Annotated in this window: 121 protein-coding genes and 4 tRNA genes (1 of these 125 only partly in view); 79 read left to right on the plus strand and 46 right to left on the minus strand. The window is 47.4% G+C overall.

Going from position 1 to position 115343, the window contains the following annotated elements; translation table 11 throughout:
- The first annotated feature begins 337 nt into the window (after positions 1–337).
- The 7 genes from M1403_03485 to M1403_03515 all read left to right on the plus strand — a co-directional run bounded on the left by M1403_03485 (position 338) and on the right by M1403_03515 (position 22599).
- Positions 338–5047 (plus strand): helix-turn-helix domain-containing protein, encoded by a 4710-nt coding sequence (locus M1403_03485; GenBank protein ID MCL4398055.1) that lies wholly within the window; start codon positions 338–340, stop codon positions 5045–5047.
- Between the two features lie 50 nt (positions 5048–5097).
- Positions 5098–5883 carry a WecB/TagA/CpsF family glycosyltransferase gene (locus tag M1403_03490; GenBank protein MCL4398056.1) on the plus strand — a complete coding sequence of 262 codons (786 nt, stop codon included), beginning with the start codon at positions 5098–5100 and terminating at the stop codon, positions 5881–5883.
- A 169-nt stretch (positions 5884–6052) separates the two neighbouring features.
- Positions 6053–20107, plus strand: coding sequence for a MerR family DNA-binding transcriptional regulator (locus M1403_03495; protein MCL4398057.1), 14055 nt, complete (start codon positions 6053–6055; stop codon positions 20105–20107).
- A gap of 46 nt (positions 20108–20153) precedes the next feature.
- Positions 20154–20519 carry a four helix bundle protein gene (locus M1403_03500; protein MCL4398058.1) on the plus strand — a complete coding sequence of 122 codons (366 nt, stop codon included), beginning with the start codon at positions 20154–20156 and terminating at the stop codon, positions 20517–20519.
- Between the two features lie 69 nt (positions 20520–20588).
- Positions 20589–21458 carry a DUF4931 domain-containing protein gene (locus M1403_03505; protein ID MCL4398059.1) on the plus strand — a complete coding sequence of 290 codons (870 nt, stop codon included), beginning with the start codon at positions 20589–20591 and terminating at the stop codon, positions 21456–21458.
- 209 nt (positions 21459–21667) lie between these two features.
- On the plus strand, positions 21668–21874 hold the full coding sequence (locus M1403_03510; protein MCL4398060.1) for a helix-turn-helix domain-containing protein: 207 nt from the start codon (positions 21668–21670) through the stop codon (positions 21872–21874).
- 122 nt (positions 21875–21996) lie between these two features.
- Positions 21997–22599 carry a four helix bundle suffix domain-containing protein gene (locus M1403_03515; protein MCL4398061.1) on the plus strand — a complete coding sequence of 201 codons (603 nt, stop codon included), beginning with the start codon at positions 21997–21999 and terminating at the stop codon, positions 22597–22599.
- A gap of 40 nt (positions 22600–22639) precedes the next feature.
- On the opposite strand, the gene rplL is transcribed toward M1403_03515, so the two are convergent.
- The 8 genes from rplL to secE all read right to left on the minus strand — a co-directional run bounded on the left by rplL (position 22640) and on the right by secE (position 26442).
- On the minus strand, positions 22640–23023 hold the full coding sequence (gene rplL / locus M1403_03520) for a 50S ribosomal protein L7/L12 (GenBank protein ID MCL4398062.1): 384 nt from the start codon (positions 23021–23023) through the stop codon (positions 22640–22642).
- An 82-nt stretch (positions 23024–23105) separates the two neighbouring features.
- Positions 23106–23570, minus strand: coding sequence for a 50S ribosomal protein L10 (gene rplJ / locus M1403_03525; GenBank protein ID MCL4398063.1), 465 nt, complete (start codon positions 23568–23570; stop codon positions 23106–23108).
- A gap of 147 nt (positions 23571–23717) precedes the next feature.
- Entirely contained in the window at positions 23718–24545 is an 828-nt protein-coding gene (locus tag M1403_03530) for a 50S ribosomal protein L1 (protein ID MCL4398064.1), read from the minus strand.
- Between the two features lies 1 nt (position 24546).
- The gene (gene rplK, locus M1403_03535) at positions 24547–24969 is read right to left on the minus strand and encodes a 50S ribosomal protein L11 (GenBank protein MCL4398065.1); all 423 of its coding nucleotides are present in this window, start codon (positions 24967–24969) and stop codon (positions 24547–24549) included.
- A gap of 91 nt (positions 24970–25060) precedes the next feature.
- Entirely contained in the window at positions 25061–25342 is a 282-nt protein-coding gene (locus M1403_03540) for a hypothetical protein (GenBank protein MCL4398066.1), read from the minus strand.
- A gap of 80 nt (positions 25343–25422) precedes the next feature.
- Positions 25423–25647, minus strand: coding sequence for a hypothetical protein (locus tag M1403_03545; GenBank protein ID MCL4398067.1), 225 nt, complete (start codon positions 25645–25647; stop codon positions 25423–25425).
- Positions 25648–25651: 4 nt separating this feature from the next.
- On the minus strand, positions 25652–26209 hold the full coding sequence (gene nusG / locus M1403_03550) for a transcription termination/antitermination protein NusG (GenBank protein ID MCL4398068.1): 558 nt from the start codon (positions 26207–26209) through the stop codon (positions 25652–25654).
- Positions 26210–26223: 14 nt separating this feature from the next.
- Positions 26224–26442 (minus strand): preprotein translocase subunit SecE, encoded by a 219-nt coding sequence (gene secE, locus M1403_03555; GenBank protein MCL4398069.1) that lies wholly within the window; start codon positions 26440–26442, stop codon positions 26224–26226.
- Positions 26443–26761: 319 nt separating this feature from the next.
- On the opposite strand from secE, the gene M1403_03560 reads away from it, so the two are divergent.
- From M1403_03560 to M1403_03570, 3 genes are all read left to right on the plus strand, one after another.
- Entirely contained in the window at positions 26762–28027 is a 1266-nt protein-coding gene (locus M1403_03560) for a LytR C-terminal domain-containing protein (protein ID MCL4398070.1), read from the plus strand.
- Positions 28028–28091: 64 nt separating this feature from the next.
- Entirely contained in the window at positions 28092–29372 is a 1281-nt protein-coding gene (locus M1403_03565) for a hypothetical protein (protein ID MCL4398071.1), read from the plus strand.
- A gap of 12 nt (positions 29373–29384) precedes the next feature.
- The gene (locus tag M1403_03570; protein MCL4398072.1) at positions 29385–30404 is read left to right on the plus strand and encodes a hypothetical protein; all 1020 of its coding nucleotides are present in this window, start codon (positions 29385–29387) and stop codon (positions 30402–30404) included.
- Here M1403_03570 and M1403_03575 read toward each other — a convergent pair.
- Positions 30401–31027 (minus strand): superoxide dismutase, encoded by a 627-nt coding sequence (locus M1403_03575; GenBank protein MCL4398073.1) that lies wholly within the window; start codon positions 31025–31027, stop codon positions 30401–30403. The two genes, M1403_03570 and M1403_03575, sit on opposite strands and share 4 nt — an antisense overlap.
- A 6-nt stretch (positions 31028–31033) precedes the next feature.
- Positions 31034–31486, minus strand: coding sequence for a YbhB/YbcL family Raf kinase inhibitor-like protein (locus M1403_03580; GenBank protein MCL4398074.1), 453 nt, complete (start codon positions 31484–31486; stop codon positions 31034–31036).
- Between the two features lie 55 nt (positions 31487–31541).
- Here M1403_03580 and M1403_03585 point away from each other — a divergent pair, with 55 nt between their 5' ends.
- The 6 genes from M1403_03585 (at position 31542) to M1403_03610 (ending at position 37320) form a co-directional block, all read left to right on the plus strand.
- Positions 31542–32006, plus strand: coding sequence for a hypothetical protein (locus tag M1403_03585; GenBank protein ID MCL4398075.1), 465 nt, complete (start codon positions 31542–31544; stop codon positions 32004–32006).
- Between the two features lie 9 nt (positions 32007–32015).
- Entirely contained in the window at positions 32016–32567 is a 552-nt protein-coding gene (locus M1403_03590) for a hypothetical protein (GenBank protein MCL4398076.1), read from the plus strand.
- A 140-nt stretch (positions 32568–32707) separates the two neighbouring features.
- Positions 32708–33967 carry a hypothetical protein gene (locus M1403_03595; protein MCL4398077.1) on the plus strand — a complete coding sequence of 420 codons (1260 nt, stop codon included), beginning with the start codon at positions 32708–32710 and terminating at the stop codon, positions 33965–33967.
- A 61-nt stretch (positions 33968–34028) separates the two neighbouring features.
- The gene (locus M1403_03600; GenBank protein MCL4398078.1) at positions 34029–36230 is read left to right on the plus strand and encodes a hypothetical protein; all 2202 of its coding nucleotides are present in this window, start codon (positions 34029–34031) and stop codon (positions 36228–36230) included.
- On the plus strand, positions 36203–36811 hold the full coding sequence (locus tag M1403_03605; GenBank protein MCL4398079.1) for a hypothetical protein: 609 nt from the start codon (positions 36203–36205) through the stop codon (positions 36809–36811). The genes M1403_03600 and M1403_03605 overlap by 28 nt, the downstream gene beginning before the upstream one ends.
- Positions 36772–37320, plus strand: coding sequence for a sortase (locus M1403_03610; GenBank protein ID MCL4398080.1), 549 nt, complete (start codon positions 36772–36774; stop codon positions 37318–37320). Before M1403_03605 ends, M1403_03610 begins: the two co-directional genes overlap by 40 nt.
- Here the strand turns inward: M1403_03610 and M1403_03615 are convergent, their stop codons facing one another.
- A complete protein-coding gene (locus M1403_03615) occupies positions 37321–37752 on the minus strand; it encodes a hypothetical protein (GenBank protein ID MCL4398081.1) in 432 nt (143 codons plus the stop codon).
- A 113-nt stretch (positions 37753–37865) separates the two neighbouring features.
- Here M1403_03615 and M1403_03620 point away from each other — a divergent pair, with 113 nt between their 5' ends.
- Positions 37866–38198 carry a hypothetical protein gene (locus M1403_03620; protein ID MCL4398082.1) on the plus strand — a complete coding sequence of 111 codons (333 nt, stop codon included), beginning with the start codon at positions 37866–37868 and terminating at the stop codon, positions 38196–38198.
- On the opposite strand, the gene M1403_03625 is transcribed toward M1403_03620, so the two are convergent.
- From M1403_03625 to M1403_03635, 3 genes are all read right to left on the minus strand, one after another.
- Positions 38183–38908: a metallophosphoesterase gene (locus M1403_03625; protein ID MCL4398083.1), complete on the minus strand. Its 726-nt coding sequence runs from the start codon at positions 38906–38908 to the stop codon at positions 38183–38185. The genes M1403_03620 and M1403_03625 overlap by 16 nt on opposite strands.
- A 94-nt stretch (positions 38909–39002) precedes the next feature.
- Entirely contained in the window at positions 39003–39725 is a 723-nt protein-coding gene (locus tag M1403_03630) for a hypothetical protein (protein MCL4398084.1), read from the minus strand.
- A gap of 12 nt (positions 39726–39737) precedes the next feature.
- Entirely contained in the window at positions 39738–40622 is an 885-nt protein-coding gene (locus M1403_03635; protein ID MCL4398085.1) for a matrixin family metalloprotease, read from the minus strand.
- 187 nt (positions 40623–40809) lie between these two features.
- Here M1403_03635 and M1403_03640 point away from each other — a divergent pair, with 187 nt between their 5' ends.
- Entirely contained in the window at positions 40810–41871 is a 1062-nt protein-coding gene (locus tag M1403_03640) for a hypothetical protein (protein ID MCL4398086.1), read from the plus strand.
- On the opposite strand, the gene M1403_03645 is transcribed toward M1403_03640, so the two are convergent.
- Complete coding sequence (locus tag M1403_03645) at positions 41864–42586, minus strand: ZIP family metal transporter (protein MCL4398087.1); 723 nt, start codon at positions 42584–42586, stop codon at positions 41864–41866. The genes M1403_03640 and M1403_03645 overlap by 8 nt on opposite strands.
- Before the next feature lie 78 nt (positions 42587–42664).
- Here M1403_03645 and M1403_03650 point away from each other — a divergent pair, with 78 nt between their 5' ends.
- The 4 genes from M1403_03650 to M1403_03665 are packed head-to-tail and all read left to right on the plus strand — an operon-like array spanning position 42665 to position 44192.
- Entirely contained in the window at positions 42665–43354 is a 690-nt protein-coding gene (locus M1403_03650; GenBank protein ID MCL4398088.1) for a phosphoribosyltransferase, read from the plus strand.
- Positions 43326–43664, plus strand: a complete 339-nt coding sequence (locus M1403_03655; protein MCL4398089.1) for a DUF488 family protein — start codon at positions 43326–43328, stop codon at positions 43662–43664. Before M1403_03650 ends, M1403_03655 begins: the two co-directional genes overlap by 29 nt.
- A 19-nt stretch (positions 43665–43683) precedes the next feature.
- Positions 43684–43950 carry a metalloregulator ArsR/SmtB family transcription factor gene (locus M1403_03660; protein MCL4398090.1) on the plus strand — a complete coding sequence of 89 codons (267 nt, stop codon included), beginning with the start codon at positions 43684–43686 and terminating at the stop codon, positions 43948–43950.
- On the plus strand, positions 43947–44192 hold the full coding sequence (locus M1403_03665; protein MCL4398091.1) for a glutaredoxin family protein: 246 nt from the start codon (positions 43947–43949) through the stop codon (positions 44190–44192). Before M1403_03660 ends, M1403_03665 begins: the two co-directional genes overlap by 4 nt.
- Positions 44193–44621: 429 nt before the next feature.
- Here the strand turns inward: M1403_03665 and M1403_03670 are convergent, their stop codons facing one another.
- Positions 44622–46961: a plasma-membrane proton-efflux P-type ATPase gene (locus M1403_03670; GenBank protein MCL4398092.1), complete on the minus strand. Its 2340-nt coding sequence runs from the start codon at positions 46959–46961 to the stop codon at positions 44622–44624.
- A gap of 263 nt (positions 46962–47224) precedes the next feature.
- On the opposite strand from M1403_03670, the gene M1403_03675 reads away from it, so the two are divergent.
- Entirely contained in the window at positions 47225–47695 is a 471-nt protein-coding gene (locus M1403_03675; GenBank protein ID MCL4398093.1) for a phosphatase PAP2 family protein, read from the plus strand.
- On the opposite strand, the gene M1403_03680 is transcribed toward M1403_03675, so the two are convergent.
- Complete coding sequence (locus tag M1403_03680) at positions 47625–48125, minus strand: hypothetical protein (protein ID MCL4398094.1); 501 nt, start codon at positions 48123–48125, stop codon at positions 47625–47627. The genes M1403_03675 and M1403_03680 overlap by 71 nt on opposite strands.
- A 20-nt stretch (positions 48126–48145) precedes the next feature.
- On the opposite strand from M1403_03680, the gene M1403_03685 reads away from it, so the two are divergent.
- Together M1403_03685 and M1403_03690 are read left to right on the plus strand one after the other, a co-directional pair.
- Positions 48146–48913, plus strand: a complete 768-nt coding sequence (locus tag M1403_03685) for a hypothetical protein (protein MCL4398095.1) — start codon at positions 48146–48148, stop codon at positions 48911–48913.
- Between the two features lies 1 nt (position 48914).
- A complete protein-coding gene (locus tag M1403_03690) occupies positions 48915–49715 on the plus strand; it encodes a hypothetical protein (protein MCL4398096.1) in 801 nt (266 codons plus the stop codon).
- Positions 49716–49752: 37 nt separating this feature from the next.
- On the opposite strand, the gene M1403_03695 is transcribed toward M1403_03690, so the two are convergent.
- The 4 genes from M1403_03695 to rpmG form a co-directional block, all read right to left on the minus strand.
- Positions 49753–49823, minus strand: a tRNA-Trp gene (locus tag M1403_03695).
- A gap of 9 nt (positions 49824–49832) precedes the next feature.
- A complete protein-coding gene (locus M1403_03700) occupies positions 49833–50786 on the minus strand; it encodes a D-alanine--D-alanine ligase (GenBank protein MCL4398097.1) in 954 nt (317 codons plus the stop codon).
- A complete protein-coding gene (locus tag M1403_03705; protein ID MCL4398098.1) occupies positions 50773–51903 on the minus strand; it encodes a Mur ligase family protein in 1131 nt (376 codons plus the stop codon). Before M1403_03705 ends, M1403_03700 begins: the two co-directional genes overlap by 14 nt.
- 45 nt (positions 51904–51948) lie before the next feature.
- A complete protein-coding gene (gene rpmG, locus M1403_03710; GenBank protein MCL4398099.1) occupies positions 51949–52122 on the minus strand; it encodes a 50S ribosomal protein L33 in 174 nt (57 codons plus the stop codon).
- A gap of 623 nt (positions 52123–52745) precedes the next feature.
- On the opposite strand from rpmG, the gene M1403_03715 reads away from it, so the two are divergent.
- Positions 52746–53177, plus strand: a complete 432-nt coding sequence (locus M1403_03715; protein ID MCL4398100.1) for a hypothetical protein — start codon at positions 52746–52748, stop codon at positions 53175–53177.
- 100 nt (positions 53178–53277) lie between these two features.
- Here M1403_03715 and M1403_03720 read toward each other — a convergent pair.
- A tRNA-Thr gene (locus M1403_03720) sits at positions 53278–53349 on the minus strand.
- Between the two features lie 9 nt (positions 53350–53358).
- Between M1403_03720 and M1403_03725 the strand changes: the two genes are divergently transcribed.
- The gene (locus M1403_03725; protein MCL4398101.1) at positions 53359–54327 is read left to right on the plus strand and encodes an alpha/beta fold hydrolase; all 969 of its coding nucleotides are present in this window, start codon (positions 53359–53361) and stop codon (positions 54325–54327) included.
- Here the strand turns inward: M1403_03725 and M1403_03730 are convergent.
- Positions 54317–55300, minus strand: a complete 984-nt coding sequence (locus M1403_03730; GenBank protein MCL4398102.1) for a CvpA family protein — start codon at positions 55298–55300, stop codon at positions 54317–54319. The two genes, M1403_03725 and M1403_03730, sit on opposite strands and share 11 nt — an antisense overlap.
- Positions 55301–55393: 93 nt before the next feature.
- Positions 55394–55481 (minus strand) — tRNA-Tyr (locus tag M1403_03735).
- A gap of 28 nt (positions 55482–55509) precedes the next feature.
- Here M1403_03735 and M1403_03740 point away from each other — a divergent pair.
- Positions 55510–55998 carry a class I SAM-dependent methyltransferase gene (locus tag M1403_03740; GenBank protein MCL4398103.1) on the plus strand — a complete coding sequence of 163 codons (489 nt, stop codon included), beginning with the start codon at positions 55510–55512 and terminating at the stop codon, positions 55996–55998.
- Here the strand turns inward: M1403_03740 and M1403_03745 are convergent.
- Positions 55998–56069: transfer RNA gene (locus M1403_03745), tRNA-Thr, on the minus strand. The two genes, M1403_03740 and M1403_03745, sit on opposite strands and share 1 nt — an antisense overlap.
- Positions 56070–56314: 245 nt before the next feature.
- Entirely contained in the window at positions 56315–56938 is a 624-nt protein-coding gene (locus M1403_03750; protein ID MCL4398104.1) for a site-2 protease family protein, read from the minus strand.
- A gap of 17 nt (positions 56939–56955) precedes the next feature.
- Between M1403_03750 and rpmB the strand changes: the two genes are divergently transcribed.
- On the plus strand, positions 56956–57177 hold the full coding sequence (gene rpmB / locus M1403_03755; protein MCL4398105.1) for a 50S ribosomal protein L28: 222 nt from the start codon (positions 56956–56958) through the stop codon (positions 57175–57177).
- A 207-nt stretch (positions 57178–57384) separates the two neighbouring features.
- Here the strand turns inward: rpmB and M1403_03760 are convergent, their stop codons facing one another.
- Entirely contained in the window at positions 57385–58209 is an 825-nt protein-coding gene (locus M1403_03760; GenBank protein ID MCL4398106.1) for a hypothetical protein, read from the minus strand.
- Positions 58210–58247: 38 nt separating this feature from the next.
- On the opposite strand from M1403_03760, the gene M1403_03765 reads away from it, so the two are divergent.
- A complete protein-coding gene (locus M1403_03765) occupies positions 58248–58451 on the plus strand; it encodes a hypothetical protein (protein ID MCL4398107.1) in 204 nt (67 codons plus the stop codon).
- Here the strand turns inward: M1403_03765 and def are convergent.
- From def to M1403_03800, 7 genes are read right to left on the minus strand one after another with little or no spacing between them, the layout of a single operon-like run.
- The gene (def, locus tag M1403_03770) at positions 58448–58978 is read right to left on the minus strand and encodes a peptide deformylase (GenBank protein ID MCL4398108.1); all 531 of its coding nucleotides are present in this window, start codon (positions 58976–58978) and stop codon (positions 58448–58450) included. The genes M1403_03765 and def overlap by 4 nt on opposite strands.
- A gap of 34 nt (positions 58979–59012) precedes the next feature.
- Positions 59013–60629, minus strand: coding sequence for a hypothetical protein (locus M1403_03775; GenBank protein ID MCL4398109.1), 1617 nt, complete (start codon positions 60627–60629; stop codon positions 59013–59015).
- Positions 60592–61710, minus strand: a complete 1119-nt coding sequence (locus tag M1403_03780) for a hypothetical protein (GenBank protein ID MCL4398110.1) — start codon at positions 61708–61710, stop codon at positions 60592–60594. The genes M1403_03775 and M1403_03780 overlap by 38 nt, the downstream gene beginning before the upstream one ends.
- 41 nt (positions 61711–61751) lie before the next feature.
- The gene (locus M1403_03785; GenBank protein MCL4398111.1) at positions 61752–62351 is read right to left on the minus strand and encodes a hypothetical protein; all 600 of its coding nucleotides are present in this window, start codon (positions 62349–62351) and stop codon (positions 61752–61754) included.
- 3 nt (positions 62352–62354) lie between these two features.
- Positions 62355–63239, minus strand: coding sequence for a prenyltransferase (locus tag M1403_03790; protein MCL4398112.1), 885 nt, complete (start codon positions 63237–63239; stop codon positions 62355–62357).
- A gap of 38 nt (positions 63240–63277) precedes the next feature.
- Positions 63278–64264: a sugar phosphate isomerase/epimerase gene (locus tag M1403_03795; GenBank protein ID MCL4398113.1), complete on the minus strand. Its 987-nt coding sequence runs from the start codon at positions 64262–64264 to the stop codon at positions 63278–63280.
- Positions 64243–66357, minus strand: coding sequence for an O-antigen ligase family protein (locus M1403_03800; protein MCL4398114.1), 2115 nt, complete (start codon positions 66355–66357; stop codon positions 64243–64245). Before M1403_03800 ends, M1403_03795 begins: the two co-directional genes overlap by 22 nt.
- A 251-nt stretch (positions 66358–66608) precedes the next feature.
- Here M1403_03800 and M1403_03805 point away from each other — a divergent pair, with 251 nt between their 5' ends.
- The 9 genes from M1403_03805 (at position 66609) to M1403_03845 (ending at position 76750) form a co-directional block, all read left to right on the plus strand.
- A complete protein-coding gene (locus M1403_03805; protein ID MCL4398115.1) occupies positions 66609–67661 on the plus strand; it encodes a rod shape-determining protein in 1053 nt (350 codons plus the stop codon).
- A 38-nt stretch (positions 67662–67699) separates the two neighbouring features.
- A complete protein-coding gene (locus tag M1403_03810) occupies positions 67700–68470 on the plus strand; it encodes a rod shape-determining protein MreC (protein MCL4398116.1) in 771 nt (256 codons plus the stop codon).
- A gap of 6 nt (positions 68471–68476) precedes the next feature.
- Positions 68477–68797: a hypothetical protein gene (locus M1403_03815; protein MCL4398117.1), complete on the plus strand. Its 321-nt coding sequence runs from the start codon at positions 68477–68479 to the stop codon at positions 68795–68797.
- A complete protein-coding gene (locus tag M1403_03820) occupies positions 68775–70457 on the plus strand; it encodes a penicillin-binding transpeptidase domain-containing protein (GenBank protein MCL4398118.1) in 1683 nt (560 codons plus the stop codon). Before M1403_03815 ends, M1403_03820 begins: the two co-directional genes overlap by 23 nt.
- Positions 70450–71568 carry a DNA-processing protein DprA gene (dprA, locus tag M1403_03825; protein ID MCL4398119.1) on the plus strand — a complete coding sequence of 373 codons (1119 nt, stop codon included), beginning with the start codon at positions 70450–70452 and terminating at the stop codon, positions 71566–71568. Before M1403_03820 ends, dprA begins: the two co-directional genes overlap by 8 nt.
- Positions 71569–71578: 10 nt before the next feature.
- Positions 71579–73555, plus strand: a complete 1977-nt coding sequence (gene topA / locus M1403_03830) for a type I DNA topoisomerase (protein ID MCL4398120.1) — start codon at positions 71579–71581, stop codon at positions 73553–73555.
- 282 nt (positions 73556–73837) lie between these two features.
- Entirely contained in the window at positions 73838–74263 is a 426-nt protein-coding gene (dut, locus tag M1403_03835; protein MCL4398121.1) for a dUTP diphosphatase, read from the plus strand.
- Positions 74264–74328: 65 nt separating this feature from the next.
- Positions 74329–75270 carry a hypothetical protein gene (locus M1403_03840; protein MCL4398122.1) on the plus strand — a complete coding sequence of 314 codons (942 nt, stop codon included), beginning with the start codon at positions 74329–74331 and terminating at the stop codon, positions 75268–75270.
- The gene (locus M1403_03845) at positions 75257–76750 is read left to right on the plus strand and encodes a thymidylate synthase (protein ID MCL4398123.1); all 1494 of its coding nucleotides are present in this window, start codon (positions 75257–75259) and stop codon (positions 76748–76750) included. Before M1403_03840 ends, M1403_03845 begins: the two co-directional genes overlap by 14 nt.
- On the opposite strand, the gene M1403_03850 is transcribed toward M1403_03845, so the two are convergent.
- Together M1403_03850 and M1403_03855 are read right to left on the minus strand one after the other, a co-directional pair.
- Positions 76751–77344, minus strand: a complete 594-nt coding sequence (locus M1403_03850; protein ID MCL4398124.1) for a hypothetical protein — start codon at positions 77342–77344, stop codon at positions 76751–76753. It abuts the gene before it with no gap.
- Between the two features lie 31 nt (positions 77345–77375).
- Positions 77376–77828: an NUDIX domain-containing protein gene (locus M1403_03855; GenBank protein ID MCL4398125.1), complete on the minus strand. Its 453-nt coding sequence runs from the start codon at positions 77826–77828 to the stop codon at positions 77376–77378.
- A 39-nt stretch (positions 77829–77867) separates the two neighbouring features.
- On the opposite strand from M1403_03855, the gene M1403_03860 reads away from it, so the two are divergent.
- The 25 genes from M1403_03860 (at position 77868) to M1403_03980 (ending at position 96629) form a co-directional block, all read left to right on the plus strand.
- On the plus strand, positions 77868–79073 hold the full coding sequence (locus M1403_03860) for a serine hydroxymethyltransferase (GenBank protein ID MCL4398126.1): 1206 nt from the start codon (positions 77868–77870) through the stop codon (positions 79071–79073).
- On the plus strand, positions 79070–79219 hold the full coding sequence (locus M1403_03865; protein MCL4398127.1) for a hypothetical protein: 150 nt from the start codon (positions 79070–79072) through the stop codon (positions 79217–79219). Before M1403_03860 ends, M1403_03865 begins: the two co-directional genes overlap by 4 nt.
- A complete protein-coding gene (locus tag M1403_03870) occupies positions 79216–79953 on the plus strand; it encodes a bifunctional 5,10-methylenetetrahydrofolate dehydrogenase/5,10-methenyltetrahydrofolate cyclohydrolase (GenBank protein MCL4398128.1) in 738 nt (245 codons plus the stop codon). Before M1403_03865 ends, M1403_03870 begins: the two co-directional genes overlap by 4 nt.
- Positions 79928–81502 carry a hypothetical protein gene (locus tag M1403_03875; protein ID MCL4398129.1) on the plus strand — a complete coding sequence of 525 codons (1575 nt, stop codon included), beginning with the start codon at positions 79928–79930 and terminating at the stop codon, positions 81500–81502. Before M1403_03870 ends, M1403_03875 begins: the two co-directional genes overlap by 26 nt.
- Positions 81503–81563: 61 nt before the next feature.
- Entirely contained in the window at positions 81564–82343 is a 780-nt protein-coding gene (rpsB, locus tag M1403_03880; GenBank protein ID MCL4398130.1) for a 30S ribosomal protein S2, read from the plus strand.
- Positions 82344–82384: 41 nt separating this feature from the next.
- Complete coding sequence (gene tsf / locus M1403_03885) at positions 82385–82831, plus strand: translation elongation factor Ts (protein MCL4398131.1); 447 nt, start codon at positions 82385–82387, stop codon at positions 82829–82831.
- Between the two features lie 93 nt (positions 82832–82924).
- The gene (gene frr / locus M1403_03890) at positions 82925–83467 is read left to right on the plus strand and encodes a ribosome recycling factor (GenBank protein ID MCL4398132.1); all 543 of its coding nucleotides are present in this window, start codon (positions 82925–82927) and stop codon (positions 83465–83467) included.
- Complete coding sequence (locus M1403_03895; GenBank protein ID MCL4398133.1) at positions 83467–84609, plus strand: site-2 protease family protein; 1143 nt, start codon at positions 83467–83469, stop codon at positions 84607–84609. The genes frr and M1403_03895 overlap by 1 nt, the downstream gene beginning before the upstream one ends.
- A gap of 21 nt (positions 84610–84630) precedes the next feature.
- Positions 84631–85812 carry a His/Gly/Thr/Pro-type tRNA ligase C-terminal domain-containing protein gene (locus M1403_03900; GenBank protein MCL4398134.1) on the plus strand — a complete coding sequence of 394 codons (1182 nt, stop codon included), beginning with the start codon at positions 84631–84633 and terminating at the stop codon, positions 85810–85812.
- Positions 85809–86174 carry a hypothetical protein gene (locus M1403_03905; GenBank protein ID MCL4398135.1) on the plus strand — a complete coding sequence of 122 codons (366 nt, stop codon included), beginning with the start codon at positions 85809–85811 and terminating at the stop codon, positions 86172–86174. The genes M1403_03900 and M1403_03905 overlap by 4 nt, the downstream gene beginning before the upstream one ends.
- A gap of 64 nt (positions 86175–86238) precedes the next feature.
- Positions 86239–86478, plus strand: a complete 240-nt coding sequence (locus M1403_03910) for a hypothetical protein (GenBank protein MCL4398136.1) — start codon at positions 86239–86241, stop codon at positions 86476–86478.
- Positions 86462–87706, plus strand: a complete 1245-nt coding sequence (locus tag M1403_03915) for a hypothetical protein (GenBank protein MCL4398137.1) — start codon at positions 86462–86464, stop codon at positions 87704–87706. The genes M1403_03910 and M1403_03915 overlap by 17 nt, the downstream gene beginning before the upstream one ends.
- Positions 87707–87756: 50 nt before the next feature.
- Positions 87757–88083, plus strand: coding sequence for an HIT domain-containing protein (locus M1403_03920; protein MCL4398138.1), 327 nt, complete (start codon positions 87757–87759; stop codon positions 88081–88083).
- Positions 88084–88099: 16 nt separating this feature from the next.
- Complete coding sequence (rpsU, locus tag M1403_03925) at positions 88100–88285, plus strand: 30S ribosomal protein S21 (protein ID MCL4398139.1); 186 nt, start codon at positions 88100–88102, stop codon at positions 88283–88285.
- Entirely contained in the window at positions 88285–88719 is a 435-nt protein-coding gene (locus M1403_03930; GenBank protein ID MCL4398140.1) for a GatB/YqeY domain-containing protein, read from the plus strand. Before rpsU ends, M1403_03930 begins: the two co-directional genes overlap by 1 nt.
- Entirely contained in the window at positions 88712–89068 is a 357-nt protein-coding gene (gene ybeY, locus M1403_03935; protein MCL4398141.1) for an rRNA maturation RNase YbeY, read from the plus strand. Before M1403_03930 ends, ybeY begins: the two co-directional genes overlap by 8 nt.
- A gap of 10 nt (positions 89069–89078) precedes the next feature.
- The gene (gene dnaX / locus M1403_03940) at positions 89079–90452 is read left to right on the plus strand and encodes a DNA polymerase III subunit gamma/tau (GenBank protein MCL4398142.1); all 1374 of its coding nucleotides are present in this window, start codon (positions 89079–89081) and stop codon (positions 90450–90452) included.
- Between the two features lie 17 nt (positions 90453–90469).
- A complete protein-coding gene (locus M1403_03945; protein MCL4398143.1) occupies positions 90470–90745 on the plus strand; it encodes a YbaB/EbfC family nucleoid-associated protein in 276 nt (91 codons plus the stop codon).
- A gap of 1 nt (position 90746) precedes the next feature.
- The gene (recR, locus tag M1403_03950; GenBank protein MCL4398144.1) at positions 90747–91364 is read left to right on the plus strand and encodes a recombination mediator RecR; all 618 of its coding nucleotides are present in this window, start codon (positions 90747–90749) and stop codon (positions 91362–91364) included.
- A 9-nt stretch (positions 91365–91373) separates the two neighbouring features.
- Positions 91374–92345 (plus strand): LD-carboxypeptidase, encoded by a 972-nt coding sequence (locus tag M1403_03955; protein MCL4398145.1) that lies wholly within the window; start codon positions 91374–91376, stop codon positions 92343–92345.
- Positions 92346–92515: 170 nt separating this feature from the next.
- Positions 92516–92950 carry a hypothetical protein gene (locus M1403_03960; GenBank protein MCL4398146.1) on the plus strand — a complete coding sequence of 145 codons (435 nt, stop codon included), beginning with the start codon at positions 92516–92518 and terminating at the stop codon, positions 92948–92950.
- Positions 92951–92952: 2 nt separating this feature from the next.
- Entirely contained in the window at positions 92953–93654 is a 702-nt protein-coding gene (locus M1403_03965) for a lycopene cyclase domain-containing protein (GenBank protein MCL4398147.1), read from the plus strand.
- On the plus strand, positions 93651–94961 hold the full coding sequence (gene cysS / locus M1403_03970; protein MCL4398148.1) for a cysteine--tRNA ligase: 1311 nt from the start codon (positions 93651–93653) through the stop codon (positions 94959–94961). The genes M1403_03965 and cysS overlap by 4 nt, the downstream gene beginning before the upstream one ends.
- Positions 94962–94966: 5 nt before the next feature.
- Positions 94967–95680 carry a hypothetical protein gene (locus M1403_03975; GenBank protein MCL4398149.1) on the plus strand — a complete coding sequence of 238 codons (714 nt, stop codon included), beginning with the start codon at positions 94967–94969 and terminating at the stop codon, positions 95678–95680.
- A gap of 46 nt (positions 95681–95726) precedes the next feature.
- Positions 95727–96629 carry a polysaccharide deacetylase family protein gene (locus tag M1403_03980; GenBank protein MCL4398150.1) on the plus strand — a complete coding sequence of 301 codons (903 nt, stop codon included), beginning with the start codon at positions 95727–95729 and terminating at the stop codon, positions 96627–96629.
- Here M1403_03980 and M1403_03985 read toward each other — a convergent pair whose 3' ends face one another.
- The 4 genes from M1403_03985 to M1403_04000 are packed head-to-tail and all read right to left on the minus strand — an operon-like array spanning position 96630 to position 101248.
- On the minus strand, positions 96630–98081 hold the full coding sequence (locus M1403_03985; protein MCL4398151.1) for a glycosyltransferase family 39 protein: 1452 nt from the start codon (positions 98079–98081) through the stop codon (positions 96630–96632). It abuts the gene before it with no gap.
- The gene (locus M1403_03990) at positions 98074–99603 is read right to left on the minus strand and encodes a glycosyltransferase (protein ID MCL4398152.1); all 1530 of its coding nucleotides are present in this window, start codon (positions 99601–99603) and stop codon (positions 98074–98076) included. Before M1403_03990 ends, M1403_03985 begins: the two co-directional genes overlap by 8 nt.
- A complete protein-coding gene (locus M1403_03995; GenBank protein MCL4398153.1) occupies positions 99604–100764 on the minus strand; it encodes a glycosyl hydrolase family 8 in 1161 nt (386 codons plus the stop codon). It abuts the gene before it with no gap.
- Between the two features lie 4 nt (positions 100765–100768).
- Positions 100769–101248 (minus strand): hypothetical protein, encoded by a 480-nt coding sequence (locus M1403_04000; GenBank protein MCL4398154.1) that lies wholly within the window; start codon positions 101246–101248, stop codon positions 100769–100771.
- A gap of 172 nt (positions 101249–101420) precedes the next feature.
- On the opposite strand from M1403_04000, the gene M1403_04005 reads away from it, so the two are divergent.
- Positions 101421–103406, plus strand: a complete 1986-nt coding sequence (locus M1403_04005) for a glycoside hydrolase family 5 protein (GenBank protein ID MCL4398155.1) — start codon at positions 101421–101423, stop codon at positions 103404–103406.
- Positions 103407–103580: 174 nt separating this feature from the next.
- Entirely contained in the window at positions 103581–103904 is a 324-nt protein-coding gene (locus tag M1403_04010) for an FKBP-type peptidyl-prolyl cis-trans isomerase (GenBank protein MCL4398156.1), read from the plus strand.
- Here M1403_04010 and M1403_04015 read toward each other — a convergent pair whose 3' ends face one another.
- Entirely contained in the window at positions 103905–104492 is a 588-nt protein-coding gene (locus M1403_04015) for a lactate utilization protein (GenBank protein MCL4398157.1), read from the minus strand.
- Between the two features lie 117 nt (positions 104493–104609).
- On the opposite strand from M1403_04015, the gene M1403_04020 reads away from it, so the two are divergent.
- From M1403_04020 to M1403_04030, 3 genes are all read left to right on the plus strand, one after another.
- Positions 104610–104828: a hypothetical protein gene (locus M1403_04020; protein MCL4398158.1), complete on the plus strand. Its 219-nt coding sequence runs from the start codon at positions 104610–104612 to the stop codon at positions 104826–104828.
- A 2-nt stretch (positions 104829–104830) separates the two neighbouring features.
- On the plus strand, positions 104831–105115 hold the full coding sequence (locus tag M1403_04025; GenBank protein MCL4398159.1) for a hypothetical protein: 285 nt from the start codon (positions 104831–104833) through the stop codon (positions 105113–105115).
- Between the two features lie 226 nt (positions 105116–105341).
- Positions 105342–105701, plus strand: coding sequence for a hypothetical protein (locus tag M1403_04030; GenBank protein MCL4398160.1), 360 nt, complete (start codon positions 105342–105344; stop codon positions 105699–105701).
- Here M1403_04030 and M1403_04035 read toward each other — a convergent pair.
- A complete protein-coding gene (locus M1403_04035) occupies positions 105675–106376 on the minus strand; it encodes a DUF72 domain-containing protein (GenBank protein ID MCL4398161.1) in 702 nt (233 codons plus the stop codon). The two genes, M1403_04030 and M1403_04035, sit on opposite strands and share 27 nt — an antisense overlap.
- Before the next feature lie 31 nt (positions 106377–106407).
- On the opposite strand from M1403_04035, the gene M1403_04040 reads away from it, so the two are divergent.
- Entirely contained in the window at positions 106408–106944 is a 537-nt protein-coding gene (locus M1403_04040; GenBank protein MCL4398162.1) for a hypothetical protein, read from the plus strand.
- Here M1403_04040 and M1403_04045 read toward each other — a convergent pair.
- From M1403_04045 to M1403_04055, 3 genes are all read right to left on the minus strand, one after another.
- Positions 106910–108193 (minus strand): hypothetical protein, encoded by a 1284-nt coding sequence (locus M1403_04045; GenBank protein ID MCL4398163.1) that lies wholly within the window; start codon positions 108191–108193, stop codon positions 106910–106912. The genes M1403_04040 and M1403_04045 overlap by 35 nt on opposite strands.
- A gap of 38 nt (positions 108194–108231) precedes the next feature.
- Positions 108232–109281: a glycosyltransferase family 4 protein gene (locus M1403_04050; GenBank protein ID MCL4398164.1), complete on the minus strand. Its 1050-nt coding sequence runs from the start codon at positions 109279–109281 to the stop codon at positions 108232–108234.
- A gap of 76 nt (positions 109282–109357) precedes the next feature.
- Positions 109358–109738 carry an SPW repeat protein gene (locus tag M1403_04055; protein ID MCL4398165.1) on the minus strand — a complete coding sequence of 127 codons (381 nt, stop codon included), beginning with the start codon at positions 109736–109738 and terminating at the stop codon, positions 109358–109360.
- A 103-nt stretch (positions 109739–109841) separates the two neighbouring features.
- Here M1403_04055 and M1403_04060 point away from each other — a divergent pair, with 103 nt between their 5' ends.
- From M1403_04060 to M1403_04070, 3 genes are all read left to right on the plus strand, one after another.
- Positions 109842–110654 (plus strand): aldo/keto reductase, encoded by an 813-nt coding sequence (locus tag M1403_04060; protein ID MCL4398166.1) that lies wholly within the window; start codon positions 109842–109844, stop codon positions 110652–110654.
- The gene (locus M1403_04065) at positions 110651–110893 is read left to right on the plus strand and encodes a hypothetical protein (GenBank protein MCL4398167.1); all 243 of its coding nucleotides are present in this window, start codon (positions 110651–110653) and stop codon (positions 110891–110893) included. Before M1403_04060 ends, M1403_04065 begins: the two co-directional genes overlap by 4 nt.
- 309 nt (positions 110894–111202) lie before the next feature.
- A complete protein-coding gene (locus M1403_04070; GenBank protein ID MCL4398168.1) occupies positions 111203–111400 on the plus strand; it encodes a hypothetical protein in 198 nt (65 codons plus the stop codon).
- Between the two features lie 246 nt (positions 111401–111646).
- Here M1403_04070 and M1403_04075 read toward each other — a convergent pair whose 3' ends face one another.
- Entirely contained in the window at positions 111647–111928 is a 282-nt protein-coding gene (locus tag M1403_04075; GenBank protein MCL4398169.1) for a hypothetical protein, read from the minus strand.
- A 109-nt stretch (positions 111929–112037) separates the two neighbouring features.
- On the opposite strand from M1403_04075, the gene M1403_04080 reads away from it, so the two are divergent.
- The 6 genes from M1403_04080 to M1403_04105 form a co-directional block, all read left to right on the plus strand.
- On the plus strand, positions 112038–112586 hold the full coding sequence (locus M1403_04080; GenBank protein ID MCL4398170.1) for a hypothetical protein: 549 nt from the start codon (positions 112038–112040) through the stop codon (positions 112584–112586).
- A gap of 43 nt (positions 112587–112629) precedes the next feature.
- Complete coding sequence (locus M1403_04085; protein ID MCL4398171.1) at positions 112630–113427, plus strand: hypothetical protein; 798 nt, start codon at positions 112630–112632, stop codon at positions 113425–113427.
- Between the two features lie 118 nt (positions 113428–113545).
- Positions 113546–114244 carry a hypothetical protein gene (locus M1403_04090; protein MCL4398172.1) on the plus strand — a complete coding sequence of 233 codons (699 nt, stop codon included), beginning with the start codon at positions 113546–113548 and terminating at the stop codon, positions 114242–114244.
- Between the two features lie 3 nt (positions 114245–114247).
- Entirely contained in the window at positions 114248–114448 is a 201-nt protein-coding gene (locus M1403_04095; protein MCL4398173.1) for a hypothetical protein, read from the plus strand.
- 20 nt (positions 114449–114468) lie between these two features.
- Complete coding sequence (locus M1403_04100; protein ID MCL4398174.1) at positions 114469–114990, plus strand: GNAT family N-acetyltransferase; 522 nt, start codon at positions 114469–114471, stop codon at positions 114988–114990.
- 172 nt (positions 114991–115162) lie between these two features.
- On the plus strand, positions 115163–115343 hold the beginning of the coding sequence (locus M1403_04105; GenBank protein MCL4398175.1) for a GNAT family N-acetyltransferase. The gene runs 245 nt beyond the window's last position; the window shows 181 of its 426 coding nt (coding positions 1–181); its start codon is at positions 115163–115165; its stop codon lies beyond the right edge, outside the window.

Genomic DNA, 115343 nt, shown 5'->3' on the forward strand with positions numbered 1-115343 from the left:
ATGTGGTCTGTTGCTTTGTCATCCGGCTTAAGGAATTTTTAACTCCAAACTCCAAAAAGACCTGGAACATGATATTTGAAATTTCCGATTTCCAGGGAATATGGGAGTTCTTTAATTTTTCACGGCTTTTCAGGACCAAGGTTTTTTGCCCGGAAACCCGGGAAAATTTTTCACTGAAGTCAATTGCTTCTTGACAGTAATCATTATTGTATGACTATACTTAATTAGGTCCCCGGAAGTCCCGGGAAGTCATCGAAAAGCTTGGCCTGAGAAGCTAAAAGCCATAAACGACGAAAAATTAATCTCTGTCTCAGAACTGATCGTTAAAGCCCGGTTAATGGGTTTTGATTTTGGTTTCGGCAAGCCGGAACATGTTCTTCAATATTTTGGCAAGCTCGGTCTAATTCCCAAAACTGTCCGGATGCGCGTCGAGGGGATTAAGGGCCACACTGTCGGCTGCTACCCGGTCAGCACTCTGGACACCTTACTGAAAATTCAAAAACTACGCCGCGAAGGGCGGTCTATGGCCCAGGTTCGAACCGAGATCACCGGAGAGCCGAATCCGCCAACTTTTGATCAGGAACAGCTTCAGTTGCCAAGCACGGAACTTGTCAGACGAGCTCAAGCCGCCGGTTTTGATTTTGGTCCGGGTAAGCCGGTTCATGTTCTCCAGTATTACAGCAAGCTTGGTCTCTTACCTAAAACGGTCAGACTCCGTCTAAACGGTATCAAAGGACATACAGTAGGCTGCTATCCGGCGGAAGCAGTAGAGACCCTGCTAAAAATCCAGAAACTGCGCCGGGAAGGAGTGGCGGTTAAGGATATCGCCCAAACGCTGGGCAACGAAGGGATTAAGCCGGCAGCCCGGCGGGAGGAAGCCGAAACTTTGGAAATTCTCCGGGTCGCGGCCCAAGCCCCGGTCCGCTATCAAGCCGAAACCGAAGCCGGCAGGCTGGCCGGATATTTCCAACCCCCACCGCCAGAGAGACAAGAAACAAGATACAAGATACAAGAAACAAAGAAAACACAAGATGCAAAAGAAACAAAAGAGAAGAGAAGCTGGAAAAGCTTTGCTTACACTCTTCCGGCAGTTTTAGCTACTATCCTTCTGCTGTTAACTACCGGCCTGAATATATATATTACTTCCTATCAGAAGAAAGTGGCTTCTGACCGGAATTTGCAGGCGGTCTTGGCCGAAAGCAGCAGCCAAAACTTTTTAGACATCCGGGCGGATACCGATGTTTCCGGAAGACTGACCGTGTGGGGGAAAGATGTCTTAACAGAAGCGACTTTAGCTTCTTCTTCCCCCTACCTTAGCAACTTAAACCAAAGCCTCAGCACGACGGCCACTCCTACTTTTGCCAACCTTACCTTAACCGCCGGCAAGATTGTCCTGGAAGACAAAACGCAAACTTTAAAAAACAAATCGCTTTCGGGATCGGATAACACTTTTTCTAATATTCCCAACTCCGCTTTGGCTAACTCCAAAGTCACCGTGACGGCCGGCACCAACCTGACCGGGGGCGGGGATGTCGTCTTAGGTGACAGCACCACGATTGGTTTGAAGGACAACATTGCCTTAACGACAGCGACTTTTTCTGGTCTACTGGGAGTGGGCGGGGACGCTTCTCTTTCAGCCGGATTGTACTTTTCCCTTGCCAGCCCAGTCATTGCCACGACAGACATGCAATCCTTAACCTTAGGTAACAGCAATACCGGCAATATCCAGTTCTTTAACGCCTCAAACTATATTAATTCCGCCGGCAATTTAACTTTAGCTAATTCTTTGACGGTTAACACCACCACCAACTACACCGGCCTGGTTTTGCCAAACGGGGCCGGAATTAATTATGTCTTAACCACCGATGCTTTAGGCCATTCTTCCTGGACCAACCCCAACGGCCCGGGGACTTCCTTTAGCGGCTGGACCCTAACCGGCAACACCATTTACCCCAACGAAACCGCTTACGATCTGCTTTTAGGCAGCAGTAATGTTGTGGATGATGTGGCCAAATTCACCAACCTGGGCAGCACCCTGTTTAAGCCTTCAAATATTGCCAACCTAGCTAGCGGGGGAGATATCGGCACGGCCGCAACCACGGTGGACATTTACACCACTTTTAATTTAAACCAGACAACATCCGGGCAAACAATCACTTTGCCCAACCCCACTAACACTACGGCCGGCCGCTTAGTCTATTTAGCCAACACCGGAACCACGCCTTTTAATTTCTTAAACAGTACGGTTTTAACCGGAACGACCACTCAAGCCATATGGAACGGGACGGCCTGGACACTGGCTGGCTCCATGGCTGGTCTTCCGGCCGGAACTGTTGATAATTCAACGATGTATTGGGATAACGCCACTTCCCGGTGGCTGGAAAACTCGAAACTTCTTTCCAACCCCTTGGGCACCATGCCGGTGGCTTCCGTAGCCGGAACCACTTCTTTTGCCGGGCTGGTAGTCGACAACACCATTGGGGACCTGTTTACGGCCAGTTCTTCAGGGAAGTCCCGCTTTACGATCACTCAAAACGGGAATGTCGGCGTGGGGATGGTTACTCCGACCGCTTTGTGGCAGGTTTTTGGCAATTCGACTGTCCAGGTGGCCAGTGTCTCGGCTTCTACCGGGAACGCGGCTCTTCTGGTTGACAACACCATTGGCGACCTCTTTACCGCGTCTTCTTCCGGAATGTCCCGGTTTGTGATTACGCAAAGCGGCAATGTCGGCATCGGAACGACGAATCCGGGCAATTTATTAGAAGTTGACGCAAACAGTAGCAATTATGGCATAACCGTCAATGCGAATAATAGCGCGTTATCTCAAGCTGGGCTGAGACTTATTGCCGGTAACGGAAGTACTTCCCGGGCTGCTCGTTTGGATTTTCTTAACGTTCCGGCAAGCACATCCGTGCCACGGTGGACTTTTATTAATGACTATGACCAAAACGGTACAAATGACTTTAGATTTGTGAATAGTGATGGTTCAACGTCGGTCTTAACTTTATTGCAGGGCGGCAACGTCGGCATCGGGACGACGGGACCGGCGGCAACTTTGCAAGTTAACGCACCATATACTACCGCAGCACCACTGACGTGGGGCGCAACCGCTGGTCAAATTTTCAGAAATGAAAATTCGGAACTGGCCGTGGGACTGCTCAACAGTTCTCCATACCCGCTGTATTTACAAGGTCGTACCAATACCAGTACTGCTCGTGACATTGTCATGAATCCAAGTGGTGGCAGCGTCGGCATCGGGACGACGGGGCCAAATTCGAAACTGACGGTAAACAACACAGGTTCTTATACAAATTTATCCTCGGCTTTCTCTGTTTGGGGCGGATCGACTACCTATACTATCGGCTCCTATTCCTATCCTGCCGAGATACAGACAACTAGTAATAATCTTGGCCGCCTGCAATTTGCCGGCTACCGGAAATACAACCCGTATTATGACTGGGGAGGAACCGGGTTCAGAATTCAATATGCTGTAGATAATTCGTTTACTGACGGTTCTTTGGCTTATCTATATTTAGGCACGGCGAATAATTACGCTGGACAGATATCCTTTGGAGTAGGCGGAGCGGATCGGGTAACGATAGACAACAGCGGCAATGTTTCTCTCAACACGGGAAATATTAACATGATTTCCGGAAATTCTAATACGACCATTATGGCCGACGGCAGCAATTATCTTTACCACACTTTTGCGGCAGGTAACGGGACCACGGGCGGTTATTATTTTTGTACCACCAACAATATAAGTCTCTGCCAAACCACTGGAAACAACAACCGGGTTGCCTTCATAGATTCAATAGGAGACTTCTTTATCCGGAAAACTCTGACTCAGAATTGGGGCAGCGATTTGGCTGAAGGCGTTAAGGTAAACGACCCGGTTATTAATGAAGGCGATCTTTTGGTATTGCCGGTTACTCCAGCGAGTCCGGCCGGCCAGTTTGTGGCTACCAGAACGACCCGGGCCTACCAGGGTAATATCGCGGGCGTGGTTTCAACCAAACCGGGGATATACATGAATTCCCCAATACTGCCGGGCGATAAAGAGCCTAGTATGCCGGATATTCGGCCCCTGGCGCTATCCGGCCGGGTGCCGGTAAAAGTTTCCACCATAAACGGGCCGGTAACTGCCGGCGATTTGGTCACATCCTCAGAACTTGCCGGGATCGGTATGAAAGCCAGCGTTCCCGGAGTGGTTGTGGGAAGAGCCTTACAGAGTCTGGATGTTTCCGCCTGCCAGCCGGTAGCTTCAGCTGCTGACATTGTCTGGCCTTCCGGAGATGACGGGAGCGATACTTTCAAGCGGCCTTGTTTCGAACTGCCGGACGGAACATATATCGGCAAAGTCATGGTGCTTGTTAACCTTGGTTGGCAGGATCCAACAAACGCTCAGCAAACGGAAATTGCTTCCCAGTCAGTTGATATTGCCACCATATCCGCGACTTTAGCTTCCTGGAATGATCTTTTGGGCACCCCGTCAGCAACTTTGGCGGATTCGGTGGCCCACCTGGACGGTTTATCCCAGGATATTTCCTCTCTTATGGCCGATAACCTCCAGATTAAGTCCGATATCCAGCTTCTTAAAGACCAGATGGCTTCGGTTTCGGCTAATCTTGCCCAGGTCCAAAGCCAAACGGCGTCTAATTCTGCCCAGTTGGCTTTGGGGTTAGGGGGTAACTTAACCATTACTTCGGATTTGGAAGTCTCGACTGTCAGTGCTTCCTTTGCCAACTTTTCTGATACCTTAAAAGTGGTCGGCAAGACCGAACTAGCTGAGACCAACATTGGAGGGAGTTTGACTGTCGGGCTATTAAGGTTTGACGATTTGAAAGCGGAGATCTCTTCCTTAACCGGAACGGTCACCGTTAACAGTAATTTGCAGGTGGCCGGAGATGCCACCGTGTCGGGAACGCTGCAGTCGGATAAGGTTAAAACTGGGGGGATTACCATCAAAGATAAGGTGACCGGCGAGCCATACTGCGTTACCGTCGAAAACGGAGTATTATTGAATACTAAAGGAGAATGTCAGTAAAATTTTCAATTTGAAATTTAAAATTTGAAATTAGGTTTGAATTGTCTCTAATGAGAAAAGTTGTCTTGGGCGTTAATATTGATGATATTTCGAAAGAAGAAGCCCTTAGTCTGGTCAGTAGTTGGTTAACTGGTAAACTAGAGACTAGTAAACCAGCGACCAGCAAACTGGTGTTCACTCCCGGGCCGGAGTTTTTAGTAACGGCGGACAAAGACGCGGAATTTAAAAAAGTTTTAAACTCTTCAGACTTGAATCTTCCGGACGGTTTTGGGTTAAAACTTTTGGGTGGCGTGGAGCATACCATTGCCGGGGTCGACTTTGTCAGAGTTCTTTGCCAACTGGCAGCTAAAAACGGCTGGACTGTCGGCCTGCTGGGCGGACAAACCGGCATTGCCCGGCTGGCGGCTAAAAATTTGCAAAAAAGCTATCCCGGGTTAAAAGTTACTTTCGCTTTTGACGGGCCCGCAGCTGACAAAATCCTGACACATTCCGACACATTGCCATATAGTGATATTCTGTTTGTAGCCTTTGGACACCCTGCTCAAGAAAAATTTCTCGCAGAGCAGAAAGCGTCAAGCGTAAAGCGTAAAGAAGGAAGACTTGACGCTAAACGCTTTCCGCTAAACGCCATCCCGTTCCGCATCGGTATAGGTGTCGGCGGCAGCTTTGATTTTATTTCCGGGACTGTGCCCGAACCGCCGGTTATGTTAAAGAGATTAGGACTAAAATGGTTAGGCCGGCTTCTGAGCAGGCCGGCTTATATGGCCCCTAAAGTTTTCCGGGCCATTGTTTCTTACCCCCTTTTGATATTGAATTCCCGTCTCTGTAGCCGTTAAAAGTAAAAAGCCTCAGTTTTTTTGGATAGAGCTTTAATGCTTGATGCCTTTGGTTTAGCACTCAAAAAGTGAGAGTGATAGATGGTGTTTTCAGGCTCGAAAAAATCTATACATTCACCTCATTTTCCCCTTGACAAATCTGTTCAAATCTCCGCATACTGATTATGCTGTGAAAAAAAGCACTGACGCCGGACTTTTAAAAATTGGTGACGCTGCAAAGTTTCTTAATGTTTCTATCCAGACTCTTCGTCGTTGGGATGAGAGCGGAAAACTGAAACCGGTGGTGACTCCTGGAGGAACAAGATTCTACGAAAAACAGGCCTTAAAAAATATCCGGGTCGGAAACGGAGTAAGGGAAACAGATGGTACGGGAGAAATGAAGTCGGAGCAGCAAGTAACAAAAAAGACGGGGAAATTCAGTAAGCGAGGACTGGTGAAGATTGGGACGGCAGCAAAACTACTGGGGATTTCAATTCCTACCTTGCGACGCTGGGACGAGATGGGCAAACTCCGGGCTGTGGTCAGCCCTGGCGGGACGCGTCTGTATTCTAAAGATTCCCTGGCGGCAATCAACCCGGCTTTATCCGAATATAAAATTCTCAAGAGCGAGGAACCCGAGATTAAACCAGCCAAACAATTTATTAAGGAAGTCGTATCTGAGGTTCTCCACCAGCAAAAGGCGGTTTTGCAGCTGCCGCCACCGGTTAATCCCATTCAAACTATCTCAGAGTGGAGCCAAGAGCCGGTACACTATCGGGCAGAAACGGAAGCAGGGAGAATAGCCGGATACTTCCAAAAACCGCCCCCGGAAGATACAAGAAACAAGATACAAGAAACAAGAGAAACACCGAATACAAGAAAGAAGCGAAGCTGGAAAAGCTTTGCTTACACTCTTCCGGCAGTTTTAGCTACTATCCTTCTGCTGTTAACTACCGGCCTGAATATATATATTACTTCCTATCAGAAGAAAGTGGCTTCTGACCGGAATTTGCAGGCGGTCTTGGCCGAAAGCAGCAGCCAAAACTTTTTAGACATCCGGGCGGATACCGATGTTTCCGGAAGACTGACCGTGTGGGGGAAAGATGTCTTAACAGAAGCGACTTTAGCTTCTTCTTCCCCCTACCTTAGCAACTTAAACCAAAGCCTCAGCACGACGGCCACTCCTACTTTTGCCAACCTTACCTTAACCGCCGGCAAGATTGTCCTGGAAGACAAAACGCAAACTTTAAAAAACAAATCGCTTTCGGGATCGGATAACACTTTTTCTAATATTCCCAACTCCGCTTTGGCTAACTCCAAAGTCACCGTGACGGCCGGCACCAACCTGACCGGGGGCGGGGATGTCGTCTTAGGTGACAGCACCACGATTGGTTTGAAGGACAACATTAGCGTTACTTCGGTCACCAGTTCCGCTCTAACAGTTAATGGAGACGCGGCTATTACCGGAAATTTGAATGTGGGCGGAGGCTTGCAATTTTCTAGCCTGGCGGTGACGGGGACAAGCGGAACAGCTCCGGTGGCTTCCATTTCCGGTAAAACGTCCTTTGCCGCCGTGGTGGTGGATAATTCCGGCTCAGGTGACTTGTTCACCGCTTCCACTGCCGGCCAGCCCCGCTTTACGGTTAATTCCAACGGCGACCTTTTACCCGGCATAACCAGTCATCAAAGTATCGGTTCTCCCACTCAGGTCTGGGACACCATCTATGCCAATAATCTTTCCGGCACAAACTGGTCAGGAAACATCATCGGTACTCAATATGGCGGCACGGGTCAAGATTGGCACCTGACGGCTCAGGGCAATGTGCCTTATTTTTCAGCTTCCGGAACCATGAACACCCTGGCGCCCGGCACCAACCATCAGGTTTTTGTGACCCAGGGGGTTGGCGCCAATCCCAAATGGGAAGACCTGGTCAATTTGTTGACGCCGGGGACGGACATCACTCTGGGGGGAACTAATGTGGTCACTATTAATGACGCTTCCACTTTACAATCGGTTACCGGTCGGGGGGCGGCAACAACTAATCCCATCACTTTGAATTTAACCGGAGGTAATGCCTATTTTGGTTCCGGTAATGCTTCAGCCCTGGTCGATCTAAGTTCTACCTCCAAGGGGTTCTTGACGCCACGCATGACTCAGGCCCAACGGGATGCAATTAGCACTCCGGCACCGGGGTTGCTAATCTATAATACTGATACAAACCAATTCAATGTGTATAACAGTTCTACTTGGGGGGCTATTGCTGGAGCGGGGGCGGCGTACTGGGGAGATAATATCGGCGCGTTATATCCGCTATACCTCAACAGTGATTTATTAATCGGATCTGACGCCACGGCTTCCGCTTTAATCCGGCTTGAGGGCACCACGGGCTATATAACGGCTAACCGGATCAACGGCAACAAAATCGCGACCGGATCAGGGAATGTGGCGGTTTCGGCGACTTTGCCTTTGGCCGTCGATACCAACGGCAACATGACTTTGGCCTATACCTCAAACCTGAAAGTGACCTCAAGCCAACTGGATACGGCGCAAAACATTGGCCCGAGCGCCTCGCCGCAATTCGTCAGTCTGACGCTCGGGTCAGGAACTACCGGCACTCTCCAAACAGCAGCGCTGACTGGCAGTCGCACTTGGACATTGCCAGACAACACCGGAGAAATATGCACGACCTATGGCAATTGTATCGGGGGCGTCGGGGGATCCGTTGGCGGTTCCGGTACCAATACCAAAATTGCCATGTTCACTCCTGACGGAACCCATATCGGCGATTCCCACATTACCGACACCGGAACTCAGATCCAGTTTTTTAATACTAGCAATTACATTGATTCCAGCGGCAATTTCTATTTAAACGGTTCATTATTTGCCTCCGGTAACGAGGCGGGTTTTTGGCAGCGGCAGAGTGGAGTGTTAGCTCCTAAGAATATCACCGATTCTTTGATAATTGGTGGTAACGCGACTGGATCCGGACAGCTACAGGTTTATGGTTTGAACTCGCAAATGCCGGTGGCGTCAATTTCCGCCCAGACACCCTGGGCAGCCCTGGTCGTGGATAATGCGACCGGTGACCTTTTCACAGCCAGTTCATCAGGAATGACCCGTTTCACGGTTGGTAATACCGGTAATTTGACGGCCGGGACCTATAACACTGCCACTATCACCGGGGGGTCGCTCTCGGCCACGGCCGTAAATGGCGTGGCCACGGCCAACATTTTAACCACCGGCACCACTTTTGCCGGGGATGTTGGCGGCAGTTACAACAATTTGGCTATCGGGACGGGGAAGGTAACTAACCCCATGCTTTCCGGGCCGGTGGACACAACCCACGGAGGAACGGGCAATGACTGGCATCTGACGGCTCAGGGCAATGTGCCTTATTTCTCCGCGGCCGGAACGATGGGTCTCCTGGCGCCCGGGACAGCGTCGCAGGTTTTAACTACCGGTGGGGGCGGCGCGGATCCAGCTTGGACTAACATGGCCAGTTTGGTTACCGGAGCTGGTAACATCACTGTCACAGGAACACAAACTCTATCAATTAACACGGTTAACAACCCCACTTTTAGCACTTCGGTCACGACACCGCTTTTGACAAACTCCGGTAATTTATTAATTAACCCTACCGGTAATGTTGGGATCGGAACCACCAGCCCGGCGGCTTTGCTTTCGGTGGGGACAAATTCTGATTTACGGGTAAACGGCACCGGGGACATTGTCGCCCGGACTTACAACGGCAATATTATTGCCACCGGTTCCGGGACTTTAACTTTGGGATCCGCCTCGTTAAACATTGGTACCGGCGGAACATTGAATACGGGCGCTTACGCCGATATTTCTTTGTACGCGCCCTTGGCCAGCCCGACTTTTACCGGCACCGTGACGATTCCCACTTCATTTGTTTTGGGCGCCACGACGGTCACCACGACCGGGACCCAACTGAACTACTTAAACGCTGCCACGGGAACCACGGGAAACACCAACTCCAACCTGGTTTTTTCCAACGGGCCGACCTTAACTTCGCCGGCCTTTTCTACCATCGTCAATGTCGGCACTTTAACCCTGCCAACTACTTCTGATACGCTGGTTGGCCGGGCCACGACCGATACTTTTACCAACAAAACTTTTGACACGGCCGGGACCGGGAATATCCTGAGGATTAACGGCACCCAAGTCTCCGCCGTCACCGGCACGGGTTCCGTGGTTTTAGCTTCGGCGCCCACCATTAGCAACCCGATTATTACCAATATTAACCCCGGAGCCGATTTCACTTTAACCCAAAACAGCGTGACTCCTTTTATTTCCTATAATTCCGGGGCGTTGGCCAACACTTTGGTCTTAAGCGCCGGCAGTGTGGGCATCGGGGTAACGAATCCGGGGGCTAAATTGGATGTGGCCGGCGCCGCTTCGATTTCCGGCATTCTTACCTTAAACAACGGAGTGACCACCCAAATTAACGCTACCAATGACCGCAGTCTCGATTTGGGTTTTGCCAACACCGGCCGGGTCAACTTTTTAACCACGAGCAGCTATATTGATGCTAACGGCAATTTTTCAACCAACGGCCAAATCCAGGTGGGAAGTTTTGCCAGTGCCCCGACGGCCCTCGGAGCCGGGAGCATGTATTACAACTCCACCGAAAACCGTCTTTACGCTTATAACGGCACGAACTGGAGCCCGCTGGGGGAGCAAAGCACGGTGGTGGTCACCAATAATTCCGGCACCACTTTAAATCCAAAAGACCTGGTCATTTTTGACTCTTCGGCAAACAATGCGGTCACGACAACCACGACTGCCTACAAAAAGGGTGTGGTTTATGGTGTGGTGGTTGATGCCTCATGCGCCAGCGGGGCGACCAACTGTAAAGTCCAGATTTCCGGCAAGGTAGATGTCTCGGTCACAAATTCTAACGCCGCCAAGGGGGATTATGTTTTCACCTCGACAACCGCGGCCAAAGGCGTCACTTCGGCCAAACTTTTTGACGGGTTGATCGGGATTGTGACCGATAACACCAATGCCGGATCAGGCTATGTGACGATCATTTTCCAGCCGCAGGCCCAGGTGTTGGCCGGAGTGGTGATGGACAAAATCAGCAGACATAATGACTATAAAATTTATTCCAATATCTACACTCCCATCAATGAGGGTTCGGTTTTTAGTCCCAATTTAACCGCCCGGGGAATTTCTTTTGACAACTTTTTAGACCAGACCAAGGTTGATGCTGCTTTAACAACGGTCGGATCAACCATGTCTGCCCAGATCCAGTCACCAACAGCCCAGACCAGTGCGCCGTTTAGAATGGGGCTAACGGGCGGGCAAACCTACAATACCACTAACACCGATAACGCCGGTAACGCCTATTTAGGCTCCAACACGGTCAACAAAGTCTTTTATTACGACCGGACCCGCGATTCCATCCCGCAAGTTCAAGTAGAGTTAGGAATTGACCCGAACTGGTACAACGGTGTCACTTTGTCCGTCGCTTCTACTTCAGCCCAATTCTCGCAAGCGGATACGATCACTAAACCCAATCCCAATCTTTCCACGGCTTACAACGGAAGTTTGGTCAAGGTTTCCGGAACCTATCCGACCCAGGCGGCGACCAGAACCATCTATTTGACGATTACCTCGCCGACGCAATTCACCTGGTCCGACGGCGCCGTCGGCGCTAACAATGTCTCCATTAATCCCGGTGTTTCTCAGGCTTTGGGCACGACGGGTGTTTCCGTGACTTTCACCAATGTTAAATATAACCCCGGTGATGTCTTCCGGATTGCCTCCTGGGTCGTCGAGCCGGCCTCATCAACCCGCGGTTCCAAAGCCCAGTTCCCGGAAAGAAGCTATGTGATCGGGACAGCTTCCTCTGTCGATATTATTGACGCGGATACGAATAAACTTTGGATGCGCTTTACCATAAATGCGACATCCTGGGCCGTCACTACCATGCTTATTGACGCTTCGTCAAGCGTGACTGCCCTGAATGGAACAATCTATTCTTCCCAAGGAGCCAGCGGTCTTTTGAAAATAGTTTTTGACCGAGATACCGGTTTTGGTTTTACAACCGACTGGACCAATTACGGCGGAACATTTAGAGGCGGTATCGCCCAGAGAAACACCCAGAATGGTTACGCTCAAAATGTCCCTCTAAACATTGTCAATAACACTGTTAACGATATCTCTGCCGCCGTCATTCCCAACCAGCCGACCCAAACCGTGACGACAAGCGGGTGGGGATATATGTACCTTAATGCTGCGGGCTCGAATTACGAAGTCGTAAATCTTCCGTATAAATTTAACGATATACCGAAAGTGGTTATATCCGCATCAGCCGAACGGGCCACAGCACCAACTAATTACGGTGATTGTTCGTGGGGTATATCAACCAACTTTGTTGCCAACACCTATTCGGCTACCACCAGTAACTTCGGGGCAACAATAGCTACTCCGGGCAGCGGAACCACCACCGGCTATATTTGTTACACCTGGACCGCCACCGGCGTTGTTTCCCCGAGACAATATGTGGCGGTGGGAACTAATCAAGGCGTTACCGTGATTAATGAGACGGATCAAAGTGGTGTGAACTATAGTACAGTAAGTTCTGGGGACCATAATGTAGGAAGTGTTTTCTTAACCTCTAATGACAACCTTTACTTTAGTTATCCCTGGTCTTACCCAACAGACGTAAAAGTTGCTGTCCAATATGGCGTTGCGGGGGTTACTTCAAATGTCGCCTGGGACAGTTGGAGCGGAAATTATGCGTCAATTGGAAATAGCTGGAGCAATAAAGGTCCAACGCCATTACAGAGCTCAACAAACTATCAGATTTTCGTTACTTCTGGAACTTCAACCATTGATGGAAAGAGCAATACAATTTATGTATCCGGTTCCAATGGTTTGACGGTTATCCAAGAAAAACAAGCCGGACGTTTTGGTACTGCTGAATCCTATGTTCCGTCAGATGAAAATAATGGCTCTGTTAAATACTACACCAAAGACTACATTTCCGAAGAAATGGTCGGGGACATTCGGGGCATGTGGCCGCTTAATGGAACGCTTTCTGATGCTTCAGTTAAAGGCAATACGCTAACAGATGGTGGCATAGCTTTTGGAACTGGTGTTCGGGGCCAAGGAGCGGTCATTTCCGGATTGAGCTTTCTTTACTGCACGGATGCCAGTTGCGGCGGGACGAGTAAGTTGGATTCTGGAGGTACTGCCTGGAGTTTTGGAGCCTGGTTTAAGACTACTTCGACAGGAGGGACAATTATTTCTAAATATAACGGCGGAGTTAGCGGCGCATATTTTTTAGCAGTTGACGGTAGCGGAAAACTCTCCGGAGATATCGAACAAAGTCCATATACTTTCACCGGAAACAAAATTGTGAATGACGGTAATTGGCATTTTGGTGTCGTGACATACGACGGAGTGTCGGCAAAGATTTACGCTGATGGTCAACTTGACAGTTTGGTCGCCATGACAGGAAACATTCCTGACACTACTGCTAACTTTGCGATTGGCGCTCGATATACCGGCGGCAGCGTTTCTAACATTTTACTCGGTTCTATTGATGAACCCTTTGTTTCCGCTACAGCTTTAACGGCCAACCAGATTAAACACATGTACGAAGTCGGCGCCCGGGCGCTTCAATCACATAGTGCTTCTTTGGGTGGCGGGGCGGCAGACGCTAATCAAAAGCTAGGGACAAATGTGGCTTCCGTGTCAGCCGCAGCGGTTGATTACAACAACCAGTTTATGTATGTTGGGGCTAATGACTCGACCAATGGCGGCGTTTCTAAAATTGATTTAAACAGCGACACAAATATCCGGACTATCCAAACCGCCAACACTCCGGTCGGCGGCACGGTCTTGCCGGCCAAAACCGTCTCTTCTCTTGCTGCCGGGTACAATTTGGAAGTTGTGGGCACGGGAACCGGGGCTATCGGCATGGCTCCGGATGACAACGCCAACAACCTGAGTGGGACTCTTTACAGCAAAACTTTAACGACTCCGGAAAGTTTCTCCCAAGCCTATATCTGGAGCCAACAGGTGACGGACGCGGCCGACGCAGCCAACACGGTCACCGTCTGGGCATCTAATGACGGCGGGTCAAACTATTACCAATGCAACCAAACGAATACAGATTCTACCCAGACGCCAACGGAATATGAGTATTTTTGCCAGTTTAATGCCGTTGGAAGTTCTTTAAAGATTAAGGAGGTTTTTGCCAGGGGTTCGACGAAAACGAACACTTATGTCACCAGGTATGGCGTGGCTTGGATTGATAGTAGTAACGCTATCGGGTCTAATCCTTTGGGTAACGGAATGTATACCAATAACGCGACCGTGGCGGACAGTTCGTACCTTGAGGTGGCCCACAACCAAAACACCGCCGACGCCGTGGCTAATGCCTGGATTTCTTCGGAGTCAAAGTGGAAACAGTTGGATGCCACCTATAAACCGGTCGCCGCTTATGACGGACTTTCCGGCGTCTTAAGTGAGTACCATGATCTAGCCGCAAACTACAAAACCGGGGATTTAGTTTCCACCCCTTCGGGAATACTTTTTGATACTTTTAAGGACATTACCAAAACCGCTTCGGCCGCCAGCACCTTGTCTTTGGATTTTGGCAAAAACCGGGTAGGCCTAATGGGCGGACAAACTTTTAACACCACCAATACCGACTCTGACGGCAACGCATTGTTGGGCTCCAACACGGTTAACAAGGTTTTCTATTATGACCGGATAAACAAAGATTCCTCGCCCCAAGTGCAGGTGGAACTGGGCGTTGATCCGAACTGGTATAACGGGGTAACCTTGTCAGTTGCCACCACCTCTGCCCAGATGAGCCAGTCGGAAACAACTGTTCCTGCCGGCAAGAATCCCAACCTTTCAACCACCTATAACGGCTCTCTGGTTAAAGTCACCGGGACTTACGCTACGACAGCCGCGGCCAGGCCAATTTGGATTACGATTTCTGACAACTCTTCGTTTGTTTGGACAGACTATAACGGCAACGGCGGGACAGCCAGCCTTCAGCAGGGTGTCACGCAGGCTTTGGGATCAACCGGCGTTTCCGTGACCTTCACGGGGACAAAATATAACATCGGCGATGTCTTTAAGATTGCCTCCTGGTTCGTCGAAAAACCTTCCGCCACCAGAGGCTCAAAACAGCAATTCCCAGAGAGAAGTTATGTCGTTGCTACCGCCGCCTCAGTAGACATTATTGACGCCGATACCAACAAGTTATGGATGAGATTTACTGGGGCAGACGGCAATATTATCCATTTCCCAACAGGATTTACATATAATGTCCCATCTGTCACAGCGCTTAACGGAACTTTGTATGCAGGCATACAACGGACGAATGGAGCTTGGGGTAACTTAACTAGTGTCTACTTCTCACGGGATTCTTCTTCTGGAATAACTAGCGGCAGTACTTTCCCCTATCCTGGCGTGATTTCTCAGAGAAACAGCGCACTCGGATATCCGCTAGCCTTGAGCACTGTAACCATAGCCAACAGTTACGTTAACGATGTCTCCGCCGCGGTCATTCCCAACCAGCCGACCCAGACGGTAACTGTGAGCGGGTGGGGGTATATCCAAGGAAACGGGTCCACGCCTTATGTATCCGAAACAGTCAATTTCCCTTATAAATTCAACAATCTTCCCGTTGTAAATATTAATTTTTCCGGAGGCACCAGCACTACCGCTCCGACAAAATTATCGGATTGTGCTGCAAACTGGCGAGTCGAAGCACATGCTGAAAGTATAGGAAATAATAGCTTTACGGCTAAGACAGCACTCACGGAAACCGGCGACGGCAATACCAGCGCTACCGGTTATTACTGTTACACCTGGACCGCGACAGGGCAAGTTTCGCCGAGACAATATGTAGGGGTAGCAACTAACGGCGGAGCGACTTTAATTAACGAGACGGACCAAAGTGCGGTTAATTACGGCGACACGGCTCAGTTTAGCCGGATCGCCTTAACCTCCAAGAGCCATATGTATATTGCCAGAGATAGTAATGTGGGAGAAATAAGAGTCTTTAATAATGCCGCCGGATTGGGGGCTGGTTTTAGCTCAGATATGCTGCTTTTTCCCACAAGTAGTTGCACAAACCAGCCTTGTTATTTGGCTGAAGCCGCCGGCGGTAATGGTCATGGTCCAACCAGCTTGTTTGTTACTGACGGAACTTCAACGGTAAATGGGAGTGCCGATACAGTTTATGTCGGTACTGCTGTTGGACTCTCGGTATTTCAATTAAATAATACGAACGCTAATTTAGGTGACGGCCAGGGGGAAATCCAAAGTTCTTCAGTAAAATATTACACCAAAGACTACATTTCCGAAGAAATGGTCGGGGACATTCGGGGCATGTGGCCGTTTAATGGCAGCGGGGCCATAACTCAAAACAGCACAACCTTTACTGATGCCTCAGTAAAGGCCGATCCTTTGGTTTCTAAAGGCACCGGGGCGGCATACGCCAGCGGTGTTCGGGGGACTGGTGTTTCGCTTAACGGCACTAATGATTATTTCTGCCCGAATGGAGGCAGCGGATCGACCTGTACGGATGTTTCTTCTTTAAAGATTACCGGAAACAGCATATCCGTCGGAGCCTGGATGAAATCCTCGGCAACTTGCTCTGTCTTTCAGGATGTCATAAGCAAGGAAGATAATACTACTGGAAATTCCTGGCGGATTACAATGGACAGTGGTAACCACGCAAGATTTGATACTACCTTTGCGCCGGTATATGGTGTGGCCGCAACGGGAACAACAAATATTTGTGACGGCAAGTGGCATTACCTTGTGGGAGTCTATAACAATGGTGACACACAAAAAATCTATGTTGACGGCAGACTGGAAGGGACCGGGGCCGCACAATCAGCGACAGTCAGAGATGTGACGGCTCCGGTAGCAGTTGGTGCTGAATTTAATAACGGTACGCCAGGGAATTATTTTAAGGGGACAATCGACGAACCGTTTGTGACAGCCACGACTCTTTCGGCCAACCAGATTAAGCATATGTATGAAGTCGGCGCCCGGGCGCTTCAGAGCCATTCCGCCTCTTTAGGCGGCGGGGCGGCGGACAAAAACCAGCAACTGGCCGGAGCTGCCGGTAACCCCACAAATTTAGTCAAAGCAGTAGGGGTGGATTACAACAACCAATACATGTATGTTTCCAACTCCGAAGCCGGGCTTAACCAAAACAACGGCGGAGTTTCCAAGATCGATCTTAATTCTGATACCAATGTTTACACTTATAAAAACGGTTCCACCCCGGCCCAGTTGGATAGTGAGATATCCTCTCTGGCAGTTGGTTACAACCTTGAAGCCATGTCTTCGACAGCTTCCGGCGTCCTCAACCCCGGTATTGACGCTTTTGCCAGTGCTACTTCCGGTTCCTTCTTCTCAAATACTTATGTTTTACCAAAGCCCATTGCCTCGGCCGTCATCTGGACCAGCGCTTACAAAGACACTGCCGATTCCGGTTCGACGCAGACGATTAAAGCCAGTGTTGACGGCGGGAGTACATACGCCACCTGTAATTTGCTTAGTACTGACTACAATCCGGCCACCCCTGAACGGGCCTATGGTTGCGAATTTGCCGCTTCCGGTCAAAACTTGAAAGTCGAGTTTGATTTAGCCCGAACCAGCGTCAAGTCCAACAATTATGTTTCACAATACGGGATTACCTGGCTGGGACAAAACGGGTTCAGAGTGGAACAGACCAATAACAACACAGTCAGACTGTATAACTATTCCGGCGAATCGGCTAATGTCCGGTTGGATGTCATTACCGGCGGCCTGGGGAGAAATGCCGGGACGATTTCTCTGGCCCCCAGCGCGGCAGATGTTGATGCCCAGAATAATTCCAATTCCCTGTGGATAAACAAAACGGGGGCGGGAGGGAATTTATTAAAACTTCAGGTCAGCGGGGCTGACAAACTCACCTTGGATGCTAACGGCCTGATGACCTTGACTGGGAACTTTGTTCCGGGAGCGGACAACACCTATGATTTGGGCGCCTCGTCATCAGCCAGGTTTAGAAACTTGTATCTTGGACCCGGCTCGCTTCATATTCAGTCAAAATCCACAGACACGGGTTACCCGGCGCTGGGGCTGGATTATGCCCTAGGCATTAACCCTGCCGGGAGCTTGGTGACCAGTCTGAACGGGACCTCGAACGCCTTGATGGCTATTACCCAGGATGGTAAAGTCGGCATCGGGACAACTGCGCCCACGGCTCTTCTTCAGGTTTTTGGTAACGGCACCACTCAGGTGGCCAGTGTCTCGGCTTCTACCGGGAAAGCGGCTCTTTTGGTTGACAACACCGTTGGCGACCTCTTTACCGCGTCTTCTTCCGGAATGTCCCGGTTTGTGATTACGCAAAGCGGCAACGTCGGCATCGGGACAACGGGGCCAGGAGATAAACTCCATGTCGCAGGGGGCAATATTATAATTGAAGGATCTGGAGCTGGTGCAAGTCCTCGTGGTATTAAAACCCGTTACACATCAAGTGACTCTTATTCTGGTAGTTTAGGTTGGAATGGTCTACAGCTTGGCAATAATGGACCAAATTATATTGTCGCTGGTAATTCAGCAACAGGTGGAAGTCTGAATTTCATTGTAAATAATTCTAATAGCTTGGGGACTGGAACAGATTATGGGACTGCTAATGGAACAAATGCAATGACAATATTAAGCAGTGGTAATGTCGGCATCGGGACAACGGGGCCAAATAAATTACTTGATGTATATAAATCTCAAAGCAGTGTCACCGACGAGTCGCAAGCGGCAGCGGCTTTCGGTGTCACTACGACGGGAGGTATCTATGGATATATCACTCCTAATCAGACTGGAAAAACAGTCACATTCGCTGGAGTTCGAGGCGGTCAGGCTAACGACGTATCGCTGCTCTTTAACCCAGCTGGCGGCAACGTCGGCATCGGGACGACGGGACCTTTGGGCAAGTTAGATGTCGGCAACCAAATGTATGTTCAGTCAAACGGAACCATCGAGAGTCCAGGCAGCAAGAACACGACTAACGGAATGATTGAAACATACTATAATGCTGGTGACAGATATGGTTTAGGTCAACTTTCCAATGGAGTAACAGCTTTGTACACATCCGATGCTTACAGCCCCAGCTCAATACAGTTTGGAAGAATAGACAGCAGCAACAATTTCATCTCTCTGATGGATATTACCCATGGTGGCAATGTCGGCATCGGGACGACGAGTCCGGGCTATCTTTTAACCGTTAACTCCAGCACCCCAGGCTGCAACGGGTGTACCGCCTGGACAAACTACTCTGATATCCGCCTAAAGGAAAACATTGCTTCCGTCTCCGGGGGAATTTTAGACAAAATTTTGCAACTAAACCCGGTGACTTTTAACTACAACGACACCTACTATACCCAAACGGGTTATTCCCGCCCTGATGGCCAAACACCAACTTACACTGGCTTTATTGCCCAGCAGTTGCAAACGATTTTTCCGGAAATGGTTTCCACCTCCAGTAATGGTTATCTTGACACCAACCTTTCCAACTTGCAGATCTATCTGGTTAAAGGTATGCAGGAACAACAGGGAGAAATTGCTTCCCAGTCAGCCCAAATTGCCACCATGTCGGCCACACTTTCGGCCTGGAACGACCTTCTGGGGACCCCCTCAGCCTCTTTAGCCGAGTCTGTCGCCCGCCTAGACGGGTTATCAGCCGATATTTCCTCTTTAATGGCCGATAACCTCCAGATTAAATCCGATATCCAGCTTCTTAAAGAGCAAATGGCCACAGTTTCGGCTAACTTGGCTCAGGTTTCTTCCCAAACCGCTTCCAATTCCGCTTCTCTGGCTTCCTTAAGTCCCTTAAGTAACTTAAGCATCTTAAGTGATCTGGAAGTCTCGACGGTTTCGGCTTCCTTTGCCAACTTTTCTGACACTCTCAAGGTCGTGGGCAAGACCCAGCTGGCTGATACTAACATCGGGGGCAGCTTGACCGTGGGGTTGCTGCACTTTGACGATTTGAAAGCGGAGATATCCAGCTTAACCGGCACGGTTACCATTAACAGCAATTTGCAGGTGGCCGGAGACGCCACGGTGTCGGGAACGCTCAAAACCGCCACGGCAGAAACTGACGGAATCAGTCTTAAAGATGAGGTGACGGGGGATTACTATTGTATTCGGATGCACAGTGGCGAGATTGCCAAAACCCCCGGGAAATGCCAGTAGAATTTGAAATTTGAAATTTACAATTTGAACTGAATTTGCAATTTAAATGCCTCAATTTAAAAATAACTATGATTTAGAAGAGAGGACGGTTCGGTTCTCCGAGAGTCTTGTAGATTTTCTGAAGGCGTGTCCAAAAACAGTAATTACTATTCCTTTAATTGATCAAGGACTGCGAGCGGGAACCAGTATTGGGGCTAACTATCGGGAAGCAAACGGAGCTTCTTCTAAAAAGGATTTTAAAAACAAAATATTTATTTGTAAAAAGGAGGCAAAAGAGACAATCTATTGGTTAAGATTGTTAGGCAGAGTGCTAGGTGATGGTAATCTGAAACAAAAGTGCAGAAACTTATACCAAGAAGCCAGCGAATATGTCTTAATTTTCGGAAAAATTGCCAGTAGTTGTAGAGAATAGTTTAAAAACTTAAAATTGATTAAGTGAATATTAATTTCAAATTTTAAATTGTAAATTTCAAATTGGAGTATGGCCAAATTTGTTCCCGATATTAAAACCAACCGCTGGGTGGTGATTGCCCCGGCCAGAATTTCCCGGCCGCATGACAACACTCCGTTTGCCGTCCAGGCGCCTCAGGCGCCGGTCTGTCCCTTTTGCCCGGGGCAGGAAAGTCTGAACAAAGAACTATTTAGAGTCGGCGATCCTTGGAAAGTCCGGGTCATTGCTAATAAGTATCCGATAACCGATTATCACGAGGTCATTATCCATTCTCCGGATCATACTCACGACCTGGATACTTTGCCCATCAACCAGGTGGAGTTAATCCTAACCACCTACCGGCAGCGTTATAACTTCCATAAAAATTCGGAGCATGACGGCCAGGTGATGATTTTTAATAATCATGACATTCACGCCGGGGCGAGTCTCGCGCACCCACATTCCCAAATTGTGGTTGTTCCCAAGCAAATTAACCTGGATACCGTTCAGAAGGAGCCGGTCCAAAATGAAGTGGTCAGAACAAACTTTTTTGTGGCTTATTGTCCGGATTTTTCCCAGTGGCCCTACGAAATTTGGATTGCGCCATTAATCGAAGGCAAAAATTACGGCGAAATTTCCGACGAGGAAATCAAGGATCTGGCGCCATTAATGCAAAAGCTTATCGGGTTTATTAATAATAAATTCAAAGAAGAGGTTAAGCTTCACCAGCCGATGGAAAAGTCGGACGAAACGGGGGAGACGCCTTACAATTATTATATTTACCACGGCCAGGACTGGTATCTGCGTATTATTCCCAGACTGGTTCACCGGGCGGGATTTGAGTTGGGAACAGGGCTCTCTGTAAATATAATTGACCCGAGTGTTGCGGCGCGGGAGTACCGAGAGGGAATTGCGTCCTGATTGCGAGCGAATGAAATGAGCATGGCAATCTCATAAGATTGGGGCACTACAGATTGTCAGTACAGCATTGATAGCAGTAAATGTTACTCGGATTTAAGAGGCCTCTTATTCTATGAGATCGCCACACTCTTCGGGCTCGCGATAACGAAGTAGCTATTGACAAGCCGTGTACACCTTTGATATAACCGGACACAGTAAATCATATTCTCATGCCTGGGCTTAATCAAAATATCTCAATCGAAAACTTACCCGATCTTCTGACCGTCAAAGAAGTCGCCCAACTTCTTCGCGTTTCTGTCCTTACCATCAAACGCTGGGGCAAAAGAGGAAAATTGCCCGCCATCCGCATTAATTCAAGAGGGGACAGACGATATAAGAAAGAGGCGGTTTTGTGGCTATTGGGAATGGGTAAATAATCCAACTCTTCACGCAAGCTCTTTCTTGCGATCCTCCTTCACTTTGCTCAGTCCGGGTCTAAAAAAGGAGGCGGTTCTTTGGTTGCTCGGTATGGGTAAGTAAAACCTGCTACTATAAATTAGTGGCAAAAGCTGGTTTCGAATATCTTCTTGCCTACAAAATCACGGTGCCGATCTACGATTACACTGTGGCTTTCTGCAATTGTTACCCGCCGTTAGCTCCTAATCATCCTAATTTCTCCAATTTTTCCTATCCTCGTCTCTCTTCAACCCGAACCTATGACCAAATGATTCAGTCGGCACGGTCGGGGATGACTAATTTGGCTGAAGGTCATCAGCAGCAAAGCCTTGAAGGCTATATTAAACTTTCAGGAGTTAACAGAGCCTCATTAGAAGAACTTTTAAAAGATTATTTAGCTTTTGCCAGACAGAACCATCTAGAGGTCTGGCCAAAAGAGAGATCAAGAAGAGAAATTCGAGAAATTGGAGAAATATGGGGAATCTTAACAAGAACTTCGACACTGCCGGACAACCCAAATTTTCCGCCGCTTCCAAACGACCCAACCAAAGCGGCGAATTTTATGATTACTCTGATTAATCAAGCCAATTACCTGCAGGATCGTTTGAATCTTGCTTTAGAAGACAAATTTGTTAAGGAAGGCGGTTTTCGGGAGAATCTTTTCAAAAAACGGATGGCTTACCGCAATAAAAAAAGTCCCGCTTAAGCGGGACTTTCTCTAATTACTCTTATTGCTCTAATTGCTCTTATTTCAATTCTGCAGTGGCTCCGGCAGCCTCCAGTTTTTTCTTAGCTTCTTCTGCAGTGGCTTTGTTCACTCCTTCGACGACATTCTTGGGAGCGGATTCCACCAAAGTCTTCGCTTCAGCCAGGCCCAGGGTCGGGACGACTTCGCGAACGGCTTTAATGACGGAAATCTTGTTGGCACCGGCGTTAGTCAGAACAACATTGAAAGTTGTCTGTTCCTCAGCGGGACCCGCCTCCGCTGAAGCTCCGGCGGGCGAAGCCGCTACTGAAACCGCGGCAGCGCTCACACCAAACTTTTCCTCGAGAGCTTTGACGAGCTCAGCCACCTCGAGAACAGTCATTTTTTCGACTTCGTCAACGATTTTTTGAGTTTTATCAGACATTTATAGTCACCTCCAGGAAAATTTGAAATTTACAATTTTAAATTTGAAAATTCAATTCAAATTTCGAATTTCAAATTGAGAATTATTTTTTAACTTGTGTCAGTAAGTATGCTAGTTTCTGAGTATTCGCGTTAAGAGTAAACATGAGCTGGGCGATTAAGCCTTCTTTTGACGGCAAACTGGCGATCCGGGTAGTTTCAGCCGCGTCATATTCAGTCCCGCCCAAAACGCTCATTTTGACCGCCGGTTTGGAATTAGTTTTAATAAATTTGACCAATTCCCGAAGCGGAGCAAATTCGTCTTCATAAGCTAACAGGACAGCAGTCGGGCCGACGCTGGTGACTGGTTTCTGGTTTCTGGTAGAGGCAATGTTTAGCAGGCTGTTTTTGACCACAACATATTCCGCGCCGGCTTTTTTGACGCTTTTGTGCAGGTCTTCCATCTGTTTGTGGGTGAGACCCTGATAGTCGGTTAAAACCAGGCCCTTGGCTTTTTTGAGCTTTTCTTCCAGTTTTCCGACGGTTTCGATGTTTTTAGCTTTAGGCATTAAAAAACTCGGTCAAAGACCGAGCGAAACTTAAGTAACTTAAAATTCTTAAGAAACTTATGATGCTCCTGGGTGGGTCTTAGCTTTGTGCCCACTGTCTTTGGAACTGATACTATTATATAGGTTCTGCCTCCGGTTCGTCAATAACTAAACGGCCACTTTCACTGCCGGACCCATGGTGGGTTTGACGAAGGCGGTTTTAATTTTGTCTTTGCCGACGGCTTTAGTCAGGGCGGCAAAGTTGTCCTCGAGCTTTTTGGGTTCGAAAGAGACCTTACCGATAATCGTATGGATAATCGGGAAGTCAGCTTCGGTTTTCCAGTTAATCTGGCCCTTGGACAAAGTTTCCACTAATTTTTCCGGATTTTCGCCTATCGTGCCGGTTTTGGGGTTGGGCATCAAACCTTTTGGTCCCAGGATCTTGGCCACTCGGGCCAATTTGGGCATCATGCTCGGATGGGCCACCAAAATATCAAAATCGATCGAACCGCCCTTAGATAAATTCTCGATTAGGGCGTCATCAGCAACTTTTACTTTGATTTGTTTGCCGGTGCCGTGGGGCAAAGCCACCATCCCGCGCAGGCCCTTTTCGGTGACATTAAGATGCAATTCTACTGTGCCGTCGAACTTCGAATAAGAAGTTTTCTTGACTAAATCGAGAGCCTCTTTAAGAGAGTAAACCTTTTTCTTGTCAACTAAACCCCGAACTTCGAGATATTTTTTACCTCGGATATTCTTGACGGCGGAAAGCGGATTTTTTTGATCTTGATGTTTTAATGTCTTGATCTCTTGATCTGATTTTTCTGCTTTCAAGGGTTCCTGGTCAAGAGTTCTGTCTTCTGTCTTCAAAACATCCTTTTTAGGAACTTTGGCAGCTTTCTCGGCTTTTTTTTGAGCGCGTTTGGCTTCCGCCTTTTTGCGGGCGGCTTCTTCAGCTTCAATATCTCCCATGATGGCGGTTTTTACTTTACCCATATTATTCGTTTTTAATACCCATACTGCGGGCGGTGCCTTGGACTATTTTAGTGGCGGCATCGACATCGGTGGTATTCAAATCTTCCAGTTTGGTTTCCGCGATTTTACGGGCCTGGGCGGCAGTTAGGGTTCCGGCAGACTCTCTTCCGGCAAAGCCTGCGCCATGCTCGAGTTTGAGCTCTTTCTTGATAAGTTCTGAAACGGGGGGAAGCTTGGTGATAAATGAGAAAGTTCTATCCTCAAAAACCGTGATAACAGCAGGAATAACCTGGCCTTTCTTGTCCGCGGTTTTTTCATTGTAGGCCCGGACAAAGTCCATAATCGGCAGACCGTGCTGACCAAGAGCGGGACCAACCGGCGGAGCAGGAGTTGCTTCGCCCGCGGGAAGATTTAACTTAATAACGGTTTTAATCTTTTTAGCCATACGCTTTTTCAAGCTCCCACCCAGCCAAATGCTGCTTGGTAAGTTAATTTTATCTGATATCGGTAAGAAAGTAAAGTCGCAGTAGTCGAGTCTACTCCTGAGATTTGGCGGGTCCGGAGTAAAGTGACGGCATCGGGGCCTTTAGGCTATTAGCATCGGGCCGGCGCTCCGGTACGACTTGCTGACCGAAAAAGTTCAACCGGCCTTTTGTGGGGGCACGCAGATTGGTCAGGGTTTCCTGGCTAATTTCATCATCGGGGGAAGCCGGGATGGGCTTGGGATCACCGGTCGGAACGGCAGGAAGCTGGTTATTCCTAACCATGACCGGAATTATTAATCCGAAAATATCAGCAAATTCTTTGGTCTTGGCCATACTCTTTAAAGCTTCCGGCTAGGCCCGGTAGATTTCGGGTAAAATGGTAGATGAACTATACTAATTTTCATTAAAATCTTCTATTCGCAAGTCGATCTGGCCTGAGAATGCCTGGCACTATCGACACCTTCCCAAGGGTAGGGTCCGTGGTTATTAGATCTTTTTGTGACCCAATGCCTGGTCTCTCTTGGCTTATCCCGGCGTATTTGAATTTCCAGTCTGACCTCATCTTCGTCGCTTAGCGGTTCAAGACCTTCTAATAACTGATCAATACCGGCATCATGAGTAATTTCTGATTTGGTCATATTTTTAAAGCTTGCTAACCTGGAGGAAATCGAGCTCAACCGGAGTTTCCCGGCCAAAGATGCTGACCAGGACTTTGATCTTGCCGCGGGCTTCATCAACAGATTCCACACTGCCCAGGAAGTCGGCAAACGGCCCGTCAACAATCTTGACAGCTTCACCGACAGAGATACTGGTCTTGAACTTTGGCGCGGCCAGCTGCGAGAATTTGGTAATGGCGTCAACTTCTTTGGGAGATAGAGGGGTCGGACGGTTGCCGATACCCACAAAAGAAGTAACTCCGGGAGTAGTGCGAACGATTAACCACGAGTCGTCGTCTAAAATCATTCTCACCAAAATATACCCCGGAAATATTTTCTCTTTTATTTCTTCTTTCTTGCCTCTTTTGACGGTGACAGTATCCCGGGTGGGAACGAGGACATCAAATACCCGGTTGGCGATGTTCATCGCCTCCGAGCGCTGTTTAATCGCCGCGGCCACTTTGTTCTCATGGCCGGAGTAGGTATGCAGAACATACCACTTGGCGTTTTCCGGAACATTTTGCTGAGTTGTTTGATCGTCCATGTGATAAATCTAATTTACTGTTTTAATAAAAGTTCTATCAGTCTGGTAAAAACATAATCCAAACCCCCAAGATACACGCCGACTATTATAGAGACCCCAATAACGACCCCTGTCAGTCTGACCACTTCCGGTCGAGTTGGCCAAGCTACTTTGGCTAGTTCCGAGCGGACTTCTTTAATAAAGACGACCGGATTTTTGCCAAAGTCCGGAGCCGTGATCGTAAAGTCTTTCATGAAACTAGCTTAGCACAAAAAAGACATTGTAACTACAAAAAAACAGTCTTCGCCGGACTGTCAAGGGGATTGTAGCAAACTTATCTATTCTTTGTAAAGGGGAAGCTTCAGCCTTATCTGCGGCTGGAGCAGCTTGATCCTTCACAGGTCGGAAGTTCTGACTGCAGACTTAGGGGTTACAAGGCTATTTTTTAAAGAAAGGGTCGTTCTTATAAAGAATCGTTCTTGTAAAGAATTATTCTTTTTGTCCTTTGGTGTTTTTAGGTTTTTTGGGGCCGGACCAGCCCTTGCAATTGGCGCGGCTAATTTATTACACTGAATGTGTATGCCCTTCGGGAAGAAGAAGCTTTTGGTGGTATTTCTGGAGAAAGATAATCTCAAACTCCTGTCTTATGAAGTTGGTGGGTTGAAGTCGGCGGCGACGCGGTTGTTTGCCGGCCAGATTACCTTTTCTCCGGAAGTGCTAAGGGATGGGTTTATTGCTGATGCCGCCAAATTTTCCGGGCAAGTGAAGATGGCGTTTGCCCAGAAAGACCAGCTTCGCGACGCGGCAGAGGTTTTGCTTTTTGTCAGTCCGGACAAAGTTTTTACCAAGACCTTGCCGGCAGCCGATTCCGTTGACATTTTTATTCACGGCCTGCCATATTTTAAGGAAGAACTGGTTATCAACACGGAAGAGTCCAAGGTAAAAGGGAAGGGCGACAGAGTTACCTACACGGCTTTTGAGAAGAAGCTGGTAGAGGATTTAGAGCGTCCGTTTCAGGAGCTGGGTAAAAAAATAATCGGGGTCAAAAGCCCGGCTAACGCTCTGGTAGAAAAGTTTCCTCAGGCGGGAAAATACCTCTTTTTAATTCCTCAGGAACGCGAAATAGTGATGGTGGCGGCGGAAAATGGAGAGATTTTGGATTTAGCGGTGGTCAAAAACGATGTTTTTGTGGCCCGGCTGGAAGAGTTCCGGGCGAATCATGATCTGGGAAACGCTCCAACCTATTCTGTTGGGGTCTTCCCATCGCACTTCAATTTGCAGACCGTTAATTTGGCCCAAACCGACATTTATGATCTCATTGTTAACTCATCTTCAACCACAAAAGCGGGTTTCGAGCTGCCGCTATTTTTAAATCGTCTGAACCCCCGTTATCTTTTCCTGATAGGAGCGGCAACTGTGGGTATTCTTTTAGTATTATTAATAGTCAAAAATCTCCACCGCCTGCCGGGTTTAGGCAGACCGGCCAAAACAGAAATTACCTCGCCCGTGGCACCAACTCCACCCCCGCCGCCCGCGCCGGAGCCAAAGCCGGCTGATTATCCTGTGGAGATACTAAACGGAACCCTCATCACCGGCGAGGCCGGGAAGTTAGCAGACAAGCTTAAAGCTGAAGGCTTTGATATTACCGACACGAAAAATGCTACCTCGGCCGGGTTTGCGGCAACGCGCCTGCGGGCGACCAAAGAGGTGCCGGATAAGATTTTGACCGAACTTAAAACAACTCTTCTGGAGACTTATGAATCTGTCACTGACGAGCTTCTGGCCACCCCTTCCGGTAAAGCTGACATCCAAATAATTATCGGGAAAAAGAAAACATAAACTAATTGCTAAATTGTTTCATTGTTACATTGTTAAATTATTAGCAATGTAGCCATGTAGCAATATGACAATGGAGGGATTGGCTAATAAAAAAATCTTAGCGGCAATAGCTATCAGCCTTATTTTGGTTGCGGGTTTGGTGGCGGGGGTTGTTCTGGTGAAGCGTCAGCAGGATATCCGGTCCAAAGCGGCGTCGGCCGGTTGTACTAATGCCCGCTGGCCGGCTGACCCGAATACTGCCTGTGGTAAAAGCACTCAGCAACCAGCCCAAAGTGCCACCGGAGTTTCCTTAACTCCGGACTTTGCTTGGGGTTATGGCGGCTATCGTCCTGAAGATAATGGGCAGTGTACCACGGATTTTGGTTGTTCCCACCAAAATTACGGCGTTTCTGTTTACCTATTTGAAGGTAACCAGGCGACGACAGCTTTTGCCCGGGCCGACAGTATGAATGTTCCCATACTGCCAACTTCAATGAGTTTTAGCAAGTTCAAAAAGTGCGACGGTTCGCCGTCTTGTCATACTGACGGCCAACCGGCTATCACCGCTTTAAAGGCCAATACCGTTTATACCTGGCGAGTAACGCCTTATTATGAAGATGCAAACGGACAATTAATTGTCCATGCGGAACAGACTTATAATTACAACTTTACTACCGGAGCTCCCCAACCGCCAAATTGCGTCAGTTTAACTACCACGGCTGATCTGACTAATTTGCAGGTTGGCAGTCAGTACACTTTCTCGCTGACAGCCAGCGGGACAGTGACGGACGTTTCTTTGAGTGCTTATACCGGCAGCTGTCCTAGTTCGCCGCCGGAAATTGACAAGCAGTCAGCCAGTGCCGGAACTTATTCCTTAAAGTGGACGCCGACGGCGGCCGGAACGTACACCGTTTTTGGCCGGGTCTGGAATGACAGCCAGGTCGAATGCCGCGCCGACTGTGTTGACGGGCCGCCACGGATTCTTTGTGATGGCGCATCTGCCTGCAAACTGACGGCGACGGTTAAAACTCCTCCGGTCCCGCCGGCAGTGACCGCCGCTTGCCAAAATGTCCAGGCTGATAAGGATTTATCTACCCTCAAAGTCGGTGACACAGTTACTTTTACCGGTCGGGGAACGCTTACTAACAATCAGACAGCTGGCAGCGCCATTGACAAAATTAAATTTATTGTCCTTAAGGACGGAACGGAAGTTTTAAACACTGATGTAAATACGACTCAGGAAACAGGTGCTAATGATGTCGTTCAGACTTGGAAAGCGAGCCAAGCCTACACGATTACTGCTGCCGGAACTTACTCAGTTCGCATCAAAGTCCATTGGAATACACAAGATATTTGGCTCGAATAAGACTTTGTCTTAATGAACAATAAAGTTTCGTTTATCGCCGGAATTTTGATAACCGCTATTATTGCGGTCGGAGCGGTCCTGGCTATTACGATTGCTATTCGGACTAATACCACAGCCCCGGTTGCCCCAACTGTGCCACAGGCGAAACCCAAAGCAGCCGAGCCGACGACCCCCACAACAACCAGTGCCTGCAGCCTAAGTTTTACGGTCGCCGCTCTGCCGGTCACGCCGCTAAGTTGTGACTCGATTACGCTTAGCCCCAACGATTTAATAGCGACAGCAGCGGCTGCCAAGACCTTAACAGTTACCGGTACCGGGAGTGGAACACTGACATATAGCTGGAGCGTGACCAGCAGCGGGACGAATGTGGGAACTCTTTCCTCGCCAACCAGCCAGACAACTACCTGGACGGCTCCGGCTACCCTTTCTGCTGACCAAACCTGGACGATTTCGGCGGGGGTAGGAGACAGCTCCGGCAAAGTCGCTGGCGGAGATAAATGTGTCGTAACTTTGACTTATACAGCCCAGCCGAAACCGAGTCCGACCTGCAACACCTCCTGCACGAATTCTGCTGATTGTCCCAATGATCTGGCCTGTGTGGATGGTCGGTGCCGCAATGCCGCCTGTACCAACCAGTCAGATTGCCAATGCCCACCACCGCTTAAGACCTGTAACCAGTCCTGCGTTAAGACGGAGGAGTGCGGTAATGGCCTGATCTGCGCCGGGGGAAATTGCCGTAATTCCGCTTGTATTACTGAGCCGAGTTGCTCCTGTCCGGCGCCAGCACCTGCCCCGACACCGGCGCCCGCGCCAGCACCTGCCCCAGTAGTGGTCGCAATGCATAAAACTTGCCAGAATAATGCCTGTGTCACTGTAAACGGAGCGGGAAGGAATACCTGCACTTCGGATGTCAGCTGTCAGCCGAAAGCTGCCCCACCGCCGATTCCTAAATCCGGTGTGGAACTGCCGACAATCGCGGCGATTGTGGGAGGAATAGGCTTGATTCTGCTGGGGTTGTTGGCCATCTTTTAACTTTCTTTTGATAAAGCTTCCTGGTAGTTTTTTTCTGCCTGGGCCCAGTTGACCAGATACCACCAATTCTTCACATAATCCGTTCGCTTGTTCTGGTACTTCAGATAATATGCGTGTTCCCAGACATCCAGGCCGATAATGGGTGTGTGTCCGAGGGTAAGCGGCGAGTCCTGATTAGCGGTTTCGGTAATCATGATTCCTTCCGCAGTATTTACCAGCCAAGCGTAACCGGAACCAAAGTGTGAAGTAGCGACCTTGCTAAACCGTTCCTGGAAAGCGGTAAAACTGTCAAAGACTTTATCGATAGCGGCCGCTAATTTTCCGGTTGGCAGCGGCAGGACATCTTCATGGTTGGGAGCCATCACTTCCCAATATAATTCGTGATTAACCACGCCCCCGGCATTATTACGGATTTTGGTTTTAATGTCCGCCGGAATGTCTTCCAAATTTATTAATAAATCTTCAGGACTTTGGGCTTCCAGATCAGGATAACTCGCCACGGCCTCGTTCAGGTTTTTAACATAAGTTGCCTGATGGCCGTCATGGTGGATCCGCACGGTTTTTTCGTCAATGTAGGGTTCCAGTGCGGCAAAATCATATGGCAGCGGTTTTAAGATATACATATTAATTTACCCCCGCGGGTACTCCGGGGAATAGAGTCCGACCAGTTCAGCCCGGGCAATGACGGCATTTTTTATCGCTTCTTCGAGTTCGTCGCGGTCGGCGCCCGGTTCCAGAGTTAAAAGTTTATTTAACGCGGACAACATGAAACGATAATGATGAACGCCTTCCGGCGGGCAAGGGGGGATATATCCGGTTTTTCGGGCGGAATTGGTGCCGGCTACCGCTTCGGCCGGAGTAGTTCCTTCAGGAATTTCCGTGATCGTGGGGTTAATATTCCAGAGCAGCCAGTGGTCAAAAGTGCCGTTAGGCGCGTCAGGGTCGTCAACAATCAGGACCAGACTTTGGGCTTCGGCCGGGACATCGGAAATTTCCAAGGGAGGATTAATACCGTCACCGTCGCAGGTGTAGATGGGGGGAATTGCTTCCTGGTTAGCAAAAGCCGGAGAGCTTATTTGCATATTCTTACGATTTTATCTTTAAATTGTAAAAACATAAACGGAGAATGGTTAAGATATGGATTTAGTTTTGGCCGCAATTCTGGCCGCTGCGATTATTTTTTCCGCCTGGAAAGGAGGAACTCCGTTGCAGAAATTTTTTGAAGCGCCGCTGACAGACATTGCCAATAATCAAAGTCCTACGCTTCCCGGCGGGGCGCCGCTGGCTAATCCCTGGATTTATCCCGGAGCCACGCAAATTGATAATTCTAGCGGAGTAGTGACTTACGAAACTACCGACGAACCTTCCGCCGTAACTTCGTGGTACCAGGACCAGATTGCCAGAGGGGGGATGACCGTCACCTCGTACATTGTTACTAACACCAATGACAATGTGATCAACCGCCTGGTTGGCGCCAGTGCGGATGGCAGTGAAATTGAAGTGGAAATTGTCCGCCTGGCGGGAAGCAGTTACACGACGATTAGCCTTGGTGGAAGCGGAAACAGTACTACTATTCCGGGGCAAAATGCCCAGTCTATTTAACCACCCGTTATGATGCGCAAATTAATAATCGTGGCAGCAGTCCTCGGACTATTAGTAATAGCCGGGGGTAAATGGCTTAGCAGCCGCGCCAAACAAACTACGGTCGCCGATGCCACCAGCGTTACCGCTCAAGCCTCCGATGCTCCACTAAAATCAACCGAGATTAACCGGGAGTTTAGTTTTCCCATGCTGGATGCCAGCGGAAACGAAATTACCAAATTAAGCTATACGATCCAGTCGGCAGAGTTGCGAAATAATATTATCCTGCGCGGCCAGGAAGCGACAGCGGCTCCGGGCAAGGTGTTCTTAATTTTTAATTTGAAACTGCGCAATGGCTCTCCGGCCGGCGTGCAGCTTAACACGGCCGACTATTTGCGCTTAAATGTGAACGACAGTTCTGACTGGGTAGCTGCCGAAATTACCAACGATCCGGTAACGGTGCCGGCGATTTCCACTAAATTCACCCGGGTCGGTTTTCCCATCAGTACTTCCGATAAAGATTACAAATTACAGGCTGGGGAAATAAAGGGCAGCAAAACCGTTATTCCCGTGAACTTCTAAATATAAATTCCCGTTCCTTCTTACATCTTCTTACTTTCCTTTCAACCGGTTCTCGTCAGAATCAGTTACTATCGGCCTCGAAGTGTCCTCGGTAGTTTAAGGCTACCGATTGCATTCTCAAAAAGGGAGGGGGTGAAATAATGATTAAAGCAAAAATAGGAGCTATCCTCGCTTCAGGAGCCCTGCTTCTTTCCACTGCTATGCCAGCTTTTGCTCAGGGAACAACCAATCTAACGGTCTCTGATAATGGGGCTGACACGAACAATGTTATCAACAGTGATGTTACCAAGACCAATACTGTCGTGCAAAATAATACCGCGACAGTGACTAACGCGGTAACAGTAACCGGCGATACCGGCGGCAATGATGCCAACAAAAACACCGGCGGGTCCGTTTCCATTCAAACCGGAGACGCGACTTCCCGGGTTACCTTGAGCACTAAAGCCAATGTGAATGTGGCGACAACGCCGGATTGTAACGGATGCAGCGGGACTCTTAACGGATCAATTTCCGGAAATGGAGCAGACTCATATAACCATATTAATGCCAGTCAGACGACCACCAATTCGGTCTTCCAGAATAATCTGGCGGATATTACTAATGCCGTGACCACGGATTTGACGACCGGTGACAACCGGGCGAATGAAAATACCGGAGGAACTAGCGGCAAAGATGTGGCCATTATGACCGGCAATGCCGGATCAGAAGTAACCGTCAATAACCGGGCTAATGCCAATCTGGCTAATCTCGGCGGCGGAACCGGGGCGGGCGGCAGTTCGACGACCAATTTGACGATTAGTCAAAACGGCGCGGACAGCAACAGCACGATTAACCGTTCCAACATGCGGACAGACACGATTACCCAGAGCAATCTGGCGGATATTTCTAACGCCTTGACCCTTAGTGGCGGTACCGGCGGAAACCGGGCTGACGAAAATACCAATGACAGTGTTTTTGTCGGAACCGGAGACACGGCAGCTATCGCTACGGTCATGAACCGAGCCAATTTCAACGCGGCGACGACCGATTGTGGCTGTCTTCTGACGGACAACAAAACAATTTCCGGAAATGGGGCAGACTCGTATAACCAGGTGAACCAAAGCCTTGCTGACAGTTTAATGCTGTTTCAGGGCAGTGGTGACGAGCATCAAGCCGGCAACGGGGCCATGTTTAGTAATGCACTAACTATTGATCCTGTCACCGGGACAAACCACACTAACGAGAATACCGGCACGACCGGGGCTAACGGAGTGGCGGTTTTAACCGGTAATTCCGGCAGTTTGGCGACGATTAACAATACGACCGGCGCCAATGTTTTCGGAAGTCTGACTCTACCCAACGGAACCGACCTGGGTCTTTCCTTTGACATGGGCGGTCTCTTTGGTTTTTTAGGGGTCTAAGTTTTTCCGGGTAGGTCTCCCGGTGTGCGGCACTTCCGCCGGGAGCCTGCCAGAAATAAAAATGATTAAATTTTCAATTAAAAAGAAAATAGCCGTCATCTTTTTAGCAATACTTTTATTAGTACCGAGCAGTTATCCGGTATTGGCTGAAGAGACCAGTCCGGCGGCTCCGACAGCACCGAGTGCTCCTTCAGCTCCAACCGCGCCGTCTGAACCAAGTGCCCCGTCTGCACCGTCAACGCCCAGCGCACCCACTGCTCCGTCAACGCCCGAATCTCCGGCAGCAACAACGCCGGCTCCGGCCACAGATACCGTTTCTGCTAATCCCTCACCAGCCGCCGATCCGGCGCCGGCGACGCCAACTCAGCCACCGGCAACAACAACCCCGGTCCCGACTACCACGGCTGCCTCTACTGATCCGGCTCCAACAGCGAATACTACAAGTTCCGGAAGTCAGATTGCCACCGGCGGGACAGGTGAAACCAATTTAACAACCGCGCCGGCAACCACAACCGTAACCGGAGTAGTTGACGGAAATACAAATTTAGCAAATCCCTCGTCCGGTAACTCGGCAACAGGAAGCGCAGACGATCCGGCAAACACGAATAACGGAGCGGGGTCCAATAACACCGCCAACGATACCAGTACTGCAACTAATAATGCTACCCAAACAAATACGGCGGCGGTTGATAATACCGTGACCGCCGCTTCAGTGACCGGGAACAATATCGCTTCCAAAAATACCGGCGGCGATACCAACTTAACCACCGGTGACGCCAATGTTTCCGGAACTCTTTTAACCACTGTCAACACGAATGCGGCCGGGGCGACAGTGGCGACTTTTAATGTGGCGGACAATCACACCGGGGATATTATTCTTGATCCCGGCAATGCCAGTGTTGTCAGTAACGGCAGTAACCAAAGTAGCCTCAGTAACCAAAGTAACGGCGGCGGCTCGACAAATACCGTGGGGGCAGCTTCTACTGACACGGCAAATACTTTCCAAAACAATGTCGCCACAGTCGGCGGCAGTTTAATTCTCACCGCCAATTCCGGTACCAACCAGGCGAATCTCAACACTGACGGGAATACCGGCGTAACAACGGGCAATGCCAATGTCGCCGGCAATGTTTTAAATTTCGTGAACAACAACATTGCGGGGAATGTTCTTTATAATGTCGTTAATATTTACGGCAAGTTAACCGGCGATATTATTTTGCCCGCATTGGCAGGCAGCAGTAACAACAGTGACCAAAGTAACCTCAGTAACCAAAGTAACGGCGATGGTTCGACAAATTCGGCAACAACCTCGGCAGAAACTTCTGACGCGACTTTCCAAAATAATTCCGCAGACATTACCAATAATTTAGTATTAACCGCCACGACCGGCAGCAACAATAATAACCTCAATACCGGGGGCGACACGGCGGTTAAAAGCGGCACAGCGTCTGTCGATGCCAAAACGGTGACGGTGGCCAACACTAATGTGTCGGCCGGACAAACTGTTTGGCTGGTCCTGGTAAATGAAGCCGGCAAATGGGTGGGGCATATTTTGGGGATGGATCCGGGAACCAATGTCGCTGCTTCTTCAGGAACCACGGTAACCAATTCCGGAAACGGAGCAGACAGCATCAATGTGACCAACAGCAGTAACACCAGTAACAATTTAGTTGAACAAACCAACCTGTCAAAAGTGGTAAACAATCTTTTATTGTCGGCCAATACCGGCGGTAACCAGGCTAATAAAAACACCGGAGGAAACTCCACGATTTCCACGGGAAATGCCCAAATTATTGCCAATGTGGTGAATTTTGTGAATGACAATATTGCCGGCGACGCCCGGCTGGTAGTCACTGTCGTGAATGTCTTTGGCAGCTGGTTCGGGGACTTTGTGACGCCGGGACAAACCAAAGAAAAACCGACCGATCCGCCGGCGCCCGCGGAAAACAACCAGGAACAAATTACCGCTCAAAATACAGAAAGCCAAAACCAGCAGCCGCAAACAACCACGACGGTTACTCAGACAGAAGAGAGTGTCACCCAGTTCGTCCATTCAGTCTTTTCTTCGCAGAACTTTCAGTCGGTCGCCGGAGCTAACACGGCGGAGCAGTCGGGACCAAATCTGGTAGCGGCGGCGCACGCTCTGTCTCTGCCGGCCAACTCCACCGCCCGGCGGATGGTAACAATTAATCTGGCTTATCTTCTGGGGTTAATTCCGCTAATTCTTGCAGGATTATGGCTAAAGCGCTATGCTCGAAAATAATTATTCTCCTCCTCTTAATCGTTGGGTCTGGCCCTGGTTTCGCGCTGGCGGAATCTAATTCTGATATTTCCGGCAATGGGACCGGCACCACTAACGACATTTCTTCGGCGGTGACTTCGCAAACAACAGTGGTTCAGGCGTCGCCGGTAACTAAAATTGAAAATATAATAAGTTTGGGCGCGGATACCGGCGGAAACAAGGCCAGCAAAAATATCGGTGAGGTTTCGATTGAAACGGGGAGTATTACGCAGGAAGTAAAAATTGAAAATAAAGCCAACGCCAATGTTACTGTTACTCCGCCCTGTCCGCCGTCTCCACCTCCGCCCGGACCACCGCCTCCTGGTCCGCCTCAGCCCCCAATCCTCCCTTCCGGAGGAGGGGAAAATAATAACAATACCAGTAGCAACACGACAGTAACGGAAACCAGCAGTTCCGGCAATAATACCGGTTCGTCTCCAAATAGCCCTGAAGTTCTTGGAGCCAGTACCGGGGAAATTTTGCCGGCAACCGGAAACAACTGGTACCCTGCGGTAGTTTTGCTATGGTTCGTTTTAATCTCACTTGGCTTGGCAATTCGCTGATTGCCCTGGGTCTGGCAGGGATAATTTTCACTTTTTATCCGCTGTTTGCTGTTTATTTCGCCAAACCGCCTCCGGTTCCCGCTGCCGACTCGGGAATTTATTTAAGTATTCCTAAAATTAATGCGGTTGCCCCGATAGTTTTAGGAGTTAATTCTCAGAATCCCGCGGCTTATCAAAAAGCTCTAGAACACGGGGTAGCTCAAGCGGCAGGAACTGCTCTTCCGGGTCAGCCGGGGACAATATATATATTTGCCCACTCTTCAGATCTACCTTGGCGTTTGACCCGCTACAACGCCGTATTTTTGCGCCTGGGAGAACTGACTAACGGGGATAAAATCACCATTACGGATAACGGTGTCGTATACAAGTACACTGTCTTTGATAAAAAAGTCGTCTGGCCAAACCAGGGACAATACTTACATCAGACTGCGAGTCAGCTTATTCTTCAGACTTGTACACCTCCCGGCACGGCCCTGGAGCGCCTTCTCATCTTCGCTCGGCCTGATTAATTAAGAAGTTTTTTCTGCGATCTTACTGATCTGTCCGGCCGTAAAGTTAAATTGAAAAAGGACATGGGGATAGATGTTAACTATTGACCGATAAAGACTGGCAGGAGAAGTAAAATCCAGATTTTTGGAAAGCAGCTGGGTGTCAATTTCCACATTTTGGGAAGCCTGGCAGATTTGGTCAGTCCCGTTTGGAGCCGTCTGGCAATTTTGATTAAAAATGCCTGACGGATTATCGACCGGAGCGATTGTCATATTAACCATGGCATTATTAAACGAGATATTTTTGATATACCCGGAAGCAACCGGCGGGATCGGCGCGGGAATTATGGCTCTGGCAGGTTCAAGAGATAACCAGCCGAACGCTGCCAGGATACCGGCAATTATTAAAACAATAAAAATTCCCAGCAAGACAAAGGTGAAGTTCTTCAGCATAGTTCCATACTATTCTCGAAAAATTAAATTTCTGAAAGAGCATGACCGAGCCTTGCCCCTTTCTTACAAAATTTTAGCCCCTTTTTTGTGCCTGAGCATTACCTTTAGACCCAATGCTTGATATACCAGATAGGCAAAATATTACGGTTGACCATCAGGAGATTGCCGCTTGGGCGCAAAAGTTTAACGGCCGGCCGCAGCGAATCGGAGAAAATGGTTACAGTTCCATCCGCATCGATTTTCCTGGTCACGGTGATGACACTTTTTTCAGTTCCGATAAACGCCCCGTGAACATCAGTTGGGACGAATTTTTCCGGATATTTGAAGAACAGCACTTGGCTTTTATTCACGAAGACAAGGATGTTTTCGACCCCAGTCTGGCTTATCACTTCATTAAACGGGAAAACGCTTTCGAGGAAGAAACTATCGATCACATCTTCGGCTGATTTTTAACCTCATACAGATAAAACGACTTCGGCGGCGACAGGTGACGCAGAACATCCAAGGCGACATTATGAACAGGAACCCCTTTTGGGGTTTTTCCCTGAAACTTTCCGTGGTGGGAATGACCGTGGAAGACGATGGTCGCGCCTAAATTATCAATGGGTTCGACTAACCGTGAGGAGCCTAAAAATGGATAAACTTCCAACGATTCGCCTTCAATCGTCTCGGTGATCGGAGCATAGTGCAGCAGGACTATTTTTATTTTGGTCTCCAGATGGGATAGAGCCCGCTCCAGTTTTAGAGTCTCACCGATATCATCCGTGGCAAAAACTTTTATCGCCGGTTCCCCCCAGGGCGGCAGGTGGTGGGGGGCAAAGCCCCCGCCAAAGCCCTTGGCCCCGGCAAAACCCACACCGTCTTTAACGACCCAGTCGCCATCAAGAACCTGGACCCGTTCGCTTTCAATAATTTTTGTGACTTCCTCGATTTGGTCGCTCTCGAAGTCATGATTGCCTAGAACAGCCAGGACGGGGATGGAACAGTCTTTAAGCTGAGCTGCCAGGACTTTAGCCTCCGAAGGCTCGCCATGGTCGGTCAGGTCGCCGCCTAAAAGAAGAATATCCGCTTTTCCGGACACTTCCTTAAAAATTTCCCGGCAACTGTCGGGCTCGGATATTTTGGTGTGCAAATCGGCAAGAGCAGCAATAATCAATTTGAAATTTGAACTTTGAAATTTGAAATCAATTTTAAAATTTAAAATTAATCAATTTCAAATTCAATTCAAATTTAGAATTTCAAATTAAAAATTAGTGTGTGATGTCTTTATATCCCCATTTTTCGATATCAATGCGGTAATCTGTTGTCGAGATAATAGACCCCCGGGTCACTCTATTTTGCGGGGGATTGGTCCCAAACTGTTGTTCCAATCGGCTGGCCAGTTCCTTCATAACCCACTCCGGTACCAGATTGCGTTCGGAAGGGTAGATATAGCGAAACAAGATAAGGTGGATAAGCAAGATTTCCCAATTGCGTTCCAGAGTGCTCAAAAGATATTTCCAGTCAATATTTTTACTCTGTTTTAAGATTAAGTGGGCAATATCCGGACCTTCAAATTTCTCCCGTTCCACCCGGTAAATTCGGCTAATAATTAAATCGGATACCGATGGAACCCGTAAATCAAGGCCCAGGATTTTGGCCGGTTGGGACCATTGAAACCAGCCGTCATTGACCTGCCAGGTGCCCTGAATGGAGCCGAAAACCAAATCGGCGATATTTTTGCGGCTGGTTTTGCCAAAAATTTTAGCCAGCCAACGGACATCCCAAACAGTAGTGGGAAATTTCCGGTCAGTAAATATTTTCAGAATTTTTGGGGAATCACTGGCTTTACAAAAGATGTCGATGTCTTTTGTCGGCCGCTCGATGCCGGTATAGTGCCGGACAGCAAAAGTCCCGCCGATCAGAAACGGGATGTCGGTTTTAGTCAGGATTTTCAGGACCTGCCGATAAAACCTTTCTGGTCCTTCGGCCATGGGTGGAGTCTACTACTTCGAAGCTTGAGTGCGAGTAAAATTCTGGTAATAATAATCTAATATAATCTGGGCGTTACTGATCCGGGCGCAAGTCTTTTGCAGCGCCTGATCGTCCTCAGGAGTCGGAGTAATGGTTTTGCTTTGAAAAGCATACATTAATGCCTGCGGGTCGCTCACATGGTCCATATTCAGGGCGTGTCCCAGTTCGTGAGCCAGAGTATGAATCAGTTCGTCCTTGGAATTAACATAATAAATAGAAATAGTCTGGTTTTGGCCGTCAAACAGGCCCGATTCGGGTTTCTGAGCGATCACGGCATTAAAGGTATTCACGGTATTATTTAGTTGGTCGACCTGAAAGTTATAATTATTGATGGAGATTTTTAAGCTGGCGGCTTCGGTCCGCAGGCTGTTTTCTTCAGTTTTCAGGGCTTGCTGACGGGAAATCAGACTGTCATAAACATCTTTCGGAGCGCCCCCTTTGGCGTTCCAACTATCAATTTCGCTGTTTAGAGCCGCCACGCGGGCGGCAAAGTCATTCAGCTTGGCCTGAAACTGAGCTACTTTGGAGTCTAAGGCTGTCCGGTCCGTATTGGTACCGCTTTCCATGTTTTGCACTTGAGAAGACAACTGCTGGCGCTCGTCATAAACAAAATTAATGATTAATTTCGCCTGTGGGTCTTCTTTTAAAACCGGCTTGCCCCAAGCCTGGTTCCAGATATCGGCTGCCTGAGTAATATCAGCCTCGGCAGCAGAGCTGGTTAGATTAAACCGGGGGTCAATAACGCCTAATTTATAGTCCACCGGGTGATCGCAGGGGTAATAATAGCTGTTATTCAAACACCAGATCACTCCCAACCCACTCAGCAGAGTTAAGACTAATATCCCCAAAGTTTTCATGGCTATCTATATTCAAGCACTCTGCCGGCCGGGTAGCAAGATCAGATAATTTGATCCTCTTCCATAAATGGCAACGAACAAGTAATATTTAGGCCGTAACGATTAAAAACCGGATGAACTGGAATTTCGCCGACTTTGGACACTAATTGGATTTTAATTTTTTGAGTTAGGGGGGATAATGGTAACGGTGAAAAGAAAGCTACTTCTTTTTCTGGTTATCGGCTTGGCAGTGATTGCGGGAATAGTTGAATGGCGCTTTGTGGTTCGAAGCAAGCCGATCTTGCTCTCAGATAACATTTCGCAAGTGACTAGCGGAACAATCCGGGGTTACAGCTATTGGGTTTTTAACCAGGGGGATTTTCCCTGCGGGAAGCAGGGCGATCACCAGTTTATGGTGATTCAAAAAGGAGCAGCGAGGAACAATCGCAATCTTCTGGTGCGTTTTACCGGCGGTTTTGCCGGTTTTTTCTACCCCAATGGCCAAGGTAACAAGAATTATTTTCCTGATTCGGGGTTGGAATCTTTGCTTTCGGCGGATTCCTATTTTAAAGAGCCATCACTGGCCGGTTTGGACCGGCTCGTTGTTGATACTTCCGGCTGGAGGCTGGTGGCGCCCAGTTATTGCTCCCATGATTTTTACTTAGGGACAGGTCAATATAACAGCGAAGATGGTTTCGCCCGTTGGGGAAAAAGCGCGGACGAACAAGCTTTAACTTTTGTCGAAAAGAATTTTCCCACCGATAAGATCGTTACCTACGGCACTTCCGCCGGCGCCATGGGCGCGTATATCGAAGGAATTTCTCACAATAATGTCGTTGGTATTGTTATGGATTCTTTTGCCGGAGATTTAAGTTCCGTTGCTACCGCTTGCGAAAAGGGGATTCAACCTTACCTTTCCTCCTGGCCCTGTACCTGTAATGGCCAAACCTGTGTCCGGACCCTGGCCTCCCGAATCGGGTTTAATCTGGGCGATGAGCCTTACCGGGCGGTTTCGGCGGGTCAGATAAAAGTTCCCCTATACCTGATATGGGATCAAAACGATTATATCTATAATTCCCACACCGATTTGCAGTTTAATCCGCTGGCCCAGGCTATAAAAAAAGCTAATCCCGGCGGCAAATCGGAAGCGGTGGAAATTTGTGTCGATAATCCCCAAACCGGGCAAAAATGCGGGATGCATTCGCCGACTCTGGCGGACAACCCCGCCACGAGGCAGGTTTATGACTGGGTTTTGTCGGTGACTAAGTAAGCCTGGTCACGGCGAAGATGAGGGCGGCGCCGAGGATTGTTAATAAAATAGTCTTGTACGATGAGCGTTCACTGTGGGCTTCAGGCAAAATTTCGGCGGCGCCGATGTAAAGCAGGAATCCGGCAAAAAAGCCAAGATATAAGAGTAAAATATTCGGCGGCAGGGTAAAAAACTTGGTAGCTAAAGCCCCCAGAACCGGAGCCAGCGCGTCTAAAAATAATAACCTTAAAGCCCGGCCGCGGGAATTTTTGTGGACCAAGACTAACGATACCGTATTCAAGCCGTCGGAAAAGTCGTGGGCAATAACAGCCAGAGAAACTAATATTCCGATGGCAACGGAGACCTGAAAGCCCAGCCCGATGCCCACACCGTCAAGGAACGAGTGTCCGGATAGCGCCAGAGCTGAAAGAATTCCCACCGTCGGGTGTTTATGATGGCCATATATTTCTTCCTGTTCGTGATGAATAAGAAGGACCTTTTCGGTGATATGAAAGATGAGAAACCCCGCGACCAGGGCTAGCATGGGAAAAATGGCATCAGTTTGTAAAGCGGAAGTCAGGCGGATAATTTCCGGAAAAATGTCAAAAGTCACGACACCCAATAACACTCCGGCGGTAAAGCCAAGAATCAGATGCAATTTGTCCTGATGCCGTAAACCAAACAGGCCGCCGCAAAAGGTGGAGACAAAAGTCAGGAGGGCAATAAAAACTACCATAAATCAGCAAAAGTATATCATACAGGCCTCTTATCTTCCGTTCACTTTATTCTAACCTCTTCGAACTAGAGGTAAGACATGTTTGAGGATCGTCAGGATGCCGGACAGAAACTGGCCAAAAAACTCGCGGAATTAGATTTAAAAGACCCACTGATCATTGCTTTGCCGCGCGGCGGCGTGCCGGTGGGGTTCGAGGTGGCTAAACAGATGAGAGCGCCCCTCGAGGTCCTAATCGTGCGTAAGTTGGGGGTGCCGGGCAATCCGGAGTTTGGTTTTGGGGCGCTGGCGTCAGACGGCACTCTCATAGTTGACCAAAATATCATCGACCAGCTGGACTTAACCGGCGAAGAGATTAAATTTGTCTTGAGTCGAGAGATGGCTGAACTGGCTCGGCGCCAAAAGCTTTACCAATTGCCGGACCATTCTCCGGCTGTAGCCGGGCGGGAAGTCGTTTTGGTGGATGACGGTCTGGCGACCGGGGTTTCGATGCGGGCGGCCGTCCAGGCGGTTTTAAAGCAAAATCCTCAAAAACTGGTGGTAGCGATCCCGGTGTGCAGTCTCGACGCAACAACCGGGATTCGTAGCCAATTGCGGCCTCAGGATGAAATAATTTGCCTGGCGACGCCGCTGGACTTTTCGGCCGTCGGGATGTGGTATCAGCATTTTCCACAGACGACCGACGAAGAAGTCATTAATTTATTAAATTTGGCGCGAAAAAGGCTTGAGGGAGGCAGGAAATATGGACATCCGGGTAAAGCGGGTTTATGAACCGCCGGAAGAAAGCGACGGAAGGCGGATCCTTGTGGATCGTTTATGGCCCAGAGGCTTGACTAAACAAAAAGCCAAAGTCGATTTATGGCTTAAGGATCTGGGGCCAAGCACACCGCTTCGGCAATGGTTTAATCACGAGCCGGCCAAATGGGATGAGTTTCAAAAACGCTACCGGGAGGAGCTAAAGGGCAAAAAGGATCTTTTAAACCGGATTCCCAGAGACGAAAAGGTAACTTTGATATACGGCGCCAGAGACAAATTGCATAATGAAGCTTTGGTCCTCAAGAACTTCTTGACAAAACATTAGTATCTGCTAATATATATTTATGAAATCATCCGTTTTGTCCGCTCTGACAAATCCGGTCAGGCTGAAACTGATTAGTTGCCTTTCCAAGGGTTCAAAGAATGTGACCGAATTAATTGGTAATTGCGGCCTTTCTCAATCAGCAGTCTCCCAGCATCTGGAAAAGCTGCGGGGGGCGGGTTTGGTAAAAACCAGGCGGGACGGAAAAGAGATTTACTACCAATTAACCAGTAAAAAGACGGCTAAGGTTAGTTATTTACTCCAGAAATATTTAACGGAGGCCAGATGAAAATAAAGCTCTATTCCACCCATACCTGTCCGTATTGCATGTTGGAAAAAGCGTGGCTGGAAGCCAACAAAGTTACTTTTGAAGTCGTCTATGTGGACACAAACCAGCAGGAGGCGATAGATATGGTCCAAAAAACCGGCCAAATGGGAGTGCCGGTGACGGAAATCCAGCTTGAGGGTAAAGAACCGGAGTATGTTGTCGGTTTCGATCAGGCAAGACTAAGTTCCGTTTTGAGGGTATAATATTTGCGCTTTAGATACCGTTAACCTGAGAACCAATCACGAGTGAAGATTAGCTGGTTAGATCCTCTTATCTTTCTCTTTGCCGCCATCGGCGGTTTTTTTCTTATTCCCCGGCATGTCTTTTTTGAAAACTTCGCGGTTCTGGCTTGGATATATCTTCCCTTTTTTGCCCTGACGATTACCTGTCTGGCCAGAAACCTTCTTGCTAGAGCCAGGGCAGCAAGAAATGCCGGCAGTTCTTTTTTGGGGATAGTTTCTACGGCGGTAGGGATTACCGCATTGCAAGCCTGTGGCTTGGGAATGCCGGCCTGCGGGTCAGCTTTGGGAGTCTTTTTTGGCTTGGCACTTGTTCCTGGTTTTGTGGCAGCTTTTGTCCGGGACTACGCCCCGCTGCTGATTTTTATCTCCATCATTTTTCAGGCAATCGCCCTATACAGTCTTGGCTGCTTTAACCGCTTCGCTCACCTGCATCCAGAAAATCGCCCAGAGCCAGACGCCAAGAATATAAACCAGCGGTATAGGGGCCGGCATAAACCAGCCGGTAAAAGCCAGGAGTGAAGCCACCAGCTGGGTAAGAGTGGTGGCAATAATAACTTCATTGCTCGGTAAAAATTTCCACCAGCGCTGCTTCGTATGCGCCACATAAATCAGGAGGTGTCCGGAAACCGTCAGTTTAAGAAAATAAATTGTCTGGACTACGGGCAGGGAAATGTGAAAAACTCCGACTAACAGGAAAAATAAAATCAGACTGTTAGCCACTCCAACCAGTCCGTATAACGAACTTAAGATAAACCGTTTCCTGATATTCAGTTTGGCCGGGCTGGTAGTGTTTTCTACCCGGTCATAGGCCAGAGAAATAATCGGAATATCATTTAACAAAGCAATAAGAATTATCTGCAAAGGAGTCAGAGGATAGGATTTATAAATTAATCCGAGAATTACAATAGTGACAATCAGGCGAAAGCTTTCGGACAGGCGGTAGACGGAATAGGAATAAAGCCGCGAGAAAATTTTCCGGCTTTCAATAATGGCGTCCTTAATAACGGAAATGCCGTTAGAGAGAAGGACAATGTCCGCGGCTTCCTTTAGAGCAATGACAGCGTTCTCGACGGCAAAGCCGACATTGGCTGCTTTGACGGCCGGCAAATCGTTAACCCCGTCGCCGTTAGTGGCCACGACGAAATATTTTTTAGCATCCTGAACCAGTCTGAGTTTATCTTCAGGGTAAATCTCGGCAAAGGCCTGAACGCTTCTGTAAAAATTAATATCCAACCCCTGCCAGTTCGTCTTCTCCAGATCGCTTCGGGTGATAATTTTGTTTCCCGGGATGGCCAGTTTTTTGGCAATTTCGCCGGCAATAACCCGGTTGTCGCCGGTGACCATCGCTACTTCAATCTGTTCACTGGTGAGGAATTGAATAACATCGGAAGCCTCCGGCCGGAGCTCATCGGATAAGGCTAAAAGGCCGACCAAGGTCATCTCTTTTTCTTCCTTTCCGGTCGCGACAGCCAGACTTCGGTAGCCTTCCTGCCCCAAATCGGCAATGTCCTTTTCGACTTTATTTTTTTGCGTTGGCGACAAGGCGCAAAGATCAAGAATAACCTGCGAAGCTCCGGCCGTGACATAGATTTTTCCCTCGCCGTCTTTAACCTGAGCCGTCGTTCTTTTTTTGACCGAATCGCCGGGAACGAAACTGTAAACCGTGTAGTCAACGGGTAAAGCGGCCAGCTCACCGGCCTTGCTGATAATCGCTTGACTGATTAAATTCCGGCTATCCTGATAGGAAGCCAGGTAGGCATCGGCAATAACATTTTTGTCGGTGTAGTAATTGTAGGGAATTATCCGGTCAATAACAATTTTATTTTCAGTCAGCGTCCCGGTCTTATCCGTCAGCAGTAAATTAACATTGGCTAAATCTTCCAGGGCGCTAAGCCTGCGGACCACGACCTGTTTTTTAGAAAGATCGAGAACTCCAAGAGCAATAATTAAGGTCATAACGGTTGGCAAACTGACGGGGATCCCGGCGATAATCAGGCTAAGATCTAAGGTCAGAAGATCAATAACGGGCGCATGCTGGAGAATAAAGAAGACGCTTAAAACAGCTACGCCAATAAGGCTGAGGGCGGAAAGAAATTTAGAGATGCGGATAATATCCGTTTCCAGAAAACTTTTGCCTTTTTGGGTTTCAACGGAAAAAATCACTTTGCCGAATTTAGTGTTTTTGCCGGTGGCAGTAATTTTTAAGGTGGCAATGCCGGTAGCAATAAATGAGCCGGAATAAAGAGCGTCGTTCAGGTTCTTGTCATTGGGCAAAGATTCGCCGGTTAAGGCCGATTCGTTTACGGAGACATTTTTGTTATCAATTAAGAGGCCGTCGGCGGGAACGATTTCGCCGGCAGTCAATTGAATAATATCCTCAGGAACTAACTCCCGGGTATCAACATCTTGCCATTGTCCGTCGCGAAAAGTTCTAACCCGGCTTTTTAAATTTTCGTTGAGCTTGGCGATGGCGTTGTCTGCCTTGGCTTCCTGCCAGGCGGAGACGCCGATATTTAACAGGAGCAGGGTCAGAATAAAATAACCGTCAAAAGTTTTAGCGCTGACAAAGGATAAGCCCGAAGCCAGAAGAAGCATGAGAGAAATGGGGGAGAAGAATTGTTTAAAGATTTTTACGAATAACGGGGTCTTTTTCTCGGGAATTTCGTTGGGGCCGGTCTCCCGTAGACTTTGGGTTGCCTGGACGGAAGTCAAACCGGAAAAACTTTCCATGAAAACATTTTAGACGCTGTGGCGGAAGTTGCCAAGTTTTTTGCAGAGCTAAGAACGGGCCGGATTTTTCTTCTCCCGTTTTCTTTTGGCGGCCGCGATAGCCTCAAGAATTTGCCGTTCAGTTAAAGTTTCTGACATTAGGGATATTCTAACCGAATAGTTTACCCGAATGTGCTTCAATTAACAGTCCTCAATTTTTACGCTTAAAATCCCGCTTTCTTTACGAATGTAACCCGCAAGTTATGTGATATATTAGTTAACAAGTGATTAATCTGCTGATTGTTTTTACTGCCCAATATGCTTTTCTGGTTAGTGTTTTGGTTTTGTTGATTTTTCTGGTAAAAACAAGTGGTCAAACTAGAAAAAGATTAATAATTTTGGCGCTAATGTCATTTATTTTTTCCTATCTTTTGGCTAAAATTTCAGCAATGTTCATTTACGATCCCCGCCCATTTGTGACTTCGCATGTCCAACCGCTATTTCCTCACACTCCCGATAATGGTTTCCCTTCAGATCATACCCTTTTAACCACAGCCATTGCCGCCGTGATTTTTGCTTTTAACAAGAGGTTGGGGGCATTTCTTTTTGCCTTGGCTCTGGTTATTGGTTTGGCTCGGATTTTGGCTCATGTCCACCAACCATTGGATATTATTAGCTCGGTTCTTATTGCTGTTGGGATGACCTTAGTTTCAAACCGATTATTAGACCGGCTGATGAAAGCGCCAAAGCAGTAATAACTGGTCCAATGGAAGGAATTGGCAGCAGGAAAAATACATCTTTATCTAAAAGATTTCTGGGCCAGCCTGCCAAAAACCAAAGGGCGGCGTAATAAAAAATGTCCCAGAAAGAAAAAGCAATCAGGAAATTTCCCAGCCGTTCCCGAAATGTTTTTCCGCTAAGGTAAGCGAGGGAAATTAAGACTATTAAGGTAGATATTTCCCGGTAAATCTCCGCTGCCGCGATGTTAAAATCGGGAATAATTGTGACCTGTGACCGAACAAAAGCAACAAACCCTAGGTTTAAAACGGTGGTAAACTGCGGCCAGGGAGTGTTAAAACCATAATGAAGCAGTTGACGCAGATAGTAAACTACCGCGGCTTCATCAATGGCAAAACCCAGGGAAAATAAGAAGATAAAAAATAATTTTTTGCCAGATAATCGCATCTAACATATAATAACTCGAAATGGATTTAAAGAAAATTCTGACAACTCAACTAGCCCGTAAAGTTCCCGAGATTATTGCCCTGTTTTGGATAATTAAACTTTTAACAACAGCTCTGGGGGAATCGGTTTCTGATTATTTAGTCCACACGATTAATCCGGTTATTGCCGTGTTATTAGGAGCGGTGGGGTTGGCTGTGGCTATTGTTCTTCAGTTCTGGGCAAAAAAGTATATTGCCGGGATTTATTGGCTGGCTGTGGTGATGGTTGCTATTTTTGGAACCATGGCGGCGGATGTGGTCCATATTGTTTTGGGTGTGCCGTATTTAATCTCCACCATCTTTTTTTCCATCTGTCTAGTTATCATTTTCAATATTTGGTACAAGACTGAGCATAGCTTATCCATCCACACCATTAATAACCCGGGCAGGGAAGTGTTTTATTGGACAACAGTCATGATTACTTTTGCCTTGGGAACTGCTGCCGGAGACATGACAGCGATTACGTTGGGTTGGGGCTATCTGGCATCCGGGATACTCTTTATAATACTTTTTCTTATGCCGCTATTCGCCAGAAAATTCTTTAAGGCCAACGAAACCTTGACTTTTTGGCTGGCTTACATCGTCACCCGGCCGTTGGGCGCCTCTTTTGCCGACTATTTTGGCCGGACGCCGGATTTGGGAGGCCTGGGATATGGCACGGGAAGAACCAGTATTGTCTTAGTCACCCTGATTGTGGTTTTTGTCGGCTATCTCGCTATTTCCCGTAAAGATGTCAAGACGGGGAGATAAGATGTTTAAAACTCACAGAACTTTAAAAATTATCGGTTTAACCTTTCCGGTCTTGGTTATGGTTGGGATAATCGGTTTTCTTGTCTTTGCCCCCTCAGTACTGTTGACATTTAATCCCGCTGATGTGCCGCTGATTACCGCCAATCCGGTCCAGCTTGATCAGATTTTTGCCGTGTCTTTATTCCGGTCCGGTATCGGTCATGATTACTCGTTTAGTTCCTGGGACGGCGAAACCTGTCGAAGCATGAAACACTACTTTAACTGGGGCCGAAACGACATCAACGGTCAGGCGATTCGTTCCTTGCCAACAGCCAATCATCCTAATATACAGGTATACGCTCCCTTTGATGGAAGAATTACCGGAAACTATCAGGACAGTATGTCCCTTGGGACTCAGGTCCATATTGCTGCGGCCAAAAATCCGGCTTACTTTGTCCGGTTATTCCATATTGATCTTCTACCCACCCTTCATGTCGGGAGCAGGGTGAAATCCGGACAACTTGTGGGAAATATCGGGCCCAAAGACGGTATGGATGTTTCGTATGAAGCCCAACTATTCCCCGGCAAAGAAGTTTTTCTTTCCATTTTTGACTATATGACGCCGCAGGCATTTGCTCCTTACGCTGCCAAAGGGTTTAAACCGGGCGATTTTATTTTAACCCGCGCCCAAGCCGATGCCAAAAACTACCAATGTAACGGCGAGACATTTACCAAAGGCGATCAAATAGAAGGCCAGTCCACCCCCGCCACCGAATTTGCCGGCTATGTCAAGCTTGGCCCCGCCCCTAAGGAACAGCTCTAAGAAAGATTGTTAGCGTGCTCTGAATTGCAATAATTTGCAGGGGTGGTAGGAATCGAACCTACGTTGCGGGTTTTGGAGACTCGCGGCCTGCCACTGACCGACACCCCTTCGACTGTATTATATCTTATATGAACTTTTGAGGGCAGATTCGCTCTTGTTGCGGTCAAGGGCGAGGGTAATAAGTTTGTCTAATAATTTAGAGTAGGGTAATCCGGAAACTTCCCAGAGTTTGGGGTACATGCTGATATTGGTAAATCCGGGAATAGTATTGATCTCATTAATAAGTACTTCACCGTTCGGTTTTAAGAACATATCCACCCGGGCCATCCCTTCACAACACAAAACCTTGTAGGTTTTAATGGCTAAGTCTTGTATCTTGGTAATTTGTTTCTTGGTTATTCTCGCAGGGATTTCAGTTTTTGTTGGTGAAATGTATTTAGCATCATAGTCATAAAATTCATGGCTGGGTAAAACTTCGCCGGGCAGAGAAGCGATGGGATTTTCATTTCCCAAAACAGAAATTTCCAATTCCCGGCCATCGATGGTTTCTTCAATTAGTATTTTCCGGTCATATTGAAAAGCAAGTTTTGTCGCTTTAGCCAATTCTTTCTGATTATGAACTTTAGAAATTCCCACCGACGATCCGGTGTTTGCCGGTTTAACAAAACACGGGTATTTTACTTTGCTGTAGTCAGTAGTCAGTGGCCGGTGGTCAAACACTTGAAACTTTGCTGTGGGAATCCCCGCATCCCGCAGTAATCTCTTTTGCACCTCTTTATCCATGCCCACGGCTGAGCCCAAAACGCCGGCGCCTACAAAAGGGATATTTAGTATTTTTAATAATCCTTGCATAGTTCCATCTTCGCCGTTTGTTCCGTGCAGAACAGGAAAAACCACATCGAATTTCTTCAGTTGTTCGAAATTAAACTTTCCGTTTTTGGGGATAAGCAGGGGAGTAATGGCATATTTTTTCCGGTCCAGAGCGGCCAAGACATTTTTTGCCGACTGCGATGAGACTTCGTGTTCTGCCGACCGCCCGCCGAAAAGAATGGCAACTTTAAGCTTGCGCATAAACAGCTCTTTGTTTGTTCCAAAACTTTCCCCGGCGGCAGAGTTTGGAAGAATCGGTCTTATTCGCAAGACACATTTCCACCGCGCCTTCTAAAAAGATGGTATTTTGCGAGCCCTTAAATAAGACGACATCTTTCGGCTTAATAAACTCCTGTAAAAATTTTCCGGCTTGAGAAAAATTATCGAATTGGTACGGCGTTTTGGCATACTGTTTCCATAAGGGGCCGACGGTAACAATAACATTGGCACATTCTCTGGCCGTGCGAAAGACCTCTTTGTGAGATTTTTCCGCTAAACTGCCGAGCTCGCGCATATCTCCCAGAACGGCAATCTTGCGGCCTTTGCAACCTGCAAGCCTTTTTAAGGCGTTTGTCGTGGGAACAGGAGAAGAATTGTAGCTGGAATCAATTATTGTACTGTCATTTATTCCATCAAATAACTGCCACCGGCCCGGCGGTAGCTGGTAGCTGGTAGCTAGATATTGGAGACTGGTTTTTTTATTAACTCCAAATATTTCACCTACTGCCACAGCTGCCGGAGTTGAGGTGCCGTCGTCTTTAAATTTCACCACTTTGGCTTTAGTAGGAATCTCAGGTAAATCGCTATTTACCACCGCCGTGCCGTCGGCCGGTAAAGAAGAGATTAGTTTACTTTTCTCTTTAAAAATATTTTCCACTGATCCCATTTGTTGAGTGTGAACGGGGAGAGCGTTGAGGAAGACTCCGATTTTTGGTTTTACAATTGTTAACAAGTACTCCATATTTTTTGGAGCCTTGAGATCGTCAATACCCATCTCACACACCAAAATTTGAAATTTGAAATTTGAAATTTGAAATGTATGAATCGGAGCCATAACTAGGACTCTGAGCCAGTCGAGAGGGGAGTAATCAGTCATTTTCAGGCCGAGGATAGCCAGGGGGATACCTGACTCTGAATTTGTAGTTCCTGTAGTCTTAACCTTGTATTTTTCTTTTAAAACGGCCTCGATGGCGGCGACCGCCGAACTTTTTCCGGCGCTGCCCGTTACTCCGATAATCACCGGCTTGATTTGGGAAAGTTTAAGCTTGGCAAAAAATTTGAGGTATTCGAGGATGAAGCGAGATAAAATCCTTTTCATCAACTACTATCCTACTAACTCGCTAACTTACTAACAAGCTAATAGTTACTTCAGCTTTTCTCTTTCTTTGTGTTCCGTGTGTTTTTTGCACTTGCGGCAATACTTTTTGAGCACGAGTTTATCCTTGTTCTCCAATTTATTCTTGGAGGTCAGATAGTTCAAGGTACCGCAAACGGCACACACAAGACCCAATTTAACAGTTGCTTCTGCTTTTGCCATGAGGGGATTGTACCAAATAAACGCTTCAGCCCGCAAGAGCCACCCAAAAGCCCCACGGTGACCGCAGGGCTTAGGTTGGGCCCTTTCCCTTTTAAAGAGACTCGGCCTGGTATCGGCTAAGAATGTGATAGCAAGGCTGAGTGTCTTTTAATCCTTGAAATTTTGCAACCTCAAGAATTGACACCCTCACGCCGTTGCCTTGGTCTATGCCCGAGACCATTTCAACAATTTCATCGCCGGCAGCGACCTCTGCGCAAGCTGCTCGTGTAATTCGAGAGCATTTAACTCCATTTTTTTTGCACCCTTCGCAATTTGCCATATTTTCACCTCCTAACTTAAAAACAATTTTCTCCTGAATAGATAAAGTTTGTCTTTTAGCTTCTGTGACCGTAAAACAAAAAAGCACGCCTAACTTAAGCGTGCGATTTTCGAATAGAGTCGTTAACGGCTCTGCGCACCGAGCATCTTCATGTTCGGGGCTAAGAGTCGTGGGGCGGGAATTGGAGCCTGCCCTTGCCCTTTTCTATCGATCGTTTTCGGACTTACAATAATCTTATCTGTTTCTTACAATTAATGTCAAGAGAGGATTTGCCTTTAATTACCCTATAGTATATAATAATGCTATGGTGTTAGCTTTTAACGAAAAGTTAAAAGGCAATTGGTATGTCGAGAAAAGAGTCAAGGAAGCACTGAGGCGACACGAGAGTGATGGCCAGTATCAGACTGCTGACTTAACCTACCTTGGAGTGACCGAGAGCCCGGATGAAATTGCGGCTATATTTTCTTGTCTGGCCCAGAATTCATCAGGAGAAAAAAGAATTTACGCTCGGCCGAGTTGCACCAGTGATGAATTAAGAAAATATCGGGTGACTGAAGTTTATCTTACAGCCCGTGAGGCTGACAAAGTTAAAGCCTTTCAGGCCACATTAATTGATGAAATACGCCGACGCCGTGCGGAAATTTTAAATGAACTGGGATTATCCATGCTGAGTCTTCTTTTCCGGCCTGATTTTCCAATCAAGAAAATCATTCCTAGGGACGGAATGGACAGGTAGAAACAAGTTAGAATCCGTGATCGTGGGAGTTTAAGAAATGGAGCCGAAGCCGGGAAGAACCGGTTCGCCAATTGGCGAACTCCGAACCCGGGACCTCGAGAGCCTGAGATGGGAATCGGACCCATTACTTCTTCCTTACCAAGGAAGCGTTCTACCGGTGAACTACCCAGGCAAATTTGCTATGATTTTAGCATATATGCTTAGGACTTGGCTGGCAGGAGTGCTTTTGGCAGTAGTTTCTTTTCTGTCTCCGGCGGTTCCTCAGATTAAACAAATCGCCCCATTGCCGCTCAAACAATATACTTTTGCCAATTTACACCAGCGGGAATTCAAACCATCGAGTATAAATATTACTCAAAAAATTAAAGATGGTCAGAAATATTCTGTCTGGGAGTTCTGGTTTAATTCCGACGGCAAAAAAGCGAGCGGAACCATTAATCTCCCGGCGGGCGTGGCCACTACCAGCGCTTTCACCAAACCGGCCATTGTTATGCTTCACGGCTTTGTTGATGGTGACTATTACCCCGGCTACGGCACGGAGCATCTGGCGGCAGTTCTGGCCCAAAACGGCTTTGTCACTTTCGCCCCGGACTATCTGGGCTATGGCAGTTCGGACAAACCCAGTGCCGATGTCTTTGAAGAAAGATTTCAAACCTATACGGTCACGCTGAATTTAATAGCATCTGTCCGGCAGTATCAGAAGAATTTAGGCCTGTGGGGTCATTCTAACGGCGGGCAGATTGCCCTGTCGGTTCTGGAAATAAGCGGCCAAAATATCCCGACGGTTTTGTGGGCTCCGGTTTCTAAACCTTTCCCGTACAACATCTTGTTTTACACCGATACTTTCGACGACCAGGGAAAAACTCTCCGCCGTGAGCTGGCGCAATTTGAACAAAATTATGATGTGGAAGATTATTCCACCCCCAACTTTTTTGACTGGTTAAACGCGCCGATAATGCTTCAACAAGGCTCCGCAGATACGCTGGTGCCCCAAGGCTGGTCGGACCAGTTAAGCCAAACACTTAAAGGCAAGAAAAAAGATGTTACCTATAAAGTTTATTCGGGCAATGATCACAACATGCTGCCGGGGTGGGATAAAGCCGCGCAAGACGCGGTGAATTTCTTTAAAAAGACCTTGTCTAGTTCGTGAAGTCCTGCGTAAACATCTTTCCATACACCCCCGCGTCGATAACGCCGACTCCAATTTTATGAAAGTCCGGTGACAAAATATTGGCCCGATGCTCGGGAGAGTTAATCAAGCCGATATCCGCTAAATTAGTTGTCGGGGCATAGGCAATATTTTCCCCGGCGGCCAAAAAGAAAATCCCGGCGGCATGCATTCGGTCAAAAGGGCTAGCTCCGTCGGGGCTGATGTGGGAAAAGTAGCCGCGGGCAAACATATCTTTCGAATGATTGCGGGCGATTTCAGTAAGTTTGCTGTCCAGAGTCAGCGGCGCCAGGTGGGCCGATTGGCGCTGACTATTAACAAAATTAAGCATTTCCAGTTCTCCGGCAGTGTCGATACTCGTATTGGTCGTCGAAAAATGCAGGTCGACTGTGTCGCTGCCGGTCGGCCGGACGGTTAAAAAGTTGAGGGTTTCCTCAACAGCGCCGCCAAAAATCCGTCCCATGGTTTGCTCCAAAGCGACCGTTTCTTCATACACTTTTCCGCCAATCCGGGAGTCAATAATATTCCTCTTTAGTCCCGGCGAGACGGGCAGGGAAATTAAAACAGCAATAATAAAAGCCAGGATAATCAGCCCGTCAATAATGGCCGGAATAATGCCTGACATATGGTTCTCGAAGGATTCCAGGATTTTCGGCGGCACGCGGAGGTAGAGCTTCAAAAGCAAGTGGGCGAGAATCAGTTCACTGATAATAGCTGTAATTAAAAACCCGGTGGCGTTGGCCAGACTTAGGGAAAAAGAAAAGTTGGCGATAAAAAGCTGGGCGGCAAACGGGTAGAATTTCAGGGCTAGCAAAAAGGCGCCGATAAAACTGCCCATGTCGATTAGGAGGGCAAAGAAACCGCGCCGGAAACCGTTGACAGCATATAAGGCTAAAAATATCAGGATGACTAAATCCACCCAGTTGCCATGCAGGGCCGGGAAGTCGGAAGACATAAAGTAAATATCTCTTCGCCATGAAAGAAGCGGAAAAAAAGGAAGTAAGAGAAAAAAAAGAGCGGGTGCGCCATGCATAGCTTAAGCAAAGTGTGGTGCTGAGGCCAGGATTCGAACCTGGGTAGCCCTTTCGAGCGCCAGATTTACAGTCTGGTGCGTTTGACCGCTCCGCCACCTCAGCAAGGGTATAATGATATTATACCGTAATTATGCTGATTTTCCTCTATGGCCTCGAAATTTTAGTAGTCCTTGGCGTCTTTATTTTTGTTGTCATTAACGGCTATTCGATTATCTGGGGCGCGCCCTATGTTTCGAGCACCGATAACCGGGTCAGAAAAATGGTGGCCATGCTGGGACTCAAGAAGGGGGCGCGGGTCGCGGATCTGGGCGCCGGCAATGGGATAATTGTCAGAGAATTGTTGGCGAAGGGTTACGACGCTTACGGCTACGAAATTAGTCCCTGGCTGGTTTGGCGCTCGGGACTACGAAACCGGATATTTTTGCAAGACTACTGGCGGGCCGATCTTTCCGGTTATCAGGCCATAACTGTCTATGGCATTCCCTATATCATGAAGCGGCTGGAGAAAAAGCTCTGGAAGGAACTGCCTAAAGGAACCAAAATTGTCAGTTCGTCGTTTAAGTTTCCCGGCAAGAAGCCGATTAAAGAGAACGGCTTTGTGTATTTGTATAAAATTTGAGCCGCCTCTCAGGATTGGACTGAGGACCTACTGTTTACAAAACAGTCGCTCTACCACTGAGCTAAGGCGGCAATAGGGAAATTATATCAAAGGAGACAGAAGAAAAGGTTCCCCAAGGGGGTTTGGCAGAAAGTGGTTCCCCGGAAAAATATTTTGTGAGACCTACCCTAAACCGTTATGATCTAAGGCTCCGGGCTCAATTTCCGTTCGAACGCTGTCGAGGAAAATACCTTTCCGCCTTGGCGCCTCTAAGAGAACCTCTGAATATTATTATACTCTAAACCGTCAAGCAAAGTACCCCGATTTAGCTTCAAATTTACGGTAACAGCAAACGAAGAAGGGTTTGAGTAATGGGAAGAACTATATCGTTGATAATGCCGCTAAACAAGAAAAGAATGATAAAAATAAATAGCAGACCGAAACGCTCTAAACTTAAGAAAGCTGCAGCCAGATCATCCGGAAGTAACCCCGCCAAAACCTTTGAGCCGTCCAACGGCGGAACGGGGAGCAAGTTGAAAACAGCCAAGACCACATTAATTTCCACTCCGTAAAAACAAAGACTTTGAATAAAAGATAATAGGGCGGGGTCGATGATGAAGATATCGCTTATCCGTAAGACAATACTAAATAAAAGAGCAATTATGATGTTTGTTACTGGCCCGGCAGCTGCTGTCAAAGCTGTATCCTTTTTGGGATCACGAAAATTAAAGGGATCAATGGGCACGGGTTTGGCCGCGCCAAAAACTACCGGCGAGCCGGTCACAATTAGGATTAAAGGCAACGCAATAGTCATGACCGGGTCAATGTGAGGAAGAGGATTAAGTGTGAGCCGCCGAGACAATCTGGCTGTTGGATCACCCAGTCGGTCGGCAACCCAGCCGTGAGAAATCTCGTGAAGAATCACGGAGTAGATGAGGATTGCGAACTGAAGGATAAACATGATACAATTCTATCATAATGTTAGTTTGTGAAATTTGCGGTAAAGGTGCGCAATACGGCCATAATATCCGCCACACTCATACCGGACAGTGGGAAAAACGGGCTTCCAAGACCCGGCGGATTTTCCTGCCTAATATTCAAAAAGGGAAGGTGTTTCTAAACGGTAAAATTCAAAATGTCCGGGCTTGCGCCTCGTGCCTGGCTAAGTACAAAGTAAAGTACGCTCCTGCCCATGCCTAAAACCCGCGGTGAGGCCTGGATCGAGAATGCTCCAACCCGAGATTGCCAAAGACCCTGTCGTTTCTGGAAATTCTGTAACGGCTTGGCGTTGGCCGGACGCCACTGCACTAATAAAGAAACACAAAATGCAGCCCCCGATAAAAAAGGCGGTTGCGACTCTTTTAGACCCCAAGAAAGAGCGACACCACAGTCCAGGCGGCTCCAGACTTATAAAATGATCGGGGAAAGGCAGGATTGAGCTTTCTGCGGTTTTTTACCTTCGTACTGAATTTCGTCAAGAACAAGTTTGTTGCCTTCTAAATGACATTGGAGAATCTTCATTCGCTTACCTTCCGGCGTTACTGTCCATAATCCCGGCCAAGGAGTTACTGCCCGGAATTGGTTATATGTCTGTAGACCATAGGCGGTAGACCGTAGCTGATCCCAGTCTACAAACCCATCCTGCTTGGTCAGCAGCTTGGTGTAAGTAGCCTTAGATTTGTCTTGGGGTAGGAGTTTTGTCTGTTTCATAGAGTTAATTATCGTCGGGAGCTCCTTGGCTACCTCTTCAAATAGGCGGGTGTAGAGTTTGCCGGCGGTATCATCCTTCAGGATCGGGTACTCTTTCTGCCAGAGAATCGGCCCGGTGTCCAAAGTTTTTTCCAGTTTAAAAATGGTTACCCAAGCGGTCTTATCGCCCCGAAGTAAAGTTGCCTGCACCGGTGAGGCGCCGCGGAATTCCGGCAGTTTACTAAAATGAATGTTAAAAGTGCCTAAGCGTGGGAGATTTAAGGCATTTTCCGGAATAATCTGGCCGAAGTCCGCCACTATTCCCAAATCAATGTCTTGAATGTCTTGAATGTCTTTGATGTCTGTTAATGTCTGAACGGAATACTGTTTAGCCCACAATCGGGTAGCAGACGGAGTCATGATTTGTTTCCGTCCCACCGGTTTGTCCGGCCGGGTAACAACCGCTACCAGATTAAAATTGGCTTTTAAAGTTTCCAGAACCGGTAAACAATAGGCTGAGGTGCCGAAAAAGATCACGCGCATATCTTGATTTTACAATATTTGGGTCATATAATTTTTTTATGCTAAACCCCCTCACGGAAGTCGAATTGTATCAACAAATGATGCTCTCGGCCTTAGAGCAGAAGGATAAAATTGAGGCCGAGAAAACCGGTTCTGAATTAACGGGCGGGACCAATCCGGTTAAAATAGTGCCGGCAGAAAGGGTTTCCTTAGGAACGAGACTACGCATTTCCCTCAGAGAGCTTTTTAACGGTTGGGATTAGAGTTCCACTTCTTCCCATTCCTCTTTGCCTTTTTTGTCTTTGCCGTTAGTTTTGTACAGCCTGCCATTTTGTTCCAAGATTCGCTCGACAAAGATTTTGCCGTTGAGATGGTCCATTTCGTGCTGGATGACCGTCGCAGGAAAGCCGCTGAATTTTTCATTTTTCATTTCGAATTTTTCATTTTGGTATTTGACCACGAGCCACTGATAACGCTTAACAACGCCGTAGTATTTCGGCACCGAGAGACAGCCTTCCAGCGGGGCCTTCTTGTCTTCCGGCTGGAACTGTTCGCTATGGTCGACAATTTCCGGATTAATAAAAGTGTAGACGGGCGAACTTTTTTTGGTGTCAAACCTAGCCAAAAATAACCGGTAGGGCAGCCCGACCTGGTTTGCCGCCAGCCCGACTCCTTCCGGATCTTTCTGGGAGACCAAAACATGCTTCATTTCTTCGATAATTTTTGCCAGTCCCGCCATGGCCGGATTCACAGGCTTGGTAGCCTGGCGCAAAATTTCATTTGGAGCCATCACAATAGAATACATGGGGCAATTATACAATTTTTTATTCCCGAAGGCCGAGACGGCGGCGCAGTTGGTCAAGAGTTGCCGGCAAACTGAAGCCGCTGATTGTCGGGGGGGCAGGCTGAACTTGGACAGGTTGTCCGGTTAAGGTGGAACCGCTTTCGTAATCAAAGACATATTTCCACCACGCGCCGGGCAGATGTTTAAACCACCATTTTTTATATTGATAGCCGTCACAATTCCAAAGATCGCAGTTAATGTCTTTATAATTTGGCGGGCTGGGCAAATTTGGGTATTTAAGCCAGTCATCGCAGGCTGATTTAACCACGCGCTTATTGCTCCAGTCATAATCAGTGAGACTGTTTGGGGCATAATGGATGCTGCCGCATTCTGCCTGGCCGGGCGTATTCTTGTCTACCATGATAAACTTATCCCAGCTAATCGGTCCATTGATTACCCAGTTGCCTTCAACGTGCTCCATGGCTGATTCGGTCCGGTGGCCAAGGTCTTCCAGAGCCTCACTTATGCCCCGCTCGTAGTTGAAACCCATTATGGGCAGCAGCTTTTGACAGGTTGTTTTTTCCAGTGGCGGCGAGTTATACCAAAAAGCATTCGGCCCGGCCAGGGTTGACTCGTAATAGCCAAAATATGGACCGCCCCAGAGCCAGACCTCGTCAATTTCCCCCCGGTTTCTTTTCTCGCATGATTGGTAAGTGGCAAGAATTTTCAGGTAATCAACGCCATCCGGCTGGTGGCAGGTGCCGCTGCTACCCAGACAGTTAAGATAAGCGTCTTCGGTATATTTAAAACCGTCAGCCTTTACGCCGAAATCATCAATTTCGTGTCTTTCCACTACCTGGATATTAACTTTCCCGCCGCTGACTTCTTTGAGGTCGGAAATTATCTGGGAAGTGAGAGTGTCCGGGTTATTCCAGCCTTTATAAGTAATCAGCCGCTGGCCGTTATGGTTTTTCAAGACGGGATTAAAAATTAAAAGCTGAACCTTCTTTGTGATGGTGCTGCCGGTGCTCGGCGTGGAGGCGCTGATGTTTAATGTCCGCACCTGCCCGTCGGTGACATTGCGGCTGATGGGGTTGCCAGAAGTATCAATGCCTGCAACCACCGAAGAGGAGTCATAGGACAGAGAGGCAGAGGAACCTTTTAAAGTAAAATTAACAATAGTGCCTCCCGGAGCCACGAGGGGGTAGCAAACAAACGGTTCTTTGATGGTGCATGGGGCGCCTAAGTCAATGGTAACCGTTCCGGGAGTACCGGTATCGATAATATTTAGCATTTTCATTTTACCAGGGTCAAAATTTTTGGTTACCAGGTCGCCGGGTGAGACGTTGTTAATGATTAGTTTGGCGGGGTCATATTTTAAAACTAGGTGCACGGCGGAAACTTTGATCGGATTGCTGCCAAGAGCGGGGATGATATCCAAAGTGGCGTGATTTTCCGCAGTAGTTATCGCCGTCTGGCCGCTTTTATTAAAAACCAGGGAAACCTTGTCATCAGCGGCTTTACTGCCGGTATTGATCTGCTGGCGCACGACTAAAGTAGCCGCAATTAAACCGCCGACCAAAAGCAGGAGCATGAAGATTGCTGCAATAGTGCCTTTTCTATTTTCCATAGTTGGCGACCATGTTGTTGTAATCATAAATCCGCGAAGAAGTGTAACTGCTCATCAGGAAATCAAAATCCCTGATGTCCACCTTGCCGTCATTGTTAAAATCTCCGGGTCTGGTAGACACACTTACCTGGATCCGGCTTTTACTGCCGCAGTTTTGGTAGATAGTCCCGTCTAATGAGGTGTAGGGATAGCCGACAAAAGGATTACCTGTGCAACCGGTGTTGGCATTGGTTCGGGCATCGCAAATTACCCAGTAAGCGCCGGCTTTGGGGAAAGTGATGCTTTGGTTGGCACAACCACCGCTCTTGTTGTAATTACACATTGTTGTCCAGGAGGCTGACGAGGTTGGACCCCAATAGAGCTGGCCATTGGCCGCGTTCGAATAGGTAAAACCATAGCCGGAAGTTGCCCGGCCGACTACGGCGGTAGCTGGTCCGGAAACCGAACAGGAAGCGACACCGCCGGAATTGGCCATAAAATGCCACCAGAGGTCAGCGTAACCATTAGCCGGAACATTGACAGTCACGGAATTTCCCGGCCCGACCAAACTGGTGTGACAACCGATTTGGTTATAGCACAAACTGTAGCCGGAGATGGTGTAACCGGCGGGAGCGGAAGGCACCGCCACAGTATGCGATCCGGCGGAAATATTGGGAAAACTGTAGGAACTTTTACTGGAATTGCCCAATTGGCTTTCGGTCGTCCTACCATCGAGAGTAATAATTTTAGGGTTAAAAGCGGGGTTAGAGCAGTCCTGGGCAAACCCCAAGACTTTGCAGCCCTGGATGGTGCCGGTGCCGGCGGGTTTTGGGGGGGGAGCGATCCCGGTTCCGCTGCTGCAGGAAATTCTTTGGTTGCAGCCGTCAAGGCAGGTGCCGTTGGAGCAACTGTTGTCGCCGTACTGGTTATGCCGGCAAACTCCGGGTTTGTTCCAAAGACAGCGGGAGTTATTGCAGTCATTTTCATTATTGTTCTGGGCGCAATTTCCCGGAGCATTTAGCCAGTCCGTACAACTGCCCAGGCAGGCTCCATAGACTGGCGGGATTGGCTTAAGAATGAAAAGAATTACGAGCAGCGGGCCAATGACGGCGACAAGAACTTTTTTCATTCTCTACAAGTCAACATCCTTTTATCACAAGTTGTCAAGACTTACGGCACTCCCGGCCAGCCGAAGAGCAGAACGGCGGTGGCCATAATTCCGTTCGAAATAATTAATCCGGCAATAAGTTCTTCTTTTGTATGTTGTTTGAGAACTAATCTTGCCCAGACTAATGGAATAAGAAGTAAGAAGAGCCATAAATACTTGCTGTGTGTCATAAAGTTAACTCCCCAGAAAGCTCCGGAGGCAACCATCATGTGGGCACTGATCTTAAACCTGAGAACGGCGTAGCAAAAAATTCCGGCAATTATTCCTACGGTCATTAAGAGCGAAAGGTGAAAAACAGTCGAATTAGTCAGAAGCCAAGTGAGAACCAGAACAATTACCCAAAAGGGTATGTAGATGGGGATCAAAATTAGACGGTCTTTAAGCCGGGTCCATTCAATGGTTATTCCTCTTTTCCTAAGAAGGATATAGGTTGACAGAAGGGTGGGGATTGCCAAGCCAATAACAAATATTAGGGTATAAACCCAAAGGGCTTTCCAGAAACCAATGCCGCTTTTGACCGCTACCGCCAGCCAGAGGAGGCAAAGAAGGGGCAAAGGGCCCAGTAAGCGGGAAATTATAAAGGCCAGGTCCTTTTTGGCCATAACCTATTTATATATAAAACCGGCGAAGTAGTAAACAGTAAAAATAATGACCATAATAATCGCGCCTAAATCCGAGGCAAAGACACCAAAGTGCTCGCCGGTGCGCAGGAGTTCGTGGAGCCGGGCGCGGTTATGATAAATCGTTAAGCCGAACTGGGCGGCGGTGAAAAGGAAAAAGATAAGCGTGACAATGTACATGTACCACCAGTGGAGCGTGATAAACATGGTGACAAAGCCAAGGATAGCGGATAAGAAAGCCAGAATTTCAATCAGAATAAGGTTATTTCTTTCGCCGAGAATAACCGCCGTGGTGTGAATTCCAGCTTGCCTGTCAGCGTCAATGTCGGCTCCTTCGTTAACCAGTTGAATGGCCGGAAAGCCCAGAGAGAAAAAAGCCATGACCAGCCACTCATGCCAGGTGAAAGGAATTCCGGCCAGTTGGTAGTAAGCCACATACGGCAGCAGGGCACAGCCGACGGTAACGGCGGCCAACTCCAAGAACGGCCATTGCTTTAGCCGGATGATCGGCGCGGAATAAGCGAAAAGAATTAAAAAGCCAACCAGAGCAATCCAGATTAATCCTTGCCCTGCTAATATCGCGATTCCTAAAATGGCTGTAATCAGAAAAGACACAAGGGTAAACTGGCGGGAAACCCCGTGTTTGATAATGCCCTTTGACCGTTCGGGGTTATGCAAATCCGTATCGAACGAATCCACCAGTTCGTTAATTAAAAAGGCGCTGAAATAAATCCCGATAAACCCGGCAGCCAAAAGAATTAACCTGGACAAGGGAATAAAGACTCCCGTATCTAAGGCGGCAATAAACAAAGTGCTCGCCCCGGGCAAGACTTCGCGAATCCGAAAGACTTGTAACCAATTCTTATTCATTAAGTTACGTGATTAATAACGTTATTAATAACGTTGTTTCAAATATTATTCAATAAATAGCGGCAGGAATTTTCCAGATGGGCTTGGGCATTCTTAACTGCCTGTTGTTTAAATACCGGGAAGCGCAAAATAGAACTGGCGCCGTAGATCTGGCCGATTAATTCTTCTTTCTTTCCTTCGGTCATGTTAATTTCGGCGGTAATCAAGCCGGAATATTTTTGGTCGTAAAGCCAGCGGACAATTTCGGTATCTTCGGGGCTATTGATCTCGGTAGCCAGATCGAAACCGGGAAGACTGTTAGCCATGTGGAGGTGGCCCAGGCGGGGGTAAACTTTCTTAAGTGTCGAAAGTAACGGCATTTTCAAACTGATTAAAGAACAGGTGTCCAGGCAAAGGGCGAATTTTTTTTGGGGACGCTCCTTGTCTAACACCGCCAGCATTTTAAGTGGGTTAGTAGTCCAGTCAATACTGCCGTCAATTTTTTTAAAGTACTTCCAGGGATGAGTTTCCCAGTCATAAGCGTAGGCTGCCTCGTGCTCCATGGTTACTGTCACGCCAAACTTCTTTTCGGCTTCGGCCAAATAGGCTAAACTGCCACCCAAATCATGGTGGTCAAGGTGATAAGTATGAAAAACTGTGATTTTTGCACCCAGGTTTTTGGCAAAAGCGCAGGTTTTGTCGACGGTTTCCCGGAAATTTTCGTTTTTAATCCAGTTCTTGCCATAAAGGATAATTGTCGCCAGGTTAATAAGGGCCATATTATTCTTAAACGAAGCGTGGCCGAAAAAAGGAAAAGGCGCGTGGACGGCGAGAATTTTATTGCCGATAGCGGAAGTTTTTATCTTTTGAACATCCTGGTCCATGAGGAGATCATATTCAATCCCGGCGACGCCGGTTTTTTGCACTGACTGGGCATTGGTTTTTAAATCGGCATAAGTGACCGCCGGTGGCAAAATACCGGCGGGGAGAATCAGTCTTTGGGCCAGCCATTTTTGTTTGGGAGTCATGGGTTTTCCGAGAGCCATTTTATGGCCTCCTGATCGGCGCCGATATGATTAATAATATATTCCATCTCGGCTTTGGCGTGGGTTTTATCACCGGCTTGGGCGTAGAGCAGTCCCAAAGTGTAATACGCGTCGCGGTAGTCCGGTTTCAGACTGATCGTATTTTCCAAAACTTTAATCCCGGCGGAAAGGTTGCCGGTGCGCCCCAAAAGCATTCCGTAATTGTACCAGACTTTGGCATCGGTGGGGGCTAACTCTGTGGCTGTTTTAAGAGAGTCGAGCGCCGGCTGGAAATATTTTTGGTCAATTGTCGAAAGAGCGTAGAACATCTTTGTCCGGTCTTTCCAAAACGGCAGGGAATCGGGAGAAGTAGCGATTGTCTGGTCGGAATTGGTAATGGCTTCGTTAATTAAATCATTGACTGAAGCGCCAAGCTGAGGACTTTGAAGTGAAAACTTTTCCTGTGCGGAAAGCGAGGCGATAGCGGAATTAGTGGCGGAATTAATTTGGGTAAACAAAGCCGAGGCCAAAACCGCCTGGTTGTAAGCCAGTTCGTCACGGAAAGTGGGTTCGTCAGGGTTGGCGGTCACCGCTGCCTGCAGCTGGGGGTATGCCTGAACATAATCGTTAACCTGGTCAAGGTTTTTGCCCAGGGCATAGGCTTTGTCGGCGGTCCACATATTCCAAAGAGACAGCTCTAACAGGAGGCCCACAAAACTGATCGTTCCGACGGCTAGCCAGGAACCGACTCCCGGCGACGGTTGTTTCATGGCTATATTGTTAAATTGTTCTTCTTGAAGTATCAGCGCGAAAGCCGGGATTAGGAAAAAGTACAATCCGATGACCACGACAGAGAAACCAAAGAAATTAGTTACTAAAATTGTGACCCAAGCAGCGGCCAGTGCGGCGATAATCATGACATTGTTGGATTGCTTCATTGTTTTAAATATCCAAACCGCAAAACTCCCGATGATAAGCAAATAGGCAAGCATCCCCACGCTGCCGGTCGTGGCTAGCAGATTAAGATACTCATTGTGGGCTTTGTTATAAAGAAAGTCCCATTCGGAGTCCAGGTTTTTGGACACGGGCCGGTCTTTATAAAAAGAATAAGCGAAAGTTTCCACGCCGGAACCAAAAACCGGATACCTTTCCCAGACTTTGACGGCGCCTTCCCAGACGGGTTTTCGGATGGCCTCGGAATCAGTCACTCCCGGGCCGGGGGCGGGGAGACGCTGATACCACTGCCAGCCGACGACGGTCAGGATAACCAATCCCGTTATTGCCAAGCCAATTTTTATTTTTGGGCTGAGCCGGAGTAACAAAAATACCAAGGCACCCAGGCCGGCGGCCACGCCAAGGTAACCGGAACGGGACTTGGTGAAAAGCAAAGCTGCAAAATAAAGTAAAGCCAATAAAATAAATAAAATAATTTTCCGGTAATCGGTTTTCAGTTGTCGGTTGTCAGTTTTAAACAGAGAACTGAGAACTGGTAAACGGGTAGCTGAAAACAGAAAACCGAGAACTGATAACAGGAGAACATCCAGATACGCTGCCATCCAGTTGGGCTGGCCCAAAGTAGCAAAGACCCGGCCCTGGACATCCTGAACCCAGCAGTCATCACTAAACTTTCCGGTAATCAGTAAACACGACGGCGAATGGCCGAAGTGCTCCATCGCGCCCCAAAGCGAAACGATGACGGCCGAGGCGAAGGAAATTAAGAGGATTTTTTTAATATGATCTTTAGTCAGATTGGAAACGGCGGCGAAATAAAGCAAAATATACGAAGCGCTGGCTAAGAGGCCCTCATGGAAGCGGGAATAATAGCCCCAAACTGAAATATGCGGGTCAATGCTAAAAATTGTTGAGAGAACATGAGCGCCCAAATATAGAATTAGAGGAATCTCCAAAAAACTGCGCCGGTAGACGAACTTTTTGGCGGCGATCATCTTGATCAGCCACGCTCCGGCCACGACTACCGTTAAAGCGTAAACCAACATCATTTTGTTATATTCGAAAAGCTCCGAGGTCTGGGAAGAAAACACCAGTGGTACCAGGAAAAACAGCAGGTAAAATGAGGCGGAAATAATTAAATCGGAAAGACCGATCAGATTCACAAAAATGATTATACCGGGTTACCGGAGGCGCGTCCAGATTTTTCTGCTGGTTTAGCCGCCTGGTGCCGCTTATAAATTGGGCACTCCTTAAAATTATTGAGGCAGTGGCACTTTCGGCTAGGGCGGTTTGGGTCGATGCTTTTCTTATTCTCGGAATAGTCACAATAGGTGGCAGGGATAATATCGTATTGGCCGGGATATTTTAGACCTTCACATATTCCATTCATGGCAGGATATTGTATCATAGAGCTATGCTCGATTACCTTTTCGGGTTGGTTTCCTATGACATGGGGATCGATTTGGGAACGGCCAATACCTTAGTCTTAGTCAAAGATAAGGGGATTGTGATTCGCGAGCCGTCGGTTGTCGCCATTCACAAAAAAACTAAGAATGTCATCGCTTTGGGAACGGAAGCTAAAAAGATGCTGGGACGGGCGCCGGAGACGATTAATGTTATCAGGCCGCTTTCTGACGGGGTGATTGCCGACTTTGATGCCACCGCGGCAATGTTGGCCAACTATATTAAACTGGTTCACCAGACGCCCGGGGTGATTCCCAAAATTCCCAAACCAAAAGTAGTCATTGGCATTCCCTCAGGAGTTACCGAAGTCGAAAGACGCGCTGTCCAGGAAGCAGCTCTCGCGGCAGGCGCCCGTAAGGCCTACCTGATTGAAGAGCCGATGGCAGCGGCCATTGGGATTAATTTGCCGATTGATGATTCCAGCGGGTCTATTATTGTGGATATCGGCGGCGGGACGACAGAAATGGCCGTCACGGCTCTCGGCGGAATCGTGGTAAACAAATCTATCAGGGTAGCCGGGGACGAGATGGACGAAGCGATCATTAACTTTTTAAGACTGAAATACGGTGTCCTGGTGGGTCAGCCGACGGCGGAAGCTCTGAAAATCTCGATCGGATCGGCAGCGCCTTCTAAAAACGAAGAAGAAAAGTACTCAGTTGTCCGCGGCCGGGATTTGGAATCAGGCCTACCTAAGTCATTAAAAATTTCAACTTCGGAAATTCGGGAAGCGTTAAGTCCTGTTATTAACCAGATTGTGGCCGGTATAGGATCATTGCTGGAAGAAACTCCGCCGGAACTAGCTTCGGATATTGTTAACCGTGGGATTGCTCTGGCTGGCGGCGGGTCCCAGTTGCGAAATATTGATATCGCTATTTCCGAGGCGACCAAAGTGCCGGTTTGGGTCGCTGATGACGCGTTAACCGCCGTGGTTCGCGGCTGCGGCAAAGTTTTAGTTGATGAAAAACTTTTGACCAGAGTTAGGGTAACCGGCGGATTAAAGTAGGTTGCAATCAAATGGCTTAATTCGTATACTTTTCCTACATGACGGACCTGCGGCTGAGGACATTTTTAGCTCTTTTTGGCGCCACAATTCTCATTTATTTCCTCGACGGAATGGCCTTTCTTAATCCGCTAAAATCTATTGTTCAAACAGTGACTATGCCCATTCAGTATTCTGTTTACACTTCATCGCAATCGGCGCAGGACATCTTTTCTTTTTTAACTTTCTGGCGTTCCGGCGAAGCGAGAATTAAAAATCTTGAACAGCGCAACGCGGAACTCTTGGCCGCCAAAAACGAGGCCGACGCTTTAAGAAAAGAAAATAACGAACTGCGGGCGCAACTGGGAGTAAAACCGTTGGCGGAGCATCAACTCCTGCCGGCCATTGTGCTGGGAAACGGGCGCTACCTGGAAGTTGGAGTCGGGATTAATGACGGGGTTACTCCCGGACAAACGGTCATCTACTTGAATAACCTGGTCGGCAGTATCGTTAAGGTGACGCCCAAAACTAGCTTCGTTCAGCTGCCAACTGACCCTCAGGCGAAGATTCCCGCCAAGATAAACCAAGCTAGAGGTTTAATTATAGGACAATTTAATTCCTCAATGATGTTAGATCGGGTAGCCCAAACTGAAGATATTGCGCAGAATGATTTGGTTTTAACTTCCGGTGAAGGCGGCACCTTTCCGCCGGATCTGGTGGTGGGAAAATTGGGAAAAATCGAAAGTGCCGAGACCGACCTGTTCCAAAAAGGTGAAGTGGTGCCGGCGGTTGATTATCAAAATCTGACGACAGTGTTTGTGATAATGGATTAGGCCTTTATGATTTACGCTTTTTTGGCTATCGTTTCAGTTTTTCTCCAGGCCATTACCCCGGTTTTGAATTTGCCGGTCCTGGTTGTCATCTGGGCAGCAGGCACAAAAGTGAATGCCGGAAAAGCCTACCTGTTAGCTTTTGGCACGGGGCTTTTGGGCGATCTGCTCCTGGGTAATCAGCTGGGGGTGTTGGCCGGGGCCTATCTTCTGTTTGTCCTGGCAGTTTACCTGTTCAAATCCCGGTTTCCGTTTAACGGCTGGTCACTTTTAATCTTTCTAATCGTTTCCCAGGTGATTTTCTTTTATGCTCGGGCATTTATTGGGTGATTCCATTAGCCGGACTGACCGGCGAACCGGTCTGGGGCGAAAACAGACGGCGGATAATTTCGGCAGCGACCATGGCGGCAGCTTCCGTTTGATCGGGGTTCAGTTGCTGGCAGCAGCGGCTTTTTTGTGGCTTCTGGCCACCCTGGTAAAAACGCAAATTTTTGCCGGGGAATACTACCGTGATTTGGCTGCCCAAAACCATCTCCGGGAAGTGCCGATTCACGCTCCGCGGGGCATTATTTTTGACCGTAACGGCACGTCGCTGACCGCTAATCTACCCTCTTTCCGGTTTAATAACCAGACCATTTCCAAGGATCAGGCCATTGTTCTGGAAGCGGAAGGGAAACAGCCGGAAGTAGACTCGGTGCGGTCCTATCTTAAAGGAGCGGCGTTTGCTCATTTATTGGGATATGTTTCGGAAGACAGCGTTTCGGCCGGCTACAAAATCGGCCAGGGCGGAGTAGAAGAAACTTATCAGGATAGGCTGAAAGGAACGGACGGGAAGGAATTAATTGAAGTGGATGCGGTGGGCAAAAAAATCCGGACTATTTCCACAGTCCCGCCGACACCCGGGGAAAATTTAACTTTAACCATTGACGCTCCTCTTCAGGAAGCGGCTTATACCGCCTTAGGCAACAAACCGGGAGCGGTGGTGGCCGCTAACCCCAAGACAGGGGAAATTCTGGCCCTGGTTAGCAGCCCGTCTTTTGACCCGAATGTGTTTACGGATTATTCTCTATCAGAATCAGAGCGCTCGGCAGACATTTCCGGACTATTTTCTGACCCGAATGAGCCCATATTTAATCGTGCAATTAGCGGAACATTTCCCCCGGGGTCCACTTTTAAAATAGTTACCGCGACGGCTGCCCTGGAAACAGGAGCAATAACTGCAGCTACCCAGGTTGAGGATACCGGCGAGCTGGTCGTGGGCCCCTATAAATTTCCAAACTGGAAATGGCTGCAGGATGGAGGAACCCAGGGCGTGCTTGATGTTGTCGGGGCTATTCAAAAAAGTAACGACATTTTTTTCTACCGGGCCGGAGAGTGGACGGGAGTGGATCAGCTCATGGCCTGGGCGAAGCGTTTTGGGTTGGGGAAGAAGCTGGGAATTGACTTGCCGGGAGAAGCAGCCGGGCTGATACCCGACCTTGCCTGGCGGGAAGAGAATGCCCGCAACTGGTATCTGGGCGACACTTATCACGCCGCTATCGGCCAGGGAGATATTCTTGTCACCCCTTTGCAGGATAATGCCTGGACCAATGTTGTGGCCAACGGAGGCAAGCTTTGTACCCCGCATGTACTTCAAATTCCAAATTCCAAATCCCAAATTCTAAACTGCAGGGATTTAGGGATTAAACAAAGTACCATTGATCTCATAAAAAAAGGCATGGAGGCAGCCTGCGCGCCGGGGGGAACGGCTTATCCGATGTATGATTTTCAGGTAAACGGCAAGCCCGTGCCAACGGCTTGCAAAACCGGAACGGCGGAATACGGCGATCCAAAATTGGGCAAGACTCACGGCTGGCTGACGATTTACGCGCCGGTTGATGACCCTACTATCTCGGTCACGGTTTTAGTAGAAGGCGGCGGAGAAGGTTCGGATGTGGCCGCGCCGGTGGCCAAAAAAATCCTTCAAGAGTGGTTTAACAGTAATGACTGAAGAGGAGAAATATCTGGTAGCCTTTAGCACTGTAATCGGCATCGGTTCGGCCAGGTTGTCGTTGCTTTTAAAATATTTCGGTAGCGCGGAAAAAGCCTGGAAGGCAACGGAAGAAGACTTAAAACAAACTCACCTGCCAAAAGACGCGTTAATCGAACTTCTTAATCAGAGGAAAATATTAAAATTAGACCAATATATTGAGAACCTGGAGAAAAGCGGAATAAAATTTCTCACAATTCATAGTCCGGACTACCCTAAGCGGTTAAGAATTATTCCTGATCCGCCGAATATCCTTTACATCAGAAGTAAACTGGCAGGAGAGCAGGTAAGCAGGATAGTGGAAAATAAAACTATTGGCGTCGTCGGGACAAGAAAAATTACGCAGTACGGGAAAGAAGTAACGAAGGAACTAACGGCGGGACTGGTAAGCGCCGGGTTCACGATTGTGTCAGGTATGGCACTTGGGGTAGATGGGGTGGCCCATGGTACGACCCTGAACTGCGGCGGAGTAACAATTGCGGTTCTCGGTGTCGGCGTAGATGTCATTTATCCCAAAGAGCATACGGAACTTTATTATCAAATAATTGAATCCGGAGGAGCCATTGTTTCGGAAGTGGCACCAGAAAAGCATGTCATTCGCGGTGTTTTTCCGGCCCGAAATCGGATTATTTCCGGGCTTTCCCAGGCGGTTTTGGTGACCGAAGGGGCGATTGACTCGGGCAGTCTGATTACGGCCCGGGCGGCTTTGGATCAGGGTCGGGAAGTGTTTGCCGTGCCCGGGCCGATCAACTCGCCGATGGCGCAAGGGACCAACTACCTTCTTAAACAGGGAGCAAAGCTGGTGACCGGGGTGGAGGATATTTTACAGGAACTTGGCTATACAGACGCTGACAAGCGCGGGCAGACGCTGGCTGATATAAGTAAGCAAATACCGACGGGAGGTACGCGGGAAGAACAGGCGGTTATTGATCTGCTGGTTAACGAACCGATGGAGTTTGATGATTTAATAAAAAAGAGCGGTTTAGAGGCAGCGCGATTAGGGGCAGTTTTGACAAATTTAGAACTGGGAGGGAAAATTCACGCTTGCGGACTAAGATATAGTCTGCAATAGTTAAAAGAACATGGACTTGATAATTGTCGAATCACCAACCAAAGCCCGGACGCTTTCAAGGTTTTTGGGCAGCGGATATCAACTGGAAGCCTCGATGGGTCATGTCCGGGATTTGCCGGAAAAACGGTTGGGAATTGATCCGGAGCATGATTTCGCTCCGGAGTATGTCGTGTCGCCGGATAAAAAAGAGAAAGTAAAAGAACTGCAGACGGCGGCGGCCAAAGCGGAAAAGATTATTCTGGCCACCGATCCAGACCGGGAAGGAGAAGCCATTGCGTGGCATATAAACGAAATAATAACTAAGAAACAAGAAACAAGAAACAAGATCGAGCGGATAACTTTTCATGAAATAACCGAATCGGCCATTAAAGAAGCCTTGGCTCATCCGGGACAGATTAATATGCCGCTGGTGGATGCTCAACAGGCGCGGCGGATACTTGACAGACTGGTGGGTTATAAATTGTCACCGCTCCTGTGGCGCAAAATTCGCCGGGGACTGTCAGCAGGCCGGGTGCAAAGCGTGGCTGTCCGGCTGATCGTTGAACGCGAGCGGGAAATTCAGGCGTTTAAGCCGGTAGAGTATTGGGAAATACTGGCGAAACTCCAAACTCCAAATTCCAAATTCCAAAGTGAATTTGAAGCAAAATTAATTAAGCAGGAAATAAAAAATAAAGAAGAAGCGGATAAAATAGTCGGCGAGTTGCGGGGGGCGCAGTATCAAGTCACGGATATCCAGTCTAAAGAAGTAAAACGCAATCCCTACCCGCCGTTTACGACCTCGACAATGCAGCAGGCAGCATCCAATCTTTTTGGCTGGAGTGCCAAACGGACGATGCAGATTGCCCAAAACCTTTACGAGCGCGGTCTTATTACTTACCACCGGACTGACTCTACTAATTTAGCCATTGAAGCGGTTAACGCGGTTAGGGCTTACATTAATAAAAGTTTCGGCGAAAGGTATTTGCCGGAAACTCTCCGGTTTTACAAAACTAAATCCAAGGTAGCCCAGGAAGCTCACGAAGCTATCAGGCCGACCAATGTTGAACGGCCGGAGATTACCGAAGAAGGCATTGATAAGGAACAGAAAAGACTTTACGAATTAATCTGGAAACGGTTTGTGGCTTGTCAAATGGCCGAAAGTCTTTACAAACAGTCAACCGTGGATGTCACCGCCGGAAATTACACACTTCGGGCTAACGGCAGCAAAATTTTGTTCGAAGGCTGGCAAAAACTGTTTGGTAAATCCGCCCAAGGCGGGGAAGAAGGTGATGAAGAAACAATTTTGCCGGAATTGTCTGTAGGCGATATTCTCCGGTTGCTCGGTCTGACACCTTCCCAGCATTTTACCGAACCGCCGGCAAGATACACCGAAGCATCTCTAATTAAAGCCCTGGAAGAATACGGGATCGGCCGGCCAAGCACTTATGCGCCGATTATTTCCACCATTCAGGATCGGCAATATGTGGAAAAAGAAGATAAAAAACTGCTCCCGACGGCCCTCGGGATGGCGGTTAACGACTTTTTAATGGCGAATTTTGCCAACATCATGGACTACAAGTTCACGGCCGGGATGGAAGACCAACTGGATGAGATTGCCAACGGCGAAAAACAATGGGTGCCGGTGATCCGGGAATTTTATGAACCGTTTAATAAACAGCTGGGCGGGGTAACTGAAACGGCGGCCCGGGTAAAAGTCGAGGTAGAAACGACTGAGGAAAAATGCCCCAATGACGGCGCGCCGCTGGTGGTGCGGATTGGCCGATTTGGCAAGTTCCTGGCCTGCAGCAAATTCCCGGACTGCAAGTTTACCAAGCCCTATGCCAAAATTACGGGGATTAAATGTCCCAAGTGCGGCGGAGATGTAATAATGAAACGAACTAAAAAGAAAAAGAGTTTCTATGGCTGCAGCAATTACCCGAAATGCGATTTTGCTTCCTGGACGAAGCCAAAGACAGAGAACCAGACACCAGTCAGTGTCGGCAAATAGTAATTTTGCTCCAGTTTGATCTCTTGAACGGATTCTGTTTTTTTTGATATGTTCTATACATGCTACAGTTATGCCCCGAGCGAAAAGTGAAAAAAATTCCTCTGGGAAATCGCGGCGACCCGATTCCTACCAGCAAAGCCGTAGACTACATTCAACATGGCGTTAACGCTCGAGATCTGACTTCAAGTGTTTTTGATGAGCCTGGAGGGCAGTGCCGTGATTGTATTGTGACTAATTGTCCCAATCGAGTAGGTAAAAGCGTTATTCCTCAGCCCTCAAACCATGAAGGTCAAAATCAAACGGTTTGATAAATCTTTGCCCCTGCCTGAATACAAAACCGCCGGAGCGGTTGCATTTGACTTACCGGTTAGAAATGAAGAGGTTATTGCTCCCGGCGAAGTGAAACTGGTGGCCACGGGTTTAGGGCTCAAAATTCCTAAAGGTTATTTCTTATGGATCGCCCCGCGCAGCTCAACTTTGTTAAAGCATCATCTTTTGGCCTCAGCGGGGGTTATCGATCAGGATTACTGCGGCAATGAGGACGAAATTCATGTTCAGATAATTAATGTCAGCCGGGAGCCGGTAAAAATCGAACGAGGCTGGCGCTTGGCCCAGGGTATTTTTGTCAAATTTTCTAAATTTGAATTTACTGAAGTCCGGGTAATGACAAATAAATCCCGCGGAGGTTTCGGGACAACCGGACACTAGGGTCTTGTAACTTCCAGACCAATTTGTTATTTTGCAAAGAAGAAAATTTCTGCCTCATTTTGGCTATGGCTTTAAGTCCTGACCGTTATACATTTAAAAATCAAACTTCAGAAGGTGAAGTGACCGTTAAGAACGGTATTTCTGAGCTTTGGATGCTTTCGTCCGCGCAGCAGGAAGGAATTCTGGCTCAGGCAATGGTTCGTTGGGAACAGTGTAATGGAATGACTTTTGAGTCATTGGGAATTAAAATCACGGCTGCAGATTTAGTCAGGCCAAATAATCTATATCCCAGCTCGAGACTAAACGACCGGGATATTTTATCTGCTCTGGTCACCGGCACTTTGGAGCTTTATCCATCGGAGGCAATTAAAAACCTAACTAAAAATGGTATTGATGTTGGTATTTGGGATGGAGTTTTCGGCAGCCCGGGGCATTATTATGTTCAGGATCATGATAACGAAGTCTTAATTATTAATCCCGGAGATCGGGAACACATTAGTAAGCTTTGGAAAGGTCCGAAGGAAATTCAAAGAGTCAGGCAATTACATTTGCCAAGAATAGACTATGATTGCACTCTTAATGATCATGATGGCGGCATAATCATGGAGTTTGCGGTGGCTCACTTGTTTGGAATTTGGCCGGCAATTCGCATGACGGATTTGAACGCGTCTCTGGAAACCAGATCAAATGCCGGGCGATGGTGCCAAGCCGGTGCTGTAAATTCCGTTACTGCCCAGCAGGGATTTACAGGAGTGATTACCGCCGAAGCGACGAGTTACGCCCAAAAACCCGAGGTCTGGGGCACAAGCTGGCTGCCTTACCAGTTCATGTTTAATTATGTCCAGCCTGGTTTAAACAGAGAATATACGCGAACTTTCAGTGACGCACCGGTTAAAACTGCTGAAGAGGCAGCCAGAGATTTCAGACCGGAAATGATGCTGCCACGACTCATGAAAAGGCAAAGATCGGTAATTTCTTTCCCAATAAGCAACAATGGACATCACTGAAGCCCCAACCAGAGAGAAATTTGACGGAACAATTAAACCTTACTACTTTGAAATTAACCTAGCAGTGGGCGGTCGGCCTGACATTGGTTTGGCAACACTTTGGACTGCCCGGGGCCAGCTCGACAAAAAATTAGATTCGTCAAACTATGGTTTACGCGGACCTTTATATTCTGAAGCCGGCGCCGAGTGGCTGGTTCGGGATGTTTTGGCGAATCCTTCAATCCGAACTGTAGTTTTTTCAGGAGCTAATGCCAATGATTCCTATAAGGGGTTGTTAGCGGTCAAAAACAACGGCATAAACTCTGACGGTGAAGTCCTGGGGTTAGTTGGTCCTGATGGAAAACCAGCGGTGAAATTTGCCCAGCCAGGCTTAAGTCAAGAAGCGGTTGATTTATTTAGAAATAATGTTGAGGTAGTTAATATGCTTGGGGAAAACTGGGAAGTGGTGCAACGAAGGATTCAAGAAATTCCTGCCAGGTCACCGTTCATGTCTGAAAGGCTTCTTTTTCCAAAAGTAGCTTTTGAAGCAGAGAGGCTGCCGGGAGAAAGAATCGGTGTTAGGGTTGAGCGGGAAAGAATTGCTGATGCCTGGGTGGAATTGCTGGCAAAAATAAGGCGTGAAGGAGTTATTAAAAATTCGGATAAAGGTCAAAAAATCCAAGAATTGGCAAGTTTAAGTGTCATTATTCATGAGGATCCGGAAACTCTCTTGGAAAAAATCCCTGGATGGTTTCCGATTAGCCGAGCGAAAATCGAACAGTATCTTCCCCAAATGTTGGACAAGACACCACCCGAAGGAGTGAATATGGCCTACACATATGGAGCTAAGATGCAAAATTATGAGGGTTTAGACCAGCTTCAAGAGTGTGTAAATCTAATTAAATCGGAACTGGATACGAAAAGAGCTTATGTTACTACTTGGCACTTACCTAATAATCTCATTGATCAAGTGGCCTCGGCGCCCTGCCTGACGGATGTCAACTTGCTGGTTCAGGACAGGCAACTCTTAATGGTCGCGCACTTTCGCAGTAATGATATGGTTCGGGCTTGGCCGTTAAATGCTTATGGTCTTCGGGCTCTTCAAGGAAAATTGGCAAAAGAAATCGGGATCAGCGCCGGGCCTTTGGAAATTAAATCTAATTCGGCGCACATTTGGGAAGAAACAGCTCCCCAAGCCGACGATATTATAAAAAGTCAATATAAACGAGTTCGGTTGCTTTGGCAGGAGGACCCGCGAGGAAACTTTATTATTGCTGTTAACGACAAGAGCAGATTAATAGAGGTCTATCACTTAGATAGAAGTGGCAACATGACTGGAAAAGCTTTTAAAGGCACCGAAGCCCGAGAGCTTTATAAAGAGATTATTGATGAGCAAGATTTGGTCTCCATGCCCAATCATGCAGCCTATCTGGTTGACCAGTTACATCTGGCCGAGCAATGTTTAAGAACCGGAGTGCCGTTTATTCAGGAAGAAGCTTAATTAGAAAGGCAAATCTTCTTTATCTTCCTCATTATCGGGGCGGCGGTACCAGTCAGAAAAATTTCTTTCCAAGTCTAGCCTAATTCGATCACCGTTTTGGCCATGACGGGCCAGTTTCACTACATCTCCCCAATCAACAGTTAACAGTCTGACCCGCATATCTTTTAAGGGGATAATCCGCCGGTCTTTACTGCCATTGATGAAACTGTGGGGCCGGTATCGGCTGATGGCTGTCTGGGGTTTGCTGGGCGAGAAGAGTTCCTCAAGGTGGTCACCAAAAGCTTTGCGTTTCAGTTCCCGGGATTTGCCTAAAACTTGCCGAGCAGTGGGGCGGTAGCGCACCATACCTTTTTCTCTCTTAACATAATCACGGACACAGTGAACAACGACTCCATAATCAGTTTCATAAATTCCGAGTGATTTTAGAGACTGGTAGTAACTAGCCAGCCAAAGGAGTTTAATTACCTCGCCGGCTGCCGGTTCCTCGGCAGATCGCTTTTCCAGGGCTTTTAGAATTTCCAGATTTTTATCTTTTTCCCAGGTGACAATTTTGGTTGCGTGATCATTCGGAATTTCTGGAGATTTTGAGGCCATGGCGTCATTATCCGGCCGGATTTTTGGGTTATCAAGAATGATTAATTGTATCAATCTGTCTTAGCAGTCGCGACAGAAAATCTTTTTGGGCGGGGAGAATAATTTTTTCCGCTTCCTGTAGCGTAAAGTATCCGCCTTTATCAATTTCCGGCCAGCCGAATTTAGTTTTGTTGCTGACCAGTTTTGCCGGGTCGAAGCTACCATCTTCAAAGGCCCAGGCAAAAATATTTTTTCCGTTAGGATAGGTAACAGATCCAAGTTCCGAATAGACATTTTCAGGTCTTAACACAATTCCTGTTTCTTCAGAAAATTCCCGTTTTGCCGTTTCCAATAAGTCTTCATTATCGTGCCGCTGGCCTTTGGGAATTCCCCAACAATCAACTCGTCGGGCAAAAAACGGTCCGCCGGGATGAACGAGAAAAACCTCCAGCCGGCTATTTCTATAACGGTACATTAATAATCCGACACTCACTTTGCTTGCCATCTTCATACAGTTTATCACTGATAATGCTAAAATTGCTTCATGGATAAGCAAATTGTTGATTTAATTGCCGCTGAAAAAAAACGCCAGGAAGAAGTGCTGGAGATGATCCCGTCGGAAAATTACGAATCGCAAGCGGTGTTGGAAGCCACAGGTTCGATACTGGCCAACAAATATTCCGAGGGTTATCCTGGCAAAAGATATTATCAGGGAAATAGAATCATTGATCAGATAGAGATCCTGGCTATTGAAAGATTCAAAAAATTATTCGGAGTACATTATGTTAATGTTCAGCCGTACTCCGGCAGCCCGGCTAACGCCGCGGTATATTTTGCTCTTTTAGACCCCGGCGACAAAATCATGGGTCTGGCGCTGTCTTCGGGAGGTCATCTTACCCACGGTCATCCGAACATCACTTTTTCCGGGAAATTTTATACTTCAGTCCAATATGCTGTCGAAGAAAACGGGTACATCAACTACGACAAATTAGAAAAACTGGCAGAAGCCGAAAAGCCAAAGATAATAGTCTGCGGGACAACTTCTTATCCGCGGACTTTGGATTTCAAAAGGTTTTCGGAAATTGCCAAAAAGGTTAACGCTTACCTTCTGGCCGACATTTCCCATATCGCCGGGCTGGTTGTTGCGGGAGTGCACCCGTCTCCGGTCGGATACGCCGACATTATTATGACCACTACTCACAAAACTTTGCGCGGGCCAAGAGGGGCGGTTTTAATGGCTGATAGTGAAGAGATTGCCAAGAAAATTGATAAAGCTGTTTTTCCCGGTCTTCAGGGCGGCCCGCATGAAAATGTTATCGCGGCGATGGCTGTGGCCGCAAAGGAAGCGGACACCGCAGAATTTAAAAAATACGGCGAACAGGTTGTTGCCAATGCCAAAGTTTTGGCCCAAACACTACTAGATAACGGTATTGATTTGGTTTCCGGAGGAACAGACAACCATTTAATGGTAATAGATTTGCGCCAGTTAAATAAGACCGGTAAAGAGATAGCTGAGCAACTTGAAGAAGCAGGAATCGTGACCAACAAAAATGCCGTTCCGGGCGACCCTTTGCCACCGGCCATTACTTCCGGAATAAGACTGGGGACACCCGCGATTACTACCCGGGGGATGAAAGGGCCGGAAGTGAAGCTGATTGGCGGTTGGATTTCCGGTATAATCACCGGAAAGTTAACTACAGAAGGTGTGGCAAAGGGGGTTAAATCTCTTTGCCAAAATTTTCCTCTATGAAGAAAGAATTAAAAATAGAGCCGGGACTGAATAGTCGATTGGTTATCTCGGACATGAGATACGAAGAAGAGCTAGTATCAAAAGTACTTGTGGCGCGTAAAAGAAGAGAAGAACGGCAAAAGAAGCGTTCTGAGAAAACTTCATGATTATTGACGGAAAAGCTATCGCTGCCCAAAGGGCAGAAATTCTAAGAAACAAGATACAAGTTTTAAGCAAAGCTCCAAAGCTGGCGATTGTTTTGGTCGGCGACGACCCGGCCAGTAAAACTTACGCCAATCTCAAACTAAAAAAAGCTCGGGAGCTGGGTATTGATGCGGAAATACGCAAAGACTTAAATACCGACGCTGACGGAATTATTGTCCAATTGCCGGGAGGAGAAAATCTGATAAAAGATATTCCCCCGGAAAAAGATGTGGACGGATTAACGGGAAAATCAAAATTTCTGCCGGCAACAGTGAAAGGCATTGTCACATTGTTAAATGGCTACATTGCAAAGAATTTTAACAGTGTAGCAATTCAACAATGCAACAATGTTACTGTGGTCGTGGTTGGTCAAGGTCGACTGGTGGGCAAACCCTTGGCGGATTATTTGGAAAAACGAAACTACAAGGTAATCCGCGGCGACATTAATACTCCCGACCTGAAAAGCGAAACTCTAAAGGGAGATATTCTGGTCGTGGCGACGGGAGTACCGAATCTAATTAAGGCGGATATGGTTAAACCCAGGGCGGTGGTCATTGATTGTGGTTCGCCAAAAGCCGAGGTAGATTTTGAAAAAGTAAAAGATGTCGCGGGCGCCATCACTCCGGTTCCCGGTGGCGTCGGCCCGCTGACGGTGATATCCTTGTTGGAGAATGTCGTGGAGGCCGCAGGTTCCTAAGCCCATTTGGATAATCCTCATCATCGGAACGATTTTATATTTTCCGACGCTTTTCAATGGTTTTGTCTGGGATGATGAAGAGCAGATTTTGAATAATCCGCAGATATTATCGCTGGCAAACATTCCCCAATTTTTTCTAGGCAGCACTTTTAACAGCGGGGGGAGCGCCAATGGCCTAACTGGTCTGTACTACAAACCGCTGATGACCACAGCCTTTGCCCTTCTCGGTTCCACCGTTGGGCCGGTGCCGTTTTATTACCACGCTTTGCAGATGGCGTTGCATCTGGCCAATACGGTCTTGATTTACTTAATCCTCAAATATCTTTTTGAGAAATTCAAACTGGATACCCGCCTGTCCTTGGCAGCGGCGCTATTATTTCTAGTCCATCCGATTAACGCCGAAGCGGTGGTTTATGTGTCCGATTATCAGGAAGTCCTGTTTTTCCTCTTTGCCGCTTTAGCTTTCTGGCTAATTCTCCGGGGGAAAAATGTTTTCTATTCGAGTCTACTTATTTTGCCGTCGCTTTTGTCCAAAGAAACCGGAGCCGTCTTCGCCATGATTATTTTTGTTTATCTTTTCCTTTTTGACCGGAAAAAGGTCAGAGATTATGTCCAGGGTATCGCCGTGGTTTTGGGAGTCTATGCTTTTTTGCGGTTTGCTTTGGCCGGGATCGGATTCAATAAACACGGTCTGACACCGATAAGTACCATGAATTTTACGGAGAGGATGGTTAATGTGCCGCAGATTATTTTTACTTACCTGCGTAATTTTTTCTGGCCAGCGAACTTGGCCATTAATCAGCAGTGGGTGGTCAGAAGCATTGACCCATTCATTCTTATAATTGACTTAAGTTTCTTAGGCCTCTTAAGCATTTTAAGTTTCTTAATATTTAAAAAAGCACGATCAATCCTGCCACTTTGGTTTTTCTTCTTAATTTGGTTTTTGTTGGGTTTGGGTTTTCATCTGCAATTCTTTCCGTTGGATCTGACAATTTCGGACAGGTGGTTTTATTTGCCGATTGTCGGGCTTTTGGGAATGCTGGCGGTTTTCGGGTCGCTTAGAAAATGGGGAATGTGGGGAGTTTGGGGGCTATGGATCGTGGTATTAGTTTTGGCCGGCAGGACCTGGGTGCGGGAGTTTGACTGGCGTGATGGGCTGACACTTTACAGTCACGACATTAATTTATCGCCGAACGCTTTTGATTTGGAAAATAATCTGGGAGTGGAACTTTTCCGGGCGGGTCGGATTGAAGAAGCCAAGCCGCATTTTGAAAAATCGGTGGAGCTGTCACCGAAATGGTGGACCAACTGGAATAACCTGGGGGCTGTATATGAACAGGAGGGAAACCTGGATTTGGCGGCGCAGGACTACCGCAAGTCAATTGATAACGGGCAATATTACTTAGCTTACCAAAACTATGCCGGAATTTTGATTAAAGAAAAAAAGTACACTGAAGCGAAGGAGTTTCTGGAAAAAGAGGCATTGCCCCGGCTGCCAAATAATGCCCGCTTGCAGGAATTGTGGCTGGCGGTATATAATATGAAGTAATACGCACGTTTCGGCGGGTCCCTGAATCTACGCCGAACGGAGGACTAAGGGACAATTTCAAATGACGGACATCACTCTAAAACAATTATTAGAGGCCGGGTGCCATTTTGGGCATCAGACCAACCGTTGGCAGCCGAAAGCGGCTAGGTTTATTTATGGAGAGCGCGAAGGCGTTCATATTATTGACCTGACGAAAACCCGTGAAGGTCTGCTCTCTGCTGCCAAGTACCTTCATGACCTGGCCAAAAGCGGCGGCACGATTCTTTTTGTCGGCACCAAACGCCAGGCCCAGCCGGTCTTAACCGAAAATGTTGCCCGGATGAAAGGAGCTCTGCCTGAAAATAGTAACTTTTACTATCTCACTAACCGCTGGCCGGGCGGAGCCCTGACCAATTTTGAAACTATTAAACACAATAATCTTGATTCGATCCTCAAACTTCGAGAAGACATTGCCAACAGCAACTTTGTCACTAAAAAAGAAAAACTTCTGGCCTCCCGGAAACTGGAAAAATACGAACAGCTTTATGGCGGACTGGTTGGTCTTTCTAAAATTCCGGACGCGATTTTCCTGGTGGATATTAAACGGGATGACCTGGCGGTTCGGGAAGCAACGCGAACCGGAGCGACTATCGTTGCTATTACCGACACCAACACCAATCCGGAACCGGTGAAATACCAGATTCCGGCTAACGATGATGCCGTCGGAAGTATTAAAATAATTATGGATTACCTTGTTGATGCTTGGACTGAGGGCCGGCAGGAAGCGGTCAAGGATGCCGAAAAACAGGCCAAAGAGGAAGCCAAAAAGAAAGCAAAAGAAGAAAACGGCGAAAAGAAATAAGCAATTTCCAAGAAACAAGATACAAACCAATAACTAATTTCATGGTATCAGTAGATCAAATCAAAAAACTTCGTGAGCTTACGGGGGCCGGCATTGCTGATTGCCGGGAAGCTCTGGAAGCCTCCAAGGGAAATATTGAAAAAGCCCAGGAGATAATTAAGGAAAAAGGTTTAGCCCGCGCGGCCAAAAAAGGCGAACGGGAAACCCATAACGGCGTCGTCTTTTCCTATGTTCATGGCGGTCGAATTGGGGTATTAGTCAGCCTTTTGTGCGAGACTGATTTTGTCGCCAGAACAGATGACTTTCAAACTCTTGGCAAGGAAATTTGCCTTCAGGTAGCCTCCATGAAACCGGAAACGGTAGAAGATCTCTTAAAACAGGAATCCATCCGCGATCCCAAATTGACGATTGATGATATGATTAAGGAAGTAATCGGGAAGTTGGGAGAAAATATAAAGGTGGGAGAATTTTCTAGAATAACAATTTAAAATTTACAATTTAAAATTTGAACTGAATTTGAAAATTTAAATTTGAAATATTTAAAATTGATTTCAAATTTCGAATTTCAAATTGAAAATTGAGTGGACGATATAACCGCGCAAGTTACTCCGAAATTTCAAAAGGCTATTGAGGTGGTTAAGCAGGATTTAAATACGATCCGCACCGGCAAAGCCTCACCGCAATTAATCGAGAATTTAATCGTTGAAGCTTACGGGACCAAGATGAAACTGGTGGAATTGGCTACCATTGCGGCTACTGACGCGAATACTATTGTCATCACACCCTTCGACCAGGCTAATGTGGAAGCGATCATTAAAGCTATTTCTGCGGCTAATCTTGGATTGACGGCTATTCCTGAAGATACCCGGGTCAGAGTTGTAGTGCCTCCATTGTCTGAAGAGCGCCGTCAGGAATATGTTAAGCTGGTTAAAACCAAAATTGAAGGCGGAAAGATTATGATTCGGCAGATCCGCCACGATGCCATGGAAGATGTTTCTAAAGCCGAAGCCAATGAAGATGAAAAGGAACGCATGGAAAAAGAAGTCCAGGCGCTGACGGATAAAATGGTTGCCGAACTAGACACTCTGGCGCAAGCGAAAGAAAAAGAGTTAATGAGCCTCTAATGATTTTAACGATTATTGTTTTTCTGGTTATTCTCTCTATTCTGGTTCTCGTTCATGAAACGGGCCATTTTCTAGTGGGGAAATGGGCCGGAGTAGGGGTGGAGGAGTTTGCTTTGGGGTTGCCTTTTACGAAGCCTATACTGAGTAAAAAGTTGAAAGACGGGATGAAAATTTCGTTATACCCGTTGCTGTTTGGCGGTTTCGTCAAACTACTCGGTGAAGAAAATGAAAAAGAGCGCGTTTCCGGGATTAAGGGAAAATATTTTTATCAAATTAATGTCTGGCCGCGAATTGCCGTGGTCTTGGCCGGAGTAACCATGAATGTATTTTTGGCCCTGGCGGCCTTTTATTTTTTCCTGGTCCTATCCGGATTCAAAGTCTTAATTCCAAAACTCGCAGACTATAATTTCCGCAGCCCGAATCAGACGCTGGTAGTGGCCACTTTTGTGGCCAGCGGCAGTCCGGCAGATAAAGCGGGACTGCTGCCCAGCGATGTCCTGCTTTCGGCTGACGGGCAAAACTTCACGAAAATACCGGAGTTTCAATCCTATATTAAAGCCCATGCCGGATCAGAGGTAAAACTAAATGTTACAGATAGCACGTTGTCTACCAATAAAACCGTCACTGTTGTTCCCCGGGTAAACCCGCCGGCCGGGCAGGGGGCGCTGGGAATCGGTATTGGTGAAGCGGTCGAACTTAACTATGCCACGCCCCAACAGAAAGTCTTGTCCGGCTTAAGCTATGCCGTGGACATGTTTGTTTATAACTTCAAAGTGATCGGCAGTTTGGCTACGGCCGCTTTCAAAACCAAAAATGTCGAGCCGCTCGCGGAATCGGTTTCCGGGCCTGTAGGGATTGCTTCGGCAGTGGGAAGTATTTTGGACCTTGGTGGCAGTACCGCGGTAGTGCAATTAGTAAATCTGCTGGGATTATTGTCGCTCTCTCTGGCTTTCATGAATGTTTTGCCGTTTCCAGCCCTCGATGGCGGCCGGTTCGCTTTTCTGTTCGTGGAAGCGGTCAGCGGTAAAAAACTCCCCGCGAAATATGAGAATCTGATCAATCAAATTGGCATGGGAATCCTGTTTATTTTTATTATCCTCGTCTCTTTCAGCGATATCTCCAAACTCTTCCTTTCCCGCTAGCTTCCTGTTAAACTTATAGAGATGCGGCAAAGTCAATTGTTTCCAAAAACCATAAAACAAGCGCCGGCAGGGGCGGTGGCGGAAAATCACAAACTACTTGTTAGAGCGGGTTTTATTGATCAACTCATGGCCGGGTCGTGGACTCTTTTACCTCTAGGTTGGAGAGTAGTTAACAAAATTAACAACATTATCCGTGAAGAAATGAACGCCACCGGGGCGCAGGAAGTCCTCATGCCTCTCATGCATCCAAAGGAAATCTGGGAAGAAACGGGGCGGTGGAACAGTGCTTCGGAAATAATGTATAAACTCAAAGATGTCCGGGAAAAAGATCTGGCGCTGGCTTTTACCCATGAAGAAATTGTTTTGGACCTAGTCCGTAAACATTTGGATTCGTATACCGACTTGCCGATTAAAATCTACCACTTCTCAACGAAATTCCGCAATGAACCCCGGGCCACCGGCGGAATTTTGCGCGGCCGGGAATTTATGATGAAAGATCTTTACAGTTTGCATGCCAGCGAAGAAGACTTCTGGAAATATTACGAAGAGGTCAAAGAAGCTTATCTCAAAATTTTTTCCCGGCTGGGATTAAACGCCATTGTGACTGAAGCTTCCGGCGGAGTTTTCACCGACAGACACACTCACGAATTTCAGGTGGAAGCGGTTTCCGGCGAAGACACAGTTTATGTGGACAAATCCGGCAAAGGCGTTAATAAGGAAATTTTTGATGGGGTGGAAGCGGAATACAAAAAAATCACCGCTATTGAGGTAGGCAATATTTTTGCTTTTGGGACCTATTACAGCGAGAAGATGGGCGTGTATTTTACGGACAAGAACGGTCAAAAGCGACCGGTGTGGTTTGGTTCGTACGGCATCGGGCCAACCCGGGTGATGGGGACGATTGTCGAGATTTTCCATGACGACAAAGGCATTGTCTGGCCGGAAAGCGTTGCGCCCTACAAGTATCACCTGATTGGCCTCAATGGTAAAGGTGAGGATATATACAAAAAACTTCTTGACGCCGGAGCGGAAGTACTGTTTGATGACCGGGATGTTTCTGCCGGAGAAAAGTTTGCCGACGCGGACTTAATCGGGATCCCATACCGGCTGGTCGTTTCGGATAAAACCGGAGATAAAATTGAGGTTAAGAACAGAAAAACCGGAGAGATCGAATTGCTAAAATTTGATGATCTTATAAAATGATCAACAGTTCTGAGTATTGGGAAGGTCATTGTTCTCGCTCACTAGGACATACAATTTCTAGTGATAATCCTCAGAGAGTAGCTGCGTGGATAGTTAATCACACGCTCAGTAGTCGGGGTAATGATCTTCTTGGACGGTCGTTTACCGCCTGTAATAATTTTGAAATCCGGGGTAGCAATTCTGCAGATGTTCAGGTAGCCCGGGTTAATTTTGATATATTTTTTAATAAAAATATTGGTGTTTTAGAAGGCATTGCCGGTCTTGATGGACAACTTCGGGAAGGAATCTTTCCCTGGCACTTTCTGGAATTATTCTTAGGAGAATTGGAAAAAAAGCGAGTTAGAATAGACAGTTTTATTTAATTTGATCTATTTATTTCTGCTTTATCTCGCTTGATTTTCGGATAAGGTTTGGTAACCTGATTGGGTGATCCAGAAAATTGACCTGCCGGTTTCCGTTGCCTTTACCGATTCTCCAAAAAAACTTCTTTTTGAAGGCAGAGAACACTTAATTAAGAAAGTAGGCTATCACCATGTCTTTCGTGAAGGCCGAACCTTGTTCCATGTTTTTTCCGTGGCTTCGGACTCAATGTTTTTCCGGCTGGTTTTAAACACAGAAACGCTAAAGTGGCGCCTGACGGAGGTGGCAGATGGAGAGGTTATTTAATCCTAAACCCGGGACTATTTTACATTTGGATCTGAATTCCTGCTTTGCTTCGATCGAACAGCAGGCCAATCCGTTTTTAAGGGGGAAACCGATCGTCGTCGCCGCGTATGATTCCCCCGGCGGTTGTATTGTCGCTCCTTCGCGCGAGGCTAAAATTTTGGGAATAAAAGTCGGCATGCGGGTTAAAGAGGCCCGGCTCATATATCCGAAGTTAATAGTTAAAACTCCGGACCCGAATAAGTACCGGGCCGTTCATCTGCAGCTAAAAACTTTATTGTCAGAGTACACTGACGATTTTTCTCCGAAGTCCATTGACGAATTTGTTTTAAATCTGGAAGGGGCTCCGGTGACGCGAACGAAAAATGTTACCGAAGTAGCTTTGGAAATAAAACGGCGGATAAAAGCGGAAATCGGGGACTTCCTGACGGTTTCGATGGGGATAGCCCCGAACCGGTATTTGGCCAAGGTAGCTGCCGGGTTGCATAAACCCGACGGATTGGATGAAATTAATGAGACAAGCTACCGAGAAATATATTCGAAACTGGCGCTTATGGATTTGACCGGAATTAAGAAAAATAACGCTGTCAGGTTAAACAGTGGCGGCATTTTTACTGTGATGGATTTTTATAACGCTGATATGATTAAACTAAAAAACATCTTCGGGGGAATCTTTGGCTGGTATTGGCATTTAAGATTGCATGGCTTTGAAATCGACGATGTGGTTTTCGGGCGCCGGTCATACGGGAACAGTTTCTCGTTGCCAAAACCATACTCCACGCCGGAAGAGTTGGTACCTATTTTGGTAAAGCTTGTAGAAAAGACCGGCTTTCGGATGCGCCGGGCGGGATACTTTGCCCGCGGAGTACATGTATCGTTACTTTACCGCGACTGGTCCTATTGGCACCACGGCGAGAAAACGCAGGAATTACTTTTTGACGGCCGGGATATTTATCGCCACGCGTTCGGTATTTTGCTGCACTGTCCGTACCGTAAACCAGTCCATACTTTAGCCGTGTCTTGTTTTAATCTGGAGAATAGCGGCAACCGGCAGTTGTCACTCCTCCAAGATTTAGATAAAAAAGAAAAAGTGGTCGAAGCGATGGATGAGATTAACGAAAAATGGGGTAACTTTGTGATTACACCGGCCATGATGCTGGGCACCAAAAGTTTAGTTCCTGACCGGATTGCTTTTGGGGGAATCAAAGAACTGGAAGAACTTTACGCTTAAGACCTCTCTTGCCCCCATTTATTAAAAGATTTACAATATCGCCAAGGCCTATGGGGACTTGTGTTTTCTGTCGGATAATTAAAGGGGAAATACCAATGAACTTTGTTTATCAGGACGAGGAAATCGCAATTTTCCCGGATAAAAACCCAGCCGCGCCGGTCCATTTGCTTTTTATCCCAAAAAAGCATATTTCAGATTTGACCGAAGCGCCGGACGAGATGGTCTTAAAAATTCAGAATAAAATCTTAGAAAAAATAAGAGAATTAGGATTGGTGGAAAAAGGATACAGAATTGTAATCAACGGCGGAACGGCTAAAGCAATTCCGCACTTACACTTTCATCTGTTAGGACAGGTGGGAGTCGAAAGAAAAGTTTAAGGAGGTGTTATGGTAAATGGTAGTTGTCAAAGCACAACCAGGACAATCATCGGATCAGGTAATTCGCGCGTTTCAGAAGAAGGTTCTCAATGAGAACATTCTTGACGAGCTTAAAAAACGGGAGTTTTATCAAAAGCCGGCGTTGGTGCGAAAAGCCAAAGCGATGGCGCGCAAACACCCAAACCGGAGACAAACCTATTAATGTTACTTGACCAGCTCCAATCCGAACTTAATACGGCCCTCAAAAATCGGGATCAGGTGAGGGTGGATACCCTGCGTTTTCTGCTAGGCGCGATCTTTAATTTTCAGATCGAAAAGGGCAAAGACTATGTGGCGACAGACAATGATGTTCTCAATGTCATTTCTAAGCAAGTCAAAACCCACAAAGAATCTATCGAAATGTTCCAAAAAGCCGGAAGACAGGACTTAGTCGACCGGGAACAGTCAGAACTACAGATACTCCAAAGCTATTTACCGGCCCAGATGAGCGAAGAAGAAATAAAAAATAAGATAGAAAAGATAAGAAAGACTAATCCGGGAGCGGACTTCGGGACTTTAATGAAACTTTCTATGGCCGAGCTAAGAGGCAAGGCTGACGGAGCGGTAGTTGCCCAACTGCTTAGGAGTAATGGCTAAAGTTTTAATTCTGACGGATTCCCGGTATCCGGTTTCCAAACCGAAAATCCAAGCGGCGGTGGAATCCGTCCTCAAATCGAGAAAAATTAACACTAATGTTGAGGTCTCGATCCTGGTGTGCGGGCGGAGGAAAAGCCAGGAGCTGGCTCACAAGTATCTTCACGACGATAGACCGCATAATGTCTTGTCTTTTCCCCTGGAAAGTTTCCCGGTGCTGGGAGACATTGTGGTCTGTTACCCCATTGCTCAGGAGGAAGCCAACAGGGATAATGTGCTGGTAGATACCAAGGTTTGTGAGCTGATCAGCCACGGCATGCTCCATCTTCTAGGAGAACACCATCCGGAGTAAAATACGCTAGATGTTTTACCGAAAATACCGTCCTCAGGCTTGGGAAGAATTGGCGACTTCTAAAATTCGCGACACTTTGGGCAAAGCCATTCTTGAAAATAACTGGTCGCATGCTTATCTGCTCACCGGGAGTCGGGGAACAGGAAAAACTACCACTGCCCGGCTGATTGCCAAGACTGTCAATTGTACCAATCGTAAGAAAGGCGAGGAGCCCTGCAATAAGTGTGATTCCTGTGTGGCCATAACGGAAGGGCGCAGTCTCGATGTCATCGAAATTGACGCGGCTTCCAACACCGGTGTAGACGATATTCGCGATCTTCGGGAGAAAGTGAAACTGGCGCCGGCTAGTTCTAAATATAAAGTCTACATTATTGACGAAGTTCATATGCTTTCGACTTCGGCCTTTAACGCTTTACTGAAGACTTTGGAAGAACCTCCGGCTCAGGTGATTTTTATCCTGGCGACAACAGATCCCCAGAAACTTCCGGAAACGATTGTGTCGCGCTGTTTGGTTTATGATTTCGGCCGGGCAAAGGAAGAGGAAATAAAAAATCGGCTGACAAAAATTGCGGAGTTTGAAAAAATAGAAATCAAAGAAGAGGTTCTGACAGTAGTGGCGCAAAGAGCCAACGGGTCGCATCGTGACGCCCAGAAAATTCTTGAGCAGTTGATCTCCTCGGGTGCTAAAGCAGACTTGGAGCGTCTAGAAGCGCTAAACCTCACACAAAATGAAGATGTCGCCAGAAAACTTCTGAGGCTTTTGGCGCAACATAAACAAACCGAGGCGCTTAAGGAAATTGAAACTTTTGTGGCGGCCAACGGAAAATTTAAAGATTTAATTCTGGCGATGATCTCTCAACTTCGGGATATTCTTGTATTCGGAAAGAGGGAAGCAGGAATAAACGACACAAAAATATTAATTGAGAAGTTAATAGAGGCGAATTCTATGCTTCGGGATAGTCCGCTGCCTTCTTTGCCGCTGGAATTAGTGGTCGTGGAATGGTGCCGGGTTCCAGATGATAGCGGGAGACAGAAGGCAGAAAACAGATCCGAGGAAACAGAAAACAGAACCGGGGCAATTAAAGACACGGAACATAAAGAGAAAGAGAAAACCACGGACGATGGAAGCGGATATCAGTCAATAGTAGATAAATGGGCGGAGATTGTCGCGGCGACAAAACCTTACAATCATAGTCTCAATGCTTTTCTGAAAGCGGCCAACCCCCAGGAAATAAGTAACGGCTTTCTCGTTATTGGTGTGGCCTACAAATTCCACAAAGAAAAATTGGAAGAACCCAAAAACAGGGACGTTTTGGAACAGGTTATCTCTGATATAATAGAAAAAGAAATAAAGGTTAAGTTTAAACTTAACGAAAAGAAATGAGGTGAAGGTTAATGGGAATGTTTGACGGCTTAAAACAGCTCGGTGACCTGAATCAAATGCGCCAGCAGGCGCAAAAAATCCAGCAACAGCTGGCGGCTGAAAAGGTTGAAGTGACCAAACAGACAGCGAAAGGCCAGCTGAAAATTGTCCTGACCGGTGACCAAAAAGTTCTGGAAATTTCCTGGGACGGACAACGCGACTTCGAGCTGGAACAGGCTCTGGGCGAAGCACTTTATAAATCACAGATGATTGCGGCAAGCAAGTTACAGGATTTGACTGGAGGGGTGCAGTAAGGTGCCGTTTCCGAAACAAATTCGCGATTTGATTGAAGCGTTTGAAAGACTACCGGGGGTAGGGGAAAAAACCGCCCAACGGCTAACTTTCTATTTACTTCATGTTCCCGAGCCGGAAATTAACAAGCTTGGTAATGCTGTCTTAAATCTTAAAAAAGAGATCTTTATTTGTTCAATCTGCAAGAATATCAGCGATAAACAAATCTGCGAAATATGTTCGGACCAGACCCGCGACCATAGTACTATCTGTGTCGTCGAGCAGCCTTTGGATGTTTTTAGCCTCGAAAGTACCGGCAAGTATCACGGGGTATATCATGTCCTGCACGGCGTGATTGATCCGCTCCATAACATTGGGCCGGAGGAACTGTATATCGAAGATATGATTGAGAGAGTCAGCGGGAAAGGAGATAAGGTAAAAGAAGTTATTCTGGCCCTGAACCCGACTATGGAAGGCGAAGCAACGGCCATGTACATTGCCAATAAAATTCGATCCGCCAAAAGGGCGGACGAATTTCGAATTTCCCGTTTGGGTATGGGGATGCCCACGGGTGGGGATATCCAGTACGCCGATGAGACTACTCTCTCCCGTGCGCTTGAGGGGCGAAGGAATTACGAGTAGAATAGCTCTATGGGGAAGATAATTAAGCCCAAAGCTCTTTCCAAAGGAGATACTGTCGCGATTGTGGCCCCTTCCGAGCCGGTAACTAAAGCTAACCTTGAGAGCGCTGTCCGGTTTTTGGGAAATATGGGCTTTAAAGTCAAAACCGGAGGGAACATTCTGAAAGCCATCGGCGATTATGTGGCCGGAACGCCGGTCGACCGGGCGGCAGATTTCAACTGGGCTTTTTCAGATCCAGAAGTTTGCGCCGTGCTTTTTGCCGTCGGCGGCATGGGCGCCTCGCAGATTCTGGACAAAATCGACTTCGATAACATTAAAAATAATCCCAAGATTTTCGTCGGCTATTCCGACGCGACGACTTTGCAACTGGCGATTTTGGCGAAAACCGGGTTGTTAACTTTTCACGGTCCCAACGCGCTATCTTTGCCGGATTTCCGGACAACAGGCTACACCCTGTCCAATTTTTGGAAGATGCTTTCCTTACCCCAAAGCGAAGCTGGCACCACCGTTGTCGAGCCGCAATCAGTCTGGCAGGAAGTCCGGCCCGGCGCGGCGGAAGGGGTTTTATTTGGCGGCAATTTAAGTTGTGTCTGTAAGCTTTTGGGGACAGAGTGGGACCCGTTCGTGGGACTGGACCGGCAGTTCGGCCCGGAAACAAAATATCTTTTTTTCTGGGAAGAGGATTACGAGCAGTTTTCGGAGATTATGCGCAATCTCTGGCAGATCAGAAACACCGGTTTCTTTAAGAAAATTGCCGGGATGATTGTGGGCAAACTGACAGCGGTCGCGGAGGTAGACTACCAGAATTTTCCGACCAAAAAAGAATTAATCCGGGAGATTTCCGAACCCTTTGGGTTCCCGATTCTTTACGGCGTGGATTTTGGCCACGAAGTGCCCAGAACAACCATTCCGATCGGTGTTCAGGCAAAAATGGATACGGCGACAAAAAAGCTGGAAATTCTGGAAGCGGCAGTGGTATAAAATGGGTCCTGCCAGGCCTTGGTGGCTAGGTAATTTGTTCTCGCGCTCGGCCGCGATCCCGAGTACTCATTACATTCAGTAAATGTAACCGTTTCCTGATTCAGGTGCCCGGGCCGCTTACCCTCGCGCTGCGAAAAATTACCCACGCCGCCATAAGTTATAATGAAATTATGGATAATCCGTTACGGCAGGTTACTGATGAAATGGGAGAGCTGGGCAAAGACACGGCCAAAACTTTTGTCCGGGATGTGGTCAAAGGCGTCCCAAAATCGATAAAGACACAGGTAGTTGGACAGACAATAGATAACGGATCCGGGACAGCGGACAAGAAACAAGATACAAGAAACAAGAAAATGGATCCGGTGACGGGAAAACCAATCCCCACAAAAAAAGCCCTGACGCAATTGACCCAAGCAACGGCCCAATATCAAAAAACAAAACTGCAAAAACTGCGGGAAGAGTTCGACAAGATGAAACTGCCGTCGGCTACGCCGGAGAAAAAGCAGGAAGAACTAATCGCCAAGAAAAAGTCCTTTGATGTCGTGGCTCAAACTCTCAAAAGTGCCGAATCAACCGGCGAGTTTGGAAGACAGGTGGGAGGATAATAATGTTTTATTTGAATTACCGCTATGCTTATTTAATCGGTGATCTATTAATCTGTTTTCCTGTCTGGTTGCTGCTTTTTCTGCGCCGCAGGGATTTAGGAAAGGAGATCTTACTGGCGAGTGTAATTTGTGCTTTATTGGGTCCGATTTCCGAATTTTGGTATCTTCGTGACTATTGGCATCCACAGACAATCACCGGAACCGGTTTTGGTATCGAAGACGTTTTGTTCGGTTTTTTTATTGGTGGGATCGGAGTGTCGTTATACGAAGAGGTATTTGGTGAGAGATTTGCCAAGAGGGCTGACCGAAAACATCACTGGACATGGCTATTATTGCCTTTTACGGGATTAGGTTTGCTTGTTTTGAACGGCCTGAACCTATATTTGGGGATAAATTCTATTTATGCTTCCAGTATAATGTTTTTTGTCCTGGCCTTAACTATGTTGTGGTTTCGCCGCGATCTGTGTATCGACGCCTTTGTCAGCGGAATTCTTTTAACACTGTTTGGCTTTCTTGCTTATAGAGGGTTGCTGACGGTTTTTCCGGAGTTAATTTTCAGGTGGTGGAAACTGGAAAATATCAGTGGAGTATTATTATCTGGTATTCCGGCCGAAGAACTACTTTGGGCTTTTACTTTTGGTCTGGTTGCCGGGCCGGCATATGAATTCTTTGCGGGATTAAAGCTTAAAAACTTGAAGAAATGAAAATATATAACACTTTGACCCGGAAAGTTGAGGAGTTGAAGCCGATCTCCGATCGGAAAATAAATATGTTTGTTTGTGGGCCAACGGTTTATGACTATGCCCATATCGGCAACGCCCGAACCTACATTAATTTTGATTTTTTTGTTAAATATCTGCGTTTTCGCGGCTTCGATGTTTTCTATCTGCAAAACATTACCGATATCGACGACAAGATAATCGCCCGGTCAAAAGAGCGGATGATCAGCTGGGAGACTTTGGCCAAAGAGTACGAAGAAAAATATTATGAAGACATGGCCGCGTTGGGAGTGACGGCGGTAGCCGAATACGCCCGGGCCACGGATTATATTCCCCAAATCGTCCGCCAGGTAAAAATTCTCCTGGAGAAGGGCTATGCCTACAAAACTTCCGACGGTGTTTATTATGACATCTTCAAATTTGCTGACTACGGTAAGCTGTCAGGTCGGACCGAAGCAGACCAAAATGCCGGGGTTTCCCGGATTGACGAAAGTTTGGATAAGAAAAATAAGAACGATTTTGCTCTCTGGAAATTTTCCAGACCAGACGAACCGTCCTGGGAGACTGAACTTGGCCGGGGTCGGCCCGGATGGCATATTGAAGACACAGCCATTACCGAAGCCCATTTTGGGTCCCAGTATGACATCCATGGCGCGGCAGTGGATTTAATGTTTCCGCATCACGAGGCAGAAATTGCCCAGATGGAAGCGATTTCCGGCAAAAAACCGCTGGCAAAGTATTGGATGCACGCTGCTTTTTTGAATATGAACTCGCAAAAGATGAGTAAAAGCAAAGGAAACTTTACGACGGCTCGGGAAGCGACCCAAAAGTGGGGGGTTAGGCTCCTAAGGTTCTTTTTTATCAGCAGTCATTATCGGACAGTCCTGGACTATTCGGAGGCAAGTTTAGAACAGGCCAAAGGAGCCCTGGAAAGACTGGATGGATTTATTCTCAAGATTGATAAAACCAAAGAAGACGATATCAGTCAATTAAAAACAGAAGTCCTCGCGGCCCTGGACAATGATTTTGACACCCCCAAGGCATTAGCGGTGCTCTTTGATTACATCCGCGACAATCGCGACAAAGCCGGTAAAAATGCTTACGCCTTTTTGCAGGAATTAAACGCTGTTTTCGGTTTTCTGATCTTTGAAAAAGAAGTCCCGGAAGAAATCCAGAAGCTAATCAATAAGCGGGAGGCGCTTCGTAAAGAGAAAAAATACGCGGAAGCTGATAAACTGAGAGAGGAAATAGAAGCAAAGGGGTATAAAATAGAAGATAGAGCAATAAAATAACACTTGTGTCGCTGCCCAGATATTTACAAATCATTTTAGGAATTGTTGGCTTCATTTTTATCGGTAATCTCGTGCTGCTGGATTATTTCTTTGTTTCTCAGCGAGGCGATCTTTTAGATTTTCAGGCCCGGTTGAGCCAGCTTTCGGGCTCTTTTACCAATCTCAGCGCCAGGATATACACCGCTCCGGCAGGCAACCCGGCGGAAGTAAAATCTCCGACTCCGGCGCCGGCACCGACAAACGAGGCTTGCCCGCAAACTTGTTTAACCGCGATTGACACTGCAGTCAAAACCGTCAATACTTCCCGGTCGGTGGTGACAACGACCACTACCGCCCCGGCAGCGCCAAGAGGGGAGTATTTTATTCCCTTAGGCTCCGGGTCGGTGAGCAATACTGACTACAGTAACACTAACTGGAAAACAATTGACGCCGCTCAGGCCACTTTTGATATTAGTAATTACGGCAACGTTAAAGCGGTCTACTTTGAAGCTACACTGAGAAACGGGTCCATAGGCGAAGCCCACGCGCGGCTTTTTGACAGCACCACGCCGCTGGTCTTTTTCAATTCTGAAGTTTACGCTTCGACCTCAACTGCGACTTTTATTTCGACGCCGATATCTATTACCAGCCCGGGCCCAAAAACTTATAAAGTCCAGATGTATTCCACTCTTTCCACCGGCTACCTCGACCAAGCCAGAATTCGGATTGTGACGCAATAGATGTTTCCCGCTTTACGCCCTTCGTGAATGTCGGTACAATGGCGATATGGCGAGAAAGAATACTACCGGCCAACCTTTAAACAGTAACAAAGTGTGGGGATTTTTGGCTCTTTGCGGGGCGCTAACCACTATTATGTTGGCAATCAATTTTTGGTATAACCCAGCCAAAAAATTGCCGGAGTCAACGGTAAACGACTATTATCCGGCCGCAGTGTTTAAGATTCCCGAAGAAGTTTTGAAAGAACGAATCGCGACCCAATCTGCCCAGACAATGCGAATTCCCATTATAATGTACCACTACATCGAATATGTCGACAAAACCAAAGATCCGGGGAGATTTAATTTGGCCACCGCGCCGGCAGTTTTGGGAAAAGAGGTTTCTTCATTAAAATCAGCTAATTACCATTTTCTTTTCGCCAGGGAAGTGCCGGATATCTTGGCGGCGAAACAGGCAATGCCGCAAAAGCCGGTAGTTTTGACTTTTGATGACGGTTATGAAGATTTTTATTACAATGCGCTGCCGATTCTCAAAAAATATAACGCGAAAGGGACGATTTACATAATTGTCGATTTTATCGGCCGGCCGGGGTATCTTACCTTGAAGGAACTGGAAAAAATTCGGGATAGCGGGGTAGTAGAAATCGGGGCGCATACTCTGCATCACGCCTATCTTAAAGGCCTAAATATTAATACTGCCAAGAGAGAGATTGTTGGCAGCAAGACGAAACTTGAAAGCCTATTGGGGATCGGAGTGCCGTCGCTGGCCTATCCTTACGGCGCGTTTTCTCAAGATACCATTAATATTACTAAAGCGGCCGGGTTCACCAATGCGGTGTCCGTCATCCCCGGGGTGAATCAATCAATGGATAATGAGTATTATCTCTATCGCCTTCGCCCCGGCTACCTGGGTTACGCTAACCCGGCCAAAAGTTTGGATAATTACAAATAACTAACTGTACCGCAGCTTGTATACCCTTAAATCGATTCCTGACGGAAAAACTTTGTCTTCGAGAAGTTTATAGTGGGTGTCCATGTAGTTTCTGATCCGGGATTCATAGCCCTGATCATAGGACAAAACAAGAAATAAACGGTTATAAATCTGGCTGTAGCTGGCCAATTGGGACTGCATGCTATTTACGGTAAACGGCGGGGTCGGACCGACAGCATATTGGTCCCAAAGGGGAATGGTGACAATCTTTGTGTGTCCTGTATAAGAGTATTCCAGCGGGTAAATTGTGAACGGGGCAGAAACGGCAATAATGTCTTGGGGGGCAGCGTTTTGATCCAGAAAATTGCTGACTTGTTGATAATCCTCTTTAACCGGCGTGTTGACGGAAAAGTTTTGCACCAGAAGAAGGCCGACCATGATGACCAAAAGGATAGTCGTAAAAAGCCGGGATAAGCCGGCCGGAAAATTTTCCAAAGCCCACGCCAGAAGAAAAAATAAAGTAGGCAAAACGAAAATCAGATATCGGGCCAGAAAAATCGGGCGAATAAAAGAAAGCAGAAAGGTAAGAATGATCGGAAGGAAAGATAAAAGCATAAAATAATCGATTTCCCGGGCGTGGTTAAGTTGGGGCCGGTTGGTGAAAACTAATAACATGAACAGAACGATAAGGGGCCAGAAAGAAACCAGAACCCCGGTAACCACCGGATTTTGAAAACCAAAAAGGAAACTGATCAGGGTTTCAAAAATATTAAAAGTTGTCGGTGTGGGGATGACCGGTTGAGTGGCGGCTGCCAGGCCGTTGATGAAGACATAAACGGCCCAAGGAAGAAAGCCAAAACCGGTTAGGAATAACAGTCCGAAAAATTTCAAAAATAAATTCCGATGCCGGATAATGGCATAAAGAAACTGGGTTAACAGGACGAAAAAGAAAAAGTAATGGGTAAAAGTTCCGATAACTGCGGATAACACAAACCCTAGTTTTCCTGTTTGCCCCCGGGTTCTTAAAAATTGCAAATAATAAATATTGTTTATCGTAGTAACTAGAGTAAAAAGAGTGTAAGTTCTGGTTTCGTTGCTGTACCACAGAACAAAAGGCGAAAGGGCGAAAAGAGCGACTGTTAGAAAGGCGATTCGGGTGTTACTGGCTTCTTTAAACAAAATATAAATTGCGCCTAGGGTCAGCAGAAAAAAGATCAGTGATAAGGTTCGGGTAGCGTCCAGGCTGGTACCAAAAACCTGGACCCAAAAATGCAGGAGAAGATTATAAAGCGGCGGGTTCACATCCTGAGACTGGAGATACAAAATGTCTCTGACGGATTTAGTTGAGACCCAAATAGATTGGGATTCATCCAGCCGGATTGACTGAGAATATAGGGAGAAGGAACTGATTAACACGGAAAAAAGAACGATTAAAAGAAATCCTACCGGAACTGAAAAGATTCTCTTAAGCATAATTTTCCAGCTTGCTAATTTTTTGGGACGGCTTTGGAGTCCAGAGTTTGTCCCAGGTATAAGCGGCGCGGATAAAAGGAATAAAAGTGACAACATTAAAAGCGGCCCAGGCGATGTTGGTGGCGACTGACGGGTCAAATCCCTCCCGGTGGATCGCTACCGCCACTGCGATCGCGGCCAAAAATATATAAACTAAATGCGGGTAGGCCAGGAAAAGAAAATTGCCGGTTTGGGCGGTTTTGGGGGTGACAGAAAAAGCGGTTTTTTGCCGCAAAAGCACCGCTTTTAAAGCTAGAAGGTACCCAGTCCAATTGGAGAGACCAAAAGAATTGGCCCGGAAAGTAAAACTGCCGCCGGAAACCACAAGCAGCGTGTAAAGCTGCAGAGCCATGTAGGGGATGAAAAAAATGGCGAAAGTCGTAGTCATAGCATGGACCGGTTCCAGGCCGGTAAACAAAAAAATCAAAGGCATGACTATATCCACAAAAATTACCGGCCCGCCAAGGTAAAAAGCGGCCGAAGACAGATATTGCAGTTTTTGCTGCCAGGTTAAACCTCTTTTAAGTATCGGGTTTTGGCCAAAAGCTACCTCCAGCGACCCTCTGGCCCAACGCAGCTGTTGTTTGAAATATGAGGACAAATCTTCCGGAGCCAAACCGGTGGCCAAAACTTCAGGAAGGTAGTATGACAGATAACCTTGCTGATGGATTCTGATAGAAGTTAAAAAATCCTCAGCAATATTGTCTTCAGCCATACCGCCGACATTCGTTAAAGCTGACCGGGCAATGGCGACATTAGTGCCGCAGATGAAAGCAGCATTGTCCCGGTCTTTACCACGCATGATTGGTCCGAAAAATAACTCCTGCTGTTCCCAGGCGCTGGTGGTGACATAATTTTTTTCCCAATTGCGGTAATACTGGGGTGTCTGAACGAAACCAACCCGGCGATCAATAAAAAACGGAATGGTTTTTTGAAGAAATGCAGGGCTCGGAGCCATGTCGGCATCGAAAATAACCACAATCGGGGCGGCAGTCTGGCGCAAGGCGTTATTAATGTTGCCCGCTTTCGCTCCTGGGTTGGTCGGCCGCATAATGTGATTTACTCCAAGTTCGGTTGCCAAAAGTTCTACCTCTTTCCAATTGTCTTTTTTAAGGGCGAAACCGTCATTGAGAATATAAGTTTTAAAGTTTGGATAATTCATATTTTTGGCAGCCAAAATAGTTTGCCGGACAATTTCCGTCGGTTCGCCGGCGACGGTAATAAAAACATCAACCGGCGGAGAGAATTCTTTGGTTTGGGCGAAAGGAGCGGTTTCACGCCGGTTATTTTTTGCCGGCCAAAGAGTGTACCAAAAAGTCCAAGCCATAAAGACATGGTAAATTTCTCCGATTAGAAGTAACGAAAACAAAATCGGATTGCCGATTACTCCTGGGGTGAACCACCAAGAGAGGTAGAGAAGAGCCATAAAAAAATTGATTATCAGCAGCTCTTTAGCTACCGGGCGGTAAGGAATCTCGTTCATTTAAAAAGGAATTAAATATTGGTTATAGAGTCCCGCACCAAACCAGAGCCAGTTTTGGTCATAGTAAGGCAATGTGGACACGAATGAATTGGTGTCGTTAGAATAAAGTTTCAGGATTTTGTCCTCATACATTTTTTTGGCAAGACCCGGATTAGTAAGAAGAAAATATCCTTCAGCGGTAGCATACATTGCGGGACTTTCGTCAGCGTTAATAACGGTGCCGTCATGGGCGTAGGTTGCCGCCAGTTTTCCGGTTGTCTGATAGTCAGTCGAAAGTTTTTGAAAATGGCTGGTTAAAAAACTTTGGGCCCGGGGCTCTTTATTCCATTGCCAGTCTAAATTAATTCGCCAGGGAATCCGCATGGCGTCGAAAGAATAATTATTATCTAATTGGGAAATACCAGGACTGACCAGGTCATTATTAAACCGGTTCACGGCGATCCAGTCGGGGGGAAGTCCGGAATTGGGGTCAGCGCTTTTTTCCAAAAGCTGATAGGCGGGAGTAATCAAACTGTTCCAGTCGTGTTTAGTGTCTACTTGGGCAAAAATCCGCCAGGCATAAGGAGCAAAATATGAGGGATTAATAATCAGCCGGTCAGGGTTTTGAGCCCAGTTGCCGGCGACAACATATCTGGTTCCGGCCGAAGTAGTGGCAGTGTCAATCTTCCAAAGATCGGGCAAAATGGCATTGGCAGCATTGAGATAGGGTTGCTCCCGCCAGCGGCGATTTGCCAAGATTAGTGCCAAAGCTATGTCCGTATCCGCGTCTGAAGCGCTGTTGTCTCCGCCGCCGTCTAAAAAGCCAAAACCGCCGCTGGTTCGCTGACCCCAGCGCCAGCCGAAAAGATTATCCCCCGGACGTTTCAAATTTTGGCTGGTCCATTTCCAGCACAAATCGAATTCGGCCTTATTGTCAACCCAGACAGAGCGCAGGAGACAATAACTTTGGCCTTCAGAAGTAGTTAGAGAACTTTGGGAATAGTCGATAACCCGGCCGTCACTGTTTATAAACTGGGTTTTGTATTTTTCCCAGGACGAGGTCATGATGACATTGCCGGAAAAGGTCCGCGGGATTTGAGAAGTTCGGGAATTGAAATACAGAACCCCCAGGAAGAGGCCTATTCCCAGAAGGATTGCCAGATAACCAAGAGATTTTTTCATAGGTCTACGGACGAATTAACAATAATCCGGCAGAAACCAGGCCGGTGGCTAACCCTAAAAGCAAAAGAGTGTAGGGCAAGGGCAAAGTGGCGCTCTGATAATACTGGCCGGGAAGTAAGCGGGAGAAAAGCAATAGTGGCGGACGGATTATTGAAAGCGCGCCGGAAGCCAGGCTTTTGACCACCGGATTGGGAATATTATTAATCTGGCTGGCCACAGCGGAAGTAATATCCGGCAGCGCGGCCGGGGAGCTGACCGGAGTTATCATCTGAGCCGTCGGTGTAGAGACGGCCGAGGGAGTGCTGATAATGGCTGCCGGAGGAGTTGCCGATGGGATGCTGGGCGCGGGGGTGGCGGTTAAAACCGGAGGGAAAATCAGTTGGGGGATAGCGGAACCGGTTGCCGGAGAAGCAGAGGGAGTGGCGGGGACGACAATTTTAACTTGGGTTTGGACAATTTTATACGGCGGGAGGGAATACGGCATGTTTTGATTGTGCGAAGTCCACATAAAAAGAAAATGAGAGGTGGGTAAGAAAGTGGGAAACAGACCGCCAGATCGGGCCAAATGAAATAAATTCCGCTTGGCTTGACACCGGAAAGAACCTCTGATAGGATGCCCCCTTGTTGTCTGTTCCGATTCGATTGGAATTTGCCTGATGAGAAAATTTCTCACCAGCGTCCTGCTTGCGGCTGCCCTTATTTTTGCAGGCGGACCATATATAGTTTTGGCAACCGGCGTTACCTGGTCAAACTGGTCCTGGGGAAGCCAAGTCAGTGATATTAACGCCAATCCGATTTCCTGGACACCAGGCGGTTGGGGCGGGCTGTATCTTCATACCGATACCGCCATCGATCCGAAAGCCGCCGCTTCTTTTAACTTCACGATTAATAATGTTCCCAATGGTGAGAAAATCCGGGCTTTCTTCTATGACCAAAATAATAATCAACTGCCGCAACTGGCTGAAATTTCTTCTTCCGGTGATTATAACTACCCGATAAATAATCCCATCAAGGGTTTTGCTCTTCAGGAGGGCACCGGAAATAACCAACCAACAATAACAGTCAGTAACATTAATTTGCCGGCGCCGGCCTCGACGCAAGATACCTCGAATACGACTAATACCTCAAATACGGCAAGCAACGCCACTTATTCAGATTTTTCCTCCTGGCAAAACTGGTCCTGGAACGGTCAGGCCAATATCGGCTCCACCATTACTTTCCAGTCCGGAGGCCAGTGGGCGGGATTGTACTTACACTCTGACACGGGGATTAATACTGGCGGTTTCAACTATTTAAGTTTTAACGCTAAAGCTTCCCAACCGGGAGAAAAATATCGGGTTATTCTTTATGATGACAATAATCAAACAACAAACCTTGGCAACGCGATTGATAATCTCGACGGTTCGACAGTCAATATTGCCCTTTCCGATTTAAACGGGACCAACCGGGTGATCAAAGGCATTGTTTTTCAGGACATTGGAACGGTTCAGGGGATGCTGACGATCACCAATCTTACCATGATGGCCAATATTAATAATGCTATCCTTCCCGCGCCGGCGCCGCTGCCAATCTTTGCGCCGGCCGCGGCCAGGGGTAGCTATACAGTCAACAACGGCGGTATTTATCAGGGAAGCACCAAAATTAATTTGCATGGAATCAACTGGTTTGGTTTTGAAACCAGCACGAATGTGGTTCATGGTTTGTGGGCACGGGGCTATAAAGACATGATTTCCCAAATTAAATCTCTGGGCTTTAACGCTGTCCGGCTGCCGTATTGTCCCGCGAGTGTTCAAGGCGTAGCGACTACTTCTATCGATTATTCCAAAAACCCGGATCTGGCCGGCCTGAACAGCTTGCAGGTGATGGATAAGATCGTGAACGAAATGAGCAATCAGGGGATCTATGTTCTTTTGGATTCCCACCGGCCGGATTGTAATACTCAGTCAGAACTTTGGTACACCGGGTCCTACTCCGAACCCCAATGGATTAATGATCTGGTAACCCTGGCGAAAAGATACGCCGGTGTATCGAACTTCATCGGCCTGGATCTGAAAAATGAGCCGCATGGATCGGCTACTTGGGGTACAGGAAACAGCAGCACTGATTGGAATCTCGCGGCGGAAAAAGCAGGGAACGCAGTTCTGGCGGCAAACCCTAATATATTAGTATTCGTCGAGGGCATTGGCGATAACCCGACCTGCCAAGATTCTAACGGCCATTTCTGGGGCGGTAATTTGGCGCCGGTCAAATGCAAAACTTTAAACCTGCCTTCCAATAAATATGTTTATTCGCCCCATGTCTATGGCCCCGATGTTTCCTGGCAATCCTATTTTGGGGCGGGGGATTTTCCCAATAACATGCCCGCAATCTGGGACTCGCAGTGGGGCTACCTCGAGAGTACGAATGCTTTAGCACCGGGAGAATGGGGCGGAAAATATGGGACCAATGGCGGAAGTCCTGCGGATGTTACCTGGGAAAACGCTTTCGCCAAATACTTAACTTCCAAAGGTGTCTGTAGTTCGTTCTACTGGGATTTAAACCCGAATTCCGGCGACACGGGCGGAGTGTTGCAGGATGACTGGACTACACCCGTAAGCAGTAAAGTTTCACTTCTGCAAAACTACTTCAATTCCTGCCGCTAATCGGTTATATTAATTTCTATGAAAGATAAGCTTTATTGGGGACTGGTAGTATTTTTGGTAGCTGCCATTGCGGGGGTTTTGGTGTTAGGATTAAAAGATAATAAAGCTCATATTGAAGAAAAACCGCTAACCGTGACTAATTCTGCGAACACGACCAATACTAATAACCAGCAGTTGAAAATTGAGGACTTAACTGTCGGGACGGGCAGTGCCGCGGAGAACGGAGATACCGTGACAGTAAATTATACCGGGACACTGACTGACGGAAAAAAGTTTGACAGCTCCTATGACCGCCACGAGCCGTTTAAGTTTAAACTGGGCGCGGGTGAAGTGATCCGAGGTTGGGACCAGGGGATTTTGGGAATGAAAGTCGGCGGCAAAAGGAGATTAACTATACCGCCGGAATTGGGCTATGGCTCAAGAGGTGCGGGTGCGGCCATTCCGCCAAATTCTACCCTGATTTTTGAAGTCGAGTTGCTGGATACCTCAAAAAAATAGTTAAAAGCCTAAAAGTTCTTCGACAAGGATAATTTTAATCCGGCCGGGCTTGATCTCATGATTAATAATTAAGATTTTGGCGACTTCACTGCCGACGCCGTAAGCTTTGTGGGCTCGGGCATCTTCTAGGGGAAGCGAATGCTCGTAAATTCGCTTAAAAGCCATGTCTAAATCAGCAACGATTTTTTGGGTTCCGACAACCCAGAGCACGTGATTGGCTCCATAGGCATAGGCGGGCAATTGGCTGCCGGTTTTGGAAGCAATCAAAACCTGGCCGTTTTCCGTAATGGCGTGAACCGAGCCGACGGCCCAGTCGGGGACAGAACCAAGATAGCCTTTTTCTTTAATAATTTTACGGACTGAATCATACCTGTCTGACTCGTTTAGTTCCTGTGACAGACCAATTGTTTCCAAAGTCATCGAAGTCATGGTCATAACCTGGGCGTTTTCGGGGATAATTTCCAAAGCCATTTTTTTGGCCTCGGTGCTGTCTCGGGCGATGATAGCTTCCATGCCATTGTTTTGCAGGGCCGTTACCGCTTTGTTTATCAGCTTTTTCTCAGGAAGTTGGGTAAAACTTAATTCCATTAGTCAAAATTATAAACCAGAAATTTTAAAAACAGGATAAATTTTATGTTTCTTATAGATTTACTACGGATTTATAACTCGCAGTTTAAAGCTGATTTCTATCCTTATTTCTGATTTATGGCAAAAAGAAAAGGCAAAAGGCCGGTTATCCCTGACAATCCATATATTAATGACTCTGATGAAGCCAACATTGATACGAACGAAGTTGCCGGAGTGCGCCGGGGAAAAAACGACACGACTGATGCCGGAAAAGAAGAACCTTCATATGAAGATACTCTTGAGACTGAGAATCAGGAAGAGGGTGAAGGATTGAACGATACATCAGGGGGTGATTAATTATGGCTAATGGACAGGGAACATCAAAAACCACAACCGATCATAACGCCATTAAAAAATGGGCGGAGGAACGCGGCGGCAAACCGGCCAAGGTGAAAGGTACCGGCGGTGGCGGAGATGTCGGCATGATCCGGTTTATGTTCGGCGGCAACGACCAGGCTCTCGAGGAAATTTCCTGGAACGATTTTTTCAAAGAGTTTGATAACAAAAAACTGGCTCTGCTTTACCAGGATAAAACCCGGGAAGGACAGTTGAGCCGCTTTTTCAAATTTGTGAGGGCGAGATAAAATCGGATAAAATCACTTTGATTTTACCTTCAGGTTGATCTTTTTTGGTTTGGCTTCCGGGGCAATTGGAGCGGTGACCGTAATAATGCCGTTATCACATTCCGCGGTAATCTTGTTGGCATCGACGGCCCGAGGCAAAGTGGTGGATAGGGGCGGAAGGTCAAAAAAGGTTAAGATTTCAGTTGGAAATTCAAGGCAATGATTCTTGTATAATAAATTCAAATATATGGATCAAATAGTAAAAGAAGTAATTGACCAGCTGAAAGCACAACTACAGTCTCATAGACAATCTGTCAGCCATGCGGTCACGGCTTCGCGGGAAGCGCCGAGCCGGATGGAAGCCAGGTATGACAGCCGCAAAGAAGATATGGCCAATTTGGCCAATGCTCAGGATGAAATCGTCGCTCAGTATGAGCAATTAATTATTGAGTTGGAAACAACCGTGAACCAACCGGTGTTTGACGGGAAAGGTGGTTATTACCTATTAGTAAGCAAATACGGCGGAAAAAGTTTTCAAACTTCGGCGGGAAAAGTGACCCTGGTTAGCATCGAATCACCTTTAGGTCAAAAGCTGGCGCAAAGTTAGGGCGTTTTTGGGGGCGAAGCCAAAAGCATCATTGTTAAAGTAAGCATACACGCTCATATTTTTGTCCAGATATTTCCTAATATGTCCAGCATAGTCCTCTAGTTCCCCGGAAGTGTACTCGCTGCTATACAGACTCCGGCTGCCGTGGAAGCGGAGATAAATAAAGTCAGCCGTGCTTTCCCAGACGGTGGGCAGCTGTGGATGACTGATAATGACATAGGCGCAGCAGTGTTTTGCTAAAAATTCATAAACATCGGGACTGTTCCAGGTTTCATTACGAAATTCGAAAGCCTGCCGCACCCCGGGAAAGAGTTTTAGCCGGCGCAAATTCTTTTTCTCCCCGGGAGAAAATTGGAAAAGAAGCGGCCCAAGATGGTTTTTCAATAGCCTTGCCCGGGCCACAGTTTCCGGCCAGACAGTGGGGTAGCGGTTGGCCTTAATAGAATAGATAAAATCTTTGGGCGCCCGCTCGAGCCAGTTTTCCCAGGTGTTTATTTTTGGCAGACCATAGTAAGTATTATTGATCTCGACGGTGTCGAAGACTGACGCGTAATACGCAAACTCTTCTTTTTGCGGTAAACCTTGCGGATAAAAAACGCCGCCGCGCCAGTGGGCGTAATTCCAACCGGAACAGCCGATCCATACTTTTCCCATTCTTACAGGCCCCTTAATCATATTTTAAGCTCAAAAAATAAGATTTGCGTATATGCAGACCCTGCCCCTGCGCGATAGTGATGATCTTTTACCTTTGATCCGTCTGGTGGGCCAAAGGAGTGTTGCCGGTTTTGCGGTGAAAACGATTTCGCATGAGTTTACCAACTGGAAAACGGAAATTACCAAAAAGCTGATTGTTAATCAGGGGTTTGATTTTCTCGTGGTGCCGGAGTGCGCGAAAACTCTTGATGAATATGTTCGCCGGCTTGACGGCGGCAAGACAGCCTATGAAACTTTGCGCCGGTGTCCAAAATATGCCACCTGGGAAATGCTGGGTTTTTTGGAGTGGTTGCGGGATCTCAACGACGGCCTGCCGGATTACCAAAAAATCAGTTTTGTTAAGCAGATACCAAAGAATCCGGACCCGAGAAACCGCTTTCTTTTTTGGGAAAAACCGCGGGGGGTTAAAATTCGTCTGGAAACGGGCAAAAATGATGAATTAATTTTGGTTTCAAAAAAAGAAGCGGTTATTAAAGTTTCCACCCTTCGTCCGGTTAACCCGTTGGATTTTCAGGGGGAATGGCTGTAGTCAGGAAATCTAAAGCGACGGCCGCGGACCAAGCTTGTTGCCGGCATGAGGTCTGGCCGGACTCATTTTTGTATTCATGAAAGTTACCGTCTACGCCTTTCGTGTAAAGCTCAATCGGGGTTTGAAAATATGATAGGGCCTTGAGACTAGCCTCTTTTAATAAACTCGCTTCTTTGGCAAATCCCCAAATCTCCAGACCCTCATGAGCCAGACCGTTTAGGACCGGCCAAAAACTGCCGTTGTGATAGGAATTTTGTCCCGGATTAAAAGTCGGCGAGAGAGTACTCATAGTCCGGATGCCGGCGTCAGGATCAAAAAGATCCGGCAGGAAAGAGCGGGAGACCAAATCGTTAACAAACTTGGCATCCAAAATGCTTTCTACTCCGTTTTCGCTGCGGTAGCTGGCCCAAAGGAGAATTAAAGGATTACCGGTCACGGTCTCGATCCGGTTTTTGGAACCGTCTAAAGCTTGAGCCGGAAAAGTATAACCTTCACTTTGAAAGAGGAATGTTTCGTTAAAGCGACGTTTTAAATTATTCGCAAAATCCCGCAACTTTTCGTCGGAAAAGTAATCGGCCCAAAGCCGCAGGGCCAGCCAGGCGTAACCCTGAACTTCCACCGGAGCAATCGGGTAAAGCGGCATAGTTCCGTCGGGCCGCAGCAGTGATTCTGAAGAGTCGGTCCACGACTGCACTGGCAGACCGCCGTGCTGACGCTTTGGCGATAAACCGTATTCCAAAAGATTGTCTTGATCCCGGTCGCCGAAATTCATCAGCCAATCCAGTCCTTTGCGAACGGCAGGCAAAACGAGCCTGGCATAATCCTCGTCATTAAAGTATTGGGCAAATCGGCGCATGGCAATTAAAGCTAAGGGGGTGGCGTCGATGGAGTCAAAATTGCGCAAAATGCCGTCGGGATAAACATACCAGGGATTAGTCTTATTGACTAAATGTTCATATTTATCCCGGCGCAATTCGTGAATAAATTTCCCCGGCTCTTCGCCGCTTTCCAGATTAATATTTTGGCCCTGTAAATTAATCAGAGTAAAAATGGCCTGGCGGCAGATAGAAAGTAATTTTTCGTCGGGCTTTTTTTCCAAACTTCGCAAGATTTTTAAGGCGGAAATGACATTATCGCGGCCGAAAAAACAATTAAAAATTTCCCCGCGGCCGGAGGCGTTTAAACCGTCGGCACTGGCGAGATCCAAAAGAGTTTGATAGGAAACCTGATAAAGTTCGGTTCTGGACATGCTGTCTGAGGCTAAGATAGCACCACTGTCAAGGGGCTTCAAGGGGGAAGATTGAGGGAATTTTTCCTGATTATTTCTTCATATATTTTTATGTAGCCGTCTGTCATCTTTTTGCCATTAAATTTTTCCAAAGCGTATTGGCGGCAATGCTTCCGATCAATTTTGGGAAGTTTGGGGACAGCGTTAATCATGCCATCAATATCCTCAACGACAAACCCGGTCCGGCCGTTTTTGACCACTTCCGGGATTGAGCCGTTGCGAAAAGCGATGACCGGCGTGCCGCAGGCCATGCTTTCAATCATCGTCAATCCGAACGGCTCCGGCCAGGTAACCGGATGGAGAAGAGCCAGAGCCCGGCTCATTAATTTATTTCGCTCGTTTTGATCGACTTCGCCCACCCAACGCACTTGGGAAGAAAGGTTGGGGCCGATATATTCCTGAAAAAAGGGCATGTCCAGAAAGTCCAGTTTGGCAGCCATGATCAAAGGAATATTCAAAAGCTGCGACACTTCAATGGCAATATGGGCGCCTTTTTCCAAGGATAACCGTCCGACGAAAAGCAAATAGCCGTCATTTCCAGAACTAAACGGGAAATCTTTCATGTTTAAGCCGTTATAAACAACCCCGGCTTTGTTCATGTTCGGGGCCAGTTTTTCCTGCATTTTGGAGATGAAAACAAAACTAATTTTTTTGCCGAGGCGGGAATAAAATTGCTTGTTAATCGGGTCAAAAGAACCGTGCAGAGTCATGACGACCGGCGTATGCGAACAGTTAGCCGTGGGCAGGGAAAGATGGCCGTTGTGGTCGTGAATAATATCGAATTCACCCTGCCTTTCGTAGGCCACGCCGATATTAAGCATGGTCCAGTAGTTTGGGCCGTAAATATCTTTCAGGCGGGAATCGCGAATGGAGCGGGGAGTGACGGAAACCAGCTTGGCGGAAGTGACCGAATCGCCGCTGGCAAAAAGTGTGACTTCGTGGCCGCGGCGCACCAGCTCTTCAGTTAAAGCGGAAACCACCCGTTCTGTCCCGCCGTATTTTTTCGGCGGCACCGATTCGACGATCGGGGCGATTTGCGCGATCCTCACATGAATTATCTAACTCTCTGACCATAAGAATTTCATAAATTTGGGGCAAGGAATTTAAAATATTATAATGTAATGCTCAGACAGTTGCGGTTCGTCCCCGGATCATCCGGGTTTCTGTCACCGATCGGGAACTGAGGATCGCGACAATAACTCCAGCGATGACATTGGCCCACTGGGCTGAAACTGTCGGGTAGCCCAAGATAAACGGCGAAGCGATCATCCACAGACCCAAAATAAAATTAACCCAGCTTAAAAATTCTGCCTGTCGGGGAGTGGCAATCCTGATTAAGGCCAAAATTGAGACCACCGCGCCGACGATGACATTATTCCAGAGGTCGCCCACAATGGTGTTATAACCGAAAATAAACGGCGAAATAATCAGCCAGATGCCGGCCAGGACATTAATCCCGCTGACAGTTCTTTCGTGGCCTTCGTGTTTCTGTTCTTCTTTTGGCATATTTTTCACCACCTTTCAATTGTTGGCAGGGTAGGCCGGCAGGCTTAATTATTGGCCAAAGCAGCGTAAGGGAAGGGCAAGAGTGCTAGAATAAATTAAACGAATGAAATACTTCAAATTTAAAACGGGGACCGAAATACCGGCTCTGGGGTTTGGGACCTGGCAGTTGGAGGGGGAAAAGGTGGCGGAGCCGCTATCAATAGCTTTGGAAGTGGGTTTTAGACATATTGATACTGCTTGGATCTACGCTAACCAAAACGAAATAGGCAAGGTCCTGCAGGACAGTAAAATACCCCGCCAGGAATTGTTTGTGACTTCCAAAGTCTGGACCACTCAGCTTCGTAAACAAGATGCCGTTAATTCCTGCAAAGAAACCTTGGAACAGCTGCGGCTTAGTTACCTGGATCTGTTTTTAATCCATTGGCCCAATAAGGATATTCCGATTCGGGAAACCCTGGAAGCCCTGGAACAGTTAAAAGAAGAAAAATTAATCCGGGATTTCGGGGTATCGAATTTTAATATTGCCCGTCTTACGGAAGCTTTAAAATATTCTTCTGAAATAGTTGATAACCAGGTGGAGTTTCACCCGTCCTTAAATCAGAAAGAACTGAAAAGTTTCTGCGACAAAAACAATATTTTAATGACCGCGTACAGTCCCATTGCCCAGGGACAGGATCTCAAACTGCCGGGGGTCAGCAAGTTGGCGGACAAGTATAAAAGAACCCCGTCACAAATCATTATTAACTGGCTAATTTCCAAAAATATAATTGCCATTCCCCGGTCCGGGGATCGGGAACACATTGCAGATAATTTTCACAGCCTGGATTTCCAGTTAAGCGAAGAAGATACACAAATAATTGATAATATCGGCGGCGAAAACAGGTTAGTTAATCCAAAATTTTTTATCACGGAATGACTTTATACTGGCAGAACTGTTTGCATAAAGGTCACATGTGCTCCTGGAACTGCAAAGAAGGCGAGCCCTGCAAAATTGATGAGATTGTCGGTCGGCCACATTCTCCGCGGGAACCGTTAACTACCGGTGAATGGGTAAAATGCATTAATATTGCCGCTAACCCCGGCCGCAGCCGGAATAATCCCGACCGTCACCGCTTTTACCCCGCTAAACTTTTAAGAACTTACACTCCAAGGTGAAGTTGCAAACAAGGAAGAAGCCTCAGTTGAATCATAAATTACCTTTAAGAATGGCACTTGGGCTCCTATCTCGGGTAAATTAACAGCAACAGTTGAGTTTAAAGGTAGAGAGATTTCTAACCCCGAAACTACTCCTTTAACTACTTGAGAATTTCTCGGTTGGCTAACTCCTGATCAATAAGTCCCATAATGGTCGGGAGTGAGTTACCCGAAAGGCACGCCCATGAGAGTGTCATCTTCCCGGTAGAGTATATAATCTAATTTTGACTTCAAAAGATTAGCATCCTATAATATAATATTATTTTAGATATGTTAGAGGGTAACTGGTTTGCGGAGTTTGAAGTGAAAAATATGGCGCCGGAGTACCTTTTTTGCACAGCCGGGAAAAACCCGGGAGTAAAGAAGATTGAGCGCTACTGTAAACAGGCCAATAAAAAGAACGGCTGTAAAAATCTTGCACCTTGGGAAATTATTGAAGCTAAACCAGGCGAGTTTTCGGTCGGGTAAAAAATAAGATTGAGTTGAGTTGACTTGACTCTGACGGGTGGTTAGAATTGGCCATCGTGAACCGAACGGGAGCCGAAGCCAAAGCCAAAAGCGCCCGGCTGGCCCGGTTGGTGGCACAGGCCCAATGGCAACGGAACGCGGCCTTGCGGGAAAGATTTTCCCCAAAAAGAAGAAACATTTTACCTTGAAAAGGTAACGGAATTTAGGCCGGCGCAATACTGCGGAACGGGCAAGTGCAAAAACTTCTTACTTAGAAACCTGAGTTTCTTCATGGAGGCAACTTTCAATGCGGTCGGCACCATCAGGAGCATTTTTCTTCAGTAGTTCTTTTAAGCAAGGCCCATTGAGTTCTTTTTTTCCGGTATCGTTGTTAACGAGACCTTTACATTGGCAAGTGAGCCTGACTTCACTAATACCTAACAGGGGGAACAGGCTGATTAACTGGAGCAGGTCATCGGGACTGAGAAGTTTCAGGTCTTCTCTGGAAATATTCACTGTTGACTTGCAGGCAACTGTTTCCTTGCCCATTTGGGCGTGAGCTTAGCACCCCGGTTTTAAATTTGCAAATAAAGATCAGTTATGAGGTAAAAGTAAGTGGGAGGCTGACAGAAATTACTGTATAGTATAGAATAATCTCATGGACGTCGGCCTTAAAGAAAGTTCGGTAATAATTGGGCAAGGGGAAAAACCCATGAGTGAGGCTGTCGAAAGAGAAATCGAGGCAACCCGCAGTCTTTTGCAGAGGGTAATTTCGGAGGAGAGCGAAGCGCGTCGCGAAATCCAACAGGCGCGCCAGACAGAGATGTTTACTCGGGCAGAACAGCCGATTGATCCGGAAGTTTATGCCGAAAGTGTTTACTTTCGGTGGGGGGAAAAACTCAGACCAAGTGAAGCAGACTTAGCTCTTCGAAACAGGTGGTTTAAATTTTTGGGGAAGGTACCAGAAAGTATGGTGGTTCGGGATTGTAAATCAATTGAGGCAATCTTCTATGTTAACTTGGCGGAAAAAAGAACCACGCCAGTGCCTCCGGAGTGCGGAAAAATTTTCTTTACGGCCTCGCCGGAAATGCCCATATCTATTGATAAGGCTCTGATTAATCCGAAAATACTTCAGCCGCTGATCATCAGGGCTTTTAACCTTCCGGAACGGGAACATTCCGAGTGGAAGAAGGGAAGGGATTATTAAGAGGCTTGACAAGAAACTTGTAGTCATTTTATGCTGAATATAGATGAATAAACTTTTAATCCCGGCGGTGGTTGCCCTGATCGTTTTAGCTGTCGGTGGGGGCTACCTTTTTATTTCTAAAACTAGCAAACTTCCAGCCGCTCTTTCCGGCCTTCAGGTGGTCTCAGTTATTCCCAGAATTTCGGAAAAAGACCTGGTGCCTTATGTTTCTGACGCAAATGTTCGCAAAAACATGGTCGCTCAAGCCAATCAGTCAGCCTACCGCGTTACTTCGACTTCTTCCGGGAAAGGGACTACCAGCGTTATAGATATTCAACTGGTCGGAAACGATTTCCGGATTCATACTGCGGAAACGGATAATGGCAAACCGCTGTCCGAGTCTATTTCTATCGGCGACACAACTTATATTAAAGACCCTTCTGATGGAAAGTGGTGGAAGCAGACGGCAAAGCCGGATAGTCAACAACCCACCGAATTAAACCCACAGGATTTTATGCCGGACAATATGGTTAAAGAAGCCACAGCGAGTGCCGGGAAAATGAATTTTAAATTTTTGGGGATGGAAGCCTGCGGCAATTTAAATTGCTTTAAATATGAAGAGAGCTTCGCAGATACGCCGGGGGCCACAACTGTTTGGTTTGATGACAAGCAATATTTAACGCGAAAAATGGTTTCCGGCTCCGGAGAATCTTCTTTCACTCAGGAATATTCATATGGCAATATCTCGGTTAATCCGCCGTCGCCGACGAAGGATGTGCCGGAAGGGAAAAGTATTTACGAAATGCTTTACCAGCAAGGACAATCGGTTTCCGGTTCCCTCCCGGCCGGAATTTCCTATTGAGACTGACTCTTGGCTGGCTCTGATTCCCCGGAAATAGGCGCGCGTTTTATAAAATATGTTATATGGCCGTGGGGGATTAGGAGTTGCTTCTAGACCTATAGTAAGATATAATTATATTATGCTTTCAAGAACTGAAGCCGAGTCGATAGGTGCTGTCCTGACAGCAGGCCTGAACCAGGAAAAATTTAATCGGAAAGATCCTTCGTTGGATCTCTCGGCCAAAACCGTTCAGGGAATATATCAATTGATGCTGCAGGCCGAATGGCTTGAAAATCGCTCCGGCAGCGAGACTCTCGGCAGACTTTTCCTGCCTTTGCCCCCGATGGCTTATGTAAAAGCTCTTTTACCTTCGTTGATGAACAGCGAGGCGGCAAAAAGGCTGTTAGGTGTATCCCGGTTAAAAGTGTGGGAAGTGCCGAACCGGCGTCTCGAATGCGGCAGTACTGCCGACCCGCTGGCTGGCGCTAAGTCTGTCAGTGAAGGCGAAATGGTCTTGGAGTTTCCCACCGTTTCCCAAACCAAAAGGCTTGGCTTCCGGGACTTTGCTGACCGCTTGGACCTATACAAAACGGCCTATACTCTGGCTTTGCTTCCGCAGTCAGCCTGGAGGGCGGTTGATAGCCAGGAATCAGTGGTTACTCTTGAAGACTGCGCCTTATGGTTAAACGGGCAGGGAGACATAGCTATGGTTTCACAGGTTCATCACTTGCTGACATTCGACACCCGCAGAATTGAAATTTACCCCGGTTATTTCAGCCTGAAAGACGCCAAGACCGGAAAAATGGAAAAACCTGATCATAGTTTGTGTCATAATTAACTTATGGAAAATTTTGAAAATCTGTCACCGGAAGAGTTAGCCTTGATACTTGGTTGGAAAGACAAGAAAACTAAAGCCAGAGAGTTCCAGGAGACTCATCAGGGAACCAGCCCGGCGCCAAAATGCCATAACTCCTTCCGGGATGATGAGACTCTTAAGGAGGGAGGGCCTCATTTTCGCCGCTCTCACAAAAAAAGGCGTTAGGATCGGCAGCGCTTCTAATTATGAACATTTCAATTGAGACCGGCCGACTGGTGTTAGCCCCGATTTCCCGGGAATATGCCCCCGTGATTTTTAAAGAATTTACCCCGGAGATAACGACTTTCATGTATCCCAAACCGGCGGAGAAAATTGAGGATACCTATCAGTTTATTGATGGGGCAATGGAAAAAGACAGCCGGGATGAGCAGCTGCAAATGGTTATTCTTGATAAAACTACAAGGGAATTTCTCGGCTGCGCGGGGCTCCATGAAATTAAAACCCGGACTCCGGAACTGGGGATTTGGCTCAAAAAAAGTGTCCATGGATCAGGTCTTGGGCGAGAAGCGGTTGCTGCTTTAGCCGATTGGGCACAAAAGAATCTGGATTTCGATTATTTAATGTATCCTGTTGATAAGAGAAATATTCCCAGCCGCAAGATTCCGGAATCCCTCGGCGCAGTTCTGGCCGGAGAGCTTAAGCAAACAAACCTGTCCGGGAGGGAACTTGATGAAGTCGTGTATCACATTCCAAAGGTACTAAAGTAACCGTATGCCTGAAGAAGATTTAACCGCAAGACGAACGGAACCAGCTAGTAATTTGGAAATTGCGCGGGCGTAGGAAGGCGACCAACCGGCAGTCTGGGGAATAATTTCGGCTTGCTCCAAGTCACTTTCGGAAGGAAAACTGGATCATTGGACGAAGTATTACACTGCCGAAATGGTGTCAAAGATGATTCGGAAAAAAGAAGTTTATCTTGGACGAATGAATGGCAAACCGGTTGGTACGGCCACTTTTGATACTAAACCGCCATGGTACTACACAGAGCCGGGCTACGCCGGAAAATTTACCGGACCCGATGAACCGGCCATTTATCTGACAGCCTTGGCAGTCTTGCCAC

The organism is Patescibacteria group bacterium, assembly GCA_023380635.1.
In the GTDB taxonomy this organism is placed as follows: Bacteria; Patescibacteriota; Microgenomatia; order JAMCZE01; family JAMCZE01; genus JAMCRP01.

Coding starts and splice junctions, on each gene's coding strand:
- M1403_03750 (MCL4398104.1), bottom strand. CDS start 56,938: ATGTTTATCCTTCAGTTCGCAATCCTCATCTACTCCGTGATTCTTCAC.
- M1403_04055 (MCL4398165.1), bottom strand. CDS start 109,738: ATGCCAAAAGAAGAACAGAAACACGAAGGCCACGAAAGAACTGTCAGC.
- M1403_03635 (MCL4398085.1), bottom strand. CDS start 40,622: ATGAAAACTTTGGGGATATTAGTCTTAACTCTGCTGAGTGGGTTGGGA.
- M1403_03700 (MCL4398097.1), bottom strand. CDS start 50,786: ATGCGCAAGCTTAAAGTTGCCATTCTTTTCGGCGGGCGGTCGGCAGAA.
- topA (MCL4398120.1), top strand. CDS start 71,579: ATGGACTTGATAATTGTCGAATCACCAACCAAAGCCCGGACGCTTTCA.
- M1403_03615 (MCL4398081.1), bottom strand. CDS start 37,752: ATGCTGAAGAACTTCACCTTTGTCTTGCTGGGAATTTTTATTGTTTTA.
- M1403_03560 (MCL4398070.1), top strand. CDS start 26,762: ATGTGTATGCCCTTCGGGAAGAAGAAGCTTTTGGTGGTATTTCTGGAG.
- M1403_03595 (MCL4398077.1), top strand. CDS start 32,708: ATGATTAAAGCAAAAATAGGAGCTATCCTCGCTTCAGGAGCCCTGCTT.
- M1403_03580 (MCL4398074.1), bottom strand. CDS start 31,486: ATGCAAATAAGCTCTCCGGCTTTTGCTAACCAGGAAGCAATTCCCCCC.
- M1403_03985 (MCL4398151.1), bottom strand. CDS start 98,081: ATGCTTAAGAGAATCTTTTCAGTTCCGGTAGGATTTCTTTTAATCGTT.
- M1403_04085 (MCL4398171.1), top strand. CDS start 112,630: ATGAATAAACTTTTAATCCCGGCGGTGGTTGCCCTGATCGTTTTAGCT.
- M1403_03655 (MCL4398089.1), top strand. CDS start 43,326: ATGGACATCCGGGTAAAGCGGGTTTATGAACCGCCGGAAGAAAGCGAC.
- M1403_03865 (MCL4398127.1), top strand. CDS start 79,070: ATGAAGAAAGAATTAAAAATAGAGCCGGGACTGAATAGTCGATTGGTT.
- M1403_03790 (MCL4398112.1), bottom strand. CDS start 63,239: ATGAATAAGAATTGGTTACAAGTCTTTCGGATTCGCGAAGTCTTGCCC.
- M1403_03630 (MCL4398084.1), bottom strand. CDS start 39,725: ATGGCCGAAGGACCAGAAAGGTTTTATCGGCAGGTCCTGAAAATCCTG.
- M1403_03805 (MCL4398115.1), top strand. CDS start 66,609: ATGCTCGATTACCTTTTCGGGTTGGTTTCCTATGACATGGGGATCGAT.
- M1403_03920 (MCL4398138.1), top strand. CDS start 87,757: ATGGGGACTTGTGTTTTCTGTCGGATAATTAAAGGGGAAATACCAATG.
- def (MCL4398108.1), bottom strand. CDS start 58,978: ATGGCTCCAAATGAAATTTTGCGCCAGGCTACCAAGCCTGTGAATCCG.
- M1403_04060 (MCL4398166.1), top strand. CDS start 109,842: ATGAAATACTTCAAATTTAAAACGGGGACCGAAATACCGGCTCTGGGG.
- M1403_04045 (MCL4398163.1), bottom strand. CDS start 108,193: ATGTCCAGAACCGAACTTTATCAGGTTTCCTATCAAACTCTTTTGGAT.
- M1403_03620 (MCL4398082.1), top strand. CDS start 37,866: ATGCTTGATATACCAGATAGGCAAAATATTACGGTTGACCATCAGGAG.
- M1403_04015 (MCL4398157.1), bottom strand. CDS start 104,492: ATGGAATTAAGTTTTACCCAACTTCCTGAGAAAAAGCTGATAAACAAA.
- M1403_03945 (MCL4398143.1), top strand. CDS start 90,470: ATGTTTGACGGCTTAAAACAGCTCGGTGACCTGAATCAAATGCGCCAG.
- M1403_04070 (MCL4398168.1), top strand. CDS start 111,203: ATGTTAGAGGGTAACTGGTTTGCGGAGTTTGAAGTGAAAAATATGGCG.
- M1403_03660 (MCL4398090.1), top strand. CDS start 43,684: ATGAAATCATCCGTTTTGTCCGCTCTGACAAATCCGGTCAGGCTGAAA.
- M1403_04090 (MCL4398172.1), top strand. CDS start 113,546: ATGCTTTCAAGAACTGAAGCCGAGTCGATAGGTGCTGTCCTGACAGCA.
- M1403_03915 (MCL4398137.1), top strand. CDS start 86,462: ATGGAGAGGTTATTTAATCCTAAACCCGGGACTATTTTACATTTGGAT.
- M1403_04075 (MCL4398169.1), bottom strand. CDS start 111,928: ATGGGCAAGGAAACAGTTGCCTGCAAGTCAACAGTGAATATTTCCAGA.
- M1403_03955 (MCL4398145.1), top strand. CDS start 91,374: ATGGGGAAGATAATTAAGCCCAAAGCTCTTTCCAAAGGAGATACTGTC.
- M1403_03565 (MCL4398071.1), top strand. CDS start 28,092: ATGACAATGGAGGGATTGGCTAATAAAAAAATCTTAGCGGCAATAGCT.
- M1403_04025 (MCL4398159.1), top strand. CDS start 104,831: ATGGCTAATGGACAGGGAACATCAAAAACCACAACCGATCATAACGCC.
- nusG (MCL4398068.1), bottom strand. CDS start 26,209: ATGGACGATCAAACAACTCAGCAAAATGTTCCGGAAAACGCCAAGTGG.
- M1403_03785 (MCL4398111.1), bottom strand. CDS start 62,351: ATGGCCAAAAAGGACCTGGCCTTTATAATTTCCCGCTTACTGGGCCCT.
- M1403_03600 (MCL4398078.1), top strand. CDS start 34,029: ATGATTAAATTTTCAATTAAAAAGAAAATAGCCGTCATCTTTTTAGCA.
- M1403_03840 (MCL4398122.1), top strand. CDS start 74,329: ATGGCTTTAAGTCCTGACCGTTATACATTTAAAAATCAAACTTCAGAA.
- cysS (MCL4398148.1), top strand. CDS start 93,651: ATGAAAATATATAACACTTTGACCCGGAAAGTTGAGGAGTTGAAGCCG.
- M1403_03705 (MCL4398098.1), bottom strand. CDS start 51,903: ATGAAAAGGATTTTATCTCGCTTCATCCTCGAATACCTCAAATTTTTT.
- M1403_03685 (MCL4398095.1), top strand. CDS start 48,146: ATGGATTTAAAGAAAATTCTGACAACTCAACTAGCCCGTAAAGTTCCC.
- dnaX (MCL4398142.1), top strand. CDS start 89,079: ATGTTTTACCGAAAATACCGTCCTCAGGCTTGGGAAGAATTGGCGACT.
- secE (MCL4398069.1), bottom strand. CDS start 26,442: ATGAAAGACTTTACGATCACGGCTCCGGACTTTGGCAAAAATCCGGTC.
- M1403_03575 (MCL4398073.1), bottom strand. CDS start 31,027: ATGTATATCTTAAAACCGCTGCCATATGATTTTGCCGCACTGGAACCC.
- M1403_03570 (MCL4398072.1), top strand. CDS start 29,385: ATGAACAATAAAGTTTCGTTTATCGCCGGAATTTTGATAACCGCTATT.
- M1403_03905 (MCL4398135.1), top strand. CDS start 85,809: ATGATCAACAGTTCTGAGTATTGGGAAGGTCATTGTTCTCGCTCACTA.
- M1403_03690 (MCL4398096.1), top strand. CDS start 48,915: ATGTTTAAAACTCACAGAACTTTAAAAATTATCGGTTTAACCTTTCCG.
- M1403_03815 (MCL4398117.1), top strand. CDS start 68,477: ATGATTTACGCTTTTTTGGCTATCGTTTCAGTTTTTCTCCAGGCCATT.
- M1403_03545 (MCL4398067.1), bottom strand. CDS start 25,647: ATGACCAAATCAGAAATTACTCATGATGCCGGTATTGATCAGTTATTA.
- M1403_03740 (MCL4398103.1), top strand. CDS start 55,510: ATGCTGATTTTCCTCTATGGCCTCGAAATTTTAGTAGTCCTTGGCGTC.
- M1403_03850 (MCL4398124.1), bottom strand. CDS start 77,344: ATGGCCTCAAAATCTCCAGAAATTCCGAATGATCACGCAACCAAAATT.
- rpsB (MCL4398130.1), top strand. CDS start 81,564: ATGACGGACATCACTCTAAAACAATTATTAGAGGCCGGGTGCCATTTT.
- M1403_03845 (MCL4398123.1), top strand. CDS start 75,257: ATGGACATCACTGAAGCCCCAACCAGAGAGAAATTTGACGGAACAATT.
- M1403_03895 (MCL4398133.1), top strand. CDS start 83,467: ATGATTTTAACGATTATTGTTTTTCTGGTTATTCTCTCTATTCTGGTT.
- M1403_03875 (MCL4398129.1), top strand. CDS start 79,928: ATGTCGTGGAGGCCGCAGGTTCCTAAGCCCATTTGGATAATCCTCATC.
- M1403_03810 (MCL4398116.1), top strand. CDS start 67,700: ATGACGGACCTGCGGCTGAGGACATTTTTAGCTCTTTTTGGCGCCACA.
- M1403_03765 (MCL4398107.1), top strand. CDS start 58,248: ATGCTAAACCCCCTCACGGAAGTCGAATTGTATCAACAAATGATGCTC.
- M1403_04020 (MCL4398158.1), top strand. CDS start 104,610: ATGGCAAAAAGAAAAGGCAAAAGGCCGGTTATCCCTGACAATCCATAT.
- M1403_03540 (MCL4398066.1), bottom strand. CDS start 25,342: ATGGCCAAGACCAAAGAATTTGCTGATATTTTCGGATTAATAATTCCG.
- M1403_03725 (MCL4398101.1), top strand. CDS start 53,359: ATGATTTTAGCATATATGCTTAGGACTTGGCTGGCAGGAGTGCTTTTG.
- M1403_03500 (MCL4398058.1), top strand. CDS start 20,154: ATGCCTCAATTTAAAAATAACTATGATTTAGAAGAGAGGACGGTTCGG.
- M1403_03965 (MCL4398147.1), top strand. CDS start 92,953: ATGTTTTATTTGAATTACCGCTATGCTTATTTAATCGGTGATCTATTA.
- M1403_03610 (MCL4398080.1), top strand. CDS start 36,772: ATGGTTCGTTTTAATCTCACTTGGCTTGGCAATTCGCTGATTGCCCTG.
- tsf (MCL4398131.1), top strand. CDS start 82,385: ATGGTATCAGTAGATCAAATCAAAAAACTTCGTGAGCTTACGGGGGCC.
- M1403_03995 (MCL4398153.1), bottom strand. CDS start 100,764: ATGAAAAAATCTCTTGGTTATCTGGCAATCCTTCTGGGAATAGGCCTC.
- M1403_03590 (MCL4398076.1), top strand. CDS start 32,016: ATGATGCGCAAATTAATAATCGTGGCAGCAGTCCTCGGACTATTAGTA.
- M1403_03870 (MCL4398128.1), top strand. CDS start 79,216: ATGATTATTGACGGAAAAGCTATCGCTGCCCAAAGGGCAGAAATTCTA.
- M1403_03505 (MCL4398059.1), top strand. CDS start 20,589: ATGGCCAAATTTGTTCCCGATATTAAAACCAACCGCTGGGTGGTGATT.
- rpmG (MCL4398099.1), bottom strand. CDS start 52,122: ATGGCAAAAGCAGAAGCAACTGTTAAATTGGGTCTTGTGTGTGCCGTT.
- M1403_03485 (MCL4398055.1), top strand. CDS start 338: ATGGGTTTTGATTTTGGTTTCGGCAAGCCGGAACATGTTCTTCAATAT.
- dprA (MCL4398119.1), top strand. CDS start 70,450: ATGACTGAAGAGGAGAAATATCTGGTAGCCTTTAGCACTGTAATCGGC.
- M1403_03860 (MCL4398126.1), top strand. CDS start 77,868: ATGGATAAGCAAATTGTTGATTTAATTGCCGCTGAAAAAAAACGCCAG.
- rplL (MCL4398062.1), bottom strand. CDS start 23,023: ATGTCTGATAAAACTCAAAAAATCGTTGACGAAGTCGAAAAAATGACT.
- M1403_04030 (MCL4398160.1), top strand. CDS start 105,342: ATGGATCAAATAGTAAAAGAAGTAATTGACCAGCTGAAAGCACAACTA.
- M1403_04080 (MCL4398170.1), top strand. CDS start 112,038: ATGGACGTCGGCCTTAAAGAAAGTTCGGTAATAATTGGGCAAGGGGAA.
- rplJ (MCL4398063.1), bottom strand. CDS start 23,570: ATGCCTAAAGCTAAAAACATCGAAACCGTCGGAAAACTGGAAGAAAAG.
- M1403_03960 (MCL4398146.1), top strand. CDS start 92,516: ATGGATAATCCGTTACGGCAGGTTACTGATGAAATGGGAGAGCTGGGC.
- rplK (MCL4398065.1), bottom strand. CDS start 24,969: ATGGCTAAAAAGATTAAAACCGTTATTAAGTTAAATCTTCCCGCGGGC.
- M1403_03680 (MCL4398094.1), bottom strand. CDS start 48,125: ATGCGATTATCTGGCAAAAAATTATTTTTTATCTTCTTATTTTCCCTG.
- M1403_04035 (MCL4398161.1), bottom strand. CDS start 106,376: ATGATTAAGGGGCCTGTAAGAATGGGAAAAGTATGGATCGGCTGTTCC.
- dut (MCL4398121.1), top strand. CDS start 73,838: ATGAAGGTCAAAATCAAACGGTTTGATAAATCTTTGCCCCTGCCTGAA.
- M1403_03760 (MCL4398106.1), bottom strand. CDS start 58,209: ATGCGCGTGATCTTTTTCGGCACCTCAGCCTATTGTTTACCGGTTCTG.
- rpsU (MCL4398139.1), top strand. CDS start 88,100: ATGGTAGTTGTCAAAGCACAACCAGGACAATCATCGGATCAGGTAATT.
- M1403_03650 (MCL4398088.1), top strand. CDS start 42,665: ATGTTTGAGGATCGTCAGGATGCCGGACAGAAACTGGCCAAAAAACTC.
- M1403_03645 (MCL4398087.1), bottom strand. CDS start 42,586: ATGGTAGTTTTTATTGCCCTCCTGACTTTTGTCTCCACCTTTTGCGGC.
- M1403_04065 (MCL4398167.1), top strand. CDS start 110,651: ATGACTTTATACTGGCAGAACTGTTTGCATAAAGGTCACATGTGCTCC.
- M1403_04000 (MCL4398154.1), bottom strand. CDS start 101,248: ATGCCGTATTCCCTCCCGCCGTATAAAATTGTCCAAACCCAAGTTAAA.
- M1403_03510 (MCL4398060.1), top strand. CDS start 21,668: ATGCCTGGGCTTAATCAAAATATCTCAATCGAAAACTTACCCGATCTT.
- M1403_03775 (MCL4398109.1), bottom strand. CDS start 60,629: ATGATTACAACAACATGGTCGCCAACTATGGAAAATAGAAAAGGCACT.
- M1403_03585 (MCL4398075.1), top strand. CDS start 31,542: ATGGATTTAGTTTTGGCCGCAATTCTGGCCGCTGCGATTATTTTTTCC.
- M1403_03855 (MCL4398125.1), bottom strand. CDS start 77,828: ATGGCAAGCAAAGTGAGTGTCGGATTATTAATGTACCGTTATAGAAAT.
- M1403_03730 (MCL4398102.1), bottom strand. CDS start 55,300: ATGTCTTCCGACTTCCCGGCCCTGCATGGCAACTGGGTGGATTTAGTC.
- M1403_03490 (MCL4398056.1), top strand. CDS start 5,098: ATGAGAAAAGTTGTCTTGGGCGTTAATATTGATGATATTTCGAAAGAA.
- M1403_03980 (MCL4398150.1), top strand. CDS start 95,727: ATGGCGAGAAAGAATACTACCGGCCAACCTTTAAACAGTAACAAAGTG.
- M1403_03990 (MCL4398152.1), bottom strand. CDS start 99,603: ATGAACGAGATTCCTTACCGCCCGGTAGCTAAAGAGCTGCTGATAATC.
- M1403_03670 (MCL4398092.1), bottom strand. CDS start 46,961: ATGGAAAGTTTTTCCGGTTTGACTTCCGTCCAGGCAACCCAAAGTCTA.
- M1403_04040 (MCL4398162.1), top strand. CDS start 106,408: ATGCAGACCCTGCCCCTGCGCGATAGTGATGATCTTTTACCTTTGATC.
- M1403_03605 (MCL4398079.1), top strand. CDS start 36,203: ATGGCTAAAGCGCTATGCTCGAAAATAATTATTCTCCTCCTCTTAATC.
- M1403_03930 (MCL4398140.1), top strand. CDS start 88,285: ATGTTACTTGACCAGCTCCAATCCGAACTTAATACGGCCCTCAAAAAT.
- M1403_03820 (MCL4398118.1), top strand. CDS start 68,775: ATGCTCGGGCATTTATTGGGTGATTCCATTAGCCGGACTGACCGGCGA.
- M1403_03900 (MCL4398134.1), top strand. CDS start 84,631: ATGCGGCAAAGTCAATTGTTTCCAAAAACCATAAAACAAGCGCCGGCA.
- M1403_03795 (MCL4398113.1), bottom strand. CDS start 64,264: ATGGCTCTCGGAAAACCCATGACTCCCAAACAAAAATGGCTGGCCCAA.
- M1403_03715 (MCL4398100.1), top strand. CDS start 52,746: ATGGTGTTAGCTTTTAACGAAAAGTTAAAAGGCAATTGGTATGTCGAG.
- M1403_04005 (MCL4398155.1), top strand. CDS start 101,421: ATGAGAAAATTTCTCACCAGCGTCCTGCTTGCGGCTGCCCTTATTTTT.
- ybeY (MCL4398141.1), top strand. CDS start 88,712: ATGGCTAAAGTTTTAATTCTGACGGATTCCCGGTATCCGGTTTCCAAA.
- M1403_04100 (MCL4398174.1), top strand. CDS start 114,469: ATGAACATTTCAATTGAGACCGGCCGACTGGTGTTAGCCCCGATTTCC.
- M1403_03530 (MCL4398064.1), bottom strand. CDS start 24,545: ATGGGTAAAGTAAAAACCGCCATCATGGGAGATATTGAAGCTGAAGAA.
- M1403_04095 (MCL4398173.1), top strand. CDS start 114,248: ATGGAAAATTTTGAAAATCTGTCACCGGAAGAGTTAGCCTTGATACTT.
- M1403_03665 (MCL4398091.1), top strand. CDS start 43,947: ATGAAAATAAAGCTCTATTCCACCCATACCTGTCCGTATTGCATGTTG.
- rpmB (MCL4398105.1), top strand. CDS start 56,956: ATGTTAGTTTGTGAAATTTGCGGTAAAGGTGCGCAATACGGCCATAAT.
- M1403_03780 (MCL4398110.1), bottom strand. CDS start 61,710: ATGAAAAAAGTTCTTGTCGCCGTCATTGGCCCGCTGCTCGTAATTCTT.